At 29.5% G+C, this 81,273-nt stretch carries 78 protein-coding genes, 3 tRNA genes and 1 CRISPR repeat array (1 of these 82 cut by a window edge); of the genes, 47 read left to right on the top strand and 34 right to left on the bottom strand.

Annotated elements, in window-relative coordinates; translation table 11 throughout:
• The 3 genes from Q0714_RS12410 to Q0714_RS12400 form a co-directional block, all read right to left on the bottom strand.
• Window positions 1-524 (bottom strand): PKD domain-containing protein (locus Q0714_RS12410; protein ID WP_298265515.1); only part of this gene is annotated, 524 nt, incomplete at its 3' end.
• A 125-nt stretch (window positions 525-649) separates the two neighbouring features.
• The gene (locus tag Q0714_RS12405) at window positions 650-1,537 is read right to left on the bottom strand and encodes a site-specific integrase (protein ID WP_298265513.1); all 888 of its coding nucleotides are present in this window, start codon (window positions 1,535-1,537) and stop codon (window positions 650-652) included.
• 161 nt (window positions 1,538-1,698) lie between these two features.
• A tRNA-Met gene (locus Q0714_RS12400) sits at window positions 1,699-1,771 on the bottom strand.
• A gap of 97 nt (window positions 1,772-1,868) precedes the next feature.
• Here Q0714_RS12400 and era point away from each other — a divergent pair.
• Complete coding sequence (gene era, locus Q0714_RS12395; RefSeq protein WP_298265511.1) at window positions 1,869-2,750, top strand: GTPase Era; 882 nt, start codon at window positions 1,869-1,871, stop codon at window positions 2,748-2,750.
• Window positions 2,751-2,753: 3 nt separating this feature from the next.
• Here the strand turns inward: era and Q0714_RS12390 are convergent, their stop codons facing one another.
• Complete coding sequence (locus tag Q0714_RS12390; protein WP_298265509.1) at window positions 2,754-3,257, bottom strand: GTP-binding protein; 504 nt, start codon at window positions 3,255-3,257, stop codon at window positions 2,754-2,756.
• A 120-nt stretch (window positions 3,258-3,377) separates the two neighbouring features.
• Here Q0714_RS12390 and der point away from each other — a divergent pair, with 120 nt between their 5' ends.
• From der to cydB, 3 genes are all read left to right on the top strand, one after another.
• Complete coding sequence (der, locus tag Q0714_RS12385; RefSeq protein WP_298265507.1) at window positions 3,378-4,679, top strand: ribosome biogenesis GTPase Der; 1,302 nt, start codon at window positions 3,378-3,380, stop codon at window positions 4,677-4,679.
• A gap of 86 nt (window positions 4,680-4,765) precedes the next feature.
• Window positions 4,766-6,100, top strand: coding sequence for a cytochrome ubiquinol oxidase subunit I (locus tag Q0714_RS12380; protein WP_298265505.1), 1,335 nt, complete (start codon window positions 4,766-4,768; stop codon window positions 6,098-6,100).
• 2 nt (window positions 6,101-6,102) lie between these two features.
• Window positions 6,103-7,179 carry a cytochrome d ubiquinol oxidase subunit II gene (cydB, locus tag Q0714_RS12375; protein ID WP_298265503.1) on the top strand — a complete coding sequence of 359 codons (1,077 nt, stop codon included), beginning with the start codon at window positions 6,103-6,105 and terminating at the stop codon, window positions 7,177-7,179.
• A 9-nt stretch (window positions 7,180-7,188) separates the two neighbouring features.
• Here cydB and Q0714_RS12370 read toward each other — a convergent pair whose 3' ends face one another.
• The 8 genes from Q0714_RS12370 to Q0714_RS12335 form a co-directional block, all read right to left on the bottom strand.
• Window positions 7,189-7,650 carry a DUF1569 domain-containing protein gene (locus Q0714_RS12370; protein WP_298265501.1) on the bottom strand — a complete coding sequence of 154 codons (462 nt, stop codon included), beginning with the start codon at window positions 7,648-7,650 and terminating at the stop codon, window positions 7,189-7,191.
• A 71-nt stretch (window positions 7,651-7,721) separates the two neighbouring features.
• Window positions 7,722-8,252 carry a hypothetical protein gene (locus tag Q0714_RS12365; RefSeq protein ID WP_298265500.1) on the bottom strand — a complete coding sequence of 177 codons (531 nt, stop codon included), beginning with the start codon at window positions 8,250-8,252 and terminating at the stop codon, window positions 7,722-7,724.
• Window positions 8,253-8,300: 48 nt separating this feature from the next.
• Entirely contained in the window at window positions 8,301-9,266 is a 966-nt protein-coding gene (locus Q0714_RS12360) for an MBL fold metallo-hydrolase (RefSeq protein WP_298265499.1), read from the bottom strand.
• Window positions 9,267-9,282: 16 nt separating this feature from the next.
• Window positions 9,283-10,098, bottom strand: coding sequence for a YgcG family protein (locus Q0714_RS12355; protein ID WP_298265497.1), 816 nt, complete (start codon window positions 10,096-10,098; stop codon window positions 9,283-9,285).
• Window positions 10,099-10,536 carry a TPM domain-containing protein gene (locus Q0714_RS12350; RefSeq protein ID WP_298265496.1) on the bottom strand — a complete coding sequence of 146 codons (438 nt, stop codon included), beginning with the start codon at window positions 10,534-10,536 and terminating at the stop codon, window positions 10,099-10,101.
• The gene (locus Q0714_RS12345; RefSeq protein WP_298265495.1) at window positions 10,536-11,144 is read right to left on the bottom strand and encodes a LemA family protein; all 609 of its coding nucleotides are present in this window, start codon (window positions 11,142-11,144) and stop codon (window positions 10,536-10,538) included. The genes Q0714_RS12350 and Q0714_RS12345 overlap by 1 nt, the downstream gene beginning before the upstream one ends.
• Before the next feature lie 76 nt (window positions 11,145-11,220).
• On the bottom strand, window positions 11,221-11,553 hold the full coding sequence (locus Q0714_RS12340) for a MerR family transcriptional regulator (protein ID WP_298265493.1): 333 nt from the start codon (window positions 11,551-11,553) through the stop codon (window positions 11,221-11,223).
• On the bottom strand, window positions 11,553-12,524 hold the full coding sequence (locus tag Q0714_RS12335) for a M23 family metallopeptidase (RefSeq protein WP_298265491.1): 972 nt from the start codon (window positions 12,522-12,524) through the stop codon (window positions 11,553-11,555). The genes Q0714_RS12340 and Q0714_RS12335 overlap by 1 nt, the downstream gene beginning before the upstream one ends.
• A 196-nt stretch (window positions 12,525-12,720) precedes the next feature.
• On the opposite strand from Q0714_RS12335, the gene alaS reads away from it, so the two are divergent.
• The 7 genes from alaS to Q0714_RS12300 all read left to right on the top strand — a co-directional run bounded on the left by alaS (window position 12,721) and on the right by Q0714_RS12300 (window position 23,899).
• Window positions 12,721-15,333, top strand: coding sequence for an alanine--tRNA ligase (gene alaS, locus Q0714_RS12330; RefSeq protein WP_298265489.1), 2,613 nt, complete (start codon window positions 12,721-12,723; stop codon window positions 15,331-15,333).
• A gap of 22 nt (window positions 15,334-15,355) precedes the next feature.
• On the top strand, window positions 15,356-16,303 hold the full coding sequence (locus tag Q0714_RS12325; RefSeq protein WP_298265487.1) for a GSCFA domain-containing protein: 948 nt from the start codon (window positions 15,356-15,358) through the stop codon (window positions 16,301-16,303).
• Between the two features lie 76 nt (window positions 16,304-16,379).
• Window positions 16,380-16,868 (top strand): hypothetical protein, encoded by a 489-nt coding sequence (locus Q0714_RS12320; protein ID WP_298265485.1) that lies wholly within the window; start codon window positions 16,380-16,382, stop codon window positions 16,866-16,868.
• Window positions 16,869-17,067: 199 nt separating this feature from the next.
• A complete protein-coding gene (locus tag Q0714_RS12315; RefSeq protein WP_298265483.1) occupies window positions 17,068-18,984 on the top strand; it encodes a PQQ-binding-like beta-propeller repeat protein in 1,917 nt (638 codons plus the stop codon).
• A 273-nt stretch (window positions 18,985-19,257) separates the two neighbouring features.
• Window positions 19,258-21,063, top strand: a complete 1,806-nt coding sequence (locus Q0714_RS12310; RefSeq protein WP_298265481.1) for a tetratricopeptide repeat-containing sensor histidine kinase — start codon at window positions 19,258-19,260, stop codon at window positions 21,061-21,063.
• 186 nt (window positions 21,064-21,249) lie between these two features.
• A complete protein-coding gene (locus Q0714_RS12305; protein ID WP_298265479.1) occupies window positions 21,250-23,196 on the top strand; it encodes a tetratricopeptide repeat-containing sensor histidine kinase in 1,947 nt (648 codons plus the stop codon).
• Window positions 23,197-23,248: 52 nt separating this feature from the next.
• Entirely contained in the window at window positions 23,249-23,899 is a 651-nt protein-coding gene (locus Q0714_RS12300; protein ID WP_298265477.1) for a response regulator transcription factor, read from the top strand.
• A gap of 52 nt (window positions 23,900-23,951) precedes the next feature.
• Here Q0714_RS12300 and Q0714_RS12295 read toward each other — a convergent pair whose 3' ends face one another.
• Both Q0714_RS12295 and Q0714_RS12290 read right to left on the bottom strand, forming a co-directional pair.
• A complete protein-coding gene (locus Q0714_RS12295; RefSeq protein WP_298265475.1) occupies window positions 23,952-24,263 on the bottom strand; it encodes a rhodanese-like domain-containing protein in 312 nt (103 codons plus the stop codon).
• 65 nt (window positions 24,264-24,328) lie between these two features.
• Window positions 24,329-26,080, bottom strand: coding sequence for an aromatic amino acid hydroxylase (locus tag Q0714_RS12290; protein WP_298265473.1), 1,752 nt, complete (start codon window positions 26,078-26,080; stop codon window positions 24,329-24,331).
• 105 nt (window positions 26,081-26,185) lie between these two features.
• Between Q0714_RS12290 and Q0714_RS12285 the strand changes: the two genes are divergently transcribed.
• Complete coding sequence (locus tag Q0714_RS12285; RefSeq protein WP_298265471.1) at window positions 26,186-26,956, top strand: M48 family metalloprotease; 771 nt, start codon at window positions 26,186-26,188, stop codon at window positions 26,954-26,956.
• A 2-nt stretch (window positions 26,957-26,958) separates the two neighbouring features.
• On the opposite strand, the gene Q0714_RS12280 is transcribed toward Q0714_RS12285, so the two are convergent.
• Complete coding sequence (locus Q0714_RS12280; protein WP_298265469.1) at window positions 26,959-27,825, bottom strand: response regulator transcription factor; 867 nt, start codon at window positions 27,823-27,825, stop codon at window positions 26,959-26,961.
• A gap of 138 nt (window positions 27,826-27,963) precedes the next feature.
• Between Q0714_RS12280 and Q0714_RS12275 the strand changes: the two genes are divergently transcribed.
• Window positions 27,964-28,857 (top strand): hypothetical protein, encoded by an 894-nt coding sequence (locus Q0714_RS12275; RefSeq protein ID WP_298265467.1) that lies wholly within the window; start codon window positions 27,964-27,966, stop codon window positions 28,855-28,857.
• A gap of 61 nt (window positions 28,858-28,918) precedes the next feature.
• Here Q0714_RS12275 and Q0714_RS12270 read toward each other — a convergent pair whose 3' ends face one another.
• Window positions 28,919-29,344, bottom strand: a complete 426-nt coding sequence (locus Q0714_RS12270) for an ankyrin repeat domain-containing protein (RefSeq protein ID WP_298265465.1) — start codon at window positions 29,342-29,344, stop codon at window positions 28,919-28,921.
• Between the two features lie 253 nt (window positions 29,345-29,597).
• Here Q0714_RS12270 and gpmI point away from each other — a divergent pair, with 253 nt between their 5' ends.
• Entirely contained in the window at window positions 29,598-31,115 is a 1,518-nt protein-coding gene (gene gpmI, locus Q0714_RS12265; RefSeq protein ID WP_298265463.1) for a 2,3-bisphosphoglycerate-independent phosphoglycerate mutase, read from the top strand.
• 33 nt (window positions 31,116-31,148) lie between these two features.
• Window positions 31,149-31,676: a thioredoxin family protein gene (locus Q0714_RS12260; protein ID WP_298265461.1), complete on the top strand. Its 528-nt coding sequence runs from the start codon at window positions 31,149-31,151 to the stop codon at window positions 31,674-31,676.
• A gap of 46 nt (window positions 31,677-31,722) precedes the next feature.
• Here Q0714_RS12260 and Q0714_RS12255 read toward each other — a convergent pair whose 3' ends face one another.
• From Q0714_RS12255 to hypA, 3 genes are read right to left on the bottom strand one after another with little or no spacing between them, the layout of a single operon-like run.
• Window positions 31,723-31,989: a HypC/HybG/HupF family hydrogenase formation chaperone gene (locus Q0714_RS12255; RefSeq protein ID WP_298265459.1), complete on the bottom strand. Its 267-nt coding sequence runs from the start codon at window positions 31,987-31,989 to the stop codon at window positions 31,723-31,725.
• Between the two features lie 4 nt (window positions 31,990-31,993).
• Window positions 31,994-32,800: a hydrogenase nickel incorporation protein HypB gene (gene hypB, locus Q0714_RS12250; protein WP_298265457.1), complete on the bottom strand. Its 807-nt coding sequence runs from the start codon at window positions 32,798-32,800 to the stop codon at window positions 31,994-31,996.
• A 12-nt stretch (window positions 32,801-32,812) separates the two neighbouring features.
• On the bottom strand, window positions 32,813-33,154 hold the full coding sequence (hypA, locus tag Q0714_RS12245; RefSeq protein WP_298265455.1) for a hydrogenase maturation nickel metallochaperone HypA: 342 nt from the start codon (window positions 33,152-33,154) through the stop codon (window positions 32,813-32,815).
• 248 nt (window positions 33,155-33,402) lie between these two features.
• On the opposite strand from hypA, the gene Q0714_RS12240 reads away from it, so the two are divergent.
• The 7 genes from Q0714_RS12240 to hypE all read left to right on the top strand — a co-directional run bounded on the left by Q0714_RS12240 (window position 33,403) and on the right by hypE (window position 42,029).
• Window positions 33,403-34,527, top strand: coding sequence for a hydrogenase small subunit (locus tag Q0714_RS12240; protein WP_298265453.1), 1,125 nt, complete (start codon window positions 33,403-33,405; stop codon window positions 34,525-34,527).
• A 12-nt stretch (window positions 34,528-34,539) separates the two neighbouring features.
• On the top strand, window positions 34,540-36,270 hold the full coding sequence (locus Q0714_RS12235) for a nickel-dependent hydrogenase large subunit (RefSeq protein ID WP_298265451.1): 1,731 nt from the start codon (window positions 34,540-34,542) through the stop codon (window positions 36,268-36,270).
• An 11-nt stretch (window positions 36,271-36,281) separates the two neighbouring features.
• On the top strand, window positions 36,282-37,007 hold the full coding sequence (gene cybH, locus Q0714_RS12230; protein ID WP_298265449.1) for a Ni/Fe-hydrogenase, b-type cytochrome subunit: 726 nt from the start codon (window positions 36,282-36,284) through the stop codon (window positions 37,005-37,007).
• Between the two features lie 79 nt (window positions 37,008-37,086).
• Window positions 37,087-37,620, top strand: a complete 534-nt coding sequence (locus tag Q0714_RS12225) for a hydrogenase maturation protease (protein ID WP_298265447.1) — start codon at window positions 37,087-37,089, stop codon at window positions 37,618-37,620.
• Window positions 37,621-37,650: 30 nt separating this feature from the next.
• Window positions 37,651-39,906 (top strand): carbamoyltransferase HypF, encoded by a 2,256-nt coding sequence (gene hypF, locus Q0714_RS12220; protein WP_298265445.1) that lies wholly within the window; start codon window positions 37,651-37,653, stop codon window positions 39,904-39,906.
• 3 nt (window positions 39,907-39,909) lie between these two features.
• Window positions 39,910-41,001, top strand: a complete 1,092-nt coding sequence (gene hypD, locus Q0714_RS12215) for a hydrogenase formation protein HypD (RefSeq protein ID WP_298265443.1) — start codon at window positions 39,910-39,912, stop codon at window positions 40,999-41,001.
• A 2-nt stretch (window positions 41,002-41,003) separates the two neighbouring features.
• Complete coding sequence (gene hypE / locus Q0714_RS12210) at window positions 41,004-42,029, top strand: hydrogenase expression/formation protein HypE (protein ID WP_298265441.1); 1,026 nt, start codon at window positions 41,004-41,006, stop codon at window positions 42,027-42,029.
• On the opposite strand, the gene Q0714_RS12205 is transcribed toward hypE, so the two are convergent.
• Together Q0714_RS12205 and Q0714_RS12200 are read right to left on the bottom strand one after the other, a co-directional pair.
• Window positions 42,026-42,727 (bottom strand): sulfite exporter TauE/SafE family protein, encoded by a 702-nt coding sequence (locus tag Q0714_RS12205; protein WP_298265439.1) that lies wholly within the window; start codon window positions 42,725-42,727, stop codon window positions 42,026-42,028. The genes hypE and Q0714_RS12205 overlap by 4 nt on opposite strands.
• Before the next feature lie 116 nt (window positions 42,728-42,843).
• The gene (locus Q0714_RS12200) at window positions 42,844-43,170 is read right to left on the bottom strand and encodes a hypothetical protein (protein ID WP_298265437.1); all 327 of its coding nucleotides are present in this window, start codon (window positions 43,168-43,170) and stop codon (window positions 42,844-42,846) included.
• Window positions 43,171-43,539: 369 nt separating this feature from the next.
• Between Q0714_RS12200 and cas9 the strand changes: the two genes are divergently transcribed.
• From cas9 to cas2, 3 genes are read left to right on the top strand one after another with little or no spacing between them, the layout of a single operon-like run.
• Complete coding sequence (gene cas9 / locus Q0714_RS12195) at window positions 43,540-47,790, top strand: type II CRISPR RNA-guided endonuclease Cas9 (RefSeq protein WP_298265435.1); 4,251 nt, start codon at window positions 43,540-43,542, stop codon at window positions 47,788-47,790.
• Between the two features lie 12 nt (window positions 47,791-47,802).
• Window positions 47,803-48,699: a type II CRISPR-associated endonuclease Cas1 gene (cas1, locus tag Q0714_RS12190; RefSeq protein ID WP_298265433.1), complete on the top strand. Its 897-nt coding sequence runs from the start codon at window positions 47,803-47,805 to the stop codon at window positions 48,697-48,699.
• 57 nt (window positions 48,700-48,756) lie between these two features.
• Complete coding sequence (cas2, locus tag Q0714_RS12185; protein ID WP_298265431.1) at window positions 48,757-49,098, top strand: CRISPR-associated endonuclease Cas2; 342 nt, start codon at window positions 48,757-48,759, stop codon at window positions 49,096-49,098.
• A gap of 107 nt (window positions 49,099-49,205) precedes the next feature.
• A CRISPR array of direct repeats spans window positions 49,206-50,996; the repeat unit is 46 nt; unit sequence CCTGCGAATGCTAAGTAAAAATACAAATCTGAAAGCAATTCACAAC.
• 193 nt (window positions 50,997-51,189) lie between these two features.
• Here cas2 and Q0714_RS12180 read toward each other — a convergent pair.
• Together Q0714_RS12180 and Q0714_RS12175 are read right to left on the bottom strand one after the other, a co-directional pair.
• A tRNA-Leu gene (locus Q0714_RS12180) sits at window positions 51,190-51,275 on the bottom strand.
• A 22-nt stretch (window positions 51,276-51,297) separates the two neighbouring features.
• Window positions 51,298-51,369: transfer RNA gene (locus Q0714_RS12175), tRNA-Gly, on the bottom strand.
• Window positions 51,370-51,547: 178 nt separating this feature from the next.
• Here Q0714_RS12175 and cyoE point away from each other — a divergent pair.
• The 10 genes from cyoE to tsaB all read left to right on the top strand — a co-directional run bounded on the left by cyoE (window position 51,548) and on the right by tsaB (window position 58,846).
• Window positions 51,548-52,453, top strand: coding sequence for a heme o synthase (gene cyoE, locus Q0714_RS12170; protein ID WP_298265429.1), 906 nt, complete (start codon window positions 51,548-51,550; stop codon window positions 52,451-52,453).
• 16 nt (window positions 52,454-52,469) lie between these two features.
• Window positions 52,470-53,051: a cytochrome c oxidase subunit 3 gene (locus Q0714_RS12165; RefSeq protein WP_298265427.1), complete on the top strand. Its 582-nt coding sequence runs from the start codon at window positions 52,470-52,472 to the stop codon at window positions 53,049-53,051.
• A 55-nt stretch (window positions 53,052-53,106) separates the two neighbouring features.
• Entirely contained in the window at window positions 53,107-54,087 is a 981-nt protein-coding gene (locus Q0714_RS12160; RefSeq protein WP_298265425.1) for a cytochrome c oxidase subunit 3, read from the top strand.
• 20 nt (window positions 54,088-54,107) lie between these two features.
• A complete protein-coding gene (locus Q0714_RS12155; RefSeq protein WP_298265423.1) occupies window positions 54,108-54,461 on the top strand; it encodes a cytochrome C oxidase subunit IV family protein in 354 nt (117 codons plus the stop codon).
• Between the two features lie 67 nt (window positions 54,462-54,528).
• Window positions 54,529-55,173, top strand: coding sequence for a hypothetical protein (locus Q0714_RS12150; protein ID WP_298265421.1), 645 nt, complete (start codon window positions 54,529-54,531; stop codon window positions 55,171-55,173).
• A gap of 4 nt (window positions 55,174-55,177) precedes the next feature.
• Complete coding sequence (locus Q0714_RS12145) at window positions 55,178-55,804, top strand: SCO family protein (protein ID WP_298265420.1); 627 nt, start codon at window positions 55,178-55,180, stop codon at window positions 55,802-55,804.
• Complete coding sequence (locus Q0714_RS12140) at window positions 55,804-56,319, top strand: DUF420 domain-containing protein (protein ID WP_298265419.1); 516 nt, start codon at window positions 55,804-55,806, stop codon at window positions 56,317-56,319. Before Q0714_RS12145 ends, Q0714_RS12140 begins: the two co-directional genes overlap by 1 nt.
• A gap of 1 nt (window position 56,320) precedes the next feature.
• The gene (locus Q0714_RS12135) at window positions 56,321-56,533 is read left to right on the top strand and encodes a hypothetical protein (protein WP_298265418.1); all 213 of its coding nucleotides are present in this window, start codon (window positions 56,321-56,323) and stop codon (window positions 56,531-56,533) included.
• A gap of 158 nt (window positions 56,534-56,691) precedes the next feature.
• Window positions 56,692-58,059, top strand: a complete 1,368-nt coding sequence (locus tag Q0714_RS12130; protein ID WP_298265417.1) for a TolC family protein — start codon at window positions 56,692-56,694, stop codon at window positions 58,057-58,059.
• A gap of 109 nt (window positions 58,060-58,168) precedes the next feature.
• On the top strand, window positions 58,169-58,846 hold the full coding sequence (gene tsaB / locus Q0714_RS12125; protein ID WP_298265416.1) for a tRNA (adenosine(37)-N6)-threonylcarbamoyltransferase complex dimerization subunit type 1 TsaB: 678 nt from the start codon (window positions 58,169-58,171) through the stop codon (window positions 58,844-58,846).
• On the opposite strand, the gene Q0714_RS12120 is transcribed toward tsaB, so the two are convergent.
• The 6 genes from Q0714_RS12120 to Q0714_RS12095 all read right to left on the bottom strand — a co-directional run bounded on the left by Q0714_RS12120 (window position 58,843) and on the right by Q0714_RS12095 (window position 65,623).
• A complete protein-coding gene (locus Q0714_RS12120) occupies window positions 58,843-59,382 on the bottom strand; it encodes a hypothetical protein (RefSeq protein WP_298265414.1) in 540 nt (179 codons plus the stop codon). The two genes, tsaB and Q0714_RS12120, sit on opposite strands and share 4 nt — an antisense overlap.
• Window positions 59,383-59,577: 195 nt before the next feature.
• On the bottom strand, window positions 59,578-60,384 hold the full coding sequence (locus Q0714_RS12115) for a mechanosensitive ion channel domain-containing protein (protein WP_298265412.1): 807 nt from the start codon (window positions 60,382-60,384) through the stop codon (window positions 59,578-59,580).
• Window positions 60,385-60,482: 98 nt separating this feature from the next.
• Window positions 60,483-62,522 carry a thioredoxin domain-containing protein gene (locus tag Q0714_RS12110; protein WP_298265410.1) on the bottom strand — a complete coding sequence of 680 codons (2,040 nt, stop codon included), beginning with the start codon at window positions 62,520-62,522 and terminating at the stop codon, window positions 60,483-60,485.
• Window positions 62,523-62,634: 112 nt separating this feature from the next.
• Window positions 62,635-62,835, bottom strand: a complete 201-nt coding sequence (locus Q0714_RS12105) for a dodecin family protein (RefSeq protein ID WP_298265409.1) — start codon at window positions 62,833-62,835, stop codon at window positions 62,635-62,637.
• 491 nt (window positions 62,836-63,326) lie between these two features.
• The gene (locus tag Q0714_RS12100; RefSeq protein ID WP_298265407.1) at window positions 63,327-64,514 is read right to left on the bottom strand and encodes a pyridoxal phosphate-dependent aminotransferase; all 1,188 of its coding nucleotides are present in this window, start codon (window positions 64,512-64,514) and stop codon (window positions 63,327-63,329) included.
• A gap of 11 nt (window positions 64,515-64,525) precedes the next feature.
• A complete protein-coding gene (locus Q0714_RS12095; RefSeq protein WP_298265406.1) occupies window positions 64,526-65,623 on the bottom strand; it encodes an acyl-CoA desaturase in 1,098 nt (365 codons plus the stop codon).
• A 149-nt stretch (window positions 65,624-65,772) separates the two neighbouring features.
• Between Q0714_RS12095 and rsmG the strand changes: the two genes are divergently transcribed.
• Window positions 65,773-66,399, top strand: coding sequence for a 16S rRNA (guanine(527)-N(7))-methyltransferase RsmG (rsmG, locus tag Q0714_RS12090; RefSeq protein ID WP_298265404.1), 627 nt, complete (start codon window positions 65,773-65,775; stop codon window positions 66,397-66,399).
• Between the two features lie 69 nt (window positions 66,400-66,468).
• Complete coding sequence (locus Q0714_RS12085; RefSeq protein ID WP_298265402.1) at window positions 66,469-66,648, top strand: hypothetical protein; 180 nt, start codon at window positions 66,469-66,471, stop codon at window positions 66,646-66,648.
• A gap of 78 nt (window positions 66,649-66,726) precedes the next feature.
• Here Q0714_RS12085 and pruA read toward each other — a convergent pair whose 3' ends face one another.
• Window positions 66,727-68,352, bottom strand: a complete 1,626-nt coding sequence (pruA, locus tag Q0714_RS12080) for an L-glutamate gamma-semialdehyde dehydrogenase (protein WP_298265400.1) — start codon at window positions 68,350-68,352, stop codon at window positions 66,727-66,729.
• A 106-nt stretch (window positions 68,353-68,458) separates the two neighbouring features.
• Here pruA and Q0714_RS12075 point away from each other — a divergent pair, with 106 nt between their 5' ends.
• A complete protein-coding gene (locus Q0714_RS12075; protein ID WP_298265399.1) occupies window positions 68,459-69,172 on the top strand; it encodes an NRDE family protein in 714 nt (237 codons plus the stop codon).
• Here the strand turns inward: Q0714_RS12075 and Q0714_RS12070 are convergent.
• Genes Q0714_RS12070 through Q0714_RS12060 form a run of 3 tightly spaced genes read right to left on the bottom strand, consistent with a single transcriptional unit; the run spans window position 69,152 to window position 71,954 of the window.
• Entirely contained in the window at window positions 69,152-70,309 is a 1,158-nt protein-coding gene (locus tag Q0714_RS12070; RefSeq protein WP_298265397.1) for a DUF3667 domain-containing protein, read from the bottom strand. The genes Q0714_RS12075 and Q0714_RS12070 overlap by 21 nt on opposite strands.
• Before the next feature lie 3 nt (window positions 70,310-70,312).
• The gene (gene apaG / locus Q0714_RS12065) at window positions 70,313-70,699 is read right to left on the bottom strand and encodes a Co2+/Mg2+ efflux protein ApaG (protein WP_298265396.1); all 387 of its coding nucleotides are present in this window, start codon (window positions 70,697-70,699) and stop codon (window positions 70,313-70,315) included.
• A gap of 55 nt (window positions 70,700-70,754) precedes the next feature.
• Window positions 70,755-71,954 (bottom strand): DUF5103 domain-containing protein, encoded by a 1,200-nt coding sequence (locus Q0714_RS12060; protein ID WP_298265394.1) that lies wholly within the window; start codon window positions 71,952-71,954, stop codon window positions 70,755-70,757.
• Window positions 71,955-72,184: 230 nt separating this feature from the next.
• On the opposite strand from Q0714_RS12060, the gene Q0714_RS12055 reads away from it, so the two are divergent.
• From Q0714_RS12055 to Q0714_RS12025, 7 genes are all read left to right on the top strand, one after another.
• Entirely contained in the window at window positions 72,185-73,534 is a 1,350-nt protein-coding gene (locus tag Q0714_RS12055) for a Na(+)-translocating NADH-quinone reductase subunit A (RefSeq protein ID WP_298265392.1), read from the top strand.
• Between the two features lie 4 nt (window positions 73,535-73,538).
• Window positions 73,539-74,762, top strand: coding sequence for an NADH:ubiquinone reductase (Na(+)-transporting) subunit B (locus tag Q0714_RS12050; RefSeq protein WP_298265390.1), 1,224 nt, complete (start codon window positions 73,539-73,541; stop codon window positions 74,760-74,762).
• A 2-nt stretch (window positions 74,763-74,764) separates the two neighbouring features.
• Complete coding sequence (locus tag Q0714_RS12045) at window positions 74,765-75,508, top strand: Na(+)-translocating NADH-quinone reductase subunit C (protein WP_298265388.1); 744 nt, start codon at window positions 74,765-74,767, stop codon at window positions 75,506-75,508.
• Between the two features lie 3 nt (window positions 75,509-75,511).
• Window positions 75,512-76,159 carry an NADH:ubiquinone reductase (Na(+)-transporting) subunit D gene (locus Q0714_RS12040; protein ID WP_298265386.1) on the top strand — a complete coding sequence of 216 codons (648 nt, stop codon included), beginning with the start codon at window positions 75,512-75,514 and terminating at the stop codon, window positions 76,157-76,159.
• A gap of 3 nt (window positions 76,160-76,162) precedes the next feature.
• Window positions 76,163-76,876: an NADH:ubiquinone reductase (Na(+)-transporting) subunit E gene (nqrE, locus tag Q0714_RS12035; protein ID WP_298265384.1), complete on the top strand. Its 714-nt coding sequence runs from the start codon at window positions 76,163-76,165 to the stop codon at window positions 76,874-76,876.
• A gap of 2 nt (window positions 76,877-76,878) precedes the next feature.
• Window positions 76,879-78,189 (top strand): NADH:ubiquinone reductase (Na(+)-transporting) subunit F, encoded by a 1,311-nt coding sequence (gene nqrF, locus Q0714_RS12030; RefSeq protein ID WP_298265519.1) that lies wholly within the window; start codon window positions 76,879-76,881, stop codon window positions 78,187-78,189.
• 83 nt (window positions 78,190-78,272) lie between these two features.
• Window positions 78,273-78,653, top strand: a complete 381-nt coding sequence (locus tag Q0714_RS12025; RefSeq protein WP_298265382.1) for a Na(+)-translocating NADH-quinone reductase subunit F — start codon at window positions 78,273-78,275, stop codon at window positions 78,651-78,653.
• 62 nt (window positions 78,654-78,715) lie between these two features.
• On the opposite strand, the gene Q0714_RS12020 is transcribed toward Q0714_RS12025, so the two are convergent.
• Window positions 78,716-79,555 (bottom strand): OmpA family protein, encoded by an 840-nt coding sequence (locus Q0714_RS12020; protein ID WP_298265380.1) that lies wholly within the window; start codon window positions 79,553-79,555, stop codon window positions 78,716-78,718.
• 148 nt (window positions 79,556-79,703) lie between these two features.
• Between Q0714_RS12020 and Q0714_RS12015 the strand changes: the two genes are divergently transcribed.
• On the top strand, window positions 79,704-80,690 hold the full coding sequence (locus tag Q0714_RS12015; protein WP_298265378.1) for an FAD:protein FMN transferase: 987 nt from the start codon (window positions 79,704-79,706) through the stop codon (window positions 80,688-80,690).
• A 200-nt stretch (window positions 80,691-80,890) separates the two neighbouring features.
• On the top strand, window positions 80,891-81,273 hold the 5' portion of the coding sequence (locus tag Q0714_RS12010) for a SusC/RagA family TonB-linked outer membrane protein (protein ID WP_298265376.1). It continues 2,770 nt past the right edge of the window; the window shows 383 of its 3,153 coding nt (coding positions 1-383); its start codon is at window positions 80,891-80,893; its stop codon lies beyond the right edge, outside the window.

Below are 81,273 nucleotides of genomic sequence, written 5' to 3'. Positions count from 1 at the left end.
GCTACTAATTTTACTTGATAATCACCAGCGGTATCAAAAGTAAACTTTGGATTTTCATCGGTAGAACTAAAACTAGTGCCCTCAGCAGACCATTGATATGAAGTTGCATGTTGACTCTCATTCGTAAAATTGACTTCTTGTCCTATTTCAGGAGTGGTAGGTGAAAAACTAAAGCCTGCAATAGGAGCTGCAGTTACAGTTACTTGTTTCGTAATTTGATGGGTTCCTGCAGAATTTGTGGCTACTAATTTTACTTGATAATCACCAGCGGTATCAAAAGTAAACTTTGGATTTTCATCGGTAGAACTAAAACTAGTGCCCTCAGCAGACCATTGATATGAAGTTGCATGCAGGCTTTTATTAGTAAAACTAACTTCTTCATTGACCATAGGATTAGTAGGAGTAAATGAAAACTCTGCTGTTGGCGGTTCCCCGTCATCTTTGGAACAACCTACAGTAAATAAAAGTAGGATAAAAGAAAAAAAGATTCCTTTTAGTATGGTTAAAAAATGTTGTGATTTCATAATAAAAATGATTTTAATTAGAAAAATGATGGATAATTTTTTTTAGATAAAAGTAATTTTTAAGATTTGTAAAATCTATACGGCATTTATCCTATTTTTTTAAATAAGATCATTTCGTTTTTTAACTAATAATTACAGATATCTTTTTGTGTTTTCTCCTTAATCATTTCAATCCATAACTCACCATCAAAACCATTTACAATATGATGCTTTTTAAGATTTTTTATTTCATTATAGGCTAAACCAGTGTAGCAAGAAAATACAAACCAATCTTTCACTTGTTGTAATCTAAGCTGTGTAAACTGATAATCTTCCAGCATTTGTAATTCCTCTACAGACAAAAAAACTATGTTTGTAATAACCTTTTCTGGTTTGTATAATATGAATGGGTCAGTTACTAAATATTCTTCAGCTAATGCAAGTTTAATTATTTTACGTAACCTTTGAATGTTCTTATTAATAGTAATTTGTTTCTGATTCTTTTCAGATTTCAAATAAAAATCAAAATCATTTATAAACTTCAATTTTAAATCAGACAGTAAAATATCATGCTTTTTATACTGAAACTTTAGAAATGAAAAAACGTGTTTCTTAGCTTCAATAAATTTATTGTAAGTACTTTTTGCATAACTAACCCCAATCAACTTTTCCATTCGTGAATTATGTAATTCAAACACTTCCATTAAAGTTTTATTATCCGTAGTATTTTCACCTTTATACTGTAGAAAAATATCATTTACATCAAAGTTTTGTTTGTTAATTTGAAGCAATAAAAAAGCCTGATTTAGATTATTTTTTATCAGGCTTAATTGTGTGTTCAAAAGTTTATTTTCTTCTTTAGGAATAGCTAATTGTCTTTTACTATCCCATAAATTTGGATTTATAAATAATCCTATAGAAAATTCTCTTCGTTTTTGCAAAAATGTAATTCTACATCTAATAGGGCATTTCCCCTGTTTATTTAATCTAGCTTTTTGTAGAATAAACAAAATAGTTAACTTACTTATTTCCATATTTATATATTCTTAAAAATGGTACACCTGAGAAGAAAATTGGTACACCTAATTGTATGCCTTTTTTTAAAGAAATTGTAAATATTTTAAAAAGTAACATAACTTAAAACCTTGACATTAAGGCATAAAAAAAGCCTCACAATTATGTGAAGCTTACTTAGTAGCGGGGACTGGACTCGAACCAGCGACCTTCGGGTTATGAGCCCGACGAGCTACCTACTGCTCTACCCCGCGATTTGGACTGCAAAGATATAACCTTTTTTTAAAAAAACAATAAGTTTTTTCCAATTAAAATAATTTAAGAGTACCTTTGCAGCCTTAAACATTGGAAATGAAGCATAAAGCAGGTTTTGTAAATATTATTGGTAATCCAAACGTGGGTAAATCAACATTAATGAATGCTTTTGTTGGTGAAAAACTCTCTATTATTACCTCAAAAGCACAAACTACTCGTCATCGAATTTTAGGAATTGTTAACGGAGACGATTTTCAAATTTTATTTTCGGACACTCCAGGCATTATAAAACCAGCTTATGAATTACAATCTTCCATGATGGATTTTGTGAAATCAGCTTTTGAAGATGCCGATATTTTAATTTATATGGTTGAAATTGGTGAAAAAGAACTTAAAGACGAAGCCTTTTTTAATAAAATAACCAATTCTAAAATACCAGTTCTTTTATTATTAAATAAAATTGATAAATCTTCACAAGAAGAAGTTGAAGAAAAAATATTGTATTGGAAAAAAAAAGTACCTAACGCAGAAATTTTTATCATATCAGCACTTGAAAACTTTAATGTAGAAAGTGTTTTTAATAGAATTGTTGAATTACTGCCGGAATCTCCTCCATTTTACCCAAAAGATCAGTTAACTGATAAGCCTGAACGTTTTTTTATCAATGAAGCTATTCGTGAAAAAATTCTACTTCATTACAAAAAAGAAATCCCTTACGCTGTAGAAGTAGAAACCGAAGAATTTATTGAAAGTGATAAAATTATTAGAATCCGTTCAGTTATCATGGTTGAACGTGAAACTCAAAAAGGAATTATTATTGGTCATAAAGGAGCGGCTTTAAAACGAGTTGGGACAGAAGCTAGAAAAGATTTAGAAAAATTTTTCAATAAAAAAATTCATTTAGAATTGTACGTAAAAGTGAATAAAAATTGGAGAAATGATAAACGCCAGTTACGCAGATTTGGATACAATGAATAATTGCTATTTTTTTAAAACACTCATCATAAACTCATAAAGTTCACCCATTTGTTGATGTCCTGCTTTTTTACCTATTCTGCCTAAAAAATACATCAAAATCCACAAAGCTGGAAGAAGAACAACCATGAATAAAGCAACAGCATAATCTTCTTTAAGCGTCCACTTTACGTATGTCATTATTAAAAATCCAATAAATGCAACTGCTACAGCAAAGTGAAAAAACATAAACAATGTCCAAACCTGAGGCTTAGGTCCAAAAAGTCCTTTTACAATTGACCTATGCTCATCCACTTCTTCAATTTCAATATTTAATTGTGGAGACCAAAAATGATTCTCTTTAACAGAAACATCAATAACAATATGATTTCCAACAACTTTACAACAATACCTACAATCTTTATCCTTTATAGCATCCTTAAACTTGGAAAGTAAATTTTGAACATTTTCATTAAATTCCATCTTAAATCTAGGGCGTAAATGAATATCGCTGTTTTTCTTTTCGTTCATTGAAGTTGATTTTTTTAGTATCGAAATATACTATTTTTTAACAAATGTCTAATTTTGAATTAGTAATACATAAAATGCATCAATAAAATTGCGTAGTTTTGCAAAAAATTAAAGAACTCTATGAGTAATATAGTAGCCATTGTAGGAAGACCAAATGTAGGGAAATCAACCTTATTTAATCGTTTAATTAAAAAACGTGAAGCAATTGTTGATTCAGTTAGTGGTGTAACTCGTGATAGACATTACGGAAAAAGTGACTGGAATGGTAAAGAATTTTCAGTAATTGATACTGGTGGATATACCGTTGGTTCTGACGATATTTTTGAAGGAGAAATAAGAAAGCAAGTTCAATTAGCAATTGAAGAAGCAGATATTATTGTTTTTGTTGTTGATGTTGAAGAAGGTATTACACCCATGGATACGGAAGTTGCCAACCTTTTACGCAAAGTAAAAAAACCTATTTTTATGGCAATTAACAAAGTTGATAATGCTATGCGTGAAGCTGATGCTGTTGAATTTTACAACCTTGGCTTAGGCGACCATTATACTATTTCGTCAATTAATGGAAGTGGTACTGGCGAATTACTGGATGCACTAGCTGAAAAATTAGAAGACGCTCCAGAAAAAGAAAATGAATTACCAAGATTTGCCGTTGTTGGACGTCCAAATGCAGGAAAATCATCATTTATCAATGCTTTAATTGGCGAAGACAGAAATATAGTTACCAATATTGCAGGTACTACACGCGATTCTATTGACACTAAATACAATCGTTTTGGTTTTGATTTTAATTTAATTGATACCGCTGGTATTAGAAAAAAATCTAAAGTAAAAGAAGATCTAGAATTCTATTCTGTAATGCGTGCAGTTAGATCTATTGAGTTTTGTGATGTTGCTATTTTAGTGATTGATGCTACTCGTGGATTTGAAGGACAAGATGAAAACATCTTTTGGTTAGCTGAAAAAAACAAAAAAGGAGTGGTTATTTTAATCAATAAATGGGATTTAGTTGAAAAAGAAACCAATACTATGCGCGATTTTGAAGCTCAAATTAGAAGAGAAATAGCTCCATTTACAGATGTGCCTATAATTTTTATTAGCGCCTTAACCAAACAACGTATATTTAAAGCTATTGAAACTGCTGTAGAAGTTTTTGAAAACAGAAAAAAACGCATTCCAACAAGTAAATTAAATGAAACGATGTTGGATATTTTAAAACAAAATCCACCTCCTGCTTATAAAGGGAAGTTTGTAAAAATTAAATTTTGTACACAATTACCAACACCAACTCCTCAATTTGTATTTTTCTGTAATTTACCACAATATGTTAGAGATCCATACAAGCGTTATGTTGAAAATAAACTACGAGAAATATTTGATTTTAAAGGAGTTCCAATTGTAATTTATTTTAGAAAAAAATAAAATTTTAGGCTACTAAATTAACATTCATTCTATAAAATAATCTGTAAATTTGAAATGGTTTTTAACCTATTCTAAATACTACAATTATGGATGACGCCCTTTTATATGGTAGATTGCAATTTGCTTTTACAATAACTTATCATTATTTATTCCCTCAGCTTACTATGGGGTTGGCTTTAATCATTGTAATTTTTAAAGGATTACATTTAAAAACCAACAAACCCTTATATAATAATGCTGCCAAATTTTGGGCTAAAATATTTGCTATTAACTTTGGAATGGGGGTGGTTACAGGAATTCCTATGGAGTTTCAATTTGGAACTAATTGGGCTCAATTTTCTGAACGTACGGGAAATATTATTGGACAAACTTTGGCAATGGAAGGAATGTTCTCCTTCTTTTTAGAATCCTCTTTTCTTGGGTTATTTTTGTTTGGAGAAAAGCTTTTAGGTAAAAAATTACACTTTTTAACTGCTTTTTTAATATTTATTGGTTCTTGGGCAAGCGGATACCTAATTATTGCTACCCATTCGTGGATGCAAAATCCTGTTGGTCATGAAATTTTAGCCAATGGAAAATTTGTATTGAAAAATTTTTCTGATTTATTTAGCAATCCTTGGTTACTACCTTCATTTTTTCACAATCAAATGGCTTCATTAATAACCACCTCATTTGTAATTGCTGGTGTTGGTGCCTTTTATATGTTAAATAATAAACATACAGAATACGCTCATTTATTTTTAAAAACAGCCATTATTACTGGAGTAATTTCTACTTTATCAGTTGCATTTCCAACTGGAGATTTATTAGCTAAACAAGTTGCTTTAAAACAACCTGTAACTTTAGCAGCCATGGAAGGCTTATTTGATTCTGAAGAAGGGGCTCCAATTGTACTAATCGGACAACCTAATATGAAAGAGCAACGTTTAGATAATAAAATTGAAGTTCCGAAAGTACTTAGCTTTCTTACCTATCAAAGGTGGAATGCTGAAATAAAAGGGTTAAACGATTTTCCAAAAGAAGAGTGGCCTACCAACATACCTGGGTTGTATTACTCCTACCACATAATGGTGGGTTTAGGAACTATTTTTATAGGAATTATGCTTCTAGGTTTATGGTTTTTATGGAAGAAAAAATTAGCACTACAGCGCTGGTTTTTATGGGTACTCTTATTTTCAATTCCATTTCCATATATTGCCAACACTGCTGGTTGGTATACTTCTGAATTAGGAAGACAACCTTATTTAGTTTACGGATTGTTAAAAACAGCCGATGGTGTTTCAGAAAACGTATCATCTGGAAATACCCTATTTACACTTCTTGGTTTTATAGGTTTGTATTTAGTTTTAGGTTTTATCATGTTAATATTAGCAGGTAAAATTGTATATGCTGGTCCAAAATCAACTTTAAAATCACACTAATTATGGAATTAACTTGGTATCTTATTTTATGCTTTATGTTTGTAATGTATATAGTGTTAGATGGTTTTGATTTTGGCGCTGGTATTATACATTTGTTTTTTGCAAAAACTGAAAAAGAAAAAAAACAAGTAATGCGTGCTATTGGTCCGTTTTGGGACGGAAATGAGGTTTGGCTTGTTGCTGCTGGTGGAGTATTATTTGCCTCTTTCCCCACCCTATATGCATCAGCTTTTAGTGGGTTTTATTTACCTTTAATTATGATTTTATGGTTATTTATTTTTAGAGCCCTAGGAATTGAATTTACTCATTTAATAAATCATGAACTTTGGATCAAACCTTGGCAAAAAGGCTTTGGTATTTCAAGTTTGTTGTTGGCTTTATTTTTTGGTATTGCCTTTGGAAACATAATAAGAGGTGTTAACCTAGGTGGGGTGGAAAATGGGATGGCTCAATTTAAACATAAATATTCTTTTTTTACACCTTTATGGGACGGTAGCTTTTCTCCATTTGCAGAACGACCAGGGGTAATTGATTGGTTTACTATTACTATTGGTTTAGTAGCTGTATTAACACTAACCATACATGGAGCCAACTGGATAATTTTAAAAACGGAAGGAGAATTTGTAAAAAAATTACAAGATAAAATTTTACCGCTATGGATTGCTTTATTCGTTTTTATCATTATTTCATTAATTGCGTTTGTAACAATGAAATCATTTCATAAGGAACTATTTACCCAGCATCCGAGTATGTATTTATTACCATTATTAACATTCATCGGTTTCATTGGAATGTTACTATTTAGAAAAAGCACCAAAAATTGGTTAGGATTTGCTTCATCAACTTTATTTATTATAAGTGGTATTGGCAGTTCAGTTGCTAGTTTATTTCCAGTAGTTATTCCAAGCACCAATACTATTGTTGAATCTTTAACCATCTACAACACATCATCTGAAACTTATGGTTTAAAAGTTGGGTTAATTTGGTGGATAATTGCTTTTACTTTAGTATTGATTTATTTCACTTTTGTTCATAAAGTATATAAAGGAAAGTTAACTGAAAAACACGATCATCATTAGCATAAAAATTTAGTCATTGTTTTTTAAAATATCATTTACAATTTTTAAATGATGATTGGTATGAATTTCTAAAAAGCGAAGACTCATTTTTAAAGATAGCATTCCAAAATATGGATGAGAAAAATAATTTTTTGTTGGTAGTTTTTTCATATCAGTTAAATTATTTTTCGCTAAAATTAATTGTTCTTCAACTGTTTCTTTTGTAATATTATCAGTTGAAACAACTTGCTTTGGAGCTTTTGCCTTTCCTCTTGGAATATTTCCAGTTAAAAAAACATAACTCTTTATAAAGCTATGTGTTGGTTTTATTTTTGTTGATTTCACTTTTTTTAAATCATCACAAACACTGTTTATTACTTTTAATGAATGGTCTATGTGCCAAGCTATACCAGCTTTAGAAACTTTATGATTTCCAATTTCTAAAAAAGGTAGTAACTTTTCAATTTCTAAAATACTTTTATCAATACTCATAAAATTTGTTTTTTTAGGTTTGTAGTTTTATAAAAGTAGTTGAATTAAACTTAATAACTTATTTTTTAAATTTAAGCTTTATTTCTTCTATTATAATACCCTAAAATAAAGCCTAACACTACACTCCAAACTGCTGCCAACCCTATTTGATATGGTTTATCTAACATAAAAGTTATTGTATGTGCTGGAATCCAAAACCAAACTAAAGAGAACATTCCTTTATCAATATTTTTCCAATTGTTTTGCTGTGCTATTAAATTATCTAAAAAACGATGAAGAATAACCAACAATAAACCAAATTGTAAATTCATAGTAACCGAAACAGTAAAAGCCCTTCCAAAAACACCTAGTTCTGGCACTAAATTATGTGATATCAAACTGTCTACAAACCCTTGAAAACCTACAAATGCATATTTTATAGTTATGGCTAAAAAAGCCCACTCTAACATTTTAAAAAAAATTATATGCCATTTGTAAGGAAGGAAAATTACCTTACTTTGCATCCATTTAGAAAAAACATCACCTAAAGTTCCCAAAAGTGCAAACTGAATCATTGCACTGTAAATTGGATATTCTTTTACTAAATCAACATACCAATTCATTACTTTGCATTTAATTTTTAGATTCTAAAAATACAAAGTAAAAAAGACTTAAAAGGGGTTAATTACCATATTTTGTTTTGCTATTAAAAACCCATTTTGAATCACTTTTTGTTGTGCTTCACTCCCATCAATTAACAAAGGGTTTGTATGATTGAAATGAATAAAATAAATCTTCTTTTTATCTGAAGATGATAAATTTTTGAACAAACTCATACTTTCTTCTACAAAAGGATGAGGTATTTCACTCATAGGTCTTCCTTTTATTTCTCCATCTTTAAAAAAAGTAGCATCTAGTAATGCAATATCAACTTCTTTAACCAAGCTTGTAATATCAGCTTCCCAAGTATTCCACTTATCAATATCAGGTATAAATAATATTTTTTTATTGTTTAAATGAATTACAAATCCAACTGTTTCAGAATATTCATCTCTATGCGGTACTTGTAATGGTGTTACCGAAATTCTTTTATTTAAATTAATTGTAGAATCCCTGCGCAAACTTTTTAATTCAATATTTTTTAGGTTTACCAGCTGACTCCAAGGGCCATTATTACTTAGGTAATTTTTCATTTTTGGCATTGCATAAACAGGCATCCTTTTGGCATTTATAACTTCTCTTCCTAAATGCATTAAACCTGTATAATGTCCTATATGCGCATGGGTTAAAAAAATACCATTTGGTAAGTTTGTTTCTTTGCTTAAATGGGTGGAAAGCAATTTTAGCTGCTTCGGAAAATCTGGTGTAGCATCAAAAATCCAGTTTTCATTTGAAATAGGATCTATTAACGCAATTGAAGAAACTAGCCTGCTATTTTCAGGGTTTTTATAAACACGTTTACAGCATTCTTTCTCACAACCCGCTTGTGGATACCCTGCATCCTGTGCATTTCCTAAAACTAAAATATAAGGATTTACAATTTTAGTTTTTGCAATTTTAAAAGGTTCATTTTTACAAGAAAGAACTAAAACGGAAATTCCGAATATTAAAAATATTTTAGTAAAAAAACGAAGCATTATTTATTATATAAAATTACCAACTACCACCAGATCCACCGCCACTAAAGCCTCCGCCACCAAAACCACCTCCGAATCCGCCACTGCCAAAACCACCACTTGAGCCACTTCCAAATCCTCCACCACCAAAACCACCTCTACCTACTCGGCTTAAAATAATTGCTTCTAAAATATCAGATGCTGTTGAATCTCTTCTAAAACCTCTTCCTCCACCACCTCCTTTATTTTTCTTTGAAAAAGCAATTAGTAAAATAATAAATATGATAAAAATAATTACAAACCCAGGTATTCCTTTACTTTCACTTTTGCTACTTTTGTTATTTTTGTAACTACCTTTTAACACTTCAAAAATAGCATCAGAACCTTTGTCTAAACCAGTGTAAAAATCTCCTTTTTTAAACTCAGGAATAATAATATTTCTGGTAATTTCACCACCAATACCAGCAGTTAATAAATGCTCAACACCATAGCCAGCAGAAATCCATATTTTTCGTTCTTTATTTGCTAATAAAATAAAAACTCCATTGTCTTCTTTTTCTTGACCAATTCCCCAATTATGTGCCCATTTTGGTGTTAAAATTCCAATATCTTCTCCTTGAATTGTTTCAACAGTAGCTATTACAATTTGTGTTGATGTGGAATCTGAATACCTAATTAATTTATTTTCTAAGGCTTTTTTTTGAGAATTTGATAATAAATTCGCATAATCATATACACTCGTTTGAAGTTTTGGCTTTTGAGGAATTGTAAACTGACCAAACGCAACTTGAGCAAATAAAAGACTTAAAAGTAAGATATTGAATTTAATTTGTATGTTTTTTAATATCTCCATTTATCCTTTTGAAATTTCGTCTGATAATTCATTTGTATCATTTGAAAGGTGTGGAAAGAATTCTTTTAATTTAGCTCCAGCTTCTAAAATAGCAAGCTCTAATCCTTTTACAAATTCTCCTTTTTTAAAATGCTTTAATATTAATTCTTTTTCTGTTTCCCAAAAATTTTCTGGCACTTTAGCATTGATTCCTTCATCTCCAAGAATTGCAAATTTTTTACTTTCTACAGCAATATAAATTAGCACCCCATTTCTTAACTCCGTTATATCCATTTTTAAAAAATGAAAAACCTCCAATGCCCTTTCCATAGGAGATTTGTCAGTCTCTTTTTCTATATGAACACGGATTTCTCCAGACGTATTATTTTCTGCTATTTTAATAGCTTCAATAATTGTTTTTTCTTCTTGTTGCGTTAAAAAATCTTCTACTTTAGACATTATTCTTTTTTTCCGAAATCAAAATTTACATCAGGAGCTTTTTCTAGACCAGGCTCAGCATCAAAATAAGGTTTTCCTTCAAAATCAAAAAAGCCTGCTAAAATATTATTTGGAAATGTTTTAACATGATTATTAAAAGGTTTTATTGCTTCGTTAAAACGTGTTCTAGCCGTTAAAATTTGATTTTCAGTACTTGCTAATTCATCTTGTAATTTTAAAAAGTTTTGATTAGCCTTTAAATCTGGATAACGTTCAACAGTAACTAATAAACTTTTTAAAGCGCCACTTAAACCACCTTGAACTTGATTAAATTGTGCTAATTGCTCCGGAGTAATATTAGCGGGATCAATACTCATTGAAGTTGCTTTTGCTCTGGCTTCTATTACAGATGTTAAAGTTTCTTTTTCAAAATCTGCTGCTCCTTGAACCGTTTTTACCAAGTTTCCTATTAAGTCTCCTCTACGTTGATAAGCTGTTTGTACATTTCCCCAACTTTCAGATACATTTTCATTCAACTGTATTCCTTTATTGTAAAATCCTTTTACCCAACTATAGCCACCAAAAGCTAGCAATGCAATTATGATTACTGGTATAAGCCACTTTTTCATTTGTTTAGTTTTTTAGATTGTTAATATATTTGATTAGTTGTTTTAAATGCAATCTTGTTACAAATCAACTTGATTTTTATGAAATTTGTTCTTTTATTTTAATCAATTCAGCTTTGATATTTTCTAAACGAATTATAATTTCATGATTACTTTTAATGCTTTTTGGGTTTTCTTTCATTTTACTTTTAGCTCCTTCTAAGGTAAACCCTTTTTCTTTAACCAAGTGATAAATCAATTTCAAGTTTTTTATATCATCTTGCGTAAATAATCGATTTCCTTTTTTATTCTTTTTAGGCTTAAGTATGTCAAACTCCTTTTCCCAAAATCGTATATGAGAAGTTTTAAGGTCAAAAGCTTTAGCAACTTCACCTATTTTATAATATCTTTTTTCAGGTAAATCTACAAACATTAATCAAGAGATTGTCCTTCAATTTGAGCAGCTTTTTGCATCGCTTCAAACTCTTCAGGAGATAAATTACCGTAGTAAAAATTAATTGGATTTATTCTATTTCCATTTTTAAAAATTTCATAATGTAAATGCGGAGCTTGAGATCGACCAGTATTACCTACAAAGCCTATTAAATCTCCTCTTTTTACTTTCTGTCCTTTTCTAACATTATAATTACTTAAATGGGCATATAATGATACATAGCCAAAACCATGGTCTATTCTAATGTGTTTTCCATACCCTGCGGATGCTTGATCTGCTCTAACAATAACACCATCACCTGTTGCATAAACTGGAGTTCCACGTGGTGCTGTAAAATCCATACCCCAATGTTTTTTTCGCGCTTTTGTAAAAGGGTCAGTACGCCAACCATATCCAGATGCCATTCTTGTTAAATCTTTATTTTCAACAGGCTGTATCGCTGGTATTGCGGCTAATAATTTTTCTTTATCTTCTGCTAGTTTTACAATTTCATCTAAGGATTTTGATTGCACATATAATTGTTTGGATAAAATATCCATGTTTTTGGTAACATCAATTATCATTTCAGAATTGTTAAACCCTTCAAGTGCCTTATATCTATTTACCCCTCCAAAACCCGCCTTTCTTTGTTCATCAGGAATTGGATTTACTTCAAAATACAATCTATAAATATTGTTATCTCTTTCTTGTATTTCAGCTAATATTTTTCCAAGTTGTTCTATTTTTTTACTATGCAACTCTTCATTTAACTTTACAAATTCCAACTCTCTTTTTAGTTCTTTCTCTTTTGGCGATTCAAATACAGGTGTAAAAACTACAAAACCCAATATCATAAAAATAAAAGCTGCTAAAACCATGAGCATAAAAGTTCTGAATTTTTCTCGTTTTCGCACCTTGATCTTTTGATAAGAAAGAGTATCAGGATCGTAATAATATTTTACCTTCGCCATTGTTTAGAAATTATGTTATTTTTGCACCATAAACGTCATTTTATTTTCTAATATTGTGATGCTTAATTAACAAAATTACAAAATGTTTTACAAAAGGAGTAAAACGCATATTTTTTAGCATATAATTAACAACTAATTTAGTTTAAAGAACTTTTAAAAAATAAGTTAGTTGTTCTATAAAAAAGAGGATTTATAAATGAAATCACAACAAATACGTAAGCAATTTTTAGATTTTTTTGCATCAAAAAAACATACAATTGTACCTTCTTCACCAATGGTGCTTAAAAACGACCCAACTTTAATGTTTACCAATGCTGGGATGGTTCCTTTTAAAGAATATTTTTTAGGTCAAAAAACTGTGGTTGACAAACGTATTGCCGATACGCAAAAATGTTTACGTGTATCAGGAAAACATAACGATTTAGAAGAAGTTGGCAAAGACACCTACCATCATACAATGTTTGAAATGCTTGGAAATTGGAGTTTTGGAGACTATTTTAAAAAAGAAGCTATTGCTTGGGCTTGGGAGCTATTGACCGAAGTTTATAAAATTGACAAAGACTGTTTGTATGTAACTGTTTTTGAAGGTGCAGAAGATGATAATTTAGCTTACGACCAAGAAGCTTTTGATTTTTGGAAACAATACATTGATGAAGATCGGATTATTAACGGAAATAAAAAAGATAATTTTTGGGAAATGGGATCACAAGGACCTTGTGGCCCATGTTCTGAAATTCATGTAGATATTAGATCTGCTGAAGAAAAAGCAAAAGTAGCTGGAAAAAGTTTAGTAAACCAAGATCACCCTCAAGTAGTAGAAATTTGGAATCTAGTATTTATGGAATTTAACCGTAAAGCTGATGGTTCTCTAGAAAAACTACCTGCTCAACATGTAGATACAGGAATGGGGTTTGAGCGTTTATGCATGGTGCTTCAAAACAAACAATCTAATTACGATACCGATGTATTTACCCCTCTAATTAGAGAAATTGAAACAATCACAGACAATGAATATGGTACAAATGAAAAGATTGATATTGCAATTAGAGTAATTGCTGATCACGTAAGAGCTGTGGCTTTTGCCATAGCCGACGGACAATTACCTTCTAACACCGGGGCAGGTTATGTTATTAGACGAATTTTAAGAAGAGCTATTCGTTATGGATTTACTTTTTTAAATACCAAAGAACCTTTTATTTATAAATTAGTAACTACCTTAAGCAAACAAATGGGAGAAAATTTCTCTGAACTTAAGGCTCAAAAACAGCTAATTACAAACGTTATAAAAGAAGAAGAAAATTCTTTTTTAAGAACTTTAGATCAAGGGTTAGTACTATTAGATGGTATTATAAAAAATACCCATGGAAAAGAGGTTTCTGGAAAAAAAGTCTTTGAATTATTTGACACTTACGGCTTTCCAATTGATTTAACAGCGCTTATTCTTTCTGAAAAAGGAATGACTTTAAATGAAGAAGAGTTCTCAACTGAATTAGAAAAACAAAAAAGTAGATCTAGAGCGGCAGCAGTTGTTGAGACAGATGATTGGGTTATTTTGGATGATGACCCTGAAGAGGAGTTTATAGGGTATGATACTTTAGAAGCTAAAGTAAAAATAACTCGTTATCGTAAAGTTTCTTCAAAAAAAGAAGGTAATTTATACCAATTGGTATTTAATATGACTCCTTTTTATCCAGAAGGTGGAGGACAAGTTGGAGACAAAGGATATATTGAAGTTAGCAATGGTAACGTAATTTATATTGTTGATACTAAAAAAGAGAACAACCTAATCATTCATTTTGCTAAAAGTTTACCTAAAGACACTTCTCAAATACTAAAAGTTGCTGTTGATGAAAAACAACGATTTAGAACAGCTTGTAACCATTCTGCAACCCATTTATTACATCAGGCCCTTAGAGAAGTTTTAGGAGAACATGTAGAGCAAAAAGGATCAGCTGTACATTCAAAAAACTTACGCTTTGACTTTTCTCATTTCGCAAAGCTAACCGTTGATGAATTACGCGATGTTGAAGATTTTGTAAATGCAAGAATTGATAGTAAAATTCCATTAAAAGAATTTAGAAACATTCCTATGGAAACCGCCAAAGAAAAAGGAGCAATGGCCTTATTTGGAGAAAAATATGGAGATACAGTTCGTGCTATTCAATTTGGACAATCAGTAGAACTTTGTGGGGGAACACATGTACAAAACACTAGTGATATCTGGCATTTTAAAATCACTTCAGAAAGTGCAATTGCAGCAGGTGTTAGACGTATAGAAGCAATTACAAGTGACGCTACAAAAGATTTTTATTTTGAAAATAATAGAGCTTTTTTCGAAATAAAAGATATTTTAAAAAATCCTAAAAATCCACTTAAAGCTATTTTAGATTTACAGGAAGAAAATACAGTTCTAAAAAAACAAATTGAAACTTTGTTAAAAGACAAAGCTAAAAATTTAAAAAGTGATTTAATTCAAGAAGTTAAACCTATAAATGGCATAAACTTTTTAGCAAAAAAATTAGATTTAGACCAAAACAATGTTAAAGATTTAGCTTTTGATTTAGGAAATGCCACTGATAATTTATTTTTAGTGGTTGGTACTGAAAAAGATGGGAAAGCATTTTTAACTTGTTTTATCTCAAAAAACTTAGTGGAAGAAAAACAGCTAAATGCAGGATTAGTGGTGAGAGAGCTAGGTAAGCTAATTCAAGGTGGTGGTGGTGGACAACCATTTTATGCTACTGCTGGTGGTAAAAATCCTGCTGGAATTGAAAACGCTTTAAAAGAAGCTGAAAAATTTATTTTATAATGTTGTTTTAGCAAAACATGCAATGAAATTTAGAACCAAAATAGTACTAAATCAAGCTCATAATCAAATAGATTATAACTCAAAATTGGTATTAATTGGTTCTTGTTTTTCAGAAAATATTAGTGAAAAACTAACTTATTTTAAGTTTAACACTTATAAAAATCCTTTCGGAATTTTATTTAACCCAATTGCTATTGAAAATTTAATTACAAAAGCTATCAATCAAACAAAATTTACCGAAAAAGATATTTTTTATTTGAATGAAAGATGGCATTGTTTTGAAGCTCATTCCAATTTAAGCAATGTTGATAAAAATACTTTATTAGCCAACTTAAACACTGCTGTAAAACAAACTCATAAAAACTTAAATGAGGCCTCGCATTTAATTATTACTTTAGGAACCTCTTGGGTGTACCGGTTTATTGAAACAGATTTAATTGTTGGGAATTGCCATAAAATTCCTCAAAAGAAATTTTTAAAAGAAATACTTTCTGTTAAAAGTATCATCGCAAGTCTTGAAAACATTATTACACTTGTTAAAAATATAAACCCAAAAATTAATATCATCTTTACCATAAGTCCAGTTCGTCATTTAAAAGATGGTTTTGTTGAAAATTCTAAAAGTAAAGCGCATTTATTAGCTACCATTCATCAATTAATTGAGCCACGAAAAAACATAAACTACTTTCCTTCATATGAAATAATGGTGGATGACCTACGCGATTATAGGTTTTATAAAGAAGATATGATTCACCCAAATAAATTGGCAATACAATATATTTGGGAACAATTTACTACCACTTGGATTCACCAAGAATCTTTTCCAATTATGAAAGAAGTTGAGACAATTCAAAAAGGATTAGCTCACAAACCTTTTAACCCTAACTCTAAGCAACATCAACAATTTTTAAAAACACTTACTGAAAAGAAAAAAACACTTCAAACCAGATTTTCGCATTTAACTTTTTAATAAAATACGACATTTGACGTATTGTTTTCGCTTTTATTTATTTTGATTTTTGAATCGTCAATTCAAAATCTGCACTATGAAAACATTAAACATTACATCAAAAAAATTAAAACTAGTTTTTATTGGATTATTTCTTTCAACTATTTCTTTTTCTCAAAACTATGTAGATAGCTCAACACTTACCGTTGAAAAACTTGCCGAAATTTTTAAAAACGCATATATTGAAGTATTGGAAGTCAAAAGTTCTTATGTTACAGTTAAAGACAAATACAAAACTTTTATTGACCTAGATAGTCAAAAAAGATATATTGCATTAAGTGGAAATTATGCTTTAAAACCCAATTTAAACAAAGTTGAAATTTTGGATTTTATCAACAAAATTAACACTGAAGTTGCCTTGGTAAAAGCGTATTATAAAGAAGCTAATAATTCCATAAATTATATAGCCTATTTATGGATTGAAAAAGGGTTTACTGAGGCTACTTTAATAAAAACTTTACAATCATATAATTTAGCGTTAGACTTAGTTTTACAAAAAGACCCAAACCTCAAGTTTTTAAAATAAAAACCTAGACAAAAAATTAATGTAGTATCTAGAAACTACATCAAACTTCAATTAAATTAAAACCAATAGTTTCTTTCAATATTAAGTATAATATAGCTTCAATTTAGGTAAAATACGTCATATGCCGTATTGATTTAAGTCGCTATTTATTTGACTTTTGGTACCATACCGAACAAAAAAATTAACAAAATTATAATTTATGAAATCAGGATATTTTAATTTAAAAAACAATTTGATAATTACCTTGCTCTTTAGTGTTACATCAATTGTTACCGCTCAAAAATTAGAAAACCCAAATACAATTTATGATTTAGGTGCAAATATTAATGAAATGACACTAACAATTGGAGGGGTTTTAGTTGTAGCAACTAACGAGGGTTTAGTTGGAATAAAGCCAACACAAAAAGAGCCTGTTTTTTCATTTAACACTTTTGGAAAATTAAAACCAGAAGAAACCGAATATATTCCAAACTCCCCATACATTGTAGTTTCACAAGGAGCTGATTCTAAATTTGCTGGACTCACAAAAACAAAACGAGCAGTTATTGATTATGTACAAGGAGATGTTATTTTTAATTCTGAAAATGACAATTGGAATCAAATTTATACTTGTAATGTTATTTTACCTCAAAACAAATTAATAATTAGTGGTATTCAAAAAAAAGGAGATAAGTTTGAAAAAATGACTCCTAAAGTCGCTGTGTATGATTTAAGTTCAAGAAAATTAGATTTTAGTTTCTTTTTAGACAAACCTGGTAGAGTTGGTATTGCAAAAGACTTTAGTGTAACAGGAACCCCACTTTTACTAAAAGATTTTATTATTGTCCCAACTGCTCAAGGATTATTAGCAAAATCGCATACTGGAGAAGACCTTTGGGAAAATAAAATAAAAAAAATAAACTGGATGGTAGCTGATGCTACAGAAACAGAAATCTATGGCTTTGAAACTACCACAAATAGTAAAAATACCAGAATTCATAAAATAGGGAAAAATGGTGAAGAACTTTGGAAAGATGATAGAAAAGTAAAAGGCATTGTTTCTAATTTTGAGATTACACCTAATGGATTGGCAGTTGTTAGTGACAAAAATGATGGAGGAAGTTCAAGCATACTCGCTACAAAAAACGAATCTGAAATAGCATTTTTAAGTGCTTCTTCAGGTGAAGATATCTGGGAAAAAGCACCAAAAACAAAAGGGTACGTACAACATTTTTATGTTCAAGAGGATGGAATTTTATTTGGCATACAACAAGGTGGAATTAATAAAATTTCTTTTGATGGAAAAGCTTTATTTAAAAAACCATTAAAAACTGGTGAAAACATTTTAATAATGGCACAAACACCTCAGGGTTTAATTTATATTACAAGTGAAGATGCAAATATTGTAAATTTAAAAACGGGTGATCAAGTTTGGAAAAAACCTTTAAAATATAAAAATTCAGCCTCAGTAGCTTCAACATTTGACAACTCTAAAAACAGGTATTTAATTGCAGCTAACCAAACTATTTTTGCTATAGATGCAGACTCTGGCGATGTTTTGGAATTAGCCAAAACAAATTTTGACGAAAAAGAAATGGCTAATACTTTAGAAATAAAAAATAACAATATATTTTTAAGTTCATCACAAAATATGATGTTACTTGGGAACAATGGTGATGAAATATATCACAAGTATTTTAAATCTCCAGGGAAAAGCGGTTTTATGAAAGCTCTTTCGGGGGTTGTTGCTGTAGCTTCAACAGCACTTGCCGTAACTACAGCTGCAAGAGCCGGTGCTAACAGATCTGCCTTTGGAAATTCAAACGATTTAAGTAGTTACAACGATTATGGTAAAGAAGCAAAAAGAGCTTCTGATATGTTTGCAGCTATTGGAGCAGCGTCATTTGCTTTAATGTCTCAACGTTTTAAAGCAACAGCTGCAACTGAAAATTCTCAATTTATTTTAACTAAATTAGAAGAAGGTGTTGGTTTAGTTAAAGTTGATAAAGAAACTGGGGAAATTGCTAAAGAAATTATATTAAAAGATAAAAAACCCGAGTATAAAGTGGATGAATATGGAGGTTTTTTATATTACAAAGCAAGTAACAACACCATTAATGCCTACAATTTAAAATAATTATTTTTAAAACCGTTTCAACAACCTACAATTGCTGAGGCGGTTTTTCAATTCTACTTTTTTACTTTAATCTTATAAGTTTATACCTTTTTTTCAATTATCTTTTCCTAAAACAATCAGTTGGTTTACTTTCTAATCCTCCTAATTTAAAGTATTTTAAACATTTATTTTAAACTCAAAATAACAAAAAAAGCTATTACTGCACTTATTTTTTAATTCATTAAATTATTATTATTTTTCTACAATTAAATTGCATTGTAATAACATTAAAATATGAAATTAAAATTGCTCTATGTTTTTTTAATGATTGGCATTTGTGCTATTTCTCAAAACGGTCAATACATTGATAGCCTTGAAATATCCATAAAAAATGTTTCTAAAGAAAAGAAATTACAAGCAATTGTTCATATTCCTTATGATCAATTTGTTGGCAATATTTCTAAATCTGAAAAAATCATTAATTATGGCAAAGAATTGGCTATTGAATTAACAGATAGTCTTTCATTAGCTGAAATCTATTTCAAATTAAGTCAAATAAGTGCCTACAAAGATCAAAGTGAACAAAAGATAGAATACGTTTTAAAAGCAATTAAAATTTATGAAAATTTAGGTGAAACATTAAAAGCTGGTGTTGCATATGGTCAACTAGGGTATTCCATAAAAAGAAATGATATGGATAAAGCTTTTTACTATATGAGAATGAGTATTAAATTAATTGAATCTACAAAAGATCAAACTTTAATAGACCCTATTTATGATAATTATGGCACACTACATTTATTAAATAAAAATGCTGATAGCGCATTGTATTTCCATCAAAAATCATTGGTTTTAAAAAAACAATTCAAAGATAATGTTGGTTTGGGTTATGGCTATGCTAACCTTGCTGATACCTTTACTCAACTCAAAAAATTTGATATTGCAAAAAAATATATTGACAGCTCTTTAACTATTAGAAAAAAACTGAATGACAACTATGGTATAGCCGTTAGTTATACACATATTGGAGACATTAATTTTGCTGAAAAGAAATACGAAAAAGCCATCCAAAATTATAAAACAAGTGGTGATTTAGCTAAAAAGTATAACTACCAACACTTAGAAAAATACTGTGCAGAAATAATTACGCAATGCTATTTAGAATTAAATGATTATAAAAATGCTTTTAACTATAACAAAATTTTTCAAGCCTTAAAAGATAGTGCTACAAATATACAAACCAATACAAGAGTTGCAGAATTACAAATAGAATTTGAAACCGAAAAAAAAGAAAAAGAAATAGCTCAACAAAAAGAACAACTATTAAAAAGTGAATTAGAAATAAAAAACAAAAATTTATATGCATTACTGTTAAGCTCTGGTGTTTTAATATTTTCGTTGGTTTCTTTAGGTTTATACAAACGTCAACAACATAAAAAAAGAGAATATTTAAATCAACTTCAACTTAAAGAAGCGCAAACATATAGCAAATTACAAGATCAAAGACTACAAATTTCTCGTGATTTACATGATAATATTGGGTCTCAGCTTACTTTTATAATTTCATCTATAGATAACCTAAAATTTTTAACCGATACCACCAATATTAAACTTAAAAGTAAATTACTAGAAATTAGCCAATTTGCAAATACTACTATAGGACAATTGAGAGATACTATATGGGCTATGAATAAAAATGAGATTACTTTTGAAGATTTTTACAGCAGAACTTTGGCGCTTATTGAAAAAGCAAAATTGGTTTCAGAAAATATTCATTTTAATATTGAAAACAAGATTACAAGCAAAATCATTTTTTCATCAATTAAAGGAATGAATATTTTTAGAGTTTTTCAAGAAGCTATTAACAACACTATAAAATATGCCGAAGCAACTGAAATTAATATACACATTTCAGAAAATAAAAACTCCATTACTTTTTTGATAAATGATAATGGTAAAGGCTTTGACAAAAACACCACTGAACTTGGTAATGGTTTGGAAAATATGGAACGAAGAATTCTTGAAATTGAGGGTGAAATTTTAATAAATTCTGAAATCAACAAAGGAACCTCAATTAAAATTGTATGTCCTAAAAATTAGTCAAACTCACATTGATTTAAGCATTTTTCAAATTATGATTTTAATACATTTTTAAATTATTTACGAAATATAATACCAATTATTACATATAATACTACATAATTTTTATAAAACAAGTGTTTTTATTAAATATTAAACATACATAAAAACAAGCATCCTTTTTTGTATATTGCTTAAAAATTTCATATGAAACTAAAACTAGCTACCTTATTTTCAATAGTATTTTTATCAACTTCTGCTCAAAATAATGTAATTGATAGCTTAAAATTACTTTTAAAAACTCCAATTTCAGATTCAACAAAAGTAAAAGTATTAGGAGATTTATCTTGGTATTATAGTGGTATTTCAACAGATTCTGCTTTTTATTTTGGCAACGCAGCACTTGATTTATCAAAAAAAACAAAAAATTTAAATGGCGAAGCTCAGGCTTATAATGATTTTGGTATTATTCATTATAAACTTTCAAATTTTGATACATCCATTTCATTTTATAAAAAAGCGTTATTAATTCGAATTAAAAACAAAGACTCTTCTGGTGTTGGAAGCTTGTATAATAAAATGGGAATTTCATATCAAAGAATTTTTAAAATGGATTCTGCAATTTATTTTAATACAAAAGCACTTGAAATTTTTGAAAAATTAAAAAACATACAATACGTTGCTCTTATAAAAAACAATATTGCCAACATTTATTTTAACTTAAAACAATATGAAAAAGCATTAACAGAACATCTTGAAGTTGCAGAAATAAGAACAAGAATTAATGATGAATATGGTTTAGTTTACTCCTACACAAATATTGGAAATTCATATTTGTATTTAAAAGATACTCTACAAAGTTTAACGTACTATAAAAAAGGAATTGAAGTTAGTGAAAAAAACAATTATGAACAAGAACTTTCTGCACTTTATAACAATTATGGAGGTGTTTTAAAAGATCAAAACAAATATGGTGAAGCACTTAAAATGTTTGATAAATCGTTAAAATTACGCAAAAAATTAAATGATAGCTATGGCATTTCAAGTGTAGCTTTAAATATGGGCGATTTATATTTACAAACTGGCAAAATTAATAATGCTGAACTTAAATTTAGAGAAGCTTTATATTTGGCTAATAAAACAAATGCCAATGAATTAAAAATGAATTCATACAAATCGCTACTATATTTATTTGCACATAAAAATAATAGCGATAGCGTAATTCATTATCAAAAATTGTATTCTGTTATGCAAGACTCTATGTTTAATTCAAGAGTAACAAAAGAAATTGCAGAAATTCAAGAAAAATATGATACTGCACAACGTGAAAAAGAAATTTCGCAACAAAAAGAACAAATACTCAAAAGTGAATTAGAAATTAAAAACAAAAATTTATATGCTTTATTGTTAGGATCCGGATTGTTGGTTTTTTCAATTATTTCATTCGGATTATACAAAAGACAACAGCATAAAAAAAGAGAATATTTAAATCAACTTCAACTAAAAGAAGCACAAACATATAGTAAATTACAAGACCAGCGTTTACGCATTTCTCGTGATTTACACGATAATATTGGGTCTCAGCTCACTTTTATAATTTCATCTATCGATAACCTAAAATTTTTAACCGATGCTACTAATGTAAAACTTAAAAACAAATTAGCCGAAATTAACCAATTTGCATCGGCAACTATTGGACAATTAAGAGATACCATTTGGGCAATGAACAAAAACGAAATTTCTTACCAAGATTTGCAATCTCGCCTATTAGCATTTATTGAAAAAGTAAAAACAGTTGCAACAACTATTCAGTTTCATTTTACATCAAATATACAAAGTAGCAATATTGTATTCTCTTCAATTAAAGGAATCAATATTTTTAGAGTCTTTCAAGAAACCTTAAACAACGCAATTAAATATTCAGAAGCAACTGAAATAAACATATGTATCTCTGAAAATAGTGAACATATTGAATTTGAAATAGCTGACAATGGTAAAGGTTTTGATATAAACACAACCGAACTAGGAAATGGATTGGAAAATATGCAACATAGAATTAAAGAAATTGGCGGAGAAATCATTATAAGTTCTACACCAGCTAAAGGAACCTTAATTAAAATTTCATGTTTTAAAAATAAGACAAATGCCTTATAGCTTTTAGAATTTCAATTTTTTAAATTTAATAATTCAAAAAAACTCATTAAAAATGAAATTAAAAATAGCCATTGCAGAAGATAATAGCTTTTTAGCAAAAGCTATTATAGAAAAATTATCTTTTTTTAAAGATTTAAATTTTAAATTTAAAGGAAATAATGGTGCTGAATTGATTGGAAAGTTAGAAGTAAATCATAATATTGATGTTATTTTAATGGATATTCAAATGCCAGAAATGGATGGTATTACCGCTACTGAAATTATAAAAACAAAATACCCGCATATAAAAATTATTATGCTTACTGTTTTTGATGATGATGAAAATATTTTTAAGGCTATAAAAGCAGGGGCTAATGGATATTTATTAAAAGAAATTGATCCTGAAAATTTACATAAATGTATTTTGGAAGTTGTAAATGGCGGAGCACCTATGACCCCTAATATAGCTTTAAAAACCCTTAATTTATTAAGAAACCCTAAACGTATTCATTCTATTAAAATAAATGAAGAAATTAAACTTACCAATAGAGAAGTTGAAATTTTAGAACATTTAAGTAAAGGATTGAATTATAATGAAATTGCTGATAATTTGATTATATCTCCTTCAACTGTTAGAAAACATATTGAAAATATTTACAAAAAATTACAAGTACATAATAAAATGGAAGCTGTTTTAATGGCTCAAAAACACAAGTTGATCTAAACCAAAAAAGAGTGGAAAACTCCACTCTTTATAATAACTTATTTATACTTTATTAATTTACAAATTTAGCTACATTTTGCCAAGGACCTCCATTTATTATATCCACCCCTTGTTGTTTTAAAAATGATGTTGCTTGTCCGCTTCTAGCTCCACTTCTACATACAGCAATCACTTTTTTATTTAAGGCTTTAATTTCTTCAACTTTAGCAGGAATAGAATTTAAAACCATATTTTTAGAACCTGTAACATGTCCACTTTTAAATTCATCAATTGTTCTTACATCTATAACTACTGCTCCATCTTTTAAATATTCTTCAATGGAAGCTCCGCTTGTTCCACCTCCAAATAATCCGAAAAAACTCATTCTTTTATATTTTTAATTTTGCGCAAATATAAGTCATTAAATATGATTAACAGTAACCATAGTTACTATTTATTTTTTAAAATAAGATCTAATCCACTATTAATGAGGTTATTGAAATAGCCATTACCTTTTAATTTTTTTAAATACGCTTCTAATTTTTCTTCTAAACTACTGGATGATTGATAAATCAACTCATACATTTCTAAAATCAAAAGCCAATCTTTAGGGTAATTTTCAGAAATTTCTTCAAATATTATAGCTAACCTAGGAATGTCTGTTTTATGATTATTTCTCATTGCTGCAACTTCTTTATAAAAGCTAAAAAGTTTTAATTCTTTTTTTGAATACGATATTTTATGTGTTTTTGTTGTTGAAACTTGTCCAATATTTTCAAAAGAATTCGGATCAGCAGGACCTGAGTAAGCCGAAACAATTTCTTTTCCAATGGCCATATCATAAATTCCCCATTCTGGTTTAAAAAGCACTTTTTCAAGGTAAGTTACAGTACAATTTTTAAATGAAATTAATAAAATTTTTCCTTTTAAATCTCTTTTACCAGTAATAACTTCTCCTTCAATTTTAATACCACCTTCAAATTCTAATGTAGTTGTTTTTCCTTCGTAAATGCCGTAAACTTCTAGATCTTTTGGATACATATTTTCTATCGCCAAATTGATTCCTTTTAATTTACCAACTGGGCTTCCAAAACCATCTGCATGATAACTTACCCCATGACCTATTAATTCTTTATCTCTACTTGCTAAAGCTGTTGGTCCAGTAGTTTGTATATATATTGCATTTCCATTATCATCATCAATAACATTGGTAAATCTACCTGAAATTTGTATTCCTGTGCTTAATTCTACGGTTCCTAAATTATTAGAATTTACTAATTTTTGAATACCTTTTAACCCTCCTTTTCTTAATGCCATATTATTTGCAAATTCTTCTAAAACAAAGCTTAAATGAGCAAAATCTGGTGTTACAAATAATTGAGGTTGTGTTTTAGTAATGTCAAAACTTTGTTTAGCAGCATCAATAGTGTAAGGTATTTTTTTAACGTCTTTAGTTAAACATAGTTTACTTTCACCAATTGATGATAATAATCCAGCTCCATAAATTTTTGGTTTATCTAAAGTTCCAATTAATCCATATTCTACCGTCCACCAATGTAAATTTCTTATTTGAGCCATTTCAGAGAGTTCCCCCATATTGTTTTGTAGGTCTTCTACTTTTTGTTGGGCTACATTTATTTCAATTTCTGAAGAATTAGGGTCTTCTTTTAAAATTGAAAGTAAGCGTATGGCTTCATACATTTCATAATCTTTTGCAGAAGAAATTGCTTTACAACCAATTTCTCCAAAACGTCTTAAATACTCAGCATATTCTGGATTTGCTATAATGGGCGCATGTCCAGCTGCTTCATGAATAATATCTGGCGCAGGGGTGTATTCTATATGATCAATGGTTCTAATATCTGAAGCAATCACCAACACATTATAGGCTTGAAATTCCATAAAAGCATTTGGAGGTATAAACCCATCTACAGAAACTGCTGCCCATCCAATATCTTTTAAAATACGATTCATTCCCTCCATTTTAGGAATTCTATCTATAGAAATTCCAGTTTTTTTTAATCCTTCCAAATAAGATTCATGAGCAACTTTACTTAAATAATCAACATTCATCTTCATTACATAACGCCAAACTGCCTGATTTTGTGAAGTATAAGAATCATAAGGTTGCTTTACGATAAACTTATGCAGGTGTTTTGGCAATCTTTTAGTAACCTCATTAAAATTTATTGAATCTTCCATATAAAATTTATAATTTAGGTTGTGAATTTACAATTTTTTAAAAATCTTAGTATCAATTTCACAATAATTTAACTTTGTATCTTTACAAGTATTTAAACAAAAAAAATGAGAAGAAAAAATTCTAAAGTAAAATTACTGATTGGTGCAGCAATCATTATTTTTTCAATTATTCAATACTTTTCAAATAGTGAAATCAATGAATATACTGGTAAAAAGCAACATATTTCAATTTCAGTGAATGATGAAATTGCTATTGGTATACAAAGTACTCCTACAATGATTCAACAACATGGCGGTTTGCATCCAGATGAAAATTATCAAAAATTTATAGATAATGTTGGAAAAAAACTAGTCAACAATAGCATTGCCAAAAAAACCGATTATCACTACGATTTTCATTTACTGAAAGACCCAAATACTATCAATGCTTTTGCACTTCCTGGTGGACAAATATTTATTACCTACGCATTATTTTCCAAGCTTGAAAACGAAGATCAACTAGCTGGTGTTTTAGGCCATGAAATTGGTCATGTAATAGGCAGGCACTCTGCAGAACGAATGGCAAAACAAGGTTTAACTCAAGGTTTAATTAATGGTGTAGCTGTTGGAATTGATCCAAACACTGCACAAGGAGCTGCAGCAATAGCAAATATTATTAATATGAGTTATGGTAGAGAAGATGAATTAGAAAGTGATGTATTAGGTGTTAAATTTATGATCAATGCTGGTTATAATCCAAATGAACTAATTGGTGTAATGAAAATTTTAAAAGAGGCTACCGGTCCAAACAATACTCCTGAAAGATTAAGTACGCATCCTGATCCAGAAAACAGAATTGAAAAAATTAAAGAAGCCATCAAAAAATATAAAAAATAAGGTTACCCATTAATTACAAATCTATAACCAATTCCTCTAACATTAATAATTTTTAAACTTGAGTCTAGTTCAAGTTTTTTTCTGAGTTTAGAGATGTATACATCGAGTGTTCTACCAATATAGCTACCTTCATCACCCCAAACCTCATTTAAAATATATTCTCTTTCAAGCGTTTTATTTTCATTAGAATACAATAAAAATAATAAACTAGCTTCTTTATTTGATAGTTCAACAGATTGACCTTGAATACTTAACAACATTTTTTTTTGATTGAACCGATACTTACCAATTAGTATAACACTAGATTTTAAAGTTAAATGGGTTCTCCTTTTTTTATAATATGTAATTGTACTTAAAGTTATTGCCAAAAAAATAAAGATATATGTAAAGTTGTAAAGTGAAGTTGCGTTATTTTTTACAATTTCTTCATTAGTATTTTCAATAACAGTAAAATAAAAAATATAACAATCGTTTGGTAAAACTCTTTGCTTGCAGGGAATAATATTTCCATCTTTTCTGATACTTGTTTTAAAACTATAGATAACTTCTTGGGTTATACATTGTTCTACTTCAACAATAAATGTTTCTGATATATTATATTTTTCAATAACATTAAAAACTGTTGAAAATAGCAAATTGGGCTCAAATGAAAATTTTCGTTCAAATTGAACGGCATACCTCCCATTTATTTTTTTAATAGGCAAAACACGCGAAGTACTATCATTTAATTGTAATAAAAATTCATGTCCTATTGCTCGTAGTGAAACTTGTAGTTCTTGATTATTGGTAGTTTTTGCATCTACTTGAAAAGCAAAACATCCTAGAACAAATAAAAATAATGTGAGCTTATATAATTTATGAAACATCATTTTACAAATCTATTTGAATAAACTCTTTATTAAAATTTTTTTGGATTAAATTACATAAGATTTACATTAATTTACACTTTTTAAATCTTTTTTGAACAACCTCAAAATATTTTTAAGCATAATTAAAAAACATAAATTATGAAAACTAAAATCATCAATGTATTAATGGTATTGTGCCTAATTTCTTTTACAGCTTGTTCTCAAAATAAACCGACAAAAGAAGTGGAGGTTCAAACCAAAGCAAAACAAATAAAAACTGAACCACACACATATGGAGGATGGTATTGCCCAGATAATCTAAATGGATTTCCGCCTGTTGACATCCAAAATTGGAAAAATGTACCTGTTGTAAATGGAAGAATGGCTACAAAGGAAGAAACCCAAAATGGAACTTCTTTAATATTTGTAGATACTAAAAAATATCCAAATGCAAAAGTTTTAGATCTTAAATTACCTAAACTTGCTAATTATTATAATGAAATTACTAGAAGAAATGACCTTATAATTGTAATACAAGCAATACATATAAATAATGATTCTATAGTGGGCTTTAGGTATTTAAATGGTGGAAATGGAAGTGCTAGATTAAATGAAATTGAATTTCTATCAGACAATGAAATCAAAAACATTCCTAATTCAAAATTTGTTACATACTCGATAAACATAAACAGTTCACAAGATAACATTTGGAAAGTGCTTACAAAAAAAGAGTATACTGCTGAACTGCAACCTATTTTTGATAAAAACAATTTACTAAATAAAGATTGGAGAGAAGTTTCAAATGTAAATTTTCACTATAACAATGATAAAATTTTGACTTCACAATTTGCAAGAAAACTATTTGGGAATTTTTATATTCAAAATGATTACAAGAATGCACTATATAATGAAAAATTTCTTCTGTTAGAAAATTTAGTATCAAAAAACACAGAGTTAAAAATTGTTTGCGGTCCTTTTGAAGATGATTATGAAAATCAAAAAAATATCCTCATTGAATGGGCTTCAAAAGTGAAAGAATTGAGTGAACTATAATTAAAATAAGAAAGCTGGGGAAATTCCCAGCTTTTTATTCAACTACATCAACAAAGGGAAATTACCCTCTATTTCTTTTTTGTTTTTTTTGTAGCTTTTCTTCTTCTAAAGCACTTTTTATCACTTTATAACACTCTTTTGCATTGGATAATTCTGCATATTTGAGTGCAGTTATTTTTAATCTATCCGATTTCACTTTTAATTTTGCACCGTTTTCAATTAATAATTTTACAATTTCAACTTTATTATATCGAGCTGCAAACATCAAAGGTGTTAATCCTGTAGATTTCCTATTGATATCAACTCCTTCATCAATTAAGGCTTTTACCGCTACTACATCTCCCATACGAATTAAAGTACAAAATGCATTTACATTTGTAAATGGTTTTTCTATTATTTTTAAATTTGGATTCAAATTATTTTTAGCTTCAACTTTTTGAAAGGTTATTGCAAAAATTACGACTAAGGCTACTACTAGTTTTTTCATGTTTTTAAGTTTTTAAGTTATTATTGTATTTAAAAGACGACAAAACTTTAAAATTGTTATTTAACAAAATAGCTATTAACAAGTCTTTAACTAGGCTTTGATGTGAATAGCATTATTTTTGCTGTAGTTGAGTTACTACCATTTTAAAAAAACAAAAATCTCGCAATCGTTTTAGTGAATTAGAGCTAATTTTAACATCATAAAACTGAATACTTCGTATCTTTGAATCACCAAATATTCAAACCTAATTCTGATGAATAAGAAAGTAATTTTAATGATTTTAGATGGTTGGGGAATTACACAAGACCCAAAAGTTTCAGCAATTTTTAATGCAAAAACTTCCTATATAGATAGCTTATACAACAAATACCCAAATGCTAGTTTAAGAACTGATGGTGAACATGTTGGTTTACCAAAAGGTCAAATGGGAAATAGTGAAGTTGGGCATATGAATTTAGGCGCTGGTAGAATTGTATATCAAAACCTAGTTCGTATTAACATGGCTGTTGAAAATAAAACTTTAGGTGACGAAAAAAAATTAAAAGATGCTTTTTCTTATGCCAAAGAGAACAACAAAAACATTCATTTATTAGGATTGGTTTCAGATGGAGGAATTCATTCTCACATCAACCATTTAAAAGGATTGTTAGATGTGGCTGCTGAAAATGCTATGGAACAAGTATTTTTACATGCATTTACTGATGGTAGAGATTGCGATCCAAAATCAGGTAAATATTTTATCAATAACATTCAAGAATACATGGCAAAAACAACTGGTGAATTGGCAACAATTACTGGTAGATATTATGCTATGGATAGAGATAAACGTTGGGAAAGAGTTAAAGTTGCCTACGATGCTTTGGTAAATGCAATCGGTGAAAAATCAACCAATGCTATTGAAAGCATTGAAAAAAGTTATAGGAATGAGGTTACCGATGAATTTATCAAACCTATTATATTAACCAATGAAAATGGTACTCCAAAAACTCAAATTAAAGCAGATGATGTTGTGATTTTCTTTAATTATAGAACTGACAGAGGTAGGGAGTTAACAGAGGTACTTTCACAACAAAATTTTCCAGATTTTGGAATGAAAACCTTACCATTACATTATGTTACAATGACAAACTATGATGAAACCTTTAAAAACATCAATGTAATATATAATACTGATAATTTAGAAGATACTTTAGGTGAAGTTTTAGAAAAAGCAACTAAAAAACAAATAAGAATTGCTGAAACTGAAAAATACCCACATGTCACGTTTTTCTTTTCTGGAGGAAGAGAGCAAGAATTCAAAGGAGAAAAACGCTTGCTTTGTCCTTCTCCAAAGGTTGCTACATACGATTTAAAACCTGAAATGAGCGCCTATGAAATTAGAGATGCTATTATTCCAGAATTAAACAAAAAAGAAGTAGATTTTGTATGTTTAAATTTTGCAAATGGAGATATGGTTGGACATACTGGTGTAATGGAAGCTGCCATAAAAGCTTGTGAAGCAGTTGACGAATGTGTAAAAGATGTAGTAACAACAGCAAGTCAAAATGATTATACTACTATCATAATTGCTGACCATGGAAATTGTGAAACTATGATAAATCCTGATGGAACTCCACATACAGCACACACAACAAACCCTGTTCCTTTAATTTTGGTTGACAAAGAGTTGAAACAAATAAACGATGGTATTTTAGGTGATGTTGCTCCAACTATTTTAAAATTAATGGGTATTGAACAACCTAAAAAAATGACGCAACATTCTTTAATTTAATTTTGTAGTTTTACTTACATTAAATTAAAAAATATGAAAAAAATAATTTTATGCTTTGTAGTATTAGCTACTATAAGTTGCAAAGTTCAAAAACAAGAAACCAAAGTTATTAAAGATAAATCTGGTAATTTAATTGGTGTTGTTGAAAAAAATCACTTTTTACAAGAGCCTTTTAAAGGCTGGTTTAATTTTAATTATGACGATTATGCCACTAATAAAAATGTTATTGAACAACTAAAACCTTTATTAAAAAAAGTAAAAATTAAAGCTTTTATGGGAACTTGGTGTGGAGATAGTAAAGAGCAAACACCTGTTTTTTATAAAATTTTAGATGAAGCTGGATTTGATTATAAAAATTTAGAATTAATAGCTGTTGATAGAAGTAAAAAAACTCCTGATAATTTACAAGAAGGACTTGACATTATTAGAGTTCCAACCTTTATTTTTTATAAAAAAGATAACGAAATTGGTCGTTTTGTAGAATATCCAAGAGAAAGTGTTGAAGAAGATATCTTAAAAATTGTTAGTGGTAAACCTTATAAACATTCTTACGAAAACTAATCAATAACAAAAAAGACTGATTAAATTTAACCAGCCTTTTTTGTTGTTATTCTTTTGAGCCTTCTCCTTCTTCCAGTTCATGTAATTCATCAAGCTGTTTCAAAAGCTCAAATGTTTTTTTAGCCTCTACTTCATCAATAGTAGAAATTGCTGCACCAACATGCACCAGTACATAATCTCCAACTGTTGCTTCAGGAACCAAGGTTAAACTTACTTCTTTTATAATTCCATCAAAAGAAACCTTTCCAACTCTAAAAACCTCATCTAATTCCGATGTAATTTCAACTAATTTTCCTGGTATAGATAAACACATAATTTTAAATATTAGATTTTAACCAATGATACCATGCATCCATTCCGTCTCCATTTGTAGCTGAAATTTCAAAAAATTGAAGTTTAGGGTTTACCTGAAGTGCATAATTTTTCAATTTGTCCAAATCAATATTTACATACGGAAGCAAATCTATTTTATTAATAATGCAAACGTCAGCTGTATGAAACATATCTGGGTATTTTATTGGCTTATCTTCCCCTTCAGTAGTACTGATAATCACAACACGTTTCCCTTCTCCTAAATCAAACATAGAAGGGCATACTAAATTTCCTACATTTTCAATCATTAAAACTGAATGATCTTTAGGTTCTAACTTTTTTACAGCATTATAGACCATCTCACTTTCTAAATGACACCCCTTACCAGTATTAATTTGCACTACTGGAATATTTAAAGCATCAATTCTATTTGCATCATTCAAGGTTTGTTGATCTCCTTCAATAACATAAAAAGAAATTTCACTTTTTAAATCATTTAGTGTGCGTTCTAATATGGATGTTTTTCCTGAACCAGGAGAACTTACTAAGTTTAAAGCAAATATATTTTTTGCCTCAAAATAACCTCTATTTCTTGCCGCTAAAATTTGATTATTTTGTAAAATATCTTGTTCAATCTCTAATACTTTATGGGTATGAGCATGTTCATGATTGTGATTTTCATGAGGATGGTGGTGGTGATCATCGTGATGATGAGAATGAGAATGATGATGAGTATGTGAATCATTATGTTCACCAGGTTTTAAAATTGTAGGACCATGAGTATCAGATCCACATCCGCAAGTTCCACACATAATTATAGTTTTTTAGATTACTTCTAAAGATTTTACTTTTAATTCTTTCCCTTTTAAAATACCTTTAAAATTGCTTCCACACTTAGGGCAACAATCAAAAATATTTTCCATGTTAAATTTAGTTTCACAATCTGCACATATCCCAACTCCTTCAACTACAATAATTTCTTTTTCTGCTCCTTCTAAAACACTATTCTCAACTGCAGATTCCCAAACAAAATTTAAAGATTTTAATTCAATACCCGATAAAACACCTATTTCAAGTTCAATTTTTGTAACCTTTTGGGCTTTTACTTTAGCCGTTTCATCCTCAGCTATTTTAACAATACCCATTGCAATTGATAATTCGTGCATTTTAGCTATAAAAAGTATTTCTAGTAAAATTACAAATTATATAATAATAAACCTACTTCTATAAATTTTTATGATTTAAAATTTAAAAAAATAACAAAAATTTAAGGTTAATTAATCTTATTTTAATACGTTCTAAATTAGCCACTTACGTAAATACAATCAAATTATTATGTAACTTAGATAGGTTATTACATAGCATATCGACGTAATACAATTAAAAGTCTTTTAATATTTTAAAAACTTCTCCTATGTCAACTAATAATGAAAAGCGTAAAACTTATTATGAAAGCATTATAAAGCAAGGCTATACTCGTAGAGATTTTATGAAATTTTCTACTTATATGGCTGCTTTTATGGGCTTAGAATCTTCTATGATTGGCCAAATAGCCAAATCTCTAGAAAACACTCCTAGACTGCCTGTAATTTGGGAGCACTATCAGGAATGTACTTGTTGTAGTGAATCTTTTATAAGATCTAATCATCCCATAGTTTCAGATATTATTTTAGATAAAATTTCTTTAGATTATACACTTACCTTAATGGCCGCTTCTGGTCACCAAGCTGAAGCTGCTAAACAGGAAACTATGAAAAAATACAAAGGAGAGTATATTCTTTGTGTTGAAGGATCTGTACCTATGGGTGATGATGGTAATTATTGTTGCATTGCTGGAAAATCAGCCAAAGAATCATTTTTAGAAGCAGCGGAAGGTGCAAAAGCAATTATTGCTTGGGGAAGTTGTGCTTCAAATGGTTGTGTACAAGCTGCAAAACCAAATCCAACTGAGGCAACTCCAATTCATAAAATTGTTAAAAACAAACCTATCATTAGAGTTCCTGGTTGCCCTCCTATTGGTGAAGTAATGGCTGGCATTATTGTTCATGTAGTTGCTTTTGGACGTTTACCAAAATTAGACCGATTAGGAAGGCCAAAAGCTTTTTATGGAAAACGAGTACATGACAGTTGTTATAGAAGACCTTATTACGACGCAGGTCTTTTTGCAGAATCATTTGATGACCAAAATGCTAAAAATGGATACTGTTTGTATAAAGTAGGCTGCAAAGGACCTATGACATATAACTCTTGTGGTACCATTAAATGGAATAATGGCGTTAGTTACCCAATTCAATCTGGACATGGTTGTATAGGTTGTAGCGAAGAAGACTTTTGGGACAATGGACCTTTCTATGAAAGAACCACAAAAGTGCCTGGTTTTTCTGAAGAAGGAATTGCCGATGATATTGGAAAAGTTGCAGCAGGCGTTTTAGCCGGAGGAATAGCTGTACACGCTGTTGCTGCAAATATTTCTAAACGAAAAGAGCTTATGAATAGAATTAAGCGAGGAAAAAGTAATGAAAAAAATATTGACTCTTAAAAACGATAAAAAATGGCAAATAGAATAGTAGTTGACCCAATTACTCGTATAGAGGGTCATTTAAGAATCGAAGCAGAAATTAAAGATGGAAAAATAGTTGATGCTTTTAGTTCCAGTACTATGGTTCGTGGTATTGAACAAATAGTTAAAGGACGAGACCCAAGAGATGTTTGGGCTTTTGTACAAAGAACTTGCGGTGTTTGTACCACAGTTCATGCATTAGCTTCTGTGAGAGCTGTTGAAGACGCTTTAGGAATTTCAGTTCCAGCCAACGCTGAAATGGTTCGTAATATTATGGAAGGAGCATTATATATGCACGATCATGCGGTTCATTTTTACCACCTTCATGCATTAGATTGGGTTGATGTGGTAAATTGTTTAAAAGCAGATCCTAAAAAAACATCTGAAATTGCACAAAGTATTTCTAAATGGCCAAAAAGTTCTCCAGGATACTTTTCAGACATACAAAAAAGAATTCAAAAGTTTGTTGAAAGTGGTCAACTTGGAATTTTTGCAAATGGGTATTGGGGTCATAAACAAATGAAATTACCTGCAGAAGTTAACCTATTGGCTGTAGCTCATTATTTGGAGGCATTGGATTGGCAAAAAGAAATTGTTAAAGTTCACACTATTTTTGGTGGTAAAAACCCACATCCAAACTATCTGGTTGGAGGTATGGCTTGTGCTATAAATTCTGATGGTGCAGGAGGCTTAAATGCAGAGCGTTTAGCTTATGTTGGTAAATTACTTCAAGATGGTAAAGAGTTTATTGAACAGGTTTATATTCCAGATTTACTAGCTATAGCTTCCTTTTACAAAGATTGGGGCGCTATTGGAAAAGGCTTTGGAAATTATATGTCGTATGGAGATTTTCCTACCAATGGCTATGCCGATTTATCTAGCTTTAAATTTCCACAAGGAGTTATTTTAAATAGAGATTTATCTAAAGTTCATGATGTAGATCATAGAAATGGTGATATTGAAGAATTTGTAAACAATTCTTGGTACAACTATTCTGATGGAGATGATAAAGGAAAACATCCTTGGGATGGAGAAACCAATATCAAATACTCGGGTCCTAAACCACCATACACTCATTTAAATGTAGAAGAAAAATACAGCTTTATAAAAACACCACGTTGGAAAGGATTGCCTATGGAAGTAGGTCCATTAGCTCGTTTATTAGTAGGTTATGGTAGAGGAAATAAAGAAATTCAAGATGCTGTAAATGGAGCACTTTCACATTTAAACGTTCCTGTAGATGCACTATTTTCTACACTAGGAAGAACCGCTGCTAGAGGTATTGAAACACAATTAGTAGCTAATTGGACCATGGAATTCTATAACACCTTAATGAATAACATTAAAAATGGCGATGAACGTATGGCTAATATGGATAGTTGGGAACCATCAAGCTGGCCTTCTGAAACTAAAGGTGTTGGGTTTATGGAAGCTCCAAGAGGTGCTTTGGCTCACTGGATTAAAATTAAAGATGGTAAAACTGAAAATTATCAACAAGTTGTTCCGAGCACATGGAATGCATCTCCACGTGATCCAAAAGGACAACGTTCTGCCTACGAATCTACTTTAATTGGTACGCCTATAGCTGACCCAGAATTACCTTTAGAAATTATTAGAACCATCCATTCTTTTGATCCTTGTATTGCATGTGCGGTACATTTATATGATGAACATGGAAATCATATTTCTAAAGTTCAAAATATTTCTAGTTGTGATAGTTAAATACTAAAATTATGAAAACTAAAAATTTTAAACGAGTTATGGTTTGGGAATTACCCGTACGCTTTTTTCACTGGATAAATGTTCTTGCAATTATAATTCTAACATTAACAGGTTTTTTAATAGCCAATCCACCTGCATTGGTATCAAGTGCTGAAGCTACAAATTTACATTCATTTGGAATCGTAAGGTTTATTCATTTTACTGCGGCATATATTTTCTTTTTTAATATGATTTTAAGAATCTATTGGTCATTTGTAGGAAATCAGTTTGCTAGTTGGAAAGCTTTTTGGCCATTTAGTAAAAAAATGTGGAATAACTTTTGGCATGTGGTAAAAATTGATGTGTTACTATTAAATGAAGAAAAAAGAGATGTAAAAAACATCAGTATTGGTCACAATAGCGTTGCAACAATCTCTTATATTACCATGTTTTTTATTGCCATTATACAAGTTTGCACTGGATTTGCTTTATATGCTGATATGTCTAGTTGGTGGTTACCTAAACTTTTTAGCTGGGTAGTTCCATTATTTGGAGGCGATTTTATGGTAAGAACCATACATCATATCGCTATGTGGGCTTTTATTTTATTTAGTTTAGTTCATATCTATTTAGTATTTTACCATGATTGGTTAGAGGGCCGTGGTGAAGTTTCTTCCATGTTTGGAGGTTATAAATTTGTTCGTGATGATCGCATCAAAAATTCAGTAGAAGTAAGTGAAGAAGATTTAGAAGATTAGCAATTTCCCAAAGTAAAAGTAAATTCATTTTGCTCCTGTATTTTTAAGTGAAATGAATTTACTTTTTTAACCATGAATTATGAAAAAAACAGCAACAACCCCAATAGCAATTTGTAGCGATTCCTACTTCTTTGAAAAAGATAAAACCAATTCTATTTTAGTGATGGGGGTTGGAAATTACTTAATGGGTGATGAAGGAATTGGCGTACACATTATTCAAGAAATGAGTAAGATTAAATTACCAAACTATGTTGATATTTTGGATGGTGGAACAGGGGGTTTTTTACTGCTAAATTGTTTTGAAGCATATAATACCATTATATTTATAGATGCTACTATGGATGGAAAACCTGCAGGAACAATTTCATTAATACGTCCTAAATTTGCTTCCGATTTTCCTTCGGCATTAAGCGTACATGATGTTGGTTTAAAGGATATGATTGAAGCGGTTTATTTAATGGAAAAAATTCCTGACATTCATTTATTCACCATTTCAATTGAGGAATTAAATCCAATGACCGTAAAATTGAATGAAAAAGTTAGTGCTGCAATTCCAAAAGTTATTGAAAATATTTTAGCTCATTCCAAAGAACTTCACTCAAAAAAATTGTAAATTTATAGGATCTTTTAAGCACTAAACTGAATGCTAAAAACCTATCAAATTACTATTTCTGGACAAGTACAAGGGGTAGGTTTTCGTCCTTTTGTTTATAATTTGGCCAATGAATTTTTATTAAACGGAACCGTTTCTAACAACGAAGAGGGTGTTATTATTTATGTTTCTGGAGCAACTGAAAATATTCAAAGTTTCTATAAAAAACTAACCCATTTCCCGCCTCCTGTTTCTAAAATTCAACATAGCTCAATTACCAAAATTGATTTTATAGATTATAAAAATTTCAAAATACTACCCTCTAATAAAAAAGGACAATTAAATTTATCGCTTACTCCTGATTTTGCAATTTGTAACGATTGTAGAAAAGAACTAAAAAATAAAAAAAACAGAAGATATTATTATCCATTTACAACCTGTGTAAATTGTGGTCCAAGATGGGCAATAACCGAAACATTTCCTTTTGAAAGAAATCATACAAGTATAGACGAGTTTGCTATGTGTGATGATTGTTTACAAGAATATAAGAATCCGCTTAACAGACGTTTTCATTCACAAACAAACACTTGTCCAACTTGTGGAGTTAGCTTAAAATTAGTAGATTCTAAAGAAAATGAGATTGAAATTGTTAACGAAACTATATTTAATAAAATTGCTAAACTTCTTTTAGAAGGAAATATTGTAGCCATAAAAAACACTAGTGGGTATTTATTATGCTGCAATGCTGAAAATGAAACTGTTGTTCAAAAATTAAGACTTCAAAAAAATAGACCTAACAAGCCATTTGCAGTATTATTCCCTTCATTAAAATTTTTAAAAAAAGAGTTGACTTTATCTTCAAAAGAGCTAAAATTACTAACCTCAACTGAAAGTCCAATTACCATTGTTCCTTTACAAAACTATCATGGAAAAATAGCGATAAACTCCGTAGCTCCTAAATTAAATCAATTAGGAGTTATGTTGCCCTATTCTGGTATTTTACAACTACTAGCAAGTAAATTAAATTTTCCAATTGTAGCTACCAGCGGAAATATTCATGGATCTCCAATTATAAGTGAAAATAAAGAAGCTATAGAAAAACTTAAATCTGTTGCAGATTATTTTTTACAACACAACTTAAAAATAACACACCCTCAAGATGACTCCGTGATTAAAATAAGTAAAAAATTTGAACAAGAAATTCTCTTTAGGCGCTCTCGTGGTTTTGCTCCCAATTATTTCAATCCTTCTATAAATTCTAACAAAAAAATACTTGCGTTGGGTGCCGATTTAAAAAGTAGCATTGCTTATTATCCCAATGAATATTTATACTTAAGTGAGTATCTTGGCAATTTAGAAAATTATGATGTATATAATAGATTTACTTCCACTACAAATGCATTTTTAGCTATTTTTGAACAACAACCTAACATAGTTTTAATTGATAAACACCCTAATTATTATAGCAACCTATTTGGGAAAGAATTAGCTCAAAAAATTTCTTCAACATTAATTGAAATTCAACATCATAAAGCACATTTTTCAGCAATTTTAGGAGAGCATAATTTATTTAATAAAAAAGTATTAGGTGTAATTTTTGATGGTACAGGTTATGGAGATGATGCACAAATTTGGGGAGGTGAATTTTTTAAATATGAAAGTAATCAAATTGAAAGATTAAATCATTTCAATTATTTTAACTGGCTGTTAGGCAACAAAATGTCAAAAGAACCACGCTTGTCATTACTATCATTAGCTTCTGAAGAAATGAATACAGTTTTAAAACAAAAATTTACCCAAAATGAATTAAAAACCTATCAACACCTAAAACAAAATAATCAGCTAAAAACTTCATCTGTTGGTAGATTATTTGATGCCGTTGCTTCTTTGTTAAACATAACCGACTACAATACTTATGAAGGAGAAGCCGCCATTTTAATGGAAAATTTAATTACAAATTACGATCTAAAAACTTGTAAAAATTATTTAAACAACCTTGAAAATGAAATTTCATCAACTCAAATTATTAAATACATTTATCAAGATATACAAAACGGAGTTTCAAAAGAAAACTGTATTGCTAATTTTTTATTTACGTTAGCTTCTACTATCTTAAAAATAGCAACTACCAATCATTATAAACATATTGCTTTTAGCGGAGGTGTTTTTCAAAATACCATTTTGGTTGATATGTTAATTGAGTTAGTTCCAAAAGAAATAAAGTTGTATTTTCATAAACAATTAGCTCCAAATGATGAAAATATTTCTTTTGGGCAAATGATGTATTATTTAAACATCAAAAATTAGTTTATGAAATATTTAAGTGAATATAGAAACCTTGAAGCTACGAAAAGAATTTTAGATGAAATTCACAAAATTACAACTCGTGAATGGAATATTATGGAAATTTGCGGAGGACAAACACATAGCTTAGTAAAAAATGGAATTTTAGAACTATTACCTGAAAAAGTAAGAATGATTCATGGTCCTGGTTGCCCAGTTTGTGTAACTCCCCTAAATTTAATTGACAAAGCCATTGAATTATTAGAGCAAGGTGTAATTGTATGTTCATTCGGAGATATGATTCGTGTGCCAGGAAGTAAAAAAAGTTTATTGGAGGCTAAAGCAAAAGGAGGCGATTTACGCATTTTATATTCTCCAATTGAGGCTGTTTCAATAGCTAAACAAAACCCAACAAAAGAAGTCGTTTTTTTTGCAGTTGGTTTTGAAACTACAGCACCTGCAAATGCTTTATCAGTTTTACATGCTGAAAAAGAAGGAATTTTAAACTATTCCATTTTAGCTTCTCATGTATTAGTCCCTCCAGCAATGGAAGCAATTTTAGATGATAAATTTTGTAGCATTGATGCATTTTTAGCCGCAGGTCATGTTTGTGCAATTATGGGAATTCAAGAGTATTATCCTTTGGTAGAAAAATATAAAATTCCGATTGTAGTTACTGGGTTTGAACCTCTCGATTTAGTACAAGGAATTTATATGTCCGTTAAACAATTAGAAGAAGGCAACCATCAATTAGAAAATCAATATGCCCGTGTTGTTAAAGAGCATGGAAACACCTCAGCCATCAATGTCATTCAAAAAGTATTTAAAATAGGAAACAGAGAATGGCGTGGTATCGGTGAAATTCCAAATAGCGGTTATGTTATTAAAACTGAGTACCAAAAATACGATGCAGAACTAAAATTTAAAATTAATAATATAAAAGTACCTGAAAACAACAAGTGTATTGCTGGTGAAATATTACGAGGTATTAAAAAACCTCATCAATGCAATCAATTTGCAAAAACCTGTAAACCATCAAATCCTTTAGGAGCCCCTATGGTTTCATCAGAAGGTGCTTGTGCAGCATATTATCATTTTTCAAACAATTTAATAGAATAAAAATGGATATAGAAAATATAGGCTTTGAAACCATAAATTTAGGACATGGAAGCGGTGGTGAACTTACTAGAAATTTATTAGATAAAATTATATTTAAAACATTTAGCAACCCCTATCTAGATCAAAAACATGATGGATCCGTCGTGAAAATTGAAGGAGAAATTGCAATTTCAACAGATAGTTTTGTAATAACACCTATTTTTTTTAAAGGAGGAAATATTGGTGAGTTAGCTGTACACGGAACTGTAAATGATGTAGCTATGTGTGGGGCAATTCCAAAATATTTATCTTTAGCGTTTATTGTAGAAGAAGGATTAAAAGTTTCTGAATTCATTCAAATAGTGCAATCTGTAAAAAAAGCTGCTGACGAGAGTGGCGTTTTAATAATTACAGGAGACACCAAAGTTGTAGAACGTGGAAAAGGCGATAAAATTTTTATAAATACCACTGGTTTTGGTTTAGTGCACCCAAAAGCAAACATTTCTGTTGATACTATAAAAGAAGGCGATAAAATTTTAGTAAATGGCTATATTGCTCAACACGGGATGGCTATTATGAGTGAGAGAGAAGGGCTAAATTTTGAATCTACCATAGAAAGTGATACAACCAACTTAAACTTTATAGTTACTGAATTACTAGATAAATTTGGCGATAAAATTAAACTATTTAGAGATCCAACTCGTGGTGGTTTAGGAACGGTTTTACACGAAATTGCAAATGACATATCCAAAGGCATATTCTTAAAAGAAAAGTATATCCCTTTAGAAAAACAAGTTGCTGCAGCTTGTGAAATGTTAGGTTTAGACCCCATGTATGTTGCTAACGAAGGTGTATTTTTAGTTATTGTAGATTCTAGTATTGAATTAGAAGTTTTAGCTTTAATGAAAAATCACAAAAAAGGTGAAAACGCAGCTATTATTGGTGAAATTACATCTGAGCATCCAAATAAAGTTGTAATGCAAAGTTCCATAGGAGGAAAAAGAATTGTAAGCCCTCTAGTTGGCGAGCAACTCCCAAGAATTTGTTAATTAGCAAAAATCCAATAAACCCCAATTACTAAAGCAAATAATCCACCAGCAAATCTAATACCTTTAAAAAAAATTTCATTGTGATCTCTTTTAGAAAAATCTGCAATTCTTCCAATAACAATTGCAAAAGAAATCATAGCCAACAAAGTTCCTATTGCAAAACCAATTATGTATTTTGAAGAATCAAACATAGAAGTAAAGCCAATTACAGGTAAGAAAAGTAAAAAATGAGCTACTCCTGCCAAACCATGAATAAAACCTACAGATAAAGAAGCTAAAGTTCCTTGTTTTAAATTGGGGTGAGTGTGATTGTGTTTTTTCTCTATGTGGTGGTCATGCTCATGTTTATGAATCAATGGATGAAGAGTACTATGAATATGGGTGTGTTTATGAGATTGTTCTTGTTTAAATATTTTAAAAAGCACCCATATTCCTAAACCAATTAAAACAATACCTACAAACTGTTCACTATGTGTTGAAATTTTTTCAATAGGAATCAATTCTTTAAAAACCAAAAATAACATTCCAATAAACAACATGCCTAATAAATGACCAATTCCCCAAAACAAGCCAACTTTCCAGGCTTTCTTTTTACTTTCAATTGCAAACGGTGTAACTGCAGCTAAATGATCGGGACCTGAAATTACATGTAACATTGCGGCTATTACACCCGCAAATAAAGGAAAAGTAAGCTCCATAATTATCTTATAATTTAATTACTAAATTTAAGATTAATTTTCATTTTTTTTAAATTAAAATCACAAAAAAAGCCAAAACAAATTTGTTTTGGCTTTTAATTAATTTTGCTTGTTTATTAAGATTTAACAGTAATTGGCATACTGTATATTTTATCTCTTACTCCTGGATTTTCAATTTTTTTATAATTTAAATTCTTTCGTATGTAATTAAGTACATCTTGATTTTTTGAATCTACATTTAGTACTACTACCTCACCTTCAGAGCTAAATGTAAAAGTAATATTTACATAAATTTCATTTTCAACAATAAAATCTGGTTTTTCCAATAATTTCACAATTTCGCTTCTCATCTTATCTTTAGAAATATCTTCTTCAATATTAGCTGCAAACAAGCTTGATGTTCCAATAATTAAGGCTAGTGTTAATAGTTTAAATTTTTTCATGATAAAGTAGTTTTATAAGTTATAATCTATTGTAAAGACGCATCAAAAAAAATTATGTTACCTTTTTATAAAGCTATTAACAAATGTTTAACTATTTAATAAGTAAAATTTTTGAAGTATTGTTTTCAATAACAAAATGATATAGGCACTATAGAGATTGATAAAATCTAAATCCAAGATTCACAAAAGTTTTGTAGAAACCTATAAATCTAGTTAATAAGAAGTATAAAAGAAAACGATCATATCGATGATATGACCGTTTTAAATGTTTTCACAACGGAATAATCCTTATTGTGAATTGCTTTCAAATTTGTTTAACAAATATACTATTTTTATTAACTTTATATACTTCTTTAAAAAAATTGTAAAATGAAAAAAATACTTGGACTAGATCTTGGAACTACTTCTATTGGTTGGGCATTAGTTAATGAAGCTGAATATAAAAATGAAAAATCTGAAATTATAAAATTAGGTGTTAGAGTAAATCCCTTAACAACTGATGAACAAACAGATTTTGAAAAGGGAAGACCATTATCTATAAATGCAGATAGAACTTTAAAAAGAGGAGCAAGAAGAAATCTGCAACGCTTTAAACTTCGTAGAAAAAACTTAATTGAAATTCTTGAAAAGCATCAAATTATTACAAATAAAACAGCTTTAACTGAAATTGGTAAAAATACTACACACCAAACGTTAAGTTTAAGAGCTAAAGCTGCGGTTGAAAAAATTGAATTAGAAGATTTTGCAAAAGTATTGTTAGCAATAAATAAAAAGCGAGGTTACAAAAGCAGTAGAAAATCAATTAATGAAGATGAAGGAATAGCTGTAGACGGAATGGCGGTTGCTAAAAAATTATATGAAGACAATATAACTCCAGGACAATATGTTTATCAATTATTAATTGAAGGTAAAAAATATATTCCAGATTTTTACCGTTCAGATTTACAAAATGAGTTTGATAAAGTTTGGACTTTTCAAAAGCAATTCTATCCAGATGTATTAGATGATGAATTGTATAAAGCATTGCAAGGTCAAGGTCAGCAAAATTCTAGAAAACGTTTTTTAGCAATTAAAGGGATTTATACTGCTGAAAATAAAGGGAAAAGAGATGTAATAAAACTGCAACATTATAAATGGAGAGCAAATTCAATTTCAAAACAACTATCAATAGAAGAAGTTGCTTATGCAATAGTTGAAATAAACAATAATCTTAATAATTCTAGTGGTTATTTAGGAGCAATTAGTGATAGAAGTAAAAAACTCTATTTTAAAAAAATTACAGTTGGACAATATCTATACAATCAAATACAAAAAAATAGACATACATCACTTAAGAACCAAGTATTTTATCGTCAGGATTATTTAGATGAGTTTGAGCAGATTTGGGAAACACAAGCAAGATATTATCCTGTTTTAACTAAAGAATTAAAAGAAGAAATTAGAGATGTTATTATTTTCTATCAACGTAAACTAAAATCTCAAAAACACCTAATTTCAAATTGTCAGTTTGAAAAATATCACAAGGCAATTCCAAAATCTTCACCATTATTTCAAGAGTTTAAAATCTGGCATAACTTAAATCATTTAGAGTTTAAAAATAAATCTAAAGGAATAAAACTTTTATTCATTGAATTAGACGATGAGGTAAGAGAAAGAGTGTTTAACGAGTGTAATATTCCGATAAAACTGAAACTATCTAAAAAAGATTTAGAAGAAGATAAGTTCATTAAACCGGATTTTGTATTAAAGTTAATTTCTGAATATATTGAAATTGGAAATGTAAAAGAATGGAAATGTAATTTTGAAAAAATTGAAGGTAACCGAACCAATCAGGCATTATATGCTATTTACCAAGAAATCGCTGAGAATGAAGGCTATGGCTTTGACTGGTCTAAAAAATCAGCTTTAGAAATAAAAGAAGAATTAAAAGCTGTTTTTAAAGAAATTGGTATAAAACCAGAAATTTTAGATTTTGACTCCAATAAAGAAGCTTCTGAATTTGATAAACAGTACAGCTATCAATTGTGGCATTTATTATACTCTGCTGAAGATGACCATAAAATAAGTGAAGAAGATAAATTGATTTATGGAAATTCCAATGTAGCTTTAAAAAAGAAACTACATACCAAATATGGTTTTAAACCAGACTATGCCAAATGGTTGGCAAATATAAAATTGCAACAAGATTACGGAAGTTTATCATCTAGAGCGATACGAAAAATATTACCGTATTTACAAAATGGAAATGAATTTTCTGAGGCTTGTACAATGGCAGGTTACAATCACTCAAACAGCTTAACCAAAGAAGAATTAGATAAACGTGTTTTAAAAGACACTCTAGATTTATTGCCTAAAAATAGTTTACGCAACCCTGTAGTTGAAAAGATTTTAAATCAAATGGTTAACTTAATTAACCAAGTTATTAAAATTTATGGAAAACCAGATGAAGTAAGAATTGAATTAGCTCGTGAGCTAAAAAAATCAGCTTCAGAGCGACAAGGTGCTACTAGGTTTATTAATGATAATACAAGAGCCAATGAAGAAATAAGAAAAATCATTAAAAAAGATTTTGGTTTTGACGCCACCAAATCAGATGTGGTTAGATATAAATTATATAAAGAATTAGCTCCATTAGGGCATAAAACAATTTTTACAAATAGAAAAATTGACTATTACACTGACTTATTTTCAAAGAAAGTAGAAATAGAACACATTATACCAAAAGCAGTTTTGTATGACGATTCTTTTTCCAATAAAACACTTGCATTTAGTGAAATAAATAAGCAAAAGGATAAACGAACAGCATTTGATTTTATTGATAGCGCTTTTAATAGTGATTTAGAAAATTATAAAAGCAGAATTGAATTACTTTATAATAAAGGAAAAGGAATAATTAGCAAAGGGAAGTACAAAAAGCTATTAATGAGTCAGCAAAATTTATCAGATGGATTTATTGAAAGAGATAAAGTGAATACACAATATATTTCGAAAAAGGCTAATGAATTGCTATCAGAGGTGGTTAGAAAGGTAACTCCAATTCCTTCAGGTAAAATAACAAGTAAATTAAGGGAAGAATGGGGTTTAATCAATGTAATGAAAGAACTAAACTTTCCAAAATATAAAGCGTTAGGATTGACTGAGATACAACAGCGTTTAGATATTGGACAAGAGAAGAAAAAAGAAATAGAAATTATAAAAGATTGGACAAAACGTAACGACCATCGCCATCACGCAATAGATGCTTTAACAGTAGCTTTTACATCTCATAATCATATTCAATATTTAAATAATTTAAGTACTAGAAAAGACACAAATTACAAAAAACATTCCAATATTATTGGCATTGAAAATTTGATTACTCATAAAATTGATACTAATAAACGAAAATTTATCCCTCCAATAGAAAATTTTCGCTCCGAAGCTAAACAACAAATTGAATCTATTATAGTATCATTTAAAACTAAAAACAAAGTTGTTACTAAAAATATAAATAAAACTAATAAGGGAGGAGGTTTTAACAAGCAGAAGACAAAGACACCAAGAGGTAGAATGCACGAAGACACTTATTGTGGAATGATAAAAGTAAAAAGTGATAAAAAACTTAAACTTAAAACATCGATTGAGTTAGAACAAATAGAATATATTTTTAATCCAACTTTAAAAGAATTAATTAAAAAACATTTATTGAAATTTGAAAACAACCCTAAAATAGCTTTTAGTTCTAAAATATTAAAAACTGATAATATAATTTATAAAGGTAATGTGATTGATGAAGTAGAAATATTTGAAGATATAATGGTTGTAAGAAAGCCTATTACATCAGATTTAAACATCAGTAAAGTTATTGATAAGGGAATTCAAAAGGTTTTATCGAAAAGACTTCAAGATTTTAACAATAATAAAAAGAAAGCTTTTTCAGATATAGAAAACAATCCAATTTGGTTGAATAAAGAAAAAGGTATTTCAATAAAAACAGTAAGGATTAAATTTCAATTTCAAAATATAAAAGAAAACGCTTTACATTATAAGAAAAATCATTTGGGAGAGTTTATTTATAATGAATCAAGGAATAAAATTCCAAAAGATTATGTGAATTTAGGGAACAATCATCACGTATCCATTTACAGAGATGAAAAAGGAAAATTACAAGAAAAAGTAGTATCTTTTTATGAAGCTGTAAAAAGAAAAAGTTATGATTTACCTGTAGTTTTTAAAGATTCAAATGAAATATTTGATTATATAATTGAGAAAGACATAAAAGATGAAGTAGTGTTGAATAGTTTACCTGATAAAACTTGGAAATTCTTATTTACTATGAAACAAAATGAATTTTTTGTATTTCCAACAGAAGACTTTAATCCTAATGAAATGGATTTAATGGATGAAAGAAATGCTAAAAAGATCAGTAACCATTTGTTTAGAGTTCAAATTTTATCTTCTAAATACTATCTTTTTTCACATCATTTAGAAACTCAAGCTACAACAGGAGAAGATTTGAAAAACTTAAAAATGTTATCTGGTAAGAAATATCAATTCATAAGAACTCCTGAGAATTTAAAAAATATTGTAAAAATAAGAACTAATCATTTAGGGCAAATTGTTCAAGTTGGTGAATATTAAAATGTAATTAAAATGATAAAAAGAACCCTATTTTTTAGCAATCCTACTTATTTAAGTACTAAAAGTAATCAGCTTGTTATAAGCTATCCCGAAGAAGAAAAAGAGTCTAAAACAGTTCCAATAGAAGATATTGGGATATTGGTATTAGAAAATCAACAAATTACCATAACTAACGGATTGATAGCAAAATTAATTCAAAATAAGACAGCAATTGTAAGTTGCGATGCTTTTCACTTGCCCATTAGTTTATTACAACCATTAGTGGGGCATAGCGAACAAGCTGAACGTTTTAGACATCAGTTAAATACAAGTATTCCATTAAAAAAGAATTTATGGCAACAAACCATTAGTGCAAAAATTGTTAATCAAGCCTTACATCTAGATTTAATTAATGTGCCTACTCGAAAAATGTACAAATGGGCAACTGAAGTTAAAAGTGGTGATACTGAAAACCACGAAAGTAGGGCAGCTGTGTATTATTGGAGCCAGTTGTTTGATATTCCAAACTTTACGCGTTATCAACACGGAGATCCTCCAAACAATTTATTAAATTATGGTTATGCCATTTTACGGGGAATTACAGCTCGAGCGTTGATAAGTTCAGGTATGTTGCCAAGTGTAGGTATTTTTCATCATAATAAATACAATGCTTATTGTTTGGCAGATGATATTATGGAACCTTATCGAATTTTTGTAGATATATTAGTAAAAGAAATTGTTGAGGAAGAACATAGCATTGAAGAATTAACAACTGAATTAAAAATGAAACTGTTACAAATTCCAGCACTAGACGTAATTATTGATGGTAAAAAAAGTCCGTTAATGATAGCTTTAAGTAGAACTACTAATAGTTTATACGAATGTTTTTCGGGTAAAAACAGGAAAATTCTATATCCAACATTAGAGTAGTACTACAGCTTTAAATGTTTTTATTAATCATAAATATATTTAAAACTCATTTCTAAGATGGAACATTTTACAAGATTAAATCAATATCGTGTTATGTGGGTACTTGTATTTTTTGATTTACCAACCGAAACAAAAAAAGAACGAAGAGCTGCTTCAAAATTTAGAAAACAACTGTTAGATGACGGTTTTACTATGTTTCAATTTTCAATTTATATGCGTCATTGTCCAAGTAAAGAAAATGCAGAAGTGCATACAAAAAGAGTTAAAGTACATTTACCAAAATTAGGTAAAGTAGGAATTTTACAAATTACCGACAAACAATTTGGCATGATGGAATTATTTTTTGCTCAAAAAGCGACTGAAATAGAACAACCCGTACAACAATTAGAACTTTTTTAAATTAAAAAACATAACCGAAAACAACCTAAAGTTATTATTTAGCTATGTTTTTTAATTTCTACACCTTTACTTAACTTTCTATTTAACAGCTTTTTAACTTCAATTATCCTGCGAATGCTAAGTAAAAATACAAATCTGAAAGCAATTCACAACCCGATTGAGCCAACTACTTGAGTTATTAATCCTGCGAATGCTAAGTAAAAATACAAATCTGAAAGCAATTCACAACAATAGTGATGGAGTAATAGAACCAGGGTTACCTGCGAATGCTAAGTAAAAATACAAATCTGAAAGCAATTCACAACCGAGTGAGGTGCAACCTCGCAAGTAGCCATCCTGCGAATGCTAAGTAAAAATACAAATCTGAAAGCAATTCACAACTTTCAGTAACACCTCTTTAGGTGAAATCGTCCTGCGAATGCTAAGTAAAAATACAAATCTGAAAGCAATTCACAACTACGCTATTATAGGATAACTTTGAAACCCACCTGCGAATGCTAAGTAAAAATACAAATCTGAAAGCAATTCACAACTGATAGGCATATTTGCAATAATTACTTTTTCCTGCGAATGCTAAGTAAAAATACAAATCTGAAAGCAATTCACAACTATATTTAGCTTTACGAACTTCACGACTTACCTGCGAATGCTAAGTAAAAATACAAATCTGAAAGCAATTCACAACTTGGTGGTTCGGCTCAATCTACGATTAAAACCTGCGAATGCTAAGTAAAAATACAAATCTGAAAGCAATTCACAACGCTTTTTGGGTTTTATTTTTATTGGATAATCCTGCGAATGCTAAGTAAAAATACAAATCTGAAAGCAATTCACAACGTTTTCAATATGAAGATAAATATCTTCAGACCTGCGAATGCTAAGTAAAAATACAAATCTGAAAGCAATTCACAACAGTTTACAACCGATGCTACAGGAGATATGGCCTGCGAATGCTAAGTAAAAATACAAATCTGAAAGCAATTCACAACAGCTTTTTGCTCTATTTCTTTTAGTTCTTCCTGCGAATGCTAAGTAAAAATACAAATCTGAAAGCAATTCACAACCTATTGAATCCGTATTTGCCATCCTTTACTCCTGCGAATGCTAAGTAAAAATACAAATCTGAAAGCAATTCACAACTAATAGATAATACAAAATTAAAAACAGAATCCTGCGAATGCTAAGTAAAAATACAAATCTGAAAGCAATTCACAACGGGTTATACTATCTTTAAATGTTGTACATCCTGCGAATGCTAAGTAAAAATACAAATCTGAAAGCAATTCACAACTAATTTTCAATACACCAATAAAATTTTCCACCTGCGAATGCTAAGTAAAAATACAAATCTGAAAGCAATTCACAACACATTACAAGGTCCTTTATCAAAAGAATACCCTGCGAATGCTAAGTAAAAATACAAATCTGAAAGCAATTCACAACTGGAATCATAAATTTCAGGAAGTAAACAAACCTGCGAATGCTAAGTAAAAATACAAATCTGAAAGCAATTCACAACGGTTAACACATAACCACGCACATCATTATTCCTGCGAATGCTAAGTAAAAATACAAATCTGAAAGCAATTCACAACCTGGGAAAGCAACAATGTTTTCTTCATCCTCCTGCGAATGCTAAGTAAAAATACAAATCTGAAAGCAATTCACAACATATAACTCTGTATGCTCTTGATCTGTTAACCTGCGAATGCTAAGTAAAAATACAAATCTGAAAGCAATTCACAACAGTAGACGGTAGATTAATTGGAACTATAACCTGCGAATGCTAAGTAAAAATACAAATCTGAAAGCAATTCACAACTAAGTTATGGAACAACCGATTATTTATATACCTGCGAATGCTAAGTAAAAATACAAATCTGAAAGCAATTCACAACTAAATTTATTTTAAGCTTTTAAGAATTAGTGAGGTTTAGAAGACTTAAACTGAGCAATGAGGACTAAACTGTCTTTAAAGAACGTTATTCTAAAAAGTTAACCACTCATTATTTGCTATAATACATTATATTATCAGAATACCTCCTTAAAACTAAAAAACCTTGAAAATCAAACGATTAACAAGGTTTTTAGTACAGAAGGCGGGACTTGAACCCGCACGGACATTACTGTCCACTGGATTTTAAGTCCAGCGTGTCTACCAATTCCACCACTTCTGCATTGGTATTTTATATATTGTAGAGCGAAAGACGGGATTTGAACCCGCGACCCTCACCTTGGCAAGGTGATGCTCTACCCCTGAGCTACTTTCGCAGTCATTTTTTTAAGAACTTGGCATTTATTATCTCAAATGCGAGTGCAAATTTAAAACAATTATAATAACTGCAAAGACTTTTTTAAAATTTATTTTAATTATTTTTTTAATCTCCTTATTTTAAGGTTGTAAATCTCTAATAATAAAATATCTTTGCACAGATTTTAAACCTTTTTAATGCAAGCTTCATCTAATTCTACTCATAAAAACATGAATTTTACTCTAATTTATAGAGATTTTAAGCAACTTACCAAGGTTGGTTTATCTTTGAGTGTCGTATTTTCATCACTTGCAGGATATTTATTGGCCACAGAAGAAATTAAAGCTTTAACACTTATTTTATTGGCTATTGGAGGTTATTTAATGGTAGGTGCTTCAAATGCTTTCAATCAAATTATTGAAAAAGATACCGATGCTTTAATGAAAAGAACAATGAATAGACCTTTACCAGCTGGAAGAATGCATGTTTCAATGGCAATGGTAATTGCAGTCTCATTCACCATTTTAGGATTAGCTATCCTATATAGTATCAATCCAAAAAGCGCACTATTTGGAGCTATTTCAATCTTTCTTTATACAAGTGTTTATACCCCTTTAAAACCAATAACACCTTTGGCTGTTTTTGTTGGAGCAATTCCTGGTGCAATACCTTTTATGTTAGGATGGGTTGCAGCAACTAATACTTTTTCAATAGAACCAGGCATGTTATTTTTAATTCAATTTTTTTGGCAATTTCCTCATTTTTGGGCCATTGCTTGGTTGCAATTTGACGAGTATAAAAAAGCAGGGTTTAATTTAATGCCAATGGGTAAAAAAAATAAAAAAGCTGTAATACAAATAATTATTTATACTAGTTGTTTAATTATAGTTTCTATTATTCCGGTTTTAAAAATCACTGGAACTTTTTATATTTACCCAATTACAGCTATTATTTTAGTTGCCTTAGGAAGTATTATGTTATATTATGCAATTAAATTATACAAACACCAAACCAATAAAGAAGCACGACAATTAATGTTATCAAGTGTTTTGTATATTACATTAATTCAAGTAATCTACGTAGTTGATAAATTTTTACACTAAAATAAATCATATTGAAATGAAAGAAACTTTAAAACAAGAATACAAACAAGCTAAAAGAAAGTCTGCTAAACCAATGCTATGGGTTTCAATGATTAGTATGGTTATGATGTTTGCTGGGCTTACCAGCGCATATGTAGTCAGTAGAAAAAGAAGCGATTGGGTTTCATTTGATTTACCAAATGCATTTTATACTAGCACCATTTTAATTGTTTTAAGTAGCATCACATTTATTTTAGCAAAAAATTTTATTAAAAAAAACAATTATAAACTTACTTCAACTTTTTTAATAACCACCCTTTTATTAGGAATTGGATTTATATTTTTTCAATTTCAAGGTTTTAATGAATTGTTTGATGCAGGTTTTGTTTTTGCAGGAGAACAGAGTACCGTTAAATCTTCATTTATTTATGGAATTACTCTGGCTCATTTAGCACATATTGCTGCTGGAATTGTTGTACTTTTAGTGGTTATTTTTAATCATTTCAATAAAAAATATTCATCAAAAGATTCTCTTGGGTTAGAGTTAGGTGCTATCTTTTGGCACTTTGTTGATATACTATGGATTTACTTGTTTTTATTTTTCTATTTTATTAGATAAAAAAAATAATGTACTTTTGGCGAAACTATAACTAAAAAATCAAAACAAAACTTTTATGGAAGCAACTATTGCTACTAAAGCTAATGGAAAAACTTGGGATGGTGGTAACAACAAACCACTTGGTGCAAGTTATGGAAAAATGATGATGTGGTTTTTCATTTTATCTGATGCACTCACATTTTCAGGATTTTTAGGCGCATATGGTTTAATGCGTTTTAAATTTATTGAATCTTGGCCTATTGCCGACGAGGTATTTACTCACTTTCCTTTTTTACATGGTTTTCATGCACCAATGTACTATGTAGCTTTAATGACTTTTATCTTGATATTTTCATCTGTAACTATGGTGCTAGCTGTTGATGCTGGACACCAAATGAATAAGAAAAAAGTTACTTTTTATATGTTTTTAACCATTATTGGTGGTTTAATATTCTTAGGTTCACAAGCTTGGGAATGGAAAAATTTTATCAATGGTTCTTATGGAGCAGTTCAATTAAATGATGGAAAAATCATACAATTTGTAGATGCTTCTGGGCATCAAATAGAATTAAAAAGTTTTGCAACTTCCGCACACTCTGAAAGAATACAACATACAAAAGATAAAGGACTTTGGTTTGAAAAAGAAGCTACTTTACCAACCTTTACAGTTGCTGAAGTTATTGAAGGTTTTAAAGCAAATCCAGATATTACAATAAGAACTGAAAAAATAAACGCAGACACTAAAACCAAAACTATTATTCCTCGTGCAGAAGCTATGGCATATTTAAATGAAGCAAATGCAGTAATTGAAGGAGCTAATTTAAAAGTAAATGAATATGGTAAAACATTGTTTGCCGATTTCTTTTTCTTCATCACTGGTTTTCACGGTTTTCACGTTTTATCAGGTGTAATTATTAACATAATTATCTTTTTTAATGTAATTATTGGAACTTATGAACGCAGAGGGCATTATGAAATGGTTGAAAAAGTAGGATTGTATTGGCACTTTGTAGATTTAGTTTGGGTATTTGTATTTACATTCTTCTACTTAGTTTAATTCATTAAAAAAACAACAAAATGGAACACGCACAAGAACATACATCTCACACTAAATTAATTTGGAAAGTATTTGGGATACTTTCATTAGTAACAATTGTTGAAGTTGTTTTAGGAATTATAAAACCTGACTCACTTCATTTAACAAAAATTTTAGGAACAAGTCCATTAAATATCATTTTCTTAATATTAACATTGGTAAAAGCATACTACATTACTTGGTTTTTTATGCATATGGCCGATGAAAAAAAGAGTTTAAGACGTGCAGTTGTGTGGACAGCAGTTTTTCTAATTATTTATTTAGCTACTTTATTATTAATTGAAGGAAGTTATATAAATGATGTATTAGGTCCACTAACAAAATGGAACTACTAAACAATAAAATATTAAATAAAGAAGGTGGTTAATTAAGCCACCTTTTTTTATTTTTGTAAAAAACATCATGAAAAAATTTTGGATACTTTTTAGCTTATTCATTCTTCCATTAGTATTTTATATTTTCCTTTCAAAAGGGATTTATAAGTACTCAAATTTACCAATTTTAACAGAAAATGTTCTTGATGTTCAAGAATTTTCTTCAACTAATACCACCTTTAAAGAACATCTTACAGTAGTTTGTTTTTTGGGAAACGATTTAAATACAGCAAAAGGAAGTATGTTTAATTTAAATCAAACAATTTATAAACGATATTATCAAAAACCTTATTTTCAAATTGTAGCAATACTTCCTAAAGGAACTGAAAATAATTATAAAAGTGCTATAGAAGAACTTTCTGCCTTTACAGATATAAGCAAATGGAATTTCATTTACACGAATGAAAATAACATAACTTCAACCTTTAAAAGTTTAAATACCCCATATAGTTTAAACGAAAATTTATATTCTGAAAATGCTTTTATAGTAGATATGGAAAATAGATTGCGTGGTAGAAAAGACGATGAAGATACCGCAGATGGTAAATTATATGGCTATAATATGAAGTCGGTATCAACGTTAAAAAATAAAATGAAAGATGATATTGATATTATTTATTATCAATTAAAAAAATCTGCCGAAAAAGAAAGTAGAAGAAAAAGAAAAATTTAAAGTCATGAAAAAATATTCATATATCGGAATTGCCTTTATTATTTTAATTTTTGGAATCTATGCCGTTCCTAAAATTGTAAATAAATTTAAAACTCCCAAACTTGTTAAAATTGGTCAAGTTCCTACTTTTGAATTCACAAATCAAGAAGGACAACTTATTTCAAATTCATTTTATGATGAAAAAGTATATGTAGTGGAATTTTTCTTTACTACTTGTCCAACTATCTGTCCAAAAATGAATGAAAATATGGTAAAAATTCAAAAAGAGTATTACGGCAACCCCAATTTTGGAATTGCTTCTTTTAGTATCAATCCAAAACATGACACTCCAGAAATTTTAAAAGCTTATGCTAAATCTCATGGAGCAACTTTAAAAACTTGGAATTTTTTAACGGGTGATCAAGATAAAATTTATGAATTAGCAAATAGTGGTTTTACATTATACGCAGGTGAAAATAGTGAAGCCGAAGGTGGTTTTGAACATTCAGGAATGTTTGCTTTAATAGACAAAGAAGGAAATATACGTTCTCGTATGGATGAACTTGGAAACCCAATTGCGTTTTACGATGGTTTAGACCCAAAAGGTGTACAAATGATTAAAGAAGATATTGCAATTTTACTTAAAGAATAATGAACAAAGAAATTAAAAAATATAATAAGTGGATTGTGACATTATCCATAGCTATTCCCCTTGTAGTCGCTATCTTGTTTCGTGTAAAAATAGATGCAACTTTACCTATCTTTTTACCTCCAATTTATGCAACATTAAATGCTTTTACAGCTATGATTTTAATTATTGCTTTTTGGGCAATTAAGAATAAAAAAGTAGTGTTACATGAAAAACTTATGAAAACTGCTATATTGTTTTCTGTTCTTTTTCTAGTAATGTATGTAGCTTATCATATGACCTCAGAATCAACAAAGTTTGAGGGTGAAGGTGCTTTAAAAATCTTTTATTTTATCATTTTAATATCTCACATTGTATTATCTATAGCTGTAATACCGTTTGTATTGATAACTTATGTACGTGCAATTACAAATAATATTGAATTACATAAAAAAATTGCTCGTATAACATTTCCTCTTTGGCTGTATGTTGCAATTACTGGAGTACTTGTTTATCTTATGATTTCACCTTACTATTAAAATGAAAAAAATACTACTTACCATATTACTTTTTTTTACAATCCAAATAATGAGTCCGCAATGCGCAATGTGTAAGGCTGTAGTTGAAAGTGGTAATGCTTCAGAAGCCGAAGGTTTGAATTCTGGCATTCTATATTTAATGGTATTTCCTTATCTTTTAGTTGGGGTCTTATTATACTTCATTATTAAAAATAAAAGAAAAAATAAAATTTAACATTTCTATAAGAGGCTAAAAGTGTAACAAATAATAATTTTAGTCGTCATATAACAAAAATCGACTTTCCCGAAGGAAATTTCTGTTATTATATTTTTTACAATATAAAAGTTCTTGAATTCGGTATTGACCATAAAATTTTAAAAAACTCAACTTAAATGAGATCAAAAATTGTTACTATTTTAGCACTCGTATTTTTTATTACAGTACAAGCTCAAGATAAAAAATGGACACTACAAGAATGTGTTAATTATGCATTAGAAAACAACATTTCAATTAAACAACAAGAACTAAACAAAGAACTGATTGAAGAAGATATTATTACTGCTGAAGGGAATTTTTACCCTTCTTTAAATGCCTCTGCTTCACAAAACTTCAACTTTGGATCCTATATAGACAATTATGGAGGTCGTGTTTCTCGTGACAGTAGGTCCAACAGCTTTAGCCTTGGAACTGGTGTAACACTGTACAATGGACAAAGAAATAAAAACACACTGTTGAGAGCTCAAAAAAACTTAGAGGCTGCTGGTTTTGATTTAGAAGAAAACAAAAACAACATTATGTTATTTGTTGTAAACTCTTACTTAAACGTACTATTAAATAAAGAAAGTCTTAAAATAGCTGAAGAACAAGTTTCTATAAGTGAAAGTCAAGTTGAAAAAGTAAAAAATTTAGTGGAAGCTGGTTCCCAACCAAAAGCAAATTTATTTGAAGCCCAAGCTACATTAGCTACCAACACACAACAATTGGTTACCGCACAAAATAATTTAGATCTTTCATTATTAAGTTTAGCTCAACTACTTCAAATATCTCATAAAGGTTTTGATGTTGAAGATGTAGTATTAAATATCAATGCAGCTTCTTTAATTTATAATGATACAGATGTAATTTATAATACTGCACTTGGTAATTTACCTGAAATTAAAAGTGCTGAAATTGCTGTTGAAAATTCTGAAGTTGCTATAGATATTGCTAAAGGAGCGTTTTTACCTTCACTATCATTTAGTGCAGGTTTAGGAACTTCATACCAACACAATCAAGGACAAAAAGATGTAAGAGCTATTTTAGATGAAAATAACAATGTTGTATATGTACCTAATGGCTTTGGTAAACAACTTGAAGATAACTTAGGTTATAATTTTGGATTTTCATTAAACATTCCAATATTTAATAGATTTCAAACAAAATCCAATGTTGCAAGAGCTCAAATAAACAAAGAAAGGTTTGAACTTGCTTTACTTGACAAACAAGTAAAATTAAGAGAAACTATTGAAAAAGCATATGCTGATGCTAAAGCTTCACTTAATCAGTTTGTAGCAGCTGAACAATCTTTAAAAGCACAAGAAGAATCTTTTAAAAATGCACAGGTTAGTTACAATTCAGGTGTAATGACATCTTTTGATTTTGATCAAGTTAGAAATAGGTTAGTAAACTCACAATCATCGCTTATAAATGCAAAATATAATTTTGTGTTTAGAACAAAATTATTAGAATACTATTTAGGTATTCCAATAGTTATAGATTAATATTTTTTACGGAATAATTAATAGTTAAAACATCTAAAGTTTCTCTTTAGATGTTTTCTTTTTATAATCATCAATTTAAGTATCTTTGTTCTTTTAAACAAGACTACTAGTGACTTACATTTTAAATATTGAAACCGCCACAAAAAACTGTTCAGTTAGCATTGCAAAAGACGGTAAAAATGTTATTTTAAAAGAACTCAATGATGGAGCTTATTCTCATGCAGAAAAATTACATGTACTGATTGAAGAAGCGCTTAATGAAGCTCAAATTTCATTTTCAGACTTAAAAGCTATTGCGGTAAGCAAAGGTCCTGGCTCATATACAGGACTAAGGATTGGTGTTTCTGCAGCTAAAGGATTGTGTTTTGCATTAAATATTCCATTAATTTCAGTTGATACGCTTTTATCACTAGCAAATTCAATTTCAATTACTGAAGGTATAAAAGTTCCTTTGTTAGATGCTAGAAGAATGGAAGTTTATAGTGCCATTTACAGTTCAGAAAATGAAAAACTAAGAGCTATTGAGGCGCAAATTATTACTGCTGAATCATTTTATTCCTATTTGAAAGAAAATAAAGTTTATTTTTTAGGAGATGGCGCTGAAAAGTGTAAAAATTTAATTATACATGAAAATGCAAAATTTATGGTTGACCTATTTCCTTCGGCTAATGAAATGAGTTTTTTATCATATGAAAAGTACAAAAAAAGCGACTTTGAAAATGTCGCTTATTTTGAGCCTTTTTATTTAAAAGATTTTGTAGTTACTAAATCTAAAAAAAATGGTTAATTTAACGTATTGTAATACTTAAATAACTGTATTAAATCTTCTTTATCTTTAAAACTAAGCCTATTCTTTTTAGCATAATTTTGAATATCATTAGACTTTTCAGAAAATAACTTTAACACATCTTGTTTCTTTCTAGGTAATTCAGTAGTAGTTCCATTTTTATAACCAATGTAAAATTTGTCATTTACCCTTTTTAATGTTGGTGGTTTATATTTATCATAACCTGTTTTAGGCTTTACAGCTTCAAAAAATTTAATTTTTTCTTTATTTAATAAATCTATTTTATTCCCTTGAAATAAAACAACAAAATATCCAATCGAATTATCATTGTTTTCAGTATCAAAAAATAATTTATATTTTTTGTTAGTAGCCAAAAATACTACTTCTTGATTTAAAACTTTATTAAAATTATAGAACTTTCCTTCTTTTTCAAATTCCATTTCATCTTCATATGCATTATATCTCATAGGGTAGGCTGTTTCAATACCCTTTATTTTAGCTGGGAAAAAATCATCATTAACATATGGACTACCCACTAATTCCTTAGACCTTAAATCTAAAGAAGTTACACTGACACTATGGTTTAAAATTTGTTCAGATTCAGATTACCCATAACTAAACAAACATGTTAAAAAAACATGGTAAAAAACATAATTTAATTAATCTTGTATTCATTTTTAATCTTTTTAAGTTATTAATATAGCTGTCAAAAATTATTCCAATAATAATCTTCATTTTTTTATTTCTACTTGATGTGGATAAGGAATTTCTATACCGGCTTTATCTAAGGCTAATTTACCTTCTTCTAAAACGCTATGATATACCTTCCAATAATTTTCAGAAGTTGCCCAAGGTCTTACTGCAAAGTTAACTGAACTATCCGCCAATTCAGATACATTTATCGTTGGAGCAGGATCTTTTAAAACATTTGGGTTATTTAATAAAACTTGCATTAATACTTCTTTAGTTTGTTTAATATCTTCATCATAACCCACTCCAAAAGTTAAATCTACTCTAAGTTGGCCTTCTTCTGTATAATTAATAATATTACCATTTGATAAGGCTCCATTTGGAAGAATAATCAATCTATTTTGTGGTGAATTTAGTTTTGTGACAAAAATTTGAATTTCTTTAACAACCCCTATTTGACCTTGTGCTTCTATCACATCACCCACTTTAAATGGTTTAAAAATCATAATTAAGGCTCCTCCTGCAAAATTTGCTAAAGATCCTTGTAAAGCCAATCCAACAGCTAAACCTGCCGCACCTAAAATTGCTATAAATGAAGTTGTTTCAACTCCTACTTGAGAAATCGCAGTTATAAAAACTAAAATTTTAAGAGCCCAACTCAATAAATCTCCTAAAAATTTTTGAAGAGTTTCATCTACACCTCTTTTTTCCATTAATTTTTTTGTGATTTTAACCACTTTTTTGGCTAACCACAAACCAATAATTAAAATTAAAAGCGCAGAAACTACATTCATTGCATTTTTATCTATTATATCAATTATTTTGTCTAAGTATTTTTGGTAATCCATAAGTTTGTTTTTATTGTTAATTTTCTATTTATTTACTAAAAGTGGTATACTTCAAAGGTAATAAGCACATATCGATTAAAAAAATTATAAGTTAATTTCTAAAACTCAATTTTTAATTTGGTGATTGCTTTTTGTGCATTAATTTCTGGCAGCTTACAAGTTCCATTTTCACAAACAAAAATATACGTTTCTTGATTTGTATATCTTCCTTTTAATAATGGAAGATTGCTATCTTTTATACTTCCAGCTAAAATTTTATTGGGTATATACTTTTTATGAATCTTAGATAATTTTTCAAATGCACTTTTTCCAGAAATAACAATTTCATAAAATTCGCCAACAAAATTACTCATTAATAGTAACCAGTTTGAGTATCCAGAGCCATACTTAAAAGTTTTATCTTTTACATTATGAAGCATTTGCTGACTAACTTTTAAATAATACGAATTTGAATAATAATGACTTAATTTAAACAAATTAATAGCCATAATTGAGTTTGAAGCAGGAATTACATTGTCTTCAATTTCCATTTTTCGCGTTATTAAACTATCATCTATAGTTGAAGTAAAATAAAACATTGACTTTTTTAAATCAAAAAAATGATCAAAAGTATAATCCGTTAATTGTTTGGCTGTGGTTAACCAAACTTCATTAAATGTTACTTCATATAAAGAAATATAAGCGTCAATTACGGCGGCATAATCTTCTAAATATCCATTTATACTACTAATTCCATTTTTATAATTATGATTTAAATTTCCAGTTTCCTGTATTTGTTTGGTATAAATAAATGCTGCATTTTTGTTAGCAATATCTAAAAAGTGAGGTTCATTAAAAACTTTATAAGCATCTATAAAACCTTTTAGCATTAATGCGTTCCATGAAGTTAGTGATTTATCATCTAACCTAGGTTTTGCTCTTTTATTTCGTTCGGTTAAAAGTATATTTTGCCACTTTTTTACTTTATTTTTTAATTCTTCTATTGAAATTGAGTTGTTGTTTGCGATTATACTATCTTCGTTTTTTCGAATTAAAACATACGTATCGTTTTCCCAATATCCATAATAATTAACATTATAATATTTTGAAAATAACTCATAATCTGATTTTAGTAGTTTTTGTAATTCATCTTTAGTCCATACATAATAAGCGCCTTCCTCTAACCTCCCTTCAGAATTTAAACTATCAGCATCTAAAGATGAATAAAAAGCGCCTTCATTATTCATCAGTTCTCGTTCAACAAATTGTAATGTTTGATAAACGATGTTTTTGTACAATGGGTTTTTGGTAGCTTGAAAAGCTTCTGAATACAAACTCACTAACTGTCCGTTATCATATAACATTTTTTCAAAATGAGGAACATGCCATTTTTTATCTACCGAATACCTTGAAAACCCACCTCCTACTTGGTCATAAATACCACCATAAGCCATTTTGGTTAAAGAAGTGTTTACATATGTTAATATGTTTTTATCTTTTGCCTGAGTTGCATAACGAAGCAAAAATTGGTAATTATTAGGCATTGGAAACTTAGGAGCTCCTCTTCTACCTCCTAAATTTTCATCCATATATTGTTTCCAATTTGTAACAGCTATTTTTAAGTTTTCAAAAGAAAAATTAATAGCTTCTTTATTTTGAACAATTAAATCAGAATTTTTAATTCCTTCGGTCAATTTTTCAGCATACTCTAATACTTCTTCAGTTTTATCAGTATACATTTTATTTAATTGTTCTAGAGCATTTATCCAACTCTCTTTAGGAAAATAAGTTCCTCCCCAAATTGGTCTTCCATCAGGTAAAGCAATGCAGTTAAGTGGCCAGCCTCCTTTCCCTGTCATTAATTGGACTGCATTCATATAAACTTGATCAATATCTGGACGCTCCTCTCTATCCACTTTAATATTGATGAAATATTGATTCATCACCGCTGCAACCTCTTCGTTTTCAAAACTTTCATGTTCCATTACATGACACCAATGGCAAGATGAATATCCTATAGAAATGATGAGCAGCTTATTTTCTTTTTTAGCCAACTCAAGCGTTTCTTTATTCCAAGCTTTCCAATTTACTGGATTATGTGCATGTTGAAATAAATAGGGGCTTGTTTCATGAATTAAACTATTGGTGTATTTTGACATTTTTGTTGTTGTTTTATAATTGCATCCTATTAATAAGGCAACAATAATAGTTGTTAATTTGAAAATAAAAAAGCGCATTAAAGCGCCTTTATTTAATTTATAAAATACGTTGTTATTTAACCTCAAAAGTAATTTTCACATTTACTCTAAATTCAACAACCTCATCATTATCAACAACAACACTTTGAGATTGTACAAATGCAGATTTAATATGTTTTACACTTTTTGAAGCTTGAGAAACTGCTTTTCTAGTAGCATCCTCCCAACTTCTATCAGAACTTGCCATTACTTCAATAACTTTCATAACTGCCATAATAATATATTTTTTGTTAATAGAACTTAAATATACAATTTTCTTGCCTAAACATTGATATTTCTAATTTAAAACAACATTCTAAATTTTAATTTTGCAGCTCTTAAATGAGTCTTCATAATGAAAAAGTTAATTTTGTTTTTAACCCTATTTATAATTGTAACCAAAACCTATTCTCAAATTGAAATTTTAAAAGGTAAAAGAAACTCAAGGTTATTTATTAGCTCCAAGTTTAAATTATAAAATTTCTAAAGCTATCGTATTTAAGTTTTGGGTATTTATATTTTAACTATTTCCCAAATGGTGTTTCTCAGGTATTTCTTCATAAAAATGAGCACAGATTTTGGCAATTAATTACTTTAAATTCATATTTAAATAGTGTACTATATTGTACATTAAGTACACCTTTACCTTTTGATTTGACTAAACATTAAAATCCATAAAAAAACCCGAGTAAAATTACCCGGGTTTAATTACAATTAATATAATTTTTAATTCAATGCTGTTTTAATTCTACTTATGGCTTCACGAAGTTGTTCTTCAGAAGCTGCATATGACATTCTAATACAATTTGGTGCTCCAAACGCTTCACCGGTTACTGTGGCAACATTCGCTTCTTCTAAAAGAAACATTGAAAAATCAGAAGCAGTTTCTATTTTATGACCTTTGATTTCTTTTCCAAAAAAAGCGGCAACATTTGGAAAAACATAAAAAGCTCCTTCAGGAACATTTACATCAAATCCATCAATTTCTTTTAATAAATTTACAACAATATCTCTACGGTTTTTAAATTCATCAACCATATATTTTATTTTAGAAACAGGAGCTTCTACGGCTGCAATAGTTGCTCTTTGCGCAATACTATTGGCTCCTGACGTAATTTGACCTTGCATTTTGGTACAAGCCTTAGCAATCCATTCTGGAGCTCCAATGTAACCAATACGCCAGCCAGTCATTGCAAAAGCTTTGGCTACACCATTAACGGTAATAGTTCTATTATACATACTTTCAATAGAAGCAAAGCTAAATACAGGCTCTCCATAATTAATATGCTCATAAATTTCATCTGAAAGTATGTAAATATTTGGGTACTTTTCTAACACTTTTGCCAACGCTCTATATTCTTCTTCACTATAAACCGTTCCGCTAGGATTGTTAGGTGAGTTAAAGAAAATCATTTTAGTTTTAGGCGTTATGGCCGCTTCTAATTGTTCTGGAGTAATTTTAAAATCGGTTTCAATTGTAGAAGGAATTTCTTTATAAGTAGCCTCTGCCAAAATTGAAATTGCGGAATAGCTAACCCAATAAGGTGCTGGCAATAAAACTTCATCACCAGGATTCAATAAAACCATTGCAACATTAGCAATGGATTGTTTGGCTCCAGTTGAAACCACAATTTGACTTGGTTTATACTCCAAGTTGTTATCTCGTTTAAATTTAGCACAAATTGCTTGTTTTAAATCCAAATACCCATCCACAGGACTATAAGAACTATAATTATCGTGTATAGCCTGTACTGCTGCTTCTTTAATAAAATCTGGAGTATTAAAGTCTGGTTCCCCTAAACTTAAACTAATGATATTTTTTCCTTGCTCTTTTAATTCTCTTGCTTTAGCAGCCATGGCTAAAGTTGCAGAAACTGGTAAACTGTTAATTCTGTTTGATAGTTGGTCTTTCATAGACATAAAATTTATGCGTAAGCAGGTTGTTTTCCTAAAGATTTAAGTTGATTAAAATGTTCTATTATTGCTTTCCTCATAGTTTTATACTCGTTATAAGGTAAGTTAAATTCTTTCGCTGTTTCTTTCACAATTTTAGCGATTTTTCCATAATGAATATGTGAAATATGAGGAAAAATATGATGCTCCACTTGATGATTTAAACCTCCTGTGTACCAAGAAATTATTTTATTTGTTGGTGCAAAGTTAGCAGTAGTATATAATTGGTGAATCGCCCAAGTATGTTCTAAGTTTCCTTCTTTATCTGGTAAAGGCATTGTTGTTTTTGGAACAACATGTGCTAATTGAAAAATAACACTTAAAATCATGCCAGCTGTATAATGCATTACAAAAAACCCTATTAAAACTTTCCACCAAGCAATATCTAAAACTGTTAATGGTAACACAATCCAAAGTAAGTAATAAACTATTTTAGTAATAATTAAAACAGTCCATTCTTTTGCTGGATTTGGAAACTCTCCATAAGAAAGTTTTCTTTTTAAATAATTATGCATTTGCTTAAAATCGGTTGTAATGGCCCAATTAATGGTTAATAAACCATATAAAAATATGGAATAATACTTTTGGAATTTGTGTATTTTAAACCATTTTGCATGCTTTGAAAAACGAATAATTCTACCTGCATCAATATCTTCATCATGTCCTTGAATATTTGTAAACGTATGGTGTAATACATTATGTTGAACTTTCCAGTTGTATACATTTCCTGCTAAAATGTAGATACTACTTCCCATTATTTTGTTTACCCATTTTTTACTTGAAAATGACTCGTGATTGCTATCATGCATTACATTCATCCCAACACCAGCCATTCCTATACCTATAACAACTGTTAACAATAACAATAACCATTGTGGCATTGAAACTGTTAAAATTAATACTAACGGAATTAAAAATACTCCAAACATAATAATAGCTTTTGAATATAATTTCCAATTACCAGTACGTTTAATTTCGTTTTCTTTAAAATAGGTATTTACTCTTTTATTTAGCGTTCTAAAAAATTTTGCTTTATCTATTCTTGAAAAGCTTATTGTTTTGTTACTCATTATCTTATTTTATATATCTACATCTACGAATTGTCAAAATTAAGCCATTTAAACTTCGCAATTGCTATTTTATGAAAAAAATAACATTTTCACAAAAGATGTTATTTTAATTTTAGAAATAGTAATTTTGCCACTACATATTAATAATAATGGAAACAATACTAAAATATTTTCCTGATTTAACAGAAACTCAACTCCAACAATTTTCAAAATTAGGTGGTTTATATAAGAAATGGAATGCTCAAATCAATGTCATTTCAAGAAAAGATATTGATGAATTATATACTCGACATGTACTTCACTCCTTAGCCATTGCAAAAGTACAGCCTTTTCAACCTAATAGTTCTGTGTTAGATATTGGAACAGGTGGCGGCTTCCCAGGAATTCCATTGGCTATTTTATTTCCTGAAACTAATTTTTATTTGGTAGATTCTATTGGTAAAAAAATAAAAGTTGTTCAAGAAGTTACTACTGCTTTAGGATTAAAAAATGTAAAAGCGGCACATATGAGAGCTGAAAAAGTAAAAGGAGAGTTTGATTTTATTGTTAGCAGAGCGGTTACTAAAATGGATGATTTTGTTAAATGGACCAAAGGTAAAATTGCAAAAAAACAACAACATCAGCTAAAAAATGGGATATTGTATTTAAAAGGAGGTGATTTAACTGAAGAGTTAAGCAGTTTCCCTAAAGCTACATTATTTAATTTAACCGATTTTTTTGATAACGATTTTTTTGAGACCAAAAAAGTTGTGCATATTCCTCTTAAGAAAAAATAATTATGACATATGTTAGTTTTTAAGTAAATAATAAAAGGTAAGTTTGTCCTATAATATTTAATTAGAATTATGAGTCATAATAAAGAATGTTTAGTTTGCAAAACATCATCATCAGAAATACCTGTAACAAAATTTTATTATCAAGAAAGCGAATTTTTTATTTGCCCTCAACATATTCCTATTCTAATTCATAACCCTCAACAATTAGTAGGATTATTACCTGGAGCGGATAAATTAAAAGGTGGATAATAATCAGGTTCGTTTTAAACTTTGTAACAAAAAAAGCTCGCTAAACAATTAGCGAGCTTTTTTTAAATATATTGTCTTTTATCCTAAAAATGGATATCTATAATCTGTTGGCGGTACAAAAGTTTCCTTAATTGTACGGTTACTTACCCAACGCAATAAATTCCACACTGAACCTGCTTTATCATTTGTTCCTGACCCACGAGCACCTCCAAAAGGCTGTTGTCCTACAACGGCTCCCGTTGGTTTGTCATTTATGTAAAAGTTTCCTGCTGCATTTTCTAATTTATTAGTTGCGGTTTCAATTACATAACGATCTCCACTAAAAATAGCTCCTGTTAAAGCATATTCACTTGTATTATCCACAACATCTAAAATTTCTTCCCACTGTTCATCTTCATAAACATAAATAGTTATTATTGGACCAAATAATTCAGTACACATAGTTTTATAATTTGGATTGGTAGTAACAATTACTGTAGGCTCAATAAAATACCCAACAGAATCATCATAACCACCACCTATAATTATCTCAGCATCAGCATCTTTCTTTGCTTGATCTAAATAACCTGCCAATTTATCAAATGCTTTTCTATCGATGACTGAATTGATAAAATTTGAAGTATCTTCAGGTGAGCCTATTTTAAAAGATTTTACATCTTTTTCTACTGAAGTTTTAATTTCGTTCCATAAACTTTTTGGTAAATATGCACGTGAAGCTGCTGAACATTTTTGACCTTGATATTCAAAAGCTCCTCTTGAAATTGCAGTTGCAACTTCTTGTGCATTTGCACTTGGGTGTGCCCAAATAAAGTCTTTTCCTCCAGTTTCTCCAACAATTCTTGGATACGTTTTATAGGTGTCCATATTTTTACCTATGGTTTCCCAAAAACTATTAAAAACTGGTGTAGATCCCGTAAAGTGAACTCCAGAAAAATCTGGGCTATTCAACAACGTGTCTGTTATCATACTTGAACTACCAGTAACCATGTTTATTACACCATCAGGTAAACCAGCTGCTTTAAACAATTCCATAATAACTTGCGCTGAGTATACTTGTGTACTCGCAGGTTTCCAAATTACCACATTTCCCATCATAGCAGGTGCTGCTGGTAGGTTTCCTGCAATTGCAGTAAAATTAAATGGTGTAATTGCATAAACAAAACCTTCTAATGGGCGGTACTCCATTCTATTCCAAATACCAGGAGCCGATTGTGGTTGGTTACTATAAATTTCAGTCATAAACTCTACGTTAAAACGTAAAAAGTCAATCAATTCACAGGCTGAATCTATTTCGGCTTGGAAAGCATTTTTTGACTGAGCAATCATAGTTGCTGCATTCATTTTATAACGAAAAGGTCCTGATAACAATTCTGCGGCTTTTAAAAAAATTGCTGCTCTATGCTCCCAGCTTGTTGCTGCCCATTGTTTACGAGCTTCTGCCGCTTTTGTAATTGCTAATTCTATATGTTCTTTTTCGGCTGTATGATATTTTCCAACACAGTGTTTATGGTCATGCGGTGGATGAATATCTACAGTATTTCCTGTTCGGTATTCTTTTCCTCCAATATAAAAAGGAATATCAACTTGCTCACCATACATTTTTTTGTAGGTATCTAATAATAACTTACGTTCTGGTGTTCCAGGAGCATAAGAATTAATGGGCTCGTTAACTGCTTTTGGTACATTGTAAAATCCTGAAGCCATGGTATTAATTTTTAAGGTTTTTTAGTTTAAATTTGTTGGCAAAGTTACAAAATCGAAATGACTTATTTTTGTTCAAACTAATACTCAATACTCATATTTTAATAGCATGTGTACCGTTACTTTTTTACCTTTATCAAATACAGATTTCATTTTAACTTCAAACAGAGATGAACAAAAACAACGCGAAACACTTCCTCCTAAAACTTATATTGATGATGGAGTTGAGTTATTTTTTCCAAAAGATAAATTAGCTGGAGGCACTTGGATTGGAACAAGTTCTAAAAAAAGATTGGTTTGTGTTTTAAATGGTGCATTTATAAAACATAAAAGAAATACTCCTTATAAAAAAAGTCGAGGAGTTATTGCAAAAGAGCTATTAAAAACAACTCATTTATTAAATTCAATTGAGCAATTAGATTTAACTAAAATTGAGCCTTTTACCATGGTAATTGTAGATTGGAATCATCAATTAAGTTTATATGAACTCATTTGGGATAATCATAAAAAACACTTTTCTAAATTGGAAAATGAAGCTAAAATATGGTCATCATCTACACTTTATACTGAAGAAATTAAAGAAACTCGAAAACAATGGTTTCAAAACTGGCTTAAAAACAACGAGTTTTCAACTGAAAATATCTTAAAATTCCATCATTCAGAAATTGGTGAAAAAGAACAATCTATTTTAATGAAAAGAAAAAATGTTGAAACTGTGAGCATTACATCTATTCAAAAAATAAACAATACTATAAGTATGTTTTATGAAGATATTGTAAACACAAAAACGTATCAAATTAAATTACCCCAAAATAAAAGATAATACTGCAACAATTGTAAAACCAACTATAGCTAAAAACATATAATAGCTATTTAATAATATAAATTTTATGATGGTTTTTATTCTTCCTTGTTCATAAAAATAACGCAAGGCTTTATATAAATATATTAAAAATATAACGATTAAAACCCAAGCTACATTTTGCATTTTTACAAAAAAGTTAAGAAAATAAAAAATTGTAAAAAGTAAAAAGAAAACTGTTTGTGTATGGAAAACAAAAACCAAATGTTCCATATAAGTATATTTTCTTCTAATATAAAGCAGCTTTAAAAACAAGGTAAAAACAGGTAAAAATATAAATAGAGAAATGGATATATAAGAGGTCAATGTTTTTAAAAACGTTTTTCCTTTATCTTCTTTTACTTTGTCTAAATTTTTATGAGAGTTTATAGTTTGCTGATAACAAAACCTATTCCAAAAAGTTTCTTCATATTCCAAAGTATCAAGCGCTTGTTTTATGGTATAGGTAGGATGTTCTTTATGAAAATGTTGAAAATCGTTTATTTTATGAAAAAAACTAATTTTTTTAATGGTATCTATTTTACTTTTATAAACATACTTTTCGTCTTTCTTTTTTGATTTATCTTTTAAAACACTAAACACTTTATTTAATTCTTCAAGCTCTCCTTTATTTAGAGAATCTTTTGAAGTATTTGCAATTTGTTCTGTTGTTGTTTTTAAAATGGAATCAAGTTGCTCTGCACTATTTTCAGACAATGAATCTAATTTACTACTAACTTCAACTAAATTGCCTAAAGGTTTTACTTCATCTAACCTATTACTAATTCCAAGGATTAGAAAAAATACAATTGATACATTTAAATATAATTGAAAAGGGTTTACAAAACGCTGTCTTTTGCCTTCTATATAATCTTTAGATACCTTACCTGGTTTAGTTAATAAAGGAATAAAAGTTCTCCAAAACCTAGAATCATACGAAAAAAATCCAGAAAATAAATTGTTTAAAAAAACACTAAAACTTAATGCTTTTGTAGAGTTTTTTTGTCCACAATATGAACAAAAATTCTCATTTCCAGTTAAAGGTTGCCCACAATTTAAACACTCTAATCCTTTTATTTGATTAGGCTTTCTTTTAAACTTTACTAATTTATATTTCATAAATTAATTATAAATACTTGAAACCATTAACTGAAATGTAGGTATGTACACCTTAAATGCTTTAGATGTTGAAAAGTTAACCATATTATAATATCCTTTCATAGCTCCAATAGGAGATGTTAAAAAACAACTGGATTTATAAGTGTGTATTTGTGAAGGTTTTAAAATTGGTTTTTTCCCAATTACACCAGACCCCTCCACAATTTCAGTATTATTTAATGAATCAAAAATTTTCCAATAACGGTCTAAAAGTTGAACTGTATCATTACTTTGATTTTCAATGGTAACTTGGTAACTAAAAGCATAGTACAGCCTATAATTTCTATAACTTGTGCCTTCAAAGTTAGAAATTACTGAAATTTTTATTCCATTTGTTACTTGTTGCACCATATACAATTATTGCTCAATACACAATACCAAATATACTAATTTTTTGAAATTGATACTAATTGTTTATTTTTTCAGAATTCCCAAAACCAACACCTATAACTCTAGTATATCTACTTCCAAACTTCTTATAATACACCAAAACTGTATAATCATTTTCGGTTTGGTAAAATGACCCATCTATATCATGATTGCTAATACTTCCATCATTGGATTTAGTAACATATTGATAATTATAGAAACCTTGTTTTAATAATAATGTGGCTTCATACAAACCAGAATTCATATTATACTGAAGTTTATTTTCTTCTAGCAATTTCCAATTATTATAATTTCCTTGAATGTAGATTTCTTTTCCCTCCAAATTTTCTAAACTTTTTAGTGAAAAATGAACCCAGCTATAATCAGCATCAGTTTGTGGATTTTCACCATTTAAAGTTCTAATTATAAAATTCCCATTAATGTCTGGAAATAATGTATAAGGAAGGTCTATTCTTTCATCATTAGTATATAAATAGGTATGATATAATTCTTCTCCTTGCTCAACATTGGAAATATTTAATGTGGTGCTTCTTATCGCTTTTGAATCAAAGTATAAAAATTCATTCCCTCCAAAAAAACTTGTCTCCTTATTATATTTATATAACAACTGTGTTCCTCTATAAAATTGTGGTTTTAAACCTGCAATTGCAGTTTGCCAGTTGTTGTTTTGAATTATTACAGGAACTACTTCTGCACTTGGATTGTTAATTCTAAAATTAGGATTATTGATAATAAATTCTACCGATTGCTTAGATTGGATTGTTGAAATGTCTCTACTACGGTAAACTGCTACTGCTACTGTAACCTTTGGTTCATAAACCACAAATTTTCTATTAAAAACAACTTTATTATCTTCATCTAATATTGAAATTATATAATTGCCTGAAATTTTAAAACTTGTATGTTCATTAGGAAATATTACACTATAATTTGTATATGGCTGAAGGGTATTGAACGAATTTTCATAATCACGAATTCTGTATTCCGCATAGCCATTTATAAATTCAAACGCCGTTAAATTAGAGCTTTCCCAAAACTCATTACAATGTTCAATTTTATAAGAATAATCATGTTCATCTGCATTTAAATCATCAAATGATAATTTAATTTTTTCATCTAATCTTATTATAGGAGCAAATGCATTTACACCAACTGGTTTTAATATGATTGTTTTAATATGATTTGGTTCAATTATTTCATCTTGAGAAAAACTCAATTGAAAAATTAAAAAAAAGATGATGCTTAGAAACGTACTTTTCAAAATAAAATATTAATACTAGATTTGACAAAATTTATACCAAATATATAACTGTAAACGCAATAAACCTTAAATTGATTGTAAATGAAGACTAATGTTGAATAAAAAGTTGTTAAAAAATGTTAAAACTACGTTAGAAATTCTTATTTTTGTGCCGTTTTTTAAAGACTATTAAATATACTTAAAATATGTCACAAGACATTCAAATTAAAAAAGGTCTAGATATTAAGCTAAAAGGTGAATCTGAAAAAATTACCGAAAACGCACTATCTAGTAATGTAATAACATTAAAGCCTGAAGATTTCCACAGCATCATTCCTAAATTATCTAAAAAAGTTGGTGAATTTGTAAAAGCAGGAGAGTCTGTTTTTTATAACAAATCCATTGAAGAGATGAAATTTGTTTCACCTGTTAGTGGTGAGGTTACTGATATTGTTCGTGGTGAAAAAAGAAAAATATTAGCCATTAAGATTAAAGCTGATACAAAACAACAATTTGTTGATTATGGGATAAAAGATCCAAAAGCCATGAATGCTGAGGAAATTAAAAACCATTTATTAAACACAGGTTGTTGGTCTTTTATCAAGCAAAGACCTTATGACGTAATTGCAAATCCAACAAAAACTCCAAAAGCTATTTTTGTATCTGCCTATGCAAGTGCTCCTTTAGCTGCTGATTATGATTATGTATTGGCAGGAAAAGAAAATGAATTGCAAGCGGCAATCACGGCTTTAAGTAAGTTAACCACAGGAACTATTCATGTTTCCGTTGGTAAAAACTCAAATTCACCATTAACTGGCTTAAATAACATAGCGCTACACAAAGTTTCAGGACCACACCCATCAGGAAATGTAGGTACTCAAATTGCAAAAATTGACCCTGTCAACAAAGGTGAAGTTGTTTGGACTATCACACCACAAGATTTAGTAATTATTGGAGAATTATTACTAACTGGAAAATTTAATGCAGAGCGTATTATTGCTTTAGCAGGTTCTTCCGTTAGTGCTCCAAAATACTATAAAACAATTATTGGAGCAACAATTACTTCAATTGTAGAAGGTAAATTAGTAGGAAAAAACAATAGAATTATTAGCGGAAACGTACTAACTGGTAAAGCCAAAAGTCTTAAAGATTGTTTAGGGTATTATGATAATTTAGTTACTGTAATTCCTGAAGGAGATGATTACGAGCTCTTTGGTTGGACAGTGCCTGTTTTCAATAAAATATCAATGTCTAGAGCTTTAACTTTTTCTTGGTTATTTCCAAATAAAAAATACGATTTGAATACGAATACCAATGGAGAGCATAGAGCTTTTGTAATGACAGGCCAATACGAAAAAGTTTTCCCATTAGATATTTATCCGCTACAAATTTTAAAAGCTTGTATGTATAAAGATTTAGATGAAATGGAAGTATTGGGTATGTATGAAGTAGCACCAGAAGATTTTGCCTTAACTGAATTTGTATGTGTTTCTAAACAACCACACCAGCAAATTATTAGAGAAGGTTTAGACTTAATGTTAAAAGAAATAGGATAAGATTATGGGATTAAAAGAGAAATTACATAATATTAGCGAAAAAGTGAAAGGAACAAAATTCCAAACCATGTTTGGTGCCATTCACACACTTTTTTACACACCAAAAGAAACTACACATTCTGGAGGGCATTTGAGAGGAGCAGACGATTTAAAACGTACGATGATGAACGTTGTGCTTCCTTTAATTCCTTTATTAATATTTGGAATGTACAATGTAGGATTTCAACATAATGCTGCAATAAATGGTTTTCCTGAAGGAATTGGTTTTTTTAGTTCAGAGTTTTGGAATCTAGACAATTTTACATTTGGAGCTTTAAAATTATTACCGTTAGTTTTAGTTTCATACGTTGTAGGTTTAGGAATTGAGATACTATTTGCTACCATAAACAATCACGAAGTTGAAGAAGGTTATTTTGTAACAGGTATGTTGGTTCCATTAATTATACCTATAGATACTCCTTTATGGATGCTTACGGTAGCTGTTATTTTTGGAGTTGTAATTGGAAAAGAAATTTTTGGAGGAACTGGAATGAATATCCTAAACCCAGCTTTAACAATTAGAGCATTTTTATTCTTTGCGTATCCAACTTGGATGAGTGGAGATAAAGTATGGGTAGCTGGCGCAAAGGAAAGAGCCAATGAAATAATGGAAGGTGCAAATTTAGATGCTATTTCTGGTGAAACCATTTTAGGAAGTTTAGCACAAGGTCAAGAATTAGCTTATTCAGTATCTGATATGTTCTTTGGTTTTGTACCTGGTTCTGTAGGTGAAACCTCCACACTATTAATATTACTTGGTGGTTTGTATTTGCTTTATACCAAAGTGGCAAGTTGGAGAATTATGTTATCATCTGTAATTGGTGCCTTAGTTATGGGACTTATTTTTAATGGCGTAGTAAACGCGGGTTGGATAACAGAAAGTAGTAAATTTTATTCGTTAATGAATACTGAATTTTGGCATCATTTATTAATTGGTGGTTTAGCTTTTGGTATTGTATTTATGGCAACCGACCCAGTAACGGGTTCACAAACAAATAAAGGAAAATGGATTTACGGTTTCTTTATTGGATTTATCTCGGTAATGATACGTGTATTTAACCCAGCTTATCCAGAAGGTGTGATGTTAGCCATTTTATTAATGAATGTGTTTGCTCCAACTATCGATCATTACGTGGTTCAAGCAAATGTAAAAAGAAGGTTAAAACGTTTAAAAGCAAAAACAGCATAGCAATGGCAAAAAATACTGATAGTAACGTTTATACAATATTATTCGCAACGGCAATGGTGCTTGTTGTTGGTACCTTATTAGCGTTTTTAGCTTCGTCATTAAAAGAAAAAATAGCTGAAAACAAGAGAATTGAAAAGCAACAAAATATATTGTATGCAATGGGCATTAATGAAAATGACGAAACTAGTGTTACGTTTGTTTCTAAAGAAATTGTTGGCGAAAAATTTTCTGAATACATCACTAAACAATTGATAATACAAGGGAGTGAAGTTACTGAAAATGATGAAGCGTATTTAATCGATTTAAAAAAGGAATCAGCTAGAGAAAAAGCAGGAGAACAAAGAAGACTCCCTTTATTTGTAGGTGAAAAAGAAAATTCTAAATTTTATATCATACCTGTAAGAGGAAAAGGTTTATGGGATGCTATTTGGGGTTATGTAGCTTTAGATAAAGATTTAGTAGTTCAAGGTGTATTTTTCGATCACGCAGGAGAAACTCCAGGTTTAGGATCTAACATAAAAGAACGTTTTTTTATGGACGATTTTATAGGTGAACACATCATGGATGGTGATACATTTAAAGGTATTGCAGTTTCAAAAAGTAATGCAGACCCTAAAAACTTAAGAAAAACAGATTTTGCAGTAGATGCAATTTCGGGCTCTACAATTACTGGTGATGGATTAGCAGCAATGCTTAAAAAAGATTTAAAAATGTATCTACCTTATTTAAAAACATTAAAGCAATAATTTATGGGACTTTTATCAAAAAAAGATATAAAATTAATAACAGATCCTTTAGCAGATAATAACCCAATTACTATTCAAGTTTTAGGTATTTGTTCTGCATTAGCTATTACAGCTGAATTAAAGGCATCTATAGTAATGTCTATTGCAGTACTTTTTGTAATGGGACTGGGTAATTTAACTATTTCATTAATGCGAAATATCATACCATCAAAAATCAGAATCATTGTTCAATTAATTGTAGTTGCTTCTTTAGTAATTATTGTTGATTTAGTGTTAAAAGCATTTGCTTATGAATTAAGTAAAACACTTTCGGTATTTGTAGGGTTAATTATTACCAATTGTATTATTATGGGACGTTTTGAAGCCTTTGCTTTAGGAAATGGACCTGTTCGATCATTTATAGATGGTGTAGGAAATGCGTTGGGATACGCATTAATATTAATAATTGTTGGGTTTTTTAGAGAGTTACTAGGTTCTGGTACCTTGTTGGGATATAAAGTTTTAGGCGACCCTATTGAAAAAACTGGTGTATATGCTTTTGGTTATGAAAACAACGGTTTTATGTTGTTAGCACCAATGGCATTAATTACTGTAGGAATTATTATTTGGGTACAACGCTCAAGAAATGAAGCATTAATAGAAGACAACTAAGATATGGAGCATTTAGAATTATTTTTTAAGTCAATATTTGTAGATAACATGGTATTTGCAACATTCTTAGGGATGTGTTCATACTTAGCAGTATCTAAAAAAGTATCAACTGCTGTAGGATTAGGTGCAGCAGTAATATTTGTAATGGCAATTACGGTTCCTTTAAACTGGTTATTAGACCAATATATTTTACAAGATGGTGCTTTAGCTTGGTTAGGTGAAGAGTATGCCGCTTATGATTTAAGTTTCCTTTCATTTATTATGTTTATTGCAACCATTGCAACAATGGTACAATTAGTTGAAATAATTGTTGAAAAATTCGCTCCAGCATTGTACAACTCTTTAGGAATCTTTTTACCTCTTATCGCGGTAAACTGTGCTATTTTAGGAGGGTCGTTATTTATGCAATCAAGAGAAATTGCTTCTTTAGATTTAGCATTTAATTATGGTGTTAGTTCAGGAATAGGTTTCTTTTTAGCAATCTTAACAATTGCTGCTATTCGTGAAAAAATTAGATATTCAAATATTCCTGCACCATTAAGAGGACTGGGAATTACATTTATTATAACTGGTTTAATGGCAATTGGATTTATGAGCTTTGGAGGAATGTTAACTGGTGGTGATGAAGAAACAATCAAAGAAGAACAAACTGTTCAAGTTAAGGTTAAAGACAACGATAAAGAACTAGTTATTAACGAAAAAGAAACTAAAGAGTAATGATGATACTAGCAGCAAATACTTTAGGCGTAATTGTAGCAACTGTTGCAGCATTTTTAGTGCTAATACTATTACTTGTTACAGTATTATTAGTTGTAAAACAAAAACTTTCTCCTTCTGGCCCTGTAAAAATTACAATAAATGGAGAAAAAGAAATTGAAGTTGCTTCTGGAGCAACTTTACTTACAACTTTAGGAAATGAAAAAATATTTTTACCATCGGCGTGTGGTGGTGGTGGAACCTGTATACAATGCGAATGTCACGTTCATTCAGGAGGAGGAGAGGCCTTACCAACCGAAACACCACATTTCTCTAGAAAAGAATTGAAAGAGGGTATTCGATTGGCATGTCAGGTAAAAGTGAAACAAAACATGGATATTTCAATTCCTGAAGAGATTTTTGGAATTAAAAAATGGGAAGCAACTGTTGTTAGAAACTACAATGTTGCATCTTTTATTAAAGAATTTGTTGTTGAAATTCCTGAAGATATGAATTATAAGGCAGGTGGTTACATTCAAATTGAAATTCCAGAATGTGAAATCGATTATAAAGATATTGATATAACAGCTCATCCTGAAGAACACGATACTCCAGATAAATTCCAAATGGAATGGGATAAATTTGGTTTATGGGATTTAAAAATGAAAAATACTGAATTGGTAGAACGCGCCTATTCTATGGCTTCTTTCCCAGCAGAAGGACGTGAAATTATGTTGAATGTTCGTATTGCAACTCCACCTTGGGATAGAGCTAAAAATGGATGGATGAATGTAAATCCTGGTATTGCTTCTTCTTATATCTTTTCAAGAAAAAAAGGAGATAAAGTAACTATTTCTGGTCCTTATGGTGAGTTCTTTATTAATGAATCTGATGCTGAAATGTTATATGTTGGTGGTGGTGCAGGTATGGCTCCAATGCGTTCTCACTTATACCACTTATTTAAAACACTAAAAACAAACCGTAAAGTTACTTATTGGTATGGTGGACGTTCTAAGCGTGAATTGTTCTATCTAGAACATTTTTATGATTTAGAAAAAGAGTTTCCAAACTTTAAGTTTTATCTAGTATTGTCTGAACCAGCTCCTGAAGATAATTGGGTAAACAAAAAAGACATTAACGATCCTGAAGGAGATGGATTTACTGGCTTTGTACACCAAGCAGTAATTGATGAATATTTATCTAAACATGATGCTCCAGAAGACTTAGAATTATATTTCTGTGGACCTCCATTAATGAACAAAGCAGTTCAAAAAATGGGAGAAGACTTTGGTTTAGAAGATGAGAATATTAGATTTGATGATTTTGGAGGATAAACTAAATTCAACATCACAATTTTAACACTATAAAATAAAATCCGGTACATTTGTATCGGATTTTTTATTTAATCAATCTTAATATGAGTAAAAGACCTTTAACAAAACAAGAACTGCATAATTTAGCAATGAACATCGTAGGAAAAGATCTAGAAGCTAAAGGATTTGAATTTATTGCTATCAATAGTCAGTTAAAAACAAATCCACAATTTGTATGTATTGATGAAAATAATGTTAGACATTTTGTGCTAGTAAAAACAGCACATATTTCAGAATATGCAATAACCTACGATGTTATTTGGATGGAAACATTTAAAGCTCATGCAAGAAAAAATAATGCTAAGGTATTGTTTGCGGGAGTTGGTATAGGAAACATCAATAATAAAAACTTACCTCCTAATTTAAATGAAGAATATCTTTTGCAATATGAGGGCTTACAATTATTAGATATTGAACTTAATTAAGTTTGCTTCAAAAAAAAACCACGCTGTAGCGTGGTTTTTTTTTTGAATATTAACTAATTAAATTAGTCTATTTTACTTTCTAGTAATTTAAAGAATTGATCTAATTTTGGCATTAAAACAATTCTAGTTCTTCTGTTACGAGCTCTACCTTCAACAGTATCATTAGTTTCTAATGGTAAATACTCACTTCTACCAGCCGCAATTAAACGAGTAGGATCAATACTAAAATCTTTTTGTAACATTCTAACAACAGATGTTGCACGTTTTACACTTAAATCCCAGTTGTCTTTAATTCCAGCAGTACTAATTGGCTTATTATCAGTATAACCTTCTACCATAATTTCAAGTTCTGGTTGTGCAGAAACAACATCAGCAACTTTTTTAAGAACATCTTTCGCCGCTGAAGAAATTGTAGCACTTCCGCTTCTAAATAATAACTTATCAGCTATAGAAATATACACAACAGTTTTTTCAACATCTACTTGAATATCTTCATCATTAAATCCATCTTTCAATACACTTTTAAGTTTGAAACCTAAAGCCAAATTAATAGAATCTCTTCTAGTCATTGCTTTTTGGATGTGTTGAATATATTCATCTTTTTTACCCATTTGAGCCAATGTTTCTTTAATATTATCTGAAGCAGATTTAGATAATACGGTTAAATTGTCAACGTACTCTAATGTTTTTTCTTTGTCCTTTTTCAAATCAACAACTTGTTGTTCTAAAGCAGAAACTTGAGCATCTTTTTCTACTCTACATTTCATTAAATCAGCTTTTACATCAACCAATTCTTGATTTTTTTTGTTAAAACTATCCTCTAGTTCTGTATATTTTTTTTGAGATACACAAGAACTCAACACTACTGATGCAAAAATCATCAATACAACTATTTTTCTCATAATTCTTATACTGTTTTAAATGTTAATGGCAAATTTAAAAAAAAGAAGTGTAGAATACTATATTTTAGACTAATTTAAGATGATTTTAGCATTAATTAAAATTATATATTTGTGTCTTAGTTTTTTAATCATCCTATAAGCTTAACCTTTGAAAAAAATAACTTATATACTTGCATTTATTGTTTTCATTTCTTGTAAAGATAATGAACCTAAATTAACAACTTTACAAGGAAACGCAATTGGTACTACATTTACAATTAAATATTTAGGAGAAAGCACCATTGATTTTGAGTCTAAAATTGATAGTTTAATTAAATTAGTAAATAAATCAACATCTACCTACATTCCAACATCAGATATTTCTAAAATCAACAAAGGAGATAGCACTGTAATTATTGATTCATATTTTAAAGAAGTTTTTATAAAATCTGAAAGAATATACAAAGAAACAAATGGAGATTTTGATCCAACAGTTGGAATTTTGGTAAATGCTTGGGGATTTGGGCCTGAAAAAGAAATTCAAGATTTAGACTCTTTAAAAATTACCCAACTTTTAAAATATGTAGGTTTTAATAAAGTGAAGCTTCAAAACAATAAAGTATTTAAACAGTATCCTGAAATTTATTTCGATTTTAATGCTATAGGAAAAGGGTTTTTAGTAGATGTTATAGGAAGATTGTTTGAACGCTACCACATTAAAAATTATATGGTTGAAATAGGAGGAGAAATTAGAGCTAAAGGAAAAAACCACCATGGTGAATTTTGGAGAATTGCCATTGAAAATCCAAATTTTGATGGAACAAGATCAATTGCAACTACCATACAACTTAAAAACGAATCGATAGCTACTTCAGGAAACTATAGAAAGTTTAAAACAACAACAGATGGTAAAAAATATGTGCATACCATTAATACCAAAACTGGATATGCTAATGAGAGTAATTTATTAAGCGCCTCTGTTATTACCAAAGGAGATTGCGCAGATGCTGATGGTTATGCTACCGCATTTATGGCAATGGGCTTAGAGAAAACTAAGCTTTTTTTAAAATCTCACAATGAGTTGAAATCTTTTTTAATTTTTGCAGATGAAAATGGAGAATTAAAAACATTCAAATCAGAAAATTTTGAAGATTAAATAAATGTTACTTTTCTTAATCTTCTATTTTTAAAAAATTTAACATCTTTTTTTATATATCCTTAGATACACTTTGCCTAAGTATTAACACTTTTTTAACACTCATAATATTAGGCTTATATTTTTATAACATTTACAATTCTTTACAGTAAACCCTGAGTTTCATATTTGCACCCTAATCAAATTAACAATTAGTAAATATGAAAAAACATTTTAAAAGGAAAATTCTTTTTTCGTTACTTACATTTATATGGGTAACTGGATTTTCTCAAACACTTATTAAAGGTAAAGTAGTAGATGAAAATAATCTTCCACTACCCGGAGCATCCATTGTTTTAAAAGAATCCAAAATTGGTGTTTCTACAGATTTTGATGGTAATTTCTCCATTAATGCAAATACAACATCAGAAACTTTACTCGTTTCTTATTTAGGATACCAAACGCAAGAGTTAAACAATCTTACTTCAGATTTTTTAACCATAATTATGGTAGCCGATGCTCAAAGCTTAAATGAAGTAGTAATTACAGCTTTAGGAATAACAAAAGAAGAAAAGAAAATTGGTTATGCAACACAAAAAATAGA

Source organism: uncultured Lutibacter sp. (assembly GCF_947493565.1).
GTDB classification, from domain to species: Bacteria; Bacteroidota; Bacteroidia; order Flavobacteriales; family Flavobacteriaceae; genus Lutibacter; species Lutibacter aestuarii.
This window is presented reverse-complemented; position numbering and strand designations above follow the sequence as displayed.

Bases quoted from the DNA above. Each gene is read 5' to 3' on its own strand.
- Q0714_RS12145 (WP_298265420.1), top strand. From the start codon at position 55,178: ATGAAAAAATATTCATATATCGGAATTGCCTTTATTATTTTAATTTTT.
- Q0714_RS12345 (WP_298265495.1), bottom strand. From the start codon at position 11,144: ATGAAAAAGTGGCTTATACCAGTAATCATAATTGCATTGCTAGCTTTT.
- Q0714_RS12205 (WP_298265439.1), bottom strand. From the start codon at position 42,727: ATGGAGCTTACTTTTCCTTTATTTGCGGGTGTAATAGCCGCAATGTTA.
- Q0714_RS12115 (WP_298265412.1), bottom strand. From the start codon at position 60,384: ATGGATTACCAAAAATACTTAGACAAAATAATTGATATAATAGATAAA.
- Q0714_RS12070 (WP_298265397.1), bottom strand. From the start codon at position 70,309: ATGAAATATAAATTAGTAAAGTTTAAAAGAAAGCCTAATCAAATAAAA.
- Q0714_RS12255 (WP_298265459.1), bottom strand. From the start codon at position 31,989: ATGTGTTTATCTATACCAGGAAAATTAGTTGAAATTACATCGGAATTA.
- cas9 (WP_298265435.1), top strand. From the start codon at position 43,540: ATGAAAAAAATACTTGGACTAGATCTTGGAACTACTTCTATTGGTTGG.
- Q0714_RS12310 (WP_298265481.1), top strand. From the start codon at position 19,258: ATGAAATTAAAATTGCTCTATGTTTTTTTAATGATTGGCATTTGTGCT.
- Q0714_RS12270 (WP_298265465.1), bottom strand. From the start codon at position 29,344: ATGAAAAAACTAGTAGTAGCCTTAGTCGTAATTTTTGCAATAACCTTT.
- Q0714_RS12295 (WP_298265475.1), bottom strand. From the start codon at position 24,263: ATGAGTTTTTTCGGATTATTTGGAGGTGGAACAAGCGGAGCTTCCATT.
- Q0714_RS12225 (WP_298265447.1), top strand. From the start codon at position 37,087: ATGAAAAAAACAGCAACAACCCCAATAGCAATTTGTAGCGATTCCTAC.
- Q0714_RS12155 (WP_298265423.1), top strand. From the start codon at position 54,108: ATGGAACACGCACAAGAACATACATCTCACACTAAATTAATTTGGAAA.
- Q0714_RS12340 (WP_298265493.1), bottom strand. From the start codon at position 11,553: ATGTTTGTAGATTTACCTGAAAAAAGATATTATAAAATAGGTGAAGTT.
- era (WP_298265511.1), top strand. From the start codon at position 1,869: ATGAAGCATAAAGCAGGTTTTGTAAATATTATTGGTAATCCAAACGTG.
- Q0714_RS12350 (WP_298265496.1), bottom strand. From the start codon at position 10,536: ATGTCTAAAGTAGAAGATTTTTTAACGCAACAAGAAGAAAAAACAATT.
- hypF (WP_298265445.1), top strand. From the start codon at position 37,651: ATGCTAAAAACCTATCAAATTACTATTTCTGGACAAGTACAAGGGGTA.
- hypB (WP_298265457.1), bottom strand. From the start codon at position 32,800: ATGTGTGGAACTTGCGGATGTGGATCTGATACTCATGGTCCTACAATT.
- Q0714_RS12020 (WP_298265380.1), bottom strand. From the start codon at position 79,555: ATGAGAAAAATAGTTGTATTGATGATTTTTGCATCAGTAGTGTTGAGT.
- Q0714_RS12110 (WP_298265410.1), bottom strand. From the start codon at position 62,522: ATGTCAAAATACACCAATAGTTTAATTCATGAAACAAGCCCCTATTTA.
- rsmG (WP_298265404.1), top strand. From the start codon at position 65,773: ATGGAAACAATACTAAAATATTTTCCTGATTTAACAGAAACTCAACTC.
- Q0714_RS12160 (WP_298265425.1), top strand. From the start codon at position 53,107: ATGGAAGCAACTATTGCTACTAAAGCTAATGGAAAAACTTGGGATGGT.
- hypE (WP_298265441.1), top strand. From the start codon at position 41,004: ATGGATATAGAAAATATAGGCTTTGAAACCATAAATTTAGGACATGGA.
- Q0714_RS12105 (WP_298265409.1), bottom strand. From the start codon at position 62,835: ATGGCAGTTATGAAAGTTATTGAAGTAATGGCAAGTTCTGATAGAAGT.
- gpmI (WP_298265463.1), top strand. From the start codon at position 29,598: ATGAATAAGAAAGTAATTTTAATGATTTTAGATGGTTGGGGAATTACA.
- Q0714_RS12290 (WP_298265473.1), bottom strand. From the start codon at position 26,080: ATGGAAGATTCAATAAATTTTAATGAGGTTACTAAAAGATTGCCAAAA.
- Q0714_RS12305 (WP_298265479.1), top strand. From the start codon at position 21,250: ATGAAACTAAAACTAGCTACCTTATTTTCAATAGTATTTTTATCAACT.
- Q0714_RS12355 (WP_298265497.1), bottom strand. From the start codon at position 10,098: ATGGAGATATTAAAAAACATACAAATTAAATTCAATATCTTACTTTTA.
- cas2 (WP_298265431.1), top strand. From the start codon at position 48,757: ATGGAACATTTTACAAGATTAAATCAATATCGTGTTATGTGGGTACTT.
- Q0714_RS12045 (WP_298265388.1), top strand. From the start codon at position 74,765: ATGGCAAAAAATACTGATAGTAACGTTTATACAATATTATTCGCAACG.
- Q0714_RS12075 (WP_298265399.1), top strand. From the start codon at position 68,459: ATGTGTACCGTTACTTTTTTACCTTTATCAAATACAGATTTCATTTTA.
- Q0714_RS12055 (WP_298265392.1), top strand. From the start codon at position 72,185: ATGTCACAAGACATTCAAATTAAAAAAGGTCTAGATATTAAGCTAAAA.
- Q0714_RS12130 (WP_298265417.1), top strand. From the start codon at position 56,692: ATGAGATCAAAAATTGTTACTATTTTAGCACTCGTATTTTTTATTACA.
- Q0714_RS12335 (WP_298265491.1), bottom strand. From the start codon at position 12,524: ATGGCGAAGGTAAAATATTATTACGATCCTGATACTCTTTCTTATCAA.
- Q0714_RS12135 (WP_298265418.1), top strand. From the start codon at position 56,321: ATGAAAAAAATACTACTTACCATATTACTTTTTTTTACAATCCAAATA.
- Q0714_RS12260 (WP_298265461.1), top strand. From the start codon at position 31,149: ATGAAAAAAATAATTTTATGCTTTGTAGTATTAGCTACTATAAGTTGC.
- cybH (WP_298265449.1), top strand. From the start codon at position 36,282: ATGAAAACTAAAAATTTTAAACGAGTTATGGTTTGGGAATTACCCGTA.
- Q0714_RS12240 (WP_298265453.1), top strand. From the start codon at position 33,403: ATGTCAACTAATAATGAAAAGCGTAAAACTTATTATGAAAGCATTATA.
- cydB (WP_298265503.1), top strand. From the start codon at position 6,103: ATGGAATTAACTTGGTATCTTATTTTATGCTTTATGTTTGTAATGTAT.
- Q0714_RS12320 (WP_298265485.1), top strand. From the start codon at position 16,380: ATGAAAACATTAAACATTACATCAAAAAAATTAAAACTAGTTTTTATT.
- Q0714_RS12200 (WP_298265437.1), bottom strand. From the start codon at position 43,170: ATGAAAAAATTTAAACTATTAACACTAGCCTTAATTATTGGAACATCA.
- Q0714_RS12235 (WP_298265451.1), top strand. From the start codon at position 34,540: ATGGCAAATAGAATAGTAGTTGACCCAATTACTCGTATAGAGGGTCAT.
- Q0714_RS12300 (WP_298265477.1), top strand. From the start codon at position 23,249: ATGAAATTAAAAATAGCCATTGCAGAAGATAATAGCTTTTTAGCAAAA.
- Q0714_RS12285 (WP_298265471.1), top strand. From the start codon at position 26,186: ATGAGAAGAAAAAATTCTAAAGTAAAATTACTGATTGGTGCAGCAATC.
- Q0714_RS12040 (WP_298265386.1), top strand. From the start codon at position 75,512: ATGGGACTTTTATCAAAAAAAGATATAAAATTAATAACAGATCCTTTA.
- nqrE (WP_298265384.1), top strand. From the start codon at position 76,163: ATGGAGCATTTAGAATTATTTTTTAAGTCAATATTTGTAGATAACATG.
- pruA (WP_298265400.1), bottom strand. From the start codon at position 68,352: ATGGCTTCAGGATTTTACAATGTACCAAAAGCAGTTAACGAGCCCATT.
- Q0714_RS12380 (WP_298265505.1), top strand. From the start codon at position 4,766: ATGGATGACGCCCTTTTATATGGTAGATTGCAATTTGCTTTTACAATA.
- Q0714_RS12315 (WP_298265483.1), top strand. From the start codon at position 17,068: ATGAAATCAGGATATTTTAATTTAAAAAACAATTTGATAATTACCTTG.
- Q0714_RS12390 (WP_298265509.1), bottom strand. From the start codon at position 3,257: ATGAACGAAAAGAAAAACAGCGATATTCATTTACGCCCTAGATTTAAG.
- Q0714_RS12360 (WP_298265499.1), bottom strand. From the start codon at position 9,266: ATGCTTCGTTTTTTTACTAAAATATTTTTAATATTCGGAATTTCCGTT.
- cas1 (WP_298265433.1), top strand. From the start codon at position 47,803: ATGATAAAAAGAACCCTATTTTTTAGCAATCCTACTTATTTAAGTACT.
- Q0714_RS12095 (WP_298265406.1), bottom strand. From the start codon at position 65,623: ATGAGTAACAAAACAATAAGCTTTTCAAGAATAGATAAAGCAAAATTT.
- Q0714_RS12280 (WP_298265469.1), bottom strand. From the start codon at position 27,825: ATGATGTTTCATAAATTATATAAGCTCACATTATTTTTATTTGTTCTA.
- hypD (WP_298265443.1), top strand. From the start codon at position 39,910: ATGAAATATTTAAGTGAATATAGAAACCTTGAAGCTACGAAAAGAATT.
- nqrF (WP_298265519.1), top strand. From the start codon at position 76,879: ATGATACTAGCAGCAAATACTTTAGGCGTAATTGTAGCAACTGTTGCA.
- Q0714_RS12100 (WP_298265407.1), bottom strand. From the start codon at position 64,514: ATGAAAGACCAACTATCAAACAGAATTAACAGTTTACCAGTTTCTGCA.
- hypA (WP_298265455.1), bottom strand. From the start codon at position 33,154: ATGCACGAATTATCAATTGCAATGGGTATTGTTAAAATAGCTGAGGAT.
- der (WP_298265507.1), top strand. From the start codon at position 3,378: ATGAGTAATATAGTAGCCATTGTAGGAAGACCAAATGTAGGGAAATCA.
- Q0714_RS12325 (WP_298265487.1), top strand. From the start codon at position 15,356: ATGAAATTTAGAACCAAAATAGTACTAAATCAAGCTCATAATCAAATA.
- Q0714_RS12050 (WP_298265390.1), top strand. From the start codon at position 73,539: ATGGGATTAAAAGAGAAATTACATAATATTAGCGAAAAAGTGAAAGGA.
- Q0714_RS12405 (WP_298265513.1), bottom strand. From the start codon at position 1,537: ATGGAAATAAGTAAGTTAACTATTTTGTTTATTCTACAAAAAGCTAGA.
- Q0714_RS12370 (WP_298265501.1), bottom strand. From the start codon at position 7,650: ATGAGTATTGATAAAAGTATTTTAGAAATTGAAAAGTTACTACCTTTT.
- Q0714_RS12150 (WP_298265421.1), top strand. From the start codon at position 54,529: ATGAAAAAATTTTGGATACTTTTTAGCTTATTCATTCTTCCATTAGTA.
- Q0714_RS12165 (WP_298265427.1), top strand. From the start codon at position 52,470: ATGAAAGAAACTTTAAAACAAGAATACAAACAAGCTAAAAGAAAGTCT.
- cyoE (WP_298265429.1), top strand. From the start codon at position 51,548: ATGCAAGCTTCATCTAATTCTACTCATAAAAACATGAATTTTACTCTA.
- Q0714_RS12365 (WP_298265500.1), bottom strand. From the start codon at position 8,252: ATGAATTGGTATGTTGATTTAGTAAAAGAATATCCAATTTACAGTGCA.
- Q0714_RS12140 (WP_298265419.1), top strand. From the start codon at position 55,804: ATGAACAAAGAAATTAAAAAATATAATAAGTGGATTGTGACATTATCC.
- Q0714_RS12025 (WP_298265382.1), top strand. From the start codon at position 78,273: ATGAGTAAAAGACCTTTAACAAAACAAGAACTGCATAATTTAGCAATG.
- alaS (WP_298265489.1), top strand. From the start codon at position 12,721: ATGAAATCACAACAAATACGTAAGCAATTTTTAGATTTTTTTGCATCA.
- Q0714_RS12275 (WP_298265467.1), top strand. From the start codon at position 27,964: ATGAAAACTAAAATCATCAATGTATTAATGGTATTGTGCCTAATTTCT.
- Q0714_RS12085 (WP_298265402.1), top strand. From the start codon at position 66,469: ATGAGTCATAATAAAGAATGTTTAGTTTGCAAAACATCATCATCAGAA.
- apaG (WP_298265396.1), bottom strand. From the start codon at position 70,699: ATGGTGCAACAAGTAACAAATGGAATAAAAATTTCAGTAATTTCTAAC.